This is a genomic window from Kitasatospora sp. NPDC057940 (assembly GCF_042887425.1).
In the GTDB taxonomy this organism is placed as follows: Bacteria; Actinomycetota; Actinomycetes; order Streptomycetales; family Streptomycetaceae; genus Kitasatospora.
Window position 1 is genome coordinate 57,672 of the sequence record NZ_JBHVPH010000009.1, and the last position, 110,994, is coordinate 168,665.

The 110,994-nt window shown below is 72.9% G+C and carries 107 protein-coding genes, 2 tRNA genes and 1 riboswitch (2 of these 110 running past the window's edge); of the genes, 76 read left to right on the forward strand and 33 right to left on the reverse strand.

Annotation, left to right across the window (positions count from 1 at the left end; translation table 11 throughout):
- The 5 genes from ACFVTF_RS16680 to ACFVTF_RS16700 form a co-directional block, all read left to right on the forward strand.
- On the forward strand, nt 1-86 hold the 3' end of the coding sequence (locus tag ACFVTF_RS16680) for a DUF3039 domain-containing protein (protein ID WP_371518646.1). Its footprint begins 199 nt before the window's first position; 86 of the gene's 285 nt are visible here — the last part of the coding sequence; its start codon lies beyond the left edge, outside the window; its stop codon occupies nt 84-86.
- 129 nt (nt 87-215) lie between these two features.
- A complete protein-coding gene (locus tag ACFVTF_RS16685) occupies nt 216-1,826 on the forward strand; it encodes a beta-N-acetylhexosaminidase (protein WP_387814177.1) in 1,611 nt (536 codons plus the stop codon).
- 310 nt (nt 1,827-2,136) lie between these two features.
- On the forward strand, nt 2,137-3,003 hold the full coding sequence (locus tag ACFVTF_RS16690) for a xanthine dehydrogenase family protein subunit M (RefSeq protein WP_371522814.1): 867 nt from the start codon (nt 2,137-2,139) through the stop codon (nt 3,001-3,003).
- The gene (locus ACFVTF_RS16695; RefSeq protein WP_371518648.1) at nt 3,000-4,166 is read left to right on the forward strand and encodes a 2Fe-2S iron-sulfur cluster-binding protein; all 1,167 of its coding nucleotides are present in this window, start codon (nt 3,000-3,002) and stop codon (nt 4,164-4,166) included. Before ACFVTF_RS16690 ends, ACFVTF_RS16695 begins: the two co-directional genes overlap by 4 nt.
- Nucleotides 4,163-6,490: a xanthine dehydrogenase family protein molybdopterin-binding subunit gene (locus ACFVTF_RS16700; RefSeq protein ID WP_371518650.1), complete on the forward strand. Its 2,328-nt coding sequence runs from the start codon at nt 4,163-4,165 to the stop codon at nt 6,488-6,490. Before ACFVTF_RS16695 ends, ACFVTF_RS16700 begins: the two co-directional genes overlap by 4 nt.
- A 96-nt stretch (nt 6,491-6,586) precedes the next feature.
- Here the strand turns inward: ACFVTF_RS16700 and ACFVTF_RS16705 are convergent.
- A tRNA-Cys gene (locus tag ACFVTF_RS16705) sits at nt 6,587-6,658 on the reverse strand.
- A gap of 85 nt (nt 6,659-6,743) precedes the next feature.
- Nucleotides 6,744-6,810: riboswitch (guanidine-III (ykkC-III) riboswitch) on the forward strand.
- Nucleotides 6,811-6,853: 43 nt separating this feature from the next.
- Between ACFVTF_RS16705 and ACFVTF_RS16710 the strand changes: the two genes are divergently transcribed.
- Both ACFVTF_RS16710 and ACFVTF_RS16715 read left to right on the forward strand, forming a co-directional pair.
- Nucleotides 6,854-7,168: an SMR family transporter gene (locus tag ACFVTF_RS16710; protein ID WP_350881126.1), complete on the forward strand. Its 315-nt coding sequence runs from the start codon at nt 6,854-6,856 to the stop codon at nt 7,166-7,168.
- A gap of 106 nt (nt 7,169-7,274) precedes the next feature.
- The gene (locus ACFVTF_RS16715) at nt 7,275-8,732 is read left to right on the forward strand and encodes an MFS transporter (protein WP_387814180.1); all 1,458 of its coding nucleotides are present in this window, start codon (nt 7,275-7,277) and stop codon (nt 8,730-8,732) included.
- A 3-nt stretch (nt 8,733-8,735) separates the two neighbouring features.
- Here the strand turns inward: ACFVTF_RS16715 and ACFVTF_RS16720 are convergent, their stop codons facing one another.
- Nucleotides 8,736-10,022: a hypothetical protein gene (locus ACFVTF_RS16720; RefSeq protein WP_371518653.1), complete on the reverse strand. Its 1,287-nt coding sequence runs from the start codon at nt 10,020-10,022 to the stop codon at nt 8,736-8,738.
- A 404-nt stretch (nt 10,023-10,426) separates the two neighbouring features.
- On the opposite strand from ACFVTF_RS16720, the gene ACFVTF_RS16725 reads away from it, so the two are divergent.
- Genes ACFVTF_RS16725 through ACFVTF_RS16735 form a run of 3 tightly spaced genes read left to right on the forward strand, consistent with a single transcriptional unit; the run spans nt 10,427 to nt 14,921 of the window.
- Complete coding sequence (locus tag ACFVTF_RS16725) at nt 10,427-11,071, forward strand: class F sortase (protein WP_387814182.1); 645 nt, start codon at nt 10,427-10,429, stop codon at nt 11,069-11,071.
- Nucleotides 11,068-12,384, forward strand: coding sequence for an alpha/beta hydrolase (locus ACFVTF_RS16730; protein ID WP_387814184.1), 1,317 nt, complete (start codon nt 11,068-11,070; stop codon nt 12,382-12,384). The genes ACFVTF_RS16725 and ACFVTF_RS16730 overlap by 4 nt, the downstream gene beginning before the upstream one ends.
- On the forward strand, nt 12,381-14,921 hold the full coding sequence (locus ACFVTF_RS16735; protein WP_387814186.1) for a phosphatidylglycerol lysyltransferase domain-containing protein: 2,541 nt from the start codon (nt 12,381-12,383) through the stop codon (nt 14,919-14,921). The genes ACFVTF_RS16730 and ACFVTF_RS16735 overlap by 4 nt, the downstream gene beginning before the upstream one ends.
- Nucleotides 14,922-14,995: 74 nt before the next feature.
- Here ACFVTF_RS16735 and ACFVTF_RS16740 read toward each other — a convergent pair whose 3' ends face one another.
- Nucleotides 14,996-15,436, reverse strand: coding sequence for an SsgA family sporulation/cell division regulator (locus tag ACFVTF_RS16740; RefSeq protein WP_371518657.1), 441 nt, complete (start codon nt 15,434-15,436; stop codon nt 14,996-14,998).
- A gap of 310 nt (nt 15,437-15,746) precedes the next feature.
- On the opposite strand from ACFVTF_RS16740, the gene ACFVTF_RS16745 reads away from it, so the two are divergent.
- The 3 genes from ACFVTF_RS16745 (at nt 15,747) to ACFVTF_RS16755 (ending at nt 19,452) form a co-directional block, all read left to right on the forward strand.
- Nucleotides 15,747-17,579 (forward strand): DEAD/DEAH box helicase, encoded by a 1,833-nt coding sequence (locus ACFVTF_RS16745; protein WP_371522816.1) that lies wholly within the window; start codon nt 15,747-15,749, stop codon nt 17,577-17,579.
- A gap of 380 nt (nt 17,580-17,959) precedes the next feature.
- On the forward strand, nt 17,960-18,610 hold the full coding sequence (locus ACFVTF_RS16750; RefSeq protein ID WP_350881140.1) for a helix-turn-helix domain-containing protein: 651 nt from the start codon (nt 17,960-17,962) through the stop codon (nt 18,608-18,610).
- A gap of 35 nt (nt 18,611-18,645) precedes the next feature.
- Nucleotides 18,646-19,452: a S16 family serine protease gene (locus ACFVTF_RS16755; RefSeq protein WP_387814189.1), complete on the forward strand. Its 807-nt coding sequence runs from the start codon at nt 18,646-18,648 to the stop codon at nt 19,450-19,452.
- A gap of 78 nt (nt 19,453-19,530) precedes the next feature.
- On the opposite strand, the gene ACFVTF_RS16760 is transcribed toward ACFVTF_RS16755, so the two are convergent.
- Nucleotides 19,531-20,091, reverse strand: coding sequence for an Lrp/AsnC family transcriptional regulator (locus tag ACFVTF_RS16760; RefSeq protein ID WP_371518661.1), 561 nt, complete (start codon nt 20,089-20,091; stop codon nt 19,531-19,533).
- Between the two features lie 203 nt (nt 20,092-20,294).
- Here ACFVTF_RS16760 and ACFVTF_RS16765 point away from each other — a divergent pair, with 203 nt between their 5' ends.
- On the forward strand, nt 20,295-20,825 hold the full coding sequence (locus tag ACFVTF_RS16765) for a VOC family protein (protein ID WP_371518663.1): 531 nt from the start codon (nt 20,295-20,297) through the stop codon (nt 20,823-20,825).
- Between the two features lie 7 nt (nt 20,826-20,832).
- On the opposite strand, the gene ACFVTF_RS16770 is transcribed toward ACFVTF_RS16765, so the two are convergent.
- Nucleotides 20,833-21,417 carry a hypothetical protein gene (locus ACFVTF_RS16770; protein WP_387814191.1) on the reverse strand — a complete coding sequence of 195 codons (585 nt, stop codon included), beginning with the start codon at nt 21,415-21,417 and terminating at the stop codon, nt 20,833-20,835.
- A 133-nt stretch (nt 21,418-21,550) separates the two neighbouring features.
- Here ACFVTF_RS16770 and ACFVTF_RS16775 point away from each other — a divergent pair, with 133 nt between their 5' ends.
- From ACFVTF_RS16775 to ACFVTF_RS16790, 4 genes are all read left to right on the forward strand, one after another.
- Nucleotides 21,551-22,255, forward strand: coding sequence for a response regulator transcription factor (locus tag ACFVTF_RS16775; protein WP_350881149.1), 705 nt, complete (start codon nt 21,551-21,553; stop codon nt 22,253-22,255).
- Nucleotides 22,256-22,272: 17 nt separating this feature from the next.
- The gene (locus ACFVTF_RS16780; RefSeq protein WP_387814400.1) at nt 22,273-23,688 is read left to right on the forward strand and encodes a sensor histidine kinase; all 1,416 of its coding nucleotides are present in this window, start codon (nt 22,273-22,275) and stop codon (nt 23,686-23,688) included.
- A 300-nt stretch (nt 23,689-23,988) separates the two neighbouring features.
- Complete coding sequence (locus tag ACFVTF_RS16785; protein WP_387814193.1) at nt 23,989-25,623, forward strand: cellulose binding domain-containing protein; 1,635 nt, start codon at nt 23,989-23,991, stop codon at nt 25,621-25,623.
- A 225-nt stretch (nt 25,624-25,848) separates the two neighbouring features.
- The gene (locus tag ACFVTF_RS16790; protein WP_387814195.1) at nt 25,849-27,249 is read left to right on the forward strand and encodes a glycosyltransferase 87 family protein; all 1,401 of its coding nucleotides are present in this window, start codon (nt 25,849-25,851) and stop codon (nt 27,247-27,249) included.
- A gap of 125 nt (nt 27,250-27,374) precedes the next feature.
- Here ACFVTF_RS16790 and ACFVTF_RS16795 read toward each other — a convergent pair whose 3' ends face one another.
- Entirely contained in the window at nt 27,375-27,791 is a 417-nt protein-coding gene (locus ACFVTF_RS16795; protein WP_387814197.1) for an SsgA family sporulation/cell division regulator, read from the reverse strand.
- 399 nt (nt 27,792-28,190) lie between these two features.
- Between ACFVTF_RS16795 and ACFVTF_RS16800 the strand changes: the two genes are divergently transcribed.
- Together ACFVTF_RS16800 and ACFVTF_RS16805 are read left to right on the forward strand one after the other, a co-directional pair.
- Nucleotides 28,191-29,819: an RDD family protein gene (locus ACFVTF_RS16800; RefSeq protein ID WP_387814199.1), complete on the forward strand. Its 1,629-nt coding sequence runs from the start codon at nt 28,191-28,193 to the stop codon at nt 29,817-29,819.
- Nucleotides 29,820-29,947: 128 nt separating this feature from the next.
- Nucleotides 29,948-30,739, forward strand: a complete 792-nt coding sequence (locus ACFVTF_RS16805) for an RDD family protein (protein WP_387814201.1) — start codon at nt 29,948-29,950, stop codon at nt 30,737-30,739.
- Between the two features lie 42 nt (nt 30,740-30,781).
- Here ACFVTF_RS16805 and ACFVTF_RS16810 read toward each other — a convergent pair whose 3' ends face one another.
- On the reverse strand, nt 30,782-31,024 hold the full coding sequence (locus ACFVTF_RS16810) for a hypothetical protein (RefSeq protein WP_371518675.1): 243 nt from the start codon (nt 31,022-31,024) through the stop codon (nt 30,782-30,784).
- A gap of 202 nt (nt 31,025-31,226) precedes the next feature.
- On the opposite strand from ACFVTF_RS16810, the gene ACFVTF_RS16815 reads away from it, so the two are divergent.
- From ACFVTF_RS16815 to ACFVTF_RS16835, 5 genes are all read left to right on the forward strand, one after another.
- Entirely contained in the window at nt 31,227-31,976 is a 750-nt protein-coding gene (locus ACFVTF_RS16815; RefSeq protein ID WP_387814203.1) for an endonuclease V, read from the forward strand.
- A gap of 97 nt (nt 31,977-32,073) precedes the next feature.
- A complete protein-coding gene (locus tag ACFVTF_RS16820) occupies nt 32,074-32,499 on the forward strand; it encodes a hypothetical protein (protein WP_387814205.1) in 426 nt (141 codons plus the stop codon).
- 44 nt (nt 32,500-32,543) lie between these two features.
- Nucleotides 32,544-33,983, forward strand: a complete 1,440-nt coding sequence (locus ACFVTF_RS16825) for a hypothetical protein (RefSeq protein WP_387814207.1) — start codon at nt 32,544-32,546, stop codon at nt 33,981-33,983.
- A 196-nt stretch (nt 33,984-34,179) separates the two neighbouring features.
- On the forward strand, nt 34,180-35,283 hold the full coding sequence (locus ACFVTF_RS16830) for a S8 family serine peptidase (RefSeq protein WP_387814209.1): 1,104 nt from the start codon (nt 34,180-34,182) through the stop codon (nt 35,281-35,283).
- A gap of 87 nt (nt 35,284-35,370) precedes the next feature.
- Complete coding sequence (locus tag ACFVTF_RS16835) at nt 35,371-35,937, forward strand: DinB family protein (protein ID WP_387814211.1); 567 nt, start codon at nt 35,371-35,373, stop codon at nt 35,935-35,937.
- Nucleotides 35,938-35,942: 5 nt separating this feature from the next.
- Here ACFVTF_RS16835 and ACFVTF_RS16840 read toward each other — a convergent pair whose 3' ends face one another.
- Nucleotides 35,943-36,383, reverse strand: coding sequence for a hypothetical protein (locus tag ACFVTF_RS16840; RefSeq protein ID WP_063349204.1), 441 nt, complete (start codon nt 36,381-36,383; stop codon nt 35,943-35,945).
- Between the two features lie 673 nt (nt 36,384-37,056).
- On the reverse strand, nt 37,057-37,629 hold the full coding sequence (locus ACFVTF_RS16845) for a hypothetical protein (RefSeq protein ID WP_387814213.1): 573 nt from the start codon (nt 37,627-37,629) through the stop codon (nt 37,057-37,059).
- A 256-nt stretch (nt 37,630-37,885) separates the two neighbouring features.
- Between ACFVTF_RS16845 and ACFVTF_RS16850 the strand changes: the two genes are divergently transcribed.
- Nucleotides 37,886-38,893 (forward strand): hypothetical protein, encoded by a 1,008-nt coding sequence (locus ACFVTF_RS16850; protein WP_387814215.1) that lies wholly within the window; start codon nt 37,886-37,888, stop codon nt 38,891-38,893.
- Nucleotides 38,894-38,963: 70 nt separating this feature from the next.
- Here ACFVTF_RS16850 and ACFVTF_RS16855 read toward each other — a convergent pair whose 3' ends face one another.
- Together ACFVTF_RS16855 and ACFVTF_RS16860 are read right to left on the reverse strand one after the other, a co-directional pair.
- Entirely contained in the window at nt 38,964-39,554 is a 591-nt protein-coding gene (locus ACFVTF_RS16855) for an isochorismatase family protein (RefSeq protein ID WP_387814217.1), read from the reverse strand.
- Between the two features lie 319 nt (nt 39,555-39,873).
- Nucleotides 39,874-41,190, reverse strand: coding sequence for a nicotinate phosphoribosyltransferase (locus tag ACFVTF_RS16860; protein WP_387814219.1), 1,317 nt, complete (start codon nt 41,188-41,190; stop codon nt 39,874-39,876).
- 141 nt (nt 41,191-41,331) lie between these two features.
- On the opposite strand from ACFVTF_RS16860, the gene clpS reads away from it, so the two are divergent.
- The 7 genes from clpS to ACFVTF_RS16895 all read left to right on the forward strand — a co-directional run bounded on the left by clpS (nt 41,332) and on the right by ACFVTF_RS16895 (nt 46,160).
- Nucleotides 41,332-41,625 (forward strand): ATP-dependent Clp protease adapter ClpS, encoded by a 294-nt coding sequence (gene clpS, locus ACFVTF_RS16865; RefSeq protein ID WP_063351371.1) that lies wholly within the window; start codon nt 41,332-41,334, stop codon nt 41,623-41,625.
- Between the two features lie 97 nt (nt 41,626-41,722).
- The gene (locus ACFVTF_RS16870) at nt 41,723-42,295 is read left to right on the forward strand and encodes a DUF2017 domain-containing protein (protein WP_371518689.1); all 573 of its coding nucleotides are present in this window, start codon (nt 41,723-41,725) and stop codon (nt 42,293-42,295) included.
- Between the two features lie 187 nt (nt 42,296-42,482).
- Nucleotides 42,483-43,925 carry an amino acid permease gene (locus tag ACFVTF_RS16875; protein WP_371518691.1) on the forward strand — a complete coding sequence of 481 codons (1,443 nt, stop codon included), beginning with the start codon at nt 42,483-42,485 and terminating at the stop codon, nt 43,923-43,925.
- A 100-nt stretch (nt 43,926-44,025) separates the two neighbouring features.
- Nucleotides 44,026-44,457 carry a Mov34/MPN/PAD-1 family protein gene (locus ACFVTF_RS16880; protein WP_371518693.1) on the forward strand — a complete coding sequence of 144 codons (432 nt, stop codon included), beginning with the start codon at nt 44,026-44,028 and terminating at the stop codon, nt 44,455-44,457.
- A 139-nt stretch (nt 44,458-44,596) separates the two neighbouring features.
- The gene (locus ACFVTF_RS16885; protein ID WP_347878546.1) at nt 44,597-44,716 is read left to right on the forward strand and encodes a putative leader peptide; all 120 of its coding nucleotides are present in this window, start codon (nt 44,597-44,599) and stop codon (nt 44,714-44,716) included.
- A gap of 115 nt (nt 44,717-44,831) precedes the next feature.
- Nucleotides 44,832-45,110 carry a MoaD/ThiS family protein gene (locus tag ACFVTF_RS16890; RefSeq protein ID WP_196952340.1) on the forward strand — a complete coding sequence of 93 codons (279 nt, stop codon included), beginning with the start codon at nt 44,832-44,834 and terminating at the stop codon, nt 45,108-45,110.
- Between the two features lie 81 nt (nt 45,111-45,191).
- Entirely contained in the window at nt 45,192-46,160 is a 969-nt protein-coding gene (locus ACFVTF_RS16895) for a PLP-dependent cysteine synthase family protein (RefSeq protein WP_387814223.1), read from the forward strand.
- Nucleotides 46,161-46,203: 43 nt separating this feature from the next.
- Here ACFVTF_RS16895 and ACFVTF_RS16900 read toward each other — a convergent pair whose 3' ends face one another.
- The gene (locus ACFVTF_RS16900) at nt 46,204-46,674 is read right to left on the reverse strand and encodes a type II toxin-antitoxin system PemK/MazF family toxin (protein WP_363583757.1); all 471 of its coding nucleotides are present in this window, start codon (nt 46,672-46,674) and stop codon (nt 46,204-46,206) included.
- A gap of 186 nt (nt 46,675-46,860) precedes the next feature.
- Between ACFVTF_RS16900 and ACFVTF_RS16905 the strand changes: the two genes are divergently transcribed.
- Both ACFVTF_RS16905 and ACFVTF_RS16910 read left to right on the forward strand, forming a co-directional pair.
- Nucleotides 46,861-47,052 (forward strand): MarR family transcriptional regulator, encoded by a 192-nt coding sequence (locus ACFVTF_RS16905; protein ID WP_387814225.1) that lies wholly within the window; start codon nt 46,861-46,863, stop codon nt 47,050-47,052.
- Between the two features lie 199 nt (nt 47,053-47,251).
- Nucleotides 47,252-47,998, forward strand: a complete 747-nt coding sequence (locus tag ACFVTF_RS16910) for an MBL fold metallo-hydrolase (RefSeq protein WP_350881195.1) — start codon at nt 47,252-47,254, stop codon at nt 47,996-47,998.
- Between the two features lie 18 nt (nt 47,999-48,016).
- On the opposite strand, the gene ACFVTF_RS16915 is transcribed toward ACFVTF_RS16910, so the two are convergent.
- The 4 genes from ACFVTF_RS16915 to ACFVTF_RS16930 form a co-directional block, all read right to left on the reverse strand.
- Nucleotides 48,017-49,303 carry an LLM class flavin-dependent oxidoreductase gene (locus tag ACFVTF_RS16915; RefSeq protein ID WP_371518697.1) on the reverse strand — a complete coding sequence of 429 codons (1,287 nt, stop codon included), beginning with the start codon at nt 49,301-49,303 and terminating at the stop codon, nt 48,017-48,019.
- Complete coding sequence (locus ACFVTF_RS16920; RefSeq protein ID WP_387814228.1) at nt 49,300-50,364, reverse strand: LLM class flavin-dependent oxidoreductase; 1,065 nt, start codon at nt 50,362-50,364, stop codon at nt 49,300-49,302. Before ACFVTF_RS16920 ends, ACFVTF_RS16915 begins: the two co-directional genes overlap by 4 nt.
- Nucleotides 50,365-50,784: 420 nt before the next feature.
- On the reverse strand, nt 50,785-52,056 hold the full coding sequence (locus ACFVTF_RS16925) for a PTS transporter subunit EIIC (protein ID WP_371518701.1): 1,272 nt from the start codon (nt 52,054-52,056) through the stop codon (nt 50,785-50,787).
- 817 nt (nt 52,057-52,873) lie between these two features.
- A complete protein-coding gene (locus ACFVTF_RS16930) occupies nt 52,874-54,175 on the reverse strand; it encodes a PTS transporter subunit EIIC (RefSeq protein WP_387814230.1) in 1,302 nt (433 codons plus the stop codon).
- 399 nt (nt 54,176-54,574) lie between these two features.
- On the opposite strand from ACFVTF_RS16930, the gene ACFVTF_RS16935 reads away from it, so the two are divergent.
- The 4 genes from ACFVTF_RS16935 to rdgB all read left to right on the forward strand — a co-directional run bounded on the left by ACFVTF_RS16935 (nt 54,575) and on the right by rdgB (nt 56,904).
- Nucleotides 54,575-54,808 (forward strand): glucose PTS transporter subunit EIIB, encoded by a 234-nt coding sequence (locus ACFVTF_RS16935; RefSeq protein WP_063349220.1) that lies wholly within the window; start codon nt 54,575-54,577, stop codon nt 54,806-54,808.
- 171 nt (nt 54,809-54,979) lie between these two features.
- On the forward strand, nt 54,980-55,705 hold the full coding sequence (gene rph / locus ACFVTF_RS16940; RefSeq protein WP_350881205.1) for a ribonuclease PH: 726 nt from the start codon (nt 54,980-54,982) through the stop codon (nt 55,703-55,705).
- A gap of 172 nt (nt 55,706-55,877) precedes the next feature.
- Nucleotides 55,878-56,267: a hypothetical protein gene (locus ACFVTF_RS16945; protein ID WP_371518706.1), complete on the forward strand. Its 390-nt coding sequence runs from the start codon at nt 55,878-55,880 to the stop codon at nt 56,265-56,267.
- A gap of 31 nt (nt 56,268-56,298) precedes the next feature.
- The gene (gene rdgB / locus ACFVTF_RS16950; protein WP_350881208.1) at nt 56,299-56,904 is read left to right on the forward strand and encodes an RdgB/HAM1 family non-canonical purine NTP pyrophosphatase; all 606 of its coding nucleotides are present in this window, start codon (nt 56,299-56,301) and stop codon (nt 56,902-56,904) included.
- A 66-nt stretch (nt 56,905-56,970) separates the two neighbouring features.
- On the opposite strand, the gene ACFVTF_RS16955 is transcribed toward rdgB, so the two are convergent.
- Both ACFVTF_RS16955 and ACFVTF_RS16960 read right to left on the reverse strand, forming a co-directional pair.
- Nucleotides 56,971-57,045, reverse strand: a tRNA-Leu gene (locus tag ACFVTF_RS16955).
- A 65-nt stretch (nt 57,046-57,110) separates the two neighbouring features.
- Nucleotides 57,111-57,968, reverse strand: a complete 858-nt coding sequence (locus ACFVTF_RS16960) for an HNH endonuclease (RefSeq protein WP_387814233.1) — start codon at nt 57,966-57,968, stop codon at nt 57,111-57,113.
- A gap of 265 nt (nt 57,969-58,233) precedes the next feature.
- Here ACFVTF_RS16960 and ACFVTF_RS16965 point away from each other — a divergent pair, with 265 nt between their 5' ends.
- Entirely contained in the window at nt 58,234-60,723 is a 2,490-nt protein-coding gene (locus ACFVTF_RS16965; protein WP_387814235.1) for a chitinase C-terminal domain-containing protein, read from the forward strand.
- 153 nt (nt 60,724-60,876) lie between these two features.
- Here the strand turns inward: ACFVTF_RS16965 and bcp are convergent, their stop codons facing one another.
- On the reverse strand, nt 60,877-61,353 hold the full coding sequence (bcp, locus tag ACFVTF_RS16970; protein WP_063349225.1) for a thioredoxin-dependent thiol peroxidase: 477 nt from the start codon (nt 61,351-61,353) through the stop codon (nt 60,877-60,879).
- Nucleotides 61,354-61,499: 146 nt separating this feature from the next.
- Here bcp and ACFVTF_RS16975 point away from each other — a divergent pair, with 146 nt between their 5' ends.
- From ACFVTF_RS16975 to ACFVTF_RS16985, 3 genes are all read left to right on the forward strand, one after another.
- A complete protein-coding gene (locus tag ACFVTF_RS16975; RefSeq protein WP_371518712.1) occupies nt 61,500-61,841 on the forward strand; it encodes a DUF3618 domain-containing protein in 342 nt (113 codons plus the stop codon).
- A 286-nt stretch (nt 61,842-62,127) separates the two neighbouring features.
- A complete protein-coding gene (locus ACFVTF_RS16980) occupies nt 62,128-62,430 on the forward strand; it encodes a co-chaperone GroES (protein WP_079136310.1) in 303 nt (100 codons plus the stop codon).
- Between the two features lie 125 nt (nt 62,431-62,555).
- The gene (locus ACFVTF_RS16985; RefSeq protein ID WP_387814238.1) at nt 62,556-63,734 is read left to right on the forward strand and encodes a winged helix DNA-binding domain-containing protein; all 1,179 of its coding nucleotides are present in this window, start codon (nt 62,556-62,558) and stop codon (nt 63,732-63,734) included.
- A gap of 61 nt (nt 63,735-63,795) precedes the next feature.
- On the opposite strand, the gene ACFVTF_RS16990 is transcribed toward ACFVTF_RS16985, so the two are convergent.
- Nucleotides 63,796-66,159, reverse strand: coding sequence for a transglycosylase domain-containing protein (locus tag ACFVTF_RS16990; RefSeq protein ID WP_387814240.1), 2,364 nt, complete (start codon nt 66,157-66,159; stop codon nt 63,796-63,798).
- A 271-nt stretch (nt 66,160-66,430) separates the two neighbouring features.
- Between ACFVTF_RS16990 and ACFVTF_RS16995 the strand changes: the two genes are divergently transcribed.
- From ACFVTF_RS16995 to ACFVTF_RS17050, 12 genes are all read left to right on the forward strand, one after another.
- Nucleotides 66,431-67,300: an ABC transporter permease gene (locus tag ACFVTF_RS16995; RefSeq protein ID WP_387814242.1), complete on the forward strand. Its 870-nt coding sequence runs from the start codon at nt 66,431-66,433 to the stop codon at nt 67,298-67,300.
- The gene (locus tag ACFVTF_RS17000; protein ID WP_387814244.1) at nt 67,293-68,120 is read left to right on the forward strand and encodes an ABC transporter permease; all 828 of its coding nucleotides are present in this window, start codon (nt 67,293-67,295) and stop codon (nt 68,118-68,120) included. Before ACFVTF_RS16995 ends, ACFVTF_RS17000 begins: the two co-directional genes overlap by 8 nt.
- A gap of 49 nt (nt 68,121-68,169) precedes the next feature.
- A complete protein-coding gene (locus ACFVTF_RS17005) occupies nt 68,170-69,129 on the forward strand; it encodes an ATP-binding cassette domain-containing protein (protein ID WP_371518724.1) in 960 nt (319 codons plus the stop codon).
- A gap of 129 nt (nt 69,130-69,258) precedes the next feature.
- Nucleotides 69,259-70,491 (forward strand): glycosyltransferase family 2 protein, encoded by a 1,233-nt coding sequence (locus tag ACFVTF_RS17010; protein ID WP_387814246.1) that lies wholly within the window; start codon nt 69,259-69,261, stop codon nt 70,489-70,491.
- Between the two features lie 94 nt (nt 70,492-70,585).
- Nucleotides 70,586-71,881 carry a nucleotide sugar dehydrogenase gene (locus ACFVTF_RS17015; RefSeq protein ID WP_387814402.1) on the forward strand — a complete coding sequence of 432 codons (1,296 nt, stop codon included), beginning with the start codon at nt 70,586-70,588 and terminating at the stop codon, nt 71,879-71,881.
- A 223-nt stretch (nt 71,882-72,104) separates the two neighbouring features.
- Nucleotides 72,105-73,424, forward strand: coding sequence for a DUF445 domain-containing protein (locus ACFVTF_RS17020; RefSeq protein ID WP_371522821.1), 1,320 nt, complete (start codon nt 72,105-72,107; stop codon nt 73,422-73,424).
- Nucleotides 73,425-73,512: 88 nt separating this feature from the next.
- Entirely contained in the window at nt 73,513-74,556 is a 1,044-nt protein-coding gene (locus ACFVTF_RS17025; RefSeq protein WP_387814404.1) for an adenosine deaminase, read from the forward strand.
- A 170-nt stretch (nt 74,557-74,726) separates the two neighbouring features.
- Nucleotides 74,727-75,302: a YlcI/YnfO family protein gene (locus ACFVTF_RS17030; RefSeq protein WP_387814247.1), complete on the forward strand. Its 576-nt coding sequence runs from the start codon at nt 74,727-74,729 to the stop codon at nt 75,300-75,302.
- A gap of 141 nt (nt 75,303-75,443) precedes the next feature.
- Nucleotides 75,444-76,280: a DUF4097 domain-containing protein gene (locus ACFVTF_RS17035; protein ID WP_387814249.1), complete on the forward strand. Its 837-nt coding sequence runs from the start codon at nt 75,444-75,446 to the stop codon at nt 76,278-76,280.
- Nucleotides 76,280-77,206: an ATP-binding cassette domain-containing protein gene (locus ACFVTF_RS17040; RefSeq protein ID WP_387814251.1), complete on the forward strand. Its 927-nt coding sequence runs from the start codon at nt 76,280-76,282 to the stop codon at nt 77,204-77,206. Before ACFVTF_RS17035 ends, ACFVTF_RS17040 begins: the two co-directional genes overlap by 1 nt.
- Nucleotides 77,203-77,973 (forward strand): ABC transporter permease, encoded by a 771-nt coding sequence (locus tag ACFVTF_RS17045; protein WP_387814253.1) that lies wholly within the window; start codon nt 77,203-77,205, stop codon nt 77,971-77,973. Before ACFVTF_RS17040 ends, ACFVTF_RS17045 begins: the two co-directional genes overlap by 4 nt.
- A gap of 225 nt (nt 77,974-78,198) precedes the next feature.
- Nucleotides 78,199-78,792 carry a hypothetical protein gene (locus ACFVTF_RS17050; RefSeq protein ID WP_387814255.1) on the forward strand — a complete coding sequence of 198 codons (594 nt, stop codon included), beginning with the start codon at nt 78,199-78,201 and terminating at the stop codon, nt 78,790-78,792.
- Nucleotides 78,793-78,876: 84 nt separating this feature from the next.
- Here ACFVTF_RS17050 and ACFVTF_RS17055 read toward each other — a convergent pair whose 3' ends face one another.
- From ACFVTF_RS17055 to ACFVTF_RS17065, 3 genes are all read right to left on the reverse strand, one after another.
- Nucleotides 78,877-79,281: a hypothetical protein gene (locus ACFVTF_RS17055; protein ID WP_380374594.1), complete on the reverse strand. Its 405-nt coding sequence runs from the start codon at nt 79,279-79,281 to the stop codon at nt 78,877-78,879.
- 258 nt (nt 79,282-79,539) lie between these two features.
- Nucleotides 79,540-79,725, reverse strand: a complete 186-nt coding sequence (locus tag ACFVTF_RS17060) for a DUF397 domain-containing protein (RefSeq protein WP_371518746.1) — start codon at nt 79,723-79,725, stop codon at nt 79,540-79,542.
- 4 nt (nt 79,726-79,729) lie between these two features.
- Entirely contained in the window at nt 79,730-80,581 is an 852-nt protein-coding gene (locus ACFVTF_RS17065) for a helix-turn-helix domain-containing protein (RefSeq protein WP_387814257.1), read from the reverse strand.
- Nucleotides 80,582-80,758: 177 nt separating this feature from the next.
- On the opposite strand from ACFVTF_RS17065, the gene ACFVTF_RS17070 reads away from it, so the two are divergent.
- The 6 genes from ACFVTF_RS17070 to ACFVTF_RS17095 all read left to right on the forward strand — a co-directional run bounded on the left by ACFVTF_RS17070 (nt 80,759) and on the right by ACFVTF_RS17095 (nt 86,148).
- Nucleotides 80,759-81,133 (forward strand): ATP-binding protein, encoded by a 375-nt coding sequence (locus tag ACFVTF_RS17070; protein ID WP_387814259.1) that lies wholly within the window; start codon nt 80,759-80,761, stop codon nt 81,131-81,133.
- Nucleotides 81,130-81,387: a hypothetical protein gene (locus ACFVTF_RS17075; RefSeq protein WP_387814261.1), complete on the forward strand. Its 258-nt coding sequence runs from the start codon at nt 81,130-81,132 to the stop codon at nt 81,385-81,387. The genes ACFVTF_RS17070 and ACFVTF_RS17075 overlap by 4 nt, the downstream gene beginning before the upstream one ends.
- A 178-nt stretch (nt 81,388-81,565) precedes the next feature.
- The gene (locus tag ACFVTF_RS17080) at nt 81,566-82,414 is read left to right on the forward strand and encodes a helix-turn-helix domain-containing protein (protein WP_387814263.1); all 849 of its coding nucleotides are present in this window, start codon (nt 81,566-81,568) and stop codon (nt 82,412-82,414) included.
- Between the two features lie 254 nt (nt 82,415-82,668).
- Nucleotides 82,669-83,799 carry a methyltransferase domain-containing protein gene (locus ACFVTF_RS17085; protein WP_387814265.1) on the forward strand — a complete coding sequence of 377 codons (1,131 nt, stop codon included), beginning with the start codon at nt 82,669-82,671 and terminating at the stop codon, nt 83,797-83,799.
- A gap of 192 nt (nt 83,800-83,991) precedes the next feature.
- Nucleotides 83,992-85,179 carry a PQQ-binding-like beta-propeller repeat protein gene (locus ACFVTF_RS17090; RefSeq protein WP_387814267.1) on the forward strand — a complete coding sequence of 396 codons (1,188 nt, stop codon included), beginning with the start codon at nt 83,992-83,994 and terminating at the stop codon, nt 85,177-85,179.
- A gap of 138 nt (nt 85,180-85,317) precedes the next feature.
- A complete protein-coding gene (locus tag ACFVTF_RS17095) occupies nt 85,318-86,148 on the forward strand; it encodes a putative adhesin (RefSeq protein ID WP_387814269.1) in 831 nt (276 codons plus the stop codon).
- A gap of 114 nt (nt 86,149-86,262) precedes the next feature.
- On the opposite strand, the gene ACFVTF_RS17100 is transcribed toward ACFVTF_RS17095, so the two are convergent.
- On the reverse strand, nt 86,263-87,252 hold the full coding sequence (locus tag ACFVTF_RS17100) for a zinc-binding alcohol dehydrogenase family protein (RefSeq protein ID WP_387814271.1): 990 nt from the start codon (nt 87,250-87,252) through the stop codon (nt 86,263-86,265).
- Between the two features lie 153 nt (nt 87,253-87,405).
- On the opposite strand from ACFVTF_RS17100, the gene ACFVTF_RS17105 reads away from it, so the two are divergent.
- Complete coding sequence (locus ACFVTF_RS17105) at nt 87,406-87,801, forward strand: ArsR/SmtB family transcription factor (protein ID WP_387814273.1); 396 nt, start codon at nt 87,406-87,408, stop codon at nt 87,799-87,801.
- Between the two features lie 32 nt (nt 87,802-87,833).
- Here the strand turns inward: ACFVTF_RS17105 and ACFVTF_RS17110 are convergent, their stop codons facing one another.
- Nucleotides 87,834-88,601, reverse strand: coding sequence for a CDP-alcohol phosphatidyltransferase family protein (locus ACFVTF_RS17110; protein ID WP_063349245.1), 768 nt, complete (start codon nt 88,599-88,601; stop codon nt 87,834-87,836).
- 255 nt (nt 88,602-88,856) lie between these two features.
- On the opposite strand from ACFVTF_RS17110, the gene ACFVTF_RS17115 reads away from it, so the two are divergent.
- Nucleotides 88,857-89,432 carry an NUDIX hydrolase gene (locus tag ACFVTF_RS17115; protein ID WP_387814275.1) on the forward strand — a complete coding sequence of 192 codons (576 nt, stop codon included), beginning with the start codon at nt 88,857-88,859 and terminating at the stop codon, nt 89,430-89,432.
- Nucleotides 89,433-89,461: 29 nt separating this feature from the next.
- Nucleotides 89,462-90,148, forward strand: coding sequence for an HAD family hydrolase (locus ACFVTF_RS17120; RefSeq protein ID WP_387814277.1), 687 nt, complete (start codon nt 89,462-89,464; stop codon nt 90,146-90,148).
- 87 nt (nt 90,149-90,235) lie between these two features.
- On the opposite strand, the gene ACFVTF_RS17125 is transcribed toward ACFVTF_RS17120, so the two are convergent.
- Complete coding sequence (locus ACFVTF_RS17125) at nt 90,236-90,928, reverse strand: YidC/Oxa1 family membrane protein insertase (RefSeq protein ID WP_363583688.1); 693 nt, start codon at nt 90,926-90,928, stop codon at nt 90,236-90,238.
- 81 nt (nt 90,929-91,009) lie between these two features.
- Entirely contained in the window at nt 91,010-91,303 is a 294-nt protein-coding gene (locus tag ACFVTF_RS17130) for a DUF6412 domain-containing protein (RefSeq protein WP_063349248.1), read from the reverse strand.
- Between the two features lie 228 nt (nt 91,304-91,531).
- Between ACFVTF_RS17130 and ACFVTF_RS17135 the strand changes: the two genes are divergently transcribed.
- Both ACFVTF_RS17135 and ACFVTF_RS17140 read left to right on the forward strand, forming a co-directional pair.
- Complete coding sequence (locus ACFVTF_RS17135) at nt 91,532-91,816, forward strand: type II toxin-antitoxin system Phd/YefM family antitoxin (protein ID WP_371518778.1); 285 nt, start codon at nt 91,532-91,534, stop codon at nt 91,814-91,816.
- Nucleotides 91,809-92,231, forward strand: coding sequence for a type II toxin-antitoxin system VapC family toxin (locus ACFVTF_RS17140; RefSeq protein WP_371518780.1), 423 nt, complete (start codon nt 91,809-91,811; stop codon nt 92,229-92,231). The genes ACFVTF_RS17135 and ACFVTF_RS17140 overlap by 8 nt, the downstream gene beginning before the upstream one ends.
- A gap of 155 nt (nt 92,232-92,386) precedes the next feature.
- Here the strand turns inward: ACFVTF_RS17140 and ACFVTF_RS17145 are convergent, their stop codons facing one another.
- Nucleotides 92,387-93,475 (reverse strand): Gfo/Idh/MocA family oxidoreductase, encoded by a 1,089-nt coding sequence (locus ACFVTF_RS17145; protein ID WP_371518782.1) that lies wholly within the window; start codon nt 93,473-93,475, stop codon nt 92,387-92,389.
- A 186-nt stretch (nt 93,476-93,661) separates the two neighbouring features.
- Here ACFVTF_RS17145 and ACFVTF_RS17150 point away from each other — a divergent pair, with 186 nt between their 5' ends.
- From ACFVTF_RS17150 to ACFVTF_RS17165, 4 genes are all read left to right on the forward strand, one after another.
- Nucleotides 93,662-94,441 carry an HAD-IIA family hydrolase gene (locus ACFVTF_RS17150; RefSeq protein WP_063349252.1) on the forward strand — a complete coding sequence of 260 codons (780 nt, stop codon included), beginning with the start codon at nt 93,662-93,664 and terminating at the stop codon, nt 94,439-94,441.
- A gap of 83 nt (nt 94,442-94,524) precedes the next feature.
- Entirely contained in the window at nt 94,525-95,832 is a 1,308-nt protein-coding gene (locus tag ACFVTF_RS17155) for a low temperature requirement protein A (RefSeq protein ID WP_387814281.1), read from the forward strand.
- 78 nt (nt 95,833-95,910) lie between these two features.
- A complete protein-coding gene (locus tag ACFVTF_RS17160) occupies nt 95,911-96,639 on the forward strand; it encodes a uracil-DNA glycosylase (RefSeq protein ID WP_244293451.1) in 729 nt (242 codons plus the stop codon).
- 366 nt (nt 96,640-97,005) lie between these two features.
- Nucleotides 97,006-97,950 carry a glycoside hydrolase family 6 protein gene (locus tag ACFVTF_RS17165; protein WP_387814283.1) on the forward strand — a complete coding sequence of 315 codons (945 nt, stop codon included), beginning with the start codon at nt 97,006-97,008 and terminating at the stop codon, nt 97,948-97,950.
- Between the two features lie 102 nt (nt 97,951-98,052).
- On the opposite strand, the gene ACFVTF_RS17170 is transcribed toward ACFVTF_RS17165, so the two are convergent.
- The 4 genes from ACFVTF_RS17170 to ACFVTF_RS17185 form a co-directional block, all read right to left on the reverse strand.
- A complete protein-coding gene (locus ACFVTF_RS17170; protein WP_387814285.1) occupies nt 98,053-99,984 on the reverse strand; it encodes a galactose oxidase-like domain-containing protein in 1,932 nt (643 codons plus the stop codon).
- 99 nt (nt 99,985-100,083) lie between these two features.
- A complete protein-coding gene (locus tag ACFVTF_RS17175; protein WP_387814287.1) occupies nt 100,084-102,192 on the reverse strand; it encodes a glycosyltransferase family 2 protein in 2,109 nt (702 codons plus the stop codon).
- 623 nt (nt 102,193-102,815) lie between these two features.
- Nucleotides 102,816-103,553 carry a 3-oxoacid CoA-transferase subunit B gene (locus ACFVTF_RS17180; RefSeq protein WP_387814289.1) on the reverse strand — a complete coding sequence of 246 codons (738 nt, stop codon included), beginning with the start codon at nt 103,551-103,553 and terminating at the stop codon, nt 102,816-102,818.
- Nucleotides 103,554-103,557: 4 nt separating this feature from the next.
- Entirely contained in the window at nt 103,558-104,319 is a 762-nt protein-coding gene (locus tag ACFVTF_RS17185) for a CoA transferase subunit A (protein ID WP_387814291.1), read from the reverse strand.
- 357 nt (nt 104,320-104,676) lie between these two features.
- On the opposite strand from ACFVTF_RS17185, the gene ACFVTF_RS17190 reads away from it, so the two are divergent.
- The 6 genes from ACFVTF_RS17190 to ACFVTF_RS17215 all read left to right on the forward strand — a co-directional run bounded on the left by ACFVTF_RS17190 (nt 104,677) and on the right by ACFVTF_RS17215 (nt 110,740).
- Complete coding sequence (locus ACFVTF_RS17190) at nt 104,677-105,951, forward strand: substrate-binding domain-containing protein (protein ID WP_387814293.1); 1,275 nt, start codon at nt 104,677-104,679, stop codon at nt 105,949-105,951.
- Between the two features lie 17 nt (nt 105,952-105,968).
- Nucleotides 105,969-106,769, forward strand: coding sequence for an ABC transporter ATP-binding protein (locus tag ACFVTF_RS17195; protein ID WP_387814295.1), 801 nt, complete (start codon nt 105,969-105,971; stop codon nt 106,767-106,769).
- A 59-nt stretch (nt 106,770-106,828) separates the two neighbouring features.
- Complete coding sequence (locus ACFVTF_RS17200; RefSeq protein WP_387814297.1) at nt 106,829-107,635, forward strand: ABC transporter ATP-binding protein; 807 nt, start codon at nt 106,829-106,831, stop codon at nt 107,633-107,635.
- A complete protein-coding gene (locus ACFVTF_RS17205) occupies nt 107,635-108,501 on the forward strand; it encodes a branched-chain amino acid ABC transporter permease (protein ID WP_387814299.1) in 867 nt (288 codons plus the stop codon). Before ACFVTF_RS17200 ends, ACFVTF_RS17205 begins: the two co-directional genes overlap by 1 nt.
- A gap of 251 nt (nt 108,502-108,752) precedes the next feature.
- Entirely contained in the window at nt 108,753-109,838 is a 1,086-nt protein-coding gene (locus tag ACFVTF_RS17210) for a branched-chain amino acid ABC transporter permease (protein WP_387814301.1), read from the forward strand.
- Nucleotides 109,835-110,740 (forward strand): alpha/beta hydrolase, encoded by a 906-nt coding sequence (locus ACFVTF_RS17215; RefSeq protein ID WP_387814303.1) that lies wholly within the window; start codon nt 109,835-109,837, stop codon nt 110,738-110,740. Before ACFVTF_RS17210 ends, ACFVTF_RS17215 begins: the two co-directional genes overlap by 4 nt.
- Before the next feature lie 89 nt (nt 110,741-110,829).
- Here the strand turns inward: ACFVTF_RS17215 and ACFVTF_RS17220 are convergent, their stop codons facing one another.
- A protein-coding gene (locus ACFVTF_RS17220; RefSeq protein ID WP_371518799.1) for a hypothetical protein crosses the window boundary here: on the reverse strand, nt 110,830-110,994 show its 3' end. 1,116 nt of this gene lie beyond the right edge of the window; 165 of the gene's 1,281 nt are visible here — the last part of the coding sequence; its start codon lies off the right edge, out of view; its stop codon occupies nt 110,830-110,832.

Sequence of the window (110,994 nt, forward strand, 5' to 3'; positions counted from 1 at the left end):
AGTACCCGGTCTGCCCGATGTGCAAGGAGATCTACGACGGCATCGGCAAGCCGCAGGGCGGCGACGACAACAAGGGCGGCAAGTAGCACCGACCGCCGCGGGCCGGTGCCCGGCGCCGTAGCGCACGGTGTGGTTGTGCACAGCGCCGTTTTGCATAGTGCCGCGTTTCCGAAGTGGTCTATGCCAGTCGTCCGGGGCGGGGGCAGGATGTCGGAATGGACCTCATTCCCGTGCCTTCGAGTGCCGTCCGCCGCCCGGACGAGGACTTCCCCCTCGACGACGCCACCACGCTGACCGCGCCGCCCGGGCTGGCCGACGCCGAGCGGTGGCTGCGCACCGCGCTGTCCGCGGCCACCGGGCTGCCGCTCGGCCCGGGCCTGCCGGGCACGGGCATCGAACTCGTCCAGGACGACGCGCTGGCCGCCGAGGCGTACCGGATCACGGTGCGCCCCGGCCACGCCCTGATAGCCGCGGGCGGGCCGGCCGGTGCGCTGTGGGGCGCGCAGACCCTGCGCCAGCTGCTCGGCCCGGACGCCTTCCGCCGTTCCCCGCTGCGCGGCACCGGCTGGGTGCTGCCCGGCGCGGACATCGAGGACGCCCCCCGGTTCGGCTGGCGCGGTGCGCTGCTCGACGTCGCCCGGCACTTCCTGCCCAAGTCGGACGTGCTGCGCTTCGTCGACCTGCTGGCCGCGCACAAGCTCAACGTGCTGCACCTGCACCTGACCGACGACCAGGGCTGGCGGGTGGAGATCAAGCGCTACCCCGGCCTGACCGAGCGCGGCGCCTGGCGGGACCGCTCGATGGTCGGCTACCGGGCCGGCCAGCGCCGCGACGACCGCCCGCACGGCGGCTACTACACCCAGGACGACCTGCGCGAGATCGTCGCCTACGCGGCCGCGCGCGGGGTCACCGTCGTCCCGGAGGTGGACCTGCCCGGGCACACCCAGGCCGCCGTCGCGGCCTACCCCGAGCTGGGCAACACCGACGTGGTGGACACCGCGGCGCTCGGCGTCTGGACGGACTGGGGCGTCAGCCACAACGTGCTCAACGCCTCCGAGGACACCCTGCGCTTCTTCGAGGGCGTGCTGGAGGAGGTCCTGGACCTCTTCCCGTCGGAGTTCATCCACCTCGGCGGCGACGAGTGCCCCAAGGAGCAGTGGAAGGACAGCGCGGCCGCCCAGGCGCGGATCCGCGAGCTCGGCCTGGCCAACGAGGACGAGCTGCAGAGCCACGTGATCCGGCACTTCGACCGCTGGCTGGCCGAGCGCGGCCGCCGGCTGATCGGCTGGGACGAGATCCTGGAGGGCGGGCTCGCCCCGGGCGCCGCCGTCTCCTCCTGGCGCGGGTTCGGCGGCGGGATCGCCGCGGCCAAGGCCGGGCACGACGTGGTGATGTGCCCCGAGCAGCACGTCTACTTCGACCACCGGCAGGCCGACGGCCCGGACGAGCCGATCCCGGTCGGCTTCGTGCGCACGCTGGAGGACGTGTACCGCTTCGAGCCGGTGCCCGGGCAGCTGGACGAGACCGCCGCCCGGCACGTGATCGGCACCCAGGCCAACCTGTGGAGCGAGTTCATGGACAGCGCCCGGGACATCGACTACCGGGCCTTCCCCCGGTTGGTGGCCTTCGCCGAGGTCGCCTGGTCCGACCTGCCCACCGATCCGGCCGCGCGCGACTACGCCGGCTTCCAGCACCGGCTGGAGACGCACCTGAAGGTGCTGGACGCGCTCGGCGTGGAGTACCGCCCGGCGGACGGCCCGCACCCCTGGCAGCGCTGGCCCGGGGTGGCCGGCCGGCCGATCGAGGGCCCGCCGCCGGTGCGCTGAGCGCGATGGACTCGCCCTGACGGGAACTTCTGAGTGGTCATCTGACGTCAAGAACAGATGAACATCTGCCCTGGTCCGGTTCGGGCCGGGGCAGATACCGCCCGGTATCCGTCCCAATCGGGCAGTCCCGTTCACCTGCCCCGAAATGATCATCGAGCATTGTGTGCCAGAGTTGCCCAACCCGGCCCGATCGCCCGTACCCTACGGGCCAGGCCGGGCTGCTGACGCGGACACCACGGCCGAAGGCCGCGGGCGGCAGCCGATCGATGAGCAAGTGGAGCACGGTGGGACCCAGGTGAACCGGACGATCATGCTGCCGGCCTCCCTCGACGAGGCCGTCGACGCGCTGGCCGCCACCCCGGCCGCGGTACCGGTGGCCGGAGCCACCGACCTGATGGAAGCCGTCAACGCCGGACGGCTACGCCCCGCCGCCCTGGTCGGCCTCGGCCGGATCACCGAACTGCGCGGCTGGCGCTACGAGGACGGCGGCACCGCCGTCCTCGGCGCCGGACTCACCCACGCCCGGATGGACCGCCCCGACTTCGCCGCGCTCATCCCCGCGCTCGCGGACGCCGCCCGCACCGCAGGCCCGCCGCAGGTCCGCAACGTCGGCACCCTCGGCGGCAACATCGTCACCGCCGCCCCGGCCGGCGACACCCTCCCGGTGCTCACCGCCCTGGAGGCCAGCGTCACCCTCGCCCGGGCCGGCGCCAGCCGCGAGGTGCCGGTCAGTCACCTGCTCACCGGCCTCGACCCGGTGCGCCCCGGCGAACTCCTCACCTGGGTGCGCGTCCCGCTGCTGCACGCCCCGCAGGTCTTCCTCAAGGCCACCGGCCGCAGCGGCCCGGCCCGCGCCACCGCCTCCGTCGCGCTGGTCCTCGACCCCGCCCGGCGCGCCGTGCGCTGCGCGGTCGGCGCCGTCGCACCGGTGCCGCTGCGCCCGCTGGAGGCCGAGGCCTGGGTCGCCGGCTGCATCGACTGGGACGGCAGCCGGGAGATCGACCCGGCCGCGACCGCCGCCTTCGGCGAGTACGTGGCCACCGCCTGCGTCCCCGACAGCTACGGCGCCGAAGGCGCCTGGGAGGCCGTGACCGAGGGGCCGAGCGCGGCCGCCATCCGGCTGCGGCGTACCGTATCGGTGCTGGCCCGACGGGCACTGGGAAGGGCGCTGAAGTGACCACAGACCCCATCGAGACCCTCGACGCCGACCCGCTCGGCCTCACCCCGCAGGTCAGCCGCGAGCTGCGCCCGTGCGCCTCCTACACCTTGCGGGTCAACGGTTTCGAACGGCCCGTCACCGACGCCTGGATCGGCGAGAGCCTGCTCTACGTGCTGCGCGAGCGGCTCGGCCTGGCCGGCGCCAAGGACGGCTGCGAGCAGGGCGAGTGCGGGGCCTGCTCGGTGCAGGTGGACGGCCAGTTGGTGGCCGGCTGCCTGGTGCCCGCCGCGCTGGCCGCCGACAGCGAGATCAACACCGTCGAGGGCCTGTCGGCCGCCGGCGGCGCGAGCGACGTCCAGCAGGCGCTGGCCGAGTCCGGCGCGGTGCAGTGCGGCTACTGCACCCCCGGCATGGCGATGGCGGTGCACGACCTGCTCCAGCGCAACCACCGCCCGACCGAGGTCGAGGCCCGCCAGGCGCTCTGCGGCAACCTCTGCCGCTGCACCGGCTACCGCGGCGTGCTGGCCGCCGTCCAGAGCATCGCCGACGCGCGCGCCGAGGACGTCGAGGAGGCGGAGGAGACGGCCTCTCCGGCCGCCGCCCAGACCGCCGCCCCGGCCGCGGGACAGCCCGCCGAACAGCCCGCCGGGGAAGCCGCCGCCGGACCGGAGCCGGCCGCCGAACCGCCGGTCTACGCCGACGCCGACGCCTGGATCGAGCACGTCCCGCAGCCGCCCGCCGAGCAGCCCCCGGCCGGCACCGACCAGCCGTACGGCGACGGCCAGGGCGGCTACGACACCGGCGTGTACGACACCGCCGTCCTGACGCCGGTCCAGGGCATCCCCGCCCAGACCGCCGACGACCAGGTGTACTACCCGCCCCAGGGCTACCCCGAGCAGCCGTACCAGGGCACCCCCGCCCACGGCACCTACGTGCCCGGCGGCTACCCGCAGCAGAACGGCTACGACGCCGGGTACGACGCCCCGGTCTACGAACCCACCCCCGCGCACGGCACGCCGCTGCCCGGGGCCGCCTTCGACGGCACGCCCCCGCACGGCACGCCGTACGTCGCCACGCCCCCGCACGGCGCCCCGGCCGGCGGCACCGCCCCGGCCGGCGTCCCGTACGGCGCCACCCCCGCCCACGGCATCCGGCTCCCCGAGGACGACCACGCATCATGACGTCGCCTACCGACATCGGCGCAGCACTCCAGCAGGACGGCGGCGAGGGCGGTGCACCGGAGCCGTTCGGCCTGGGCAGCTCACCGCTGCGCAGCGACGCGCTGCCCAAGGCGCTCGGCATCTACCCGTACGCGGCCGATCTGTGGGCCGAGGGGCTGCTCTGGGGCGCGGTGCTGCGCTCGCCGCACCCGCACGCCCGGATCAGGGGCATCGACACCGCGGCCGCGCTCGCGCTGCCCGGCGTGCACGCCGTGGTCACCGCCGCCGACCTGCCGCCCGGCCCGGACGGAAGCCCGGACGGCGCCCCGGCCGGGCCGATCGTCGCCGACCGGCCGGTGCTGGCCGCGGGCGTGGTGCGCCACCACGGCGAGCCGATCGCCGCGGTGGCCGCCGACCACCCGGACACCGCCCGGCTGGCGGTCGGTCTGATCGCGGTCGACTACGAGCCGCTGGAGGCCGTCACCGACCCCGAGCAGGCCTTCACCGCCCCGTCGCTGCACCCGGACGGCAACCTGTTCCGCCACCTGCCGCTGCGCACCGGGGACCCGGACGCGGCCGGCGAGATCATCATCGAGGGCCTCTACCAGGTCGGCCGTCAGGACCCGGCCCCGCTCGGCGCCGAGGCCGGGCTGGCCGTGCCGCGCCCGGACGGCGGCGTCGAACTGCACCTGTCCTCCACCGACCCGCACGGCGACCGCGACCGCACCGCCGCCTGCCTCGGCCTGGAGCCCGACCGGGTCCGGCTGGTGGTCACCGGCGTGCCCGGGGCCACCACCGACCGCGAGGACCTCTCCTTCCAGGTCACCCTGGCGCTGCTGGCGCTGCGCACCGGCCGCCCGGTGAAGATGACCCTCACCCGCGAGGAGTCCTTCCACACCCACCCCTCGCGCCACCCCGCGCTGCTGCGCTACCGCCACCACGCCGACGCCGAGGGCACCCTGGTGAAGGTCGAGGCGCAGATCCTGCTGGACGGCGGCGCGTACGCGGACGTCTCCGCCGAGGCGCTGGCCGCCGCCACCGCGTTCTCGGTCGGCCCGTACGTCTGCCCGAACGTCTTCGTGGACGCCTGGGCGGTGCGCACCAACAACCCGCCGGCCGGGCGGATGCGCGGCGAGGGCGCGTTGCAGGCCTGCTTCGCCTACGAGTCGCAGCTGGACCAGCTGGCCGCCCGGATCGGCGTGGACCCGGTGGAGATCCGCCGCCGCAACGCGATGTCCACCGGCGACCCGATGCCCACCGGACAGGCCGTCACCTGCCCGGCGCCGGTCGGCGCGCTGCTGGAGGCCGTCGCGGCCGAGCCGCTGCCGGCCCTGCCGGTGGACGACCCGGACGCCGAGTGGCTGCTGCCGGGCGGGCCCGGTGGCGCCGGCGACCCGGCGGCGGTGCGGCGCGGGATCGGCTACGCCGTCGGCATGGTGCACATGCTCGGCGCCGAGGGCGAGGACGAGGTCTCCACCGCCACCGTGCGGGTCAGCGGCGACCACGCCACGGTGATCTGCGCGGCCGTCGACTCCGGGCAGGGGTTCGCCACGCTGGCCCGGCAGATCGTGCAGACCGTGCTGGGCGTCAGCGAGGTGTACATCGCGCCGGCCGACAGCGACCAGTCCATCGCCGGTCCCTCCGCCCGCGGCCGGCACACCTGGGTCTCCGGCGGCGCCGTCGAGCGCGCCGCGCTGATGGTCCGCCACCAGCTGCTCCAGCCGATCGCCGCCAACTTCGGGATGTCGGTGGAACTGCTGCAGATCGCCGACGGCAAGATCACCTCGTACGACGGGGTGCTCGGCATGCCGGTCGCCGAGGCGCTGGAGGGCAAGGAGCTCTGGGCGACGGCCCAGTGCCGCCCGCACCCCACCGAGCCGCTGGACGAGTCCGGGCAGGGCGACGCCTTCGTGTCGATCGCGTTCTGCGCGATGCGCGCGGTGGTGGACGTGGACATCGAGCTGGGCGCCGTCCGGGTGGTCGAGATGACGGTCGCCCAGGACGTCGGCCGGGCGCTGAACCCGCGGCAGATCGAGGACCGGATCGAGGCGGGCGTGGCCCAGGGCGTCGGCCTGGCGCTGCTGGAGGACCTGCGCACCGAGGGCGGCGTGCTGCTGAACCCCTCGCTCACCGGCTACCGGCTGCCCACCGCGCTGGACACCCCGCAGGTGCGGATCGCCGCCCTGCTGGAGGAGCGGGACGTGGTCGCCACCTTCGGGGCCAAGGCGGTCAGCGCCGCCCCCGCGGTGGTCGCCCCGGCGGCCGTGGCCGCCGCCGTCCGGGCGGCCACCGGCCTGCCGGTCGGCCGGCTGCCGATCCGGCCGGAGGACGCGGTCGCGGTCTGACGGCCGGGGGCGGCGGTTTCGGCCGACCGCCCCGGAAATACCGTAAACAGGAATTGCCGGTCGACGGAATGTCGACCGGCAATTCCATTTCCGGCGAGGCCATGACGGGAATCGAACCCGTGTACACCGCTTTGCAGACGGTTCCCTAAGCCACTCGGGCACACGGCCAGTGAATTCATAGTGGCGGAATGCGCGGGGGGCCGTCAACGGCGGAATGTAAATTCTGTATGGCGGCTTGTGCTACGGTCGGAACCAGGTGGCCGGTCGCCCGGCCGCCCCGGACGAGCGCGTCGTACCCGGTGACGACAAGACGGCGCAGTTCAGCGGCAATCCGGCCGCTGTGGACTGCGGAGGTAGGCCGTCATGGCATGGCTCGTTCTGATCATCTCGGGTGTCCTGGAGACCGTGTGGGCGGTGGCCCTGGAGTCGTCCAAGGGCTTTTCCCGGCTCACCCCCAGCCTCGTCTTCGGTGTGGCCCTGCTGCTGAGCATGGGCGGGCTGGCGTACGCGATGCGCACCATTCCGATCGGCACCGGCTACGCGGTCTGGGTCGGCATCGGCGCGGTCGGCACCGCGCTCTACGGCATGGCCGTCCTGGGGGACGCGGTGACGGCGGCCCGGATCGGCTGCCTGCTGCTCATCGTCTCCGGCGTGGTCGGCCTGAAGGTGCTCCACTGACCTCCGCCTGAGCTTCCCCCTGACCCTGGTCCTAAGCCCTGCGGACTAGCTGATCACCGACTCGGGTCAGGGGTCATGAAGCTAGACGGCCCTTACGATGTTACGTATGACCACTGCCTCCCCCACCTCGGTCGACTCCGCCTCGATACCCTCCGAACCCGACCCCGGTGGCGGGGTCCTCAGCGGCCGCTACCGCGCTCTGACGCTGGGGATCGTGTCGGTGGTCCTGGTGATCGCCTTCGAGGCGACCGCCGTCAACACCGCGATGCCGACCGCGGCCCGCCAGCTGAACGGCATCGGGCTGTACGCCTTCGCCTTCTCCGGATACTTCACCACCACGCTGTTCGCGCTGGTCGTCTCCGGGCAGTGGTGCGACCGGCGCGGGCCGATGCAGCCGCTGTTCACCGGCATCGCGGTGTTCGGCGCGGGACTGGTGGTGGCCGGGACGGCGCCGGGCATGTGGGTGTTCGTGGCCGGGCGGGCGATCCAGGGCCTGGGCGGCGGGCTGGTGATCGTCGCGCTGTACGTGGTGGTCGGCCGGGCCTTCCCGGAGCGGCTGCGGCCGGCGGTGTTCGCGGCCTTCTCCTCGGCCTGGGTGCTGCCCTCCATCGTCGGGCCGCTGGTCTCCGGCGCGATCACCCAGCACCTCGGCTGGCGCTGGGTGTTCCTGGCCGTGCCGGTGCTGATCCTGCTGCCGCTGGCCGTGATGGGCCCCGCGCTGGCCCGCTCCGAGCGGGAGCACCCGGTGGCCAGGGGCGCGGAGTTCGACCGCCGGCGCACCCTGCTGGCCGCGATGGCGGCGCTCGGTGCCGGCCTGCTGCAGTACGCGGGCGGGCGGCACGACCTGATCGGGCTGCTCCCCGGGGTCGTCGGGGCGGCGCTGCTGGTGCCGGCCGTCCTGGGGCTGCTGCCCCGGCGGACGCTGCGGGCCGGGCGGGGGCTGCCGGCGGTGATCCTGCTGCGCGGACTGGCGGCCGGGGCGTTCCTCGGGGCCGAGGCCTTCGTCCCGCTGATGATGACCACCGAGCGCGGCCTCTCGCCGACGATGTCGGGGCTCACCCTGACCAGCGGCGGGCTCACCTGGGCGCTGGGCTCCTGGTTGCAGGGGCGGCCGGGGGCCGAGCGCTACCGCGAGGCGATGATCCGGGGCGGGTTCGTGCTGACCGCGGTGGCGATCGCGGGCGCCGCGCTGGTGCTGGTCCCGGCGGTGCCGGCCTGGGTGGCGGCGGTGGCCTGGGGCGTCGGCGGCATCGGGATGGGACTGACCGTCGCGAGCGTCAGCGTGCTGATGATGAAGCTCTCCGCGCCGGAGGACGCCGGGGTGAACTCGGCGGCCCTGCAGATGAGCGACGCGCTGGGCAACGTCCTGCTGACGGGCCTGGCGGGGGTGATGTTCGCGGTGCTGGGCGGCGGCTCGCTCGCCGCCGCCCACGAGGGCGCCGGGGCCACCGCCTCGGCCGGGGCCACCGGGTCGCCCGCGGCGTTCGCGGTGATCCTGCTGGCCATGGCCGGCGTGGCGCTGCTGGGGGCGCTGCTCGCCGGCCGGGTCCGGGTCAGGTCCTGAGGGTCAGCCGGCAGCGGCGGCGGAGGGCACCGGCGGTGCCCCGGGGGTGCCGAGGAAGGCCTCCCAGCCGCCGGTCGGCGCCTGGCCCGGGGCGAGGCCCTGGAGCTTGCGCAGCACCGCGGTGTCCTGGGCGTCCAGCCAGTCCACCAGTTGGCGGAACGAGACCAGCCGGACCTCCGGCTTGTCCGCGATCGTCCGGAGCACGTCCTCGACGGCGTTCATGTAGATGCCGCCGTTCCACTCCTCGAAGTGGTTGCCGATGACGTAGGGCGCCCGGTTGCCGTTGTAGGTGCGGTCGAAGCCCAGCAGGTAGGCGTCGCGGGCCTGGGCCTGGAAGCCCGGGTAGAGCGCCGGGTCGGCCTTGGTGTTGGGGCCGCACTGGTTGTACATGATGTTGTAGTCCATCGACAGCACCTGGAAGGTGTGCCCGGGGAAGGGGATGGACTGCAGCGGGAGGTCCCAGAGCGCGCCGCCCTGGATCTTCTGCGGCCACACCTGGGTGCCGTTGCCGCTGCTGTCGTAGCGCCAGCCGCGCTTGACCGCGGTGGGCAGCAGGTTGCGCTGGCCCTCCAGGCAGGGGGTGCGGCTGCCGACCAGCTCCCTGCGGTAGTCGAAGGGCAGCGCGGGCAGGTCGGTGAAGCCGGTGTTGGTGCGCCAGTTCGTCACGAAGTCCATGGCCTGCTGGATCTCGCTGTCCCAGTCCTCCGGGGACCACTTGCCGACGCCGGTGGCGCCGCAGAAGTGGCCGTTGAAGTGGGTGCCGATCTCGTGGCCCTCCAGCCAGGCCGCGTGCACGTTCTCCAGGGTGTCGTGGATGTGCTGGTCGGTGAGGTAGCCGATCTCGGAGGCGCCGACCTTGTGCTGCGGGGGGCGGTAGAGGTCCTTCTTGGACTCGGGCAGCAGGTAGAGGCCGCTGAGGAAGAAGGTCATCGAGGCGTTGTGCTCCTGCGCCAGCCGGCGGAAGCGGGCGAACAGGCCGTTGTCGAGCTCGCCGGCGCCGTCCCAGGAGAAGACCACGAACTGCGGCGGCCGTTCGCCGGCCTTGAGCCGCTCGGGGGTGGGCTGGTGGGGCTGGGCCCCGGTGTCGGAGGTGGAACCGTCGCCGATCAGGACGGCCTGCGGCTCGGCGACGTCCGTGGGGCCGGCGCTCTGGTCGACGGCCGCGCCGCTGGGAGGGACGGCCGAGCCGATCATCGGCTTGTCGGCGCTGTTGCTTCCGCAGCCGGTCGCCAGGGTGGCGGCGGAGGCCGCACCGGCGGCCAGCAGGGTGCGGCGGGAGAGAGCGGCCATGGTCACTCCGTTCATGAGGCGTTCGGCAGGCGTACAGGCGTGCGGAAATCCGGTCGGACAAGTGGGGTGATAGAACCCGTGACCGGGTCAGCATGGCAGCTGACCCCGATCGGTCGGCCAGGCGCCACTGGCAGTCGTCATCGATCGCCCGATTGACGCAACCGGACCGACCCCCCGCGCCGTCGAAGCTCGTACCGAGGCGTTCCGGTGGCGCTTTCACCTGGGAAACGGCCGTCGCGTTCCGTCACCGGGTGCCCACTGGGCGCAGGGATTCGGGCGGTTGCCCTGCCGATCGGGGGGTGTCATTACACCCATCGTGTGGACGTGCTCTAAGGTCCGATCCGATTGAATTGTTTCCCAGGAAACTCCCAGGATCGGGAATCCGTCGGTAGAGGGGAGCGCCCGTGGGCGTCCAGCAGAGCAGGAGCCCGTGGCCGGGCACCCTGGCGGCCGCTGCCGCGCTGGTGCTCGGCGCCTGGCTGCTGCACGACGGCGGGCAGGGCGCGCTGCCGCCCGCCCCCGGCGGCACGCAGACGCTGTCCGGCTTCGCCCCGGTCTCCGTCGTCCCGCCGCTGGGCCCCTCCGACCCCACCCGCATCCGCATCCCGGCCGTCCGGCTGGACGCCCCGGTCACCGCGCTCGGGCTCGACCCCGACGGCCACCTCCAGGCCCCGCCCGAGGCGGACCGCAACCTGGCCGGCTGGTACCGCGGCGGGGCCAGCCCCGGGCAGCGCGGCACCGCCATCCTGGACGGGCACGTCGACAACAAGGCCGGCCCGGCCGTCTTCTACAACCTGGGGGCGCTCCGGCGCGGAGACCGGATCGAGATCGCCCGCGCGGACGGCGCCGTCGCCGTCTACCAGCTGTACGCCATCGAAGTGCACGACCGAAAGGACTTCCCGGACGACCGGGTCTACCGCCAGGCCGCCGACGCTCAGCTGCGGGTCATCACCTGCGGCGGCGCGTACAGCGCCGAGCACGGCTACGAGGGCAACGTCGTCGCCTACGGCTTCCTGGCCGACACCACCCGGCCGGGCAAAGCCGCATGACCACGCTGACCCTCGCCACCCGCTGGAACCCGATCGACTGGCCGCTCACCCACGGCCCGATCCCGTACGCCGTGCTCGCCGCGGGCTGGGGGTCGCTGGTCCTGCTCGCGTTCTCCCGCCACGAACGCTGGCGGGCCCCGCGCCTCTTCGGCGCCCTGATGCTGGCCGGAACGCTCACCGCCCTGGTGAAGCTCGGCGTCGACGGCTGGTGGCACCCCTTCCCGGAGGGCACACCGGACTTCGTCCTGCGCTGGATAGCCGTCGCGCTGTTCGCGATATCCCTGGTCTGCTTCCGCGCGCCGCTGCTCGCCGTCCGCCGCCGGCTGCTGGCGACCGGAGCCGCCGTCCTGGTGCTGCTGATGGCCGCCTCGCAGGTCAACCGGGGCTTCGACCAGTACCCGACCGCCCGGGCCATGCTGGTGCCCGGGGTCCAGGCGCTGACCACGGGCAAGGTGGCCAGCACCATCGCCGCCACGCCGGGCAAGCCCGTCGAGGAGCTCTGGCACGCGCCGCCCGGCCTGCCCGCCAAGGGCACCCTCTCCACCGTGACCATCCCCGGCACCAAGTCCGGCTTCACGGCCCGCGACGGGTACGTCTACCTGCCGCCCGCCTACCAGGCCAATCCCCGGCCGCTGCTGCCCGTCGTGGTGCTGCTGCCCGGCCAGCCCGGTGCCCCGGTGGACTGGATCACCTCCGGGGCCATCCAGGAGACCCTGGACGCCTTCGCCGCCGACCACCAGGGCCTCGCCCCGATCGTGGTGGTCGCCGACCCCACCGGCAGCCCGTTCACCAACACGCTCTGCATGGACTCCCGGATCGCCAAGGCGCACACCTACCTGGCCACCGACGTCCCGGACTGGATCCACCACAACCTGCAGACCGCCACCGGCCGGGGCGCCTTCGCCATCGGCGGGCTCTCGCTCGGCGGCACCTGCTCGCTCCAGCTGGCCGTCAACGCGCCCGGGGTCTACGGCACCTTCCTGGACATCTCCGGCCAGGACGAGCCGACCCTGGGCGAGCGCGGCGAGACCGTCGACAAGGCCTTCGGCGGCGACGAGGCCGCGTTCGACGCCGTCGACCCGGTGCACATCATGGCCCGGCAGAAGTTCCCCGACACCGCAGGCATGTTCGTGGTCGGCGCCAACGACCCGGACTTCCGACCCATGCAGGAGAAGGCCTATGCGGCGGCACAGGCGGCCGGAATGAAGGTCGGCTACCAGACCATCCCCGGCTGGCACAGCTGGGTCGTGTTCCGCCAGGCCTTCGAACAGAACCTGGCCTGGCTCTCCCAGCAGACCGGGCTGATCCGGTGATCCGGCTCCCCGCGGCCCCCGCGCCGGCCAAGGAGCAGGAGTGGCCGTCGGACCGCGCGCCGGTCGCCGGGACGCCGGAGCCGCGCCCGCAGCGGGCCTGGCGGGCGACCCGCAGGTTCGGCGTGTGGCTGCGCTCGGCGCCGCTCACCCTGGTGCTGCTGGCCGGGCTCTGGGCGCTCGGCGCGGCCACCGGCAGCCTGTCCCACGGGCCGTCCGAGCGGCTGCTCGACCGGGTCGGGGTCGGCGTGCCCACGCTCGCCGAGGGCCACTGGTGGACGCCGTTCACCTCGCTGTTCTGGTGCTCCGGCCTGGGCTCGTACGTGTTCACCAGCCTGCTGCTGGTCCTGGTCGGCCCGGCCGCCGAGCACCGGCTCGGGTGGCTGCGCACGCTCGCGGTGCTGGTCGGCGGGCAGCTGGCGGGCACCCTGCTCGGCACCGGGCTGATCGCGGTCGGCTCCCGGGTCGGCGAGCAGTGGACCGTCTCGGTGGCCGACCAGACCTCGGTCGGCCCCGGCGTCGGCCTGTTCGCGCTGGCCGGGGTGCTCGGCTACCGGCTCACCGTGCTCTGGCGCCGCCGGCTGCACCTGCTGGTGCTGCTCGGCCCGCTGGTCATGACGCTGTACGTGGGCCACCTGCAGAGCGTCCAGCGGTGCGCCGCCGCGTTCGTCGGGCTGGGCGCCGGCGCGCTGCTCGCCCGGGGCGGGCTGCACCTGCGCACCCACCGCTCCTCGCACTCCGAGACCCGGGTGCTGGTGGCGCTCTGCCTGGTCGCCGCCGCCCTCGGGCCGCTGATCGCCTCGCTGTACGACAACGCCAGCGGGCCGTTCAACACCTTCTCCGAGCTGTACTTCTCGCACCGGCTCAGCCCGGAGGAGGTGGCCGACTTCTGCGCGCTGTCGGCGCACGACTGCGCCCGCGCGCACGCCGTCGAGCGGATCTTCGACACCCCGGGCCGGCTGATGGCCGCGCTGTTCCCGGCGCTGCTGCTGGTCCTGGCCGAGGGGCTGCGCCGGGGGCTGCGGCTCGCCTGGCGGATCACCGTCGCCACCGAGCTGCTCTGGGCGGCGCTGCTGGGCTGGCTGTACCTCGACTCCGGCCCGGTCAGCGGCGACGTGGTCCAGTACTTCGTCGAGGCGCTGCTGCTGCCGCTGCTCACCCTCGGCCTGCTGCTGGCCACCCGGCAGCGCTTCCGGCTGCGGCTGGCCGGCCGGGAGGTGCTGCGGCTGGGCACGCTGCTCGGCGGCGCCGCCCTGGCGGCCTCGGCCGCGTACGTGGGGCTCGGGCGCCTCGCGGCCGACCAGTTCGAGCCGGGGGCGAACATCCGCCGGCTGCTGCACGGGCTGCCCGCGCAGTTCCTGCCGCCCGCCTACAACGACCTGCTGCCGGACTACCCGATCGCGGTCGGCCCGGTGGCGCTGTTCCTGGAGACGTACTGCGGGCTGGCGTTCTGGGTGGTCGCGCTGACCGCGCTGCTGCTGGCCTTCCGGCGGCCGGTGCTGCACACCGACGCGGAGGCGGCCGCCCGGGCCAGGGCGCTGCTCACCGCGTACGGCGGCGGGACGCTGTCCTTCATCACCACCTGGGACGGCAACCACTACTGGTTCGACGAGGAGGGCCGGGCGGCCGTCGCCTACCGGGTGCACAACACGGTGGCGCTGACCACCGGCGACCCGTTCGGCGCGCCGGAGGCCCGGGCCCGGGCGGTGGCCGGGTTCGCCCGGTTCTGCGACCAGCGCGGCTGGACCCCGTGCTTCTACAGCGTCTCCCCGCAGACCCGGGAGGCCGCCGCGCAGCTCGGCTGGCGCTCGGTGCAGGTCGCCGAGGACACCGTGGTGGCGCTGCCCGAGCTGGCCTTCACCGGCCGCAAGTGGCAGGACATCCGGACCGCGCTGAACAAGGCCGGCAAGCAGGGCATAACCGCCGAGTGGTGGTCCCACCACGAGGCGCCGCGCGCGCTGCGGGACCAGATCCGGGCGATCTCCGAGGAGTGGGTCTCCGAGAAGGGCCTGCCCGAGATGGGCTTCACGCTCGGCGGACTGGAGGAGCTGGACGACCCGGACGTGCGGGTGCTGATCGCGGTGGACGAGCAGCGCGTCGTGCACGGGCTGACCAGCTGGATGCCGGTGTACGAGAACGGCGTGCCGGTCGGCTGGACGCTGGACTTCATGCGCCGGCGCTCGGACGGCTTCCGCGGCGTCAACGAGTTCCTGATCGCCTCGGCCGCGCTGGGCTTCAAGGAGGAGGGCGCGCGCTTCCTGTCGCTGTCCGGCGCGCCGCTGGCCCGCTCCGGGCAGGACGAGGAGCCCTCCGGCCTGCAGCGGATGCTGGACTGGATGGGACGGGTGCTGGAGCCGGTGTACGGCTTCCGCTCGCTGCTCGCGTTCAAGGCGAAGTTCCAGCCGGAGTACCGGCCGATGTACATGGCCTACCCCGACCCCGCCGCGCTGCCGAGCATCACCAGGGCGATCGGCAAGGCGTACCTGCCGCACCTGACGCCGGCGCAGGGCGTCCGGCTGATGCGCAGGCTGTCGGGCTGAGGCGCCCCGGGCCCCGGACCCGGGTGACGGCCGGAAGCGCGGTGACGCCCCCGGACGCCGGCCCCGCGCGCCGCTCAGCCGAGCAGCTCGGCGAGCGCGCGGTCGGCGTCCAGGTGCAGGTGCTCCTCGCCCTCGGGGACGAGCAGCCGGCTGCGCCACAGGAAGCGGCGCAGGTCGGTGGTGTCGAACTGGAGCAGCGCGGTGCCCTCCGGCGCCCGCAGTTCGACCATGGTGCGCCGGCCGACCGCGGGCCGGACGTGGACGTCGCCGACGCCGGCCGGCAGGTCCAGGCCGGCCGAGAGCAGCTGGCGGGCGAAGACCCAGACGATGTCGTCGGCGCCGTCCGAGCCCGGGCCGCCGTCCGCCGGTTCGTCCAGCGAGAACTCGGCGGGGAAGGCCATCCGGACGGCGAGCGGGTCCTCCGGCAGGTAGCTCAGGAGCACCCGCAGCCGGACGGAGCGGTGGAGCGAGAGGATCAGTCGGGCCTGGACGGTCTCTTCGGCGGCGGTGTGCACGGCGAGTCCCTTCGGGTCGGTGTGAGGCCGGTCGACAAGGGGGAGGGTTGGGGCGGCCTCACCCTGGTGAGAGTCCAGGGACCGGCCGTGATTACTCGGTTTCGGAACCGATCGGATGTGATCCGGGTCACGTCGATTTCCGGCCGCCCGGGCCCGGCGCGGAGCCTCGCCTGGCCGCCCCGACGGCGCCGGGCCGGTACGCTGGGCGGGTTGTCCGATCGCCGCCCTTCCGCGGGGCGGGGCTGAGAAACCGCCCCTGACCTGCGATGATCCCCCCTCGGAGACCGTGAGTACTGCCGCCGCCTCCTCGATGCCGCTGTTCTCCGACGTGCCGGAGCCGCAGGCCCCCGCCCGGGGCGCCGGACCCGCCGCGTCCGCCGCCTCGCACCACCTCTCGCCGGCCTTCCCCGGCCGCGCCCCCTGGGGCACCGCGGGCAAGCTGCGGGCCTGGCAGCAGGGCGCGCTGGACAGGTACATCGAGACGCAGCCGCGCGACTTCCTCGCGGTCGCCACCCCGGGCGCCGGTAAGACCACCTTCGCGCTCACCCTGGCCTCGTACCTGCTGCACAACCACCTGGTGCAGCAGGTGACCGTCGTCGCGCCGACCGAGCACCTCAAGAAGCAGTGGGCCGAGGCCGCCGCGCGCATAGGCATCCGGCTCGACCCGGCGTACTCCTCCGGCCCGCTCTCCCGGGACTACCACGGCATCGTGGTCACCTACGCGGGCGTCGGGGTCAACCCGATGCTGCACCGCAACCGGACCGAGGCGCGCAAGACCCTCGTGATCATGGACGAGATCCACCACGCCGGCGACTCCAAGTCCTGGGGCGAGGCCTGCTTCGAGGCCTTCGAGCCGGCCACTCGCCGGCTGGCGCTGACCGGGACGCCGTTCCGCTCCGACACCAACCCGATCCCGTTCGTCCAGTACGAGGCCGGCGGCGACGGCATCCGCAAGTCCGTCGCCGACTACACCTACGGCTACGGGCACGCGCTCGCCGACCACGTCGTCCGCCCGGTGATCTTCCTCAGCTACAGCGGCAACATGCGCTGGCGCACCAAGTCCGGTGACGAGCTGGAGGCCAGGCTCGGCGAGCCGATGACCAAGGACCTGATCGCCCAGGCCTGGCGCACCGCGCTGGCCCCGCAGGGCGAGTGGATCCCGTCCGTGCTGCAGGCCGCCGACCGGCGGCTGTCCGAGGTCCGCAAGGCGATCCCGGACGCCGGCGGGCTGGTCATCGCCACCGACCAGAACACCGCGCGCGCCTACGCCAAGATCCTGCGCGAGATCTCCGGCGAGAAGGCCACCGTGGTGCTCTCCGACGAGACCGAGGCCTCCCAGCGGATCTCCGACTACGCGGCCGGGGACTCGCGCTGGATGGTCGCGGTCCGGATGGTGTCCGAAGGCGTCGACGTGCCCCGGCTGTGCGTCGGGGTGTACGCCACCTCGATCTCCACCCCGCTGTTCTTCGCCCAGGCCGTCGGCCGCTTCGTGCGGGCCCGCAAGCGCGGCGAGACCGCCTCGGTGTTCCTGCCCACCATCCCGACGCTGCTCGGCTTCGCCAACGAGATGGAGGTCCAGCGCGACCACGTGCTGGACCGGCCGAAGAAGGAGGGCGAGGGCCTCTTCGACGAGGAGGACCGGCTGCTCGCCGAGGCCGAGCGGGCCAACGACGGGCCGGACGGCGCCGGCGGCGACGAGTTCTCCTACGAGGCGATCGGCTCCGACGCGGTCTTCGACCGGGTGCTGTACAACTCCATGGAGTTCGGCATGCAGGCCCACCCGGGGAGCGAGGAGGAGGACGACTACCTCGGCATCCCGGGCCTGCTGGAGCCGGACCAGGTGCAGATGCTGCTGCAGAAGCGCCAGCACCGGCAGATCCAGCGCAGCAAGGGCAAGCCCGCCGAGGAGGCCGACCTGCTGGAGCTGCCGGCCGAGCAGCGGCCGGTCGTCACCCACCAGGAACTCCGGGAGCTGCGCAAGGAGCTGAACGCACTGGTGGCCGCCTGGCACCACCGCACCGACCAGCCGCACGGCACCGTCCACAACGAGCTGCGCCGCCAGTGCGGCGGACCGCTGACCGCGCAGGCCACCGCCAACCAGCTGAAGGCGCGGATCGCCAAGATCCGCGAGTGGGCGAAGTAGCCGCGGAACCGGACGCGGGAACGGCACGGCGCGCTGCCGCGCGCCGGCCGCCCCGCTCCCGCGTGTCCGGACTCCGGAGCGCGGCCTGACCCGCGCGCCGGCGGGCCCGGAGAAATGCGGGCATTTGTCCCGGTTCCGTCGCGCTGTTGAAGTCGATCACGCCCGAATTTTGGACAACCACTTCCGTCGCGACATTTCCTTCACTACCTTTCCCCCACGCTCTTCCACCGGGCAACCCCCACAGGACGGGCGCCGCAGGACCGCACGCACGTCAAGGACGACACCGCGAGCGGTCCGAGCGCGGCCACCCCACCTGCGCGCGACACCGAACCCGGTCCGGCGCCGCCTGCCCCGCGAGCGCCGCGGAAAGGATGCCCGTCGTGACTGCCGAGACCTCCCAGACCCTGGACCGTGGCGTCCGGGTCCTCAAACTCCTCGCCGACTCCGAGCGCGGGCTCACCGTCACCGAGCTGGCCGCCCGACTGGCCGTCAACCGCACCGTCGTCTACCGGCTGCTGGCCACCCTGGAACAGCACGGCCTGGTCCGCCGGGACATCGGCGGCCGCGCCCGGGTCGGCCTGGGCGTCCTGCGCCTGGCCCACCGGGTGCACCCGCTGCTGCGCGAGGCCGCGCTGCCGGCCCTGCGCAGCCTGGCCGAGGACCTCGGCGCCACCGCCCACCTCACCCTGGTGGACGGCAACGAGGCGCTGGCCGTCGCCGTGGTCGAGCCGAGCTGGACCGACTTCCACGTCGCCTACCGCACCGGCCTGCGCCACCCGCTCGGCGAGAGCGCCGCCGGCCGGGCCATCCTGGAGGCGCGCACCTTCCCCAGCCAGCGCCGGCCGGAGCAGGGCTTCGTCATCACCCGTGCGGAGGAGCAGTCCGGGGCCTGCGGCGCGGCCGCCGCGCTGATCGGACTGAGCGGCATCGAGGGCAGCGTCGGCGTGGTGATGCTGAACGGGCTGGTCCCCGAGCGGGTCGGCCCCCGGGTGGTGGAGGCCGCGACCGAGGTGGCCGACGCGCTGCGGTAGGCCGGCACGGGCCCCGGTGTGTTTGGATTCCCCTTGTGTCCGACACCAAGCTGCCCAAGGCCCTCACCTCCCCGCGGACCCGCGCGCTCACGCTCTGCGGGGTGCTGGTCGCCGCGCTGTTCGGCGTGGCCGCCTTCGTCCCGCTGCCGTACACGCTGACCTGGCCGGGCCTGACCGCGGACACCCTCGGCACGTACAAGGACAAGCCGGTCCTCACCGTGACCGGGGCGCCGCTGCGCACCACCGAGGGCGAGCTGCGGATGGTCACCATCTCGGCCACCAACCCGGGGGAGAGGACCACCTTCTGGCGCGCGCTCCAGGCCTGGTTCGACCAGGACGAGGCGGTGCGCCCGACCGACACGGTCTACCCGCCGGGCAACCCGGCCAAGGCCGAGGAGCAGACCGCCCAGCAGATGACCGAGTCGCAGAACAGCGCCACCGCCGCCGCGCTCGGCTACCTCCACCTCTCGCCGGACCAGGTCAAGGTCAAGGTCGACCTGGGTGACGTCGGCGGCCCGAGCGCCGGGCAGATGCTGGCGCTGGGCATCATCGACAAGCTCGCCGGCGACGGCAAGGGCGGCGACCTCACCGGCGGGCTCAAGATCGCGGGCACCGGCACCATCGACGACCAGGGCGTCGTCGGCGCGGTCGGCGGCGTCCCGCTCAAGACCCAGGCGGCCGCCCGGGACGGCGCGACGGTGTTCCTGCTGCCCAAGGACGAGTGCACGGACGCCAAGGTCAACACGCCCAAGACGCTGCGCCTGGTGCCGGTCGGCACGCTCGGCGAGGCGGTCTCGGCGCTGGAGGCGCTGAAGAGCGGCGGCAGCGTCCCCAGCTGCTGACCGGGGCCGCGGGCCCTGCCGTCGGGCGCGGGCCCTACTCGGCGGCGGCCTGGTCCACCAGCGGCAGGATCGCGGGCCCTACTCGGCGGCGGCCTGGTCCACCAGCGGCAGGATGCGGTACGGCACCGGGTTCTCCAGCGCGATCGCGGTGGCCGAGCGGACGATCCCGTCGAAGCCCACCACCCGGTCGATCACCCGTTGCAGATCGGCGTTGGAGCGGGCCACGATCCGCACCATCATGTCCCCGGCCCCGGTGATGGTGTGCAGTTCCAGCACCTCCGGAACGTTCGCCAGGTGCGTCCGGACGTCGGCGCCCTGGCCCTGGGAGATCTCCAGGGTGGCGAAGGCCGTCACCGGGTAGCCGAGTGCCGCCGGGTCGACCTCCGGGCCGAAGCCGCCGATCACCCCCTTGGCCTGCAACCGGTCCAGCCGGGCCTGCACGGTGCCCCGGGCGACCTGGAGTCGGCGCGAGCACTCCAGCACCCCGATCCGGGGCTCCTCGGCGAGCAGCCGGATCAGCCGGCCGTCCAGCGCGTCGATCGAGTCGTTCCCGCCGCCCGTCCCGGGGGCGGCCGAAACGCCCGGCGGGGCGGGGGAGTTGGGCGAGCCGGGGGAGCTCGGGGACTGGGCGTGGGGCATCGCGGCTCCGTCCTCCGGTGGGCATTCTGTACAGCGGCGCCGCTGATTCTCCCGCCCCGGCGCACAGCTTGACCAGGAGGAAACGGAACAGTTGCGCGCCGGTCGGCTCGGCGCCACCCTCCAGCCACAACGCCGTGCGCCGGGCCCCACACCGGCGCGCGGTCGCACCCGCCGTGGTCCGCACGCCTACCGGGAGGGCCGTCATGACCGACACCGCCGCCGAACCCGTCCTGCTCGCCGCAGGGCCCGGAGAGTCCGCCCCCCTCCCGATGGGCCGCGCCGACGCGGTGGTCTTCGCGGTCGGCGACGCCGAGCGGGCCGCCCGCCGCTACACCGCCGCGCTCGGACTGCGCTGTACCGCGTACGCCGGGCCGGAGACCGGGGAGCCGGAGACGGTCTCGTACGTGCTGGACGCGCCCGGGACCAGGATCGTGCTCACCTCGCTGGTCCAGGTGATCGGCCCGCGCGGCCGGGAGCTGGCCGCGCACCTGGCCCGGCACGGCGACGGGGTGCTGGACCTCGCGGTGAGCGTGCCGGACGTCTTCTACGCCTACGACTACGCGGTGGACCGGGGCGCCCTGTCGCTGGCCGAGCCGTACGAGGCGCGGGACCGCTTCGGCACGGCGGTGCTCGCGACGATCGGGGTGCCGGGCGGGACCAGGCACACCCTGGTCGACCGGTCCGGCTACGCCGGGCCGTACCTGCCGGGGTACCTGCCGTTCGAGACCTGGTGAGGGGGGATCAGCGGATGGCCGTCTCCACCACCGGCGGGTGGCCGTTCCAGTAGACGAAGACCGAGTTGGCCTGCTCGCCCTTGGTGAAGTCCACCCGCATCCACTGGTCGCCGTTCCACACCTGCATCTGCCAGCCCGGGTCGGGGGTGGCGGAGACCAGCGAGGCCTTGTCGGGGCGGATGTCCAGGGCGACCTTGCCGCCCGGCACCGGATAGCTCTTCACGGAGGACACCGCGGTGGTGGTGGCGGGAGTCGGGCGGCGGGTGGCCGACGGGGAGGCGGCGGCGAGGGTGGTGGCGGGGGCCGGCCCGCGTGTCGTCGTCGTGGCGGCGGTCGTGGCGGCGGTCGTGGCGGCGGTCGGGGAGGCCGGTGGTGGGGTCGGGGCCCCGGTCTGGGTGGCCGACCGCGGCTGGTCGGGGGTGACGGTCGCGGTGTGCGGCGTGCCGTCGACCCTCGGCGAGGGCAGCGGCAGGGCCGTGGGCTGCTCGAACGCGGCACCGGTCAGCACCGCGTGCACGCCGAGCCAGGACAGCGCCACCGCCGCCCCGGTGGCCGCCGCCCAGGCGCCGAGCTGTACCAGTCCGTTCCGCATCGTCCGCTCATCCTGCCGTATTCCGGGCCTGCGCAGCCGGGCAGCCCCGTTATTAGTCAGGGGAGTTGCACAATGTCCGGAGGCCACCCCGAGGTACAGACCACTGCCCGTCGATGGCGTACCGTGCAGGGCCATGGCAACAGTGCTCGTGGTCGAGGACGACCCCTTCGTACGCTCCGCCCTCATCCGGCACCTGACCGACACCGGTCATGCGGTCCGCAGCGTGGGCACGGCACTCGAGGCGCTGCGGGAGGTCGCCCAGGTCGGCTGTGACCTGGTGATCCTCGACCTCGGACTGCCGGACCTGGACGGCAGCGAGGCACTCAAGATGATCCGGGGCCTGACCAACGTGCCGGTGATCATCTCGACCGCCCGCGACGACGAGGCCGAGATCGTCCGGCTGCTCAACGACGGCGCCGACGACTATCTGGTGAAACCTTTCTCCGGGGAACACCTCAGCGCCCGGATGGCCGCCGTGCTGCGCCGGCTCGGCGGCGGCGCCGCCCCCGTCGCCCAGGTGCTGCGGGTCGGCGGCCTCGCCATCGACCTCCAGCGCCGCGAGGCCTCGCTGGACGGGCGGCTGCTCGACCTGACCCGCCGTGAGTTCGACCTGCTGGCCTTCCTGGCCGGACGCCCCGGCGTGGTGGTGCCGCGCAAGGAGATCCTGGCCGAGGTCTGGCAGCAGACCTACGGCGGAGACCAGACCATCGACGTCCACCTGTCCTGGCTGCGCCGCAAGCTCGGCGAGACCGCCTCCAGCCCCCGCTACCTGCACACCGTCCGGGGAGTCGGGGTCCGGCTGGAGGCCGCCGGGGGACTGGCGGAGCACCGGACATGAGGAGGTTCGGGCGCTCGCTGCGCTGGGCCCTGATCAAGGCCGCCGTCGCCGGGACCACCATGGTCGCGCTGGCCTTCCTCATCCCGCTCGGCCTGATGGTCCAGCAGACCGCCCGGGACCACGCCTTCACCGCCGCCGAGCGGCAGGCCGCCGCGCTCGGCCCGGCCCTCGCCATCACCACCGACCAGATCGCCATCGACCGCGCCCTGGCCAGCACCGACGCCGGCGGGCAGGGCCGGATGGCGGTCCACCTGCCCGCCCCGGCCGCCCCGGACGCGCTCCCCGGCGCGGGCGGCCCCGGCGGGCCCACCATCGGCGAGGCCCGGGCCGCCGCCGGCGACGTGTCCACCGCCGGAGGGCAGGGCCGCTCCTTCACCGTCGAGGTGCCCGGCGGCTACGCGCTGCTCCAGCCGGTCGCGGTGGACACCGGGCGCACCGCCGTGGTCGAGGTGTTCGTCGCCGACGGCGACCTCACCCGCGGCGTCTCCACCGCCTGGCTGGTGCTCTCGGGCGTCGCGCTCGGCCTGGTCGCCATCTCGGTCCTGGTCGCCGACCGGATGGGCAGCCGGATCGTGGCCTCCGCCCGGCGGCTCGCCGGCGCCGCCCGCTCGCTCGGCGCCGGCAACCTCGCCGTACGGGTCCCGGTGGACGGCAAGCAGGCCGCCGGCAGCCCCGAGGAACTGCGCGAGGCCGCCCACGCGTTCAACACCATGGCCGACCGGGTGGTCCAACTCCTCGCCGCCGAACGGGAACTGGCCGCCGACCTGTCCCACCGGCTGCGCACCCCGCTGACCGTGCTGCGGCTCAACGCCGCCTCGCTCGGCGAGGGCGACGCCGCCGACGCCACCCGGCACGCGGTCTCCCAACTGGAGCGCGAGGTCGACCAGATCATCCGCTCGGCCCGCCGCGACCCCGAGGACGCGCCCGCCGTCGCGGTCGGCTGCGACGTCGCCGAGGTGATCCGCGAACGGGTCGGCTTCTGGTCCGCGCTGGCCGAGGACGAGGGCCGCCGCTGGCAACTGGCCGGTGCCGACCAGGTGACGCCCGTCCCGGTCCAGCGCGCCGACCTGGCCGCCACCGTCGACGCGCTGCTCGGCAACGTCTTCCGGCACACCGCCGTCGGCACCGCCTTCTCGGTGGACGTGCTCGCCACCGAGACCTCGGTGATCGTCCTGGTCGGCGACGCCGGCCCCGGCTTCAGCGACCCGGCGGCCGCCCTCAAGCGCGGCGAGGGCCACGGCGGCGAGGGCTCCACCGGCCTCGGCCTCGACATCGTCCGCAAACTCGCCGAGTCCACCGGCGGCGACCTGGCGCTCGGCCGCTCCGCCGTGCTCGGCGGCGCCGAGATCCGGCTGCGGCTGCGGGCCCGCCCGGACGGCACCCCCGCGCGGGCGGGGCGGCGGCGCAGCCGGGGCGCGCTGTTCCAGAAGTGACCGCTTCCGCTTCCGCTTTCGTTTTCGCTTCCTCTTCCTCTTCCTCGTTCCTCGGCCGAGGCCCGGGGGAAGCGTGGCGGCAGGTTTCGCACGCGCCTGATGCGCCGCCAGTTTCCGGATCTTCCTTAAGCGCGGCCTAAGGGAGTTCTTCCCCTCGCTCAGCCCGCCGGTTCGGCCCCTCCGCCGCCGCTAGCGTCGGTCGCGCCGGTCACCCGACCGAGCCGGGCCGGCCGCCCGGACGTCCGCACGCACCCGTGCCCGGACCGCGGCCGACCGACGGCACCCCGGAGGTAACGCGCCATGACCACCCAGCCCAACCGCCGCCCCGGCCGCCGCAGGCGCAGCCGCAAGGGCGCGATCGTCGGGGCCTCGGCGGTCGCCGCCGCCCTGGTCGCGGGCGGTGTCGTCGTCCTCGCCTCCTCGGCCAGCGCCGCCTCGCTCGGCGCCGTCTACAGCCGGACCAGCAGCTGGGACTCCGGCTACACCGGCCAGTACCTGGTCACCAACCCGGACAGCGGCCCGATCGAGGACTGGACGCTCAGCTTCGACCTTCCGGCCGGCGCGAAGATCGACTCGCTCTGGAACGCCACCTTCACCGCCGCCGGCCAGCACGTCACCGTCAAGCCGGAGGCGTGGAGCAAGCGGCTGGAGCCCGGCAGGAGCGTGGTGGTCGGCTTCGTCGCCCAGGGCGCCGGCGCCGCGCAGGCCGAGCCCGGCAACTGCCTGATCAACAACACCTCCTGCAAGGCCGGTGACGGCACCGCGCCCACCCCCTCGGGCCGCCCCACCACCACCGCGCCGACCGGTCCGGTGTCGACCGGCCCCGTGCCGACCGCTCCGGTGCCGACCGCTCCGGTGTCGACCACTCCCAAGCCGACCGGGACCGGCACCGCGGCCCCCTCCCCCACGGGGACCGCGAGTGCCACCCCCACGGCGAAGCCGACCACCCCGGCGCCGACCCCCACCCCGACCGCCACCCCCACGGCGACCGGTGTGCCCGTACCCCCGGCCGGTGCCGGGGCCGGCTTCGCCCCGTACGTCGACACCTCGCTCTACCCGCCGTACGACCTGGTCGCCACCGCCAAGGCCACCGGGGTCAAGAACTACACCCTCGCCTTCGTGGTGTCCGGCGGCGGCTGCCAGCCCAAGTGGGGCGGCGTCAGCGACCTCTCCGCCGACGCGGTGGCCGCCCAGATCGGCGCCCTGCGGGCGATCGGCGGCGACGTCCGGGTCTCCTTCGGCGGCGCCAACGGCAGCGAGCTGGCCCTCGCCTGCGGCTCCACCGCCGACCTGGCCGCCGTCTACCAGAAGACCGTCGACGCCTACGGCCTGACCAGGCTCGACTTCGACGTCGAGGGCGGCGCGATCGCCAACACCGCCGCCAACACCCGCCGCGCCCAGGCCATCGCCCAGCTGCAGAAGAACGCCGCCGCCAAGGGCAAGGCGCTCGACGTCTCCTTCACACTGCCCGCGCTGCCCTCTGGCCTGACCCAGGAGGGCGTCAACCTGGTCGCCGACGCCAAGAACAACGGTGTCGCGATCGGCGCGGTCAACATCATGGCCATGGACTTCGGCGACGGCGTCGCCCCGAACCCGCAGGGCCAGATGGGCAAGTACGCGATCGCCGCGGCCACCGCCACCCAGGCCCAGGTCAAGAGCGTGCTCGGACTGGACGACGCGGCCGCCTGGCGCAAGGTCGCCGTGACCCCGATGATCGGCGTCAACGACGTCGCCAGCGAGGTCTTCACCGTCGCCGACGCCAAGCAGCTCGCCGACTTCGCGGCGTCCAGGCACCTCGCCTGGCTGGCCATGTGGTCCGGCACCCGGGACAAGGCCTGCGACGGCGGGGCCAAGGCCTACGCCGATGCCAGCTGCAGCAGCATCGTCCAGCAGCCGCTGGACTTCACCCGGGCCCTCGGCGCCTACACGGGCTGAGGCGCGGGGCCGCTGGGGCCGCTGAGTCCCTGAGGCCCTGGGCCCCTGAGGTCGCTGAGGCCCTGGGCCCTTCGCCGGGTCGCCCCGGCCGTCCGTACTCCGCCCGCAACGGAGTACGGCCGGTCGGGGCCCATTCGTCACCTTGCGTGACCGCCTGTGCCCAGGCCCGGGCGGCCCGCATCCGGTATCGTCGGCGATTGGTCGAGCGGTGGACGGAGTGGACTGGTGACAGCGGTGCAAGACGAGCGGAGCCCGGTGCGGACCGCACCCGACCCCGCGCCCGCCCCCCTGTCGGACCGGCTGCGGACCGCGCTCGGCGCCCCCGTCCGCGCGCTGCGCGAGGCCCCCCGCCGACCGCTGCTGGCCGCCTCGGCCCTGGCGCTCCTGTCCCTGGTCGTGTACGCGGTGGTCCGCCACTTCGTCAACACCTCGATGGTCGACATGATCGTCTACCGGGCCGAGGGCGCCGCCGTGGCCAACGGCACCGACCTCTACGCACTGCGCGTCACCGAGTGGAACCTGCCCGCGACCTACCCTCCGTTCGCGGCCATGCTGTTCGTGCCCACCACCTGGTTCCCGGTCCCGTTCCTCCGGGTGGCGATCACTCTCGGCAACCTCGGGCTGCTCGCCCTGCTGACCCACCTGTCCTTCAAGCTGGTCGGCTGGCCGCGCCGCGAACTGCGGCCGATCGGCGTCATCCTGGTGACCGGCCTCGGCGTCTGGCTCGAACCCGTCTTCACCACGCTCCGGTACGGCCAGATCAACCTCGCGCTCGCCTGCCTGATCCTCTGGGACCTCACCCGTTCGGACGCCCGCCGCAGCAAGGGCATGGCGATCGGCATCGCCGCCGGCCTCAAGCTCACCCCCGGCCTGTTCGCCGTCTACCTGCTGATCACCGGCCGGGTCCGGGCCGCCTTCGTGGCCGGCCTCACCTTCCTCGGCACCTTCCTGATCGGCGCCGTCTTCCTGCCCGACGCCACCTGGGGCTTCTGGACCAAGTACCTCTACGACTCCTCCCGGGTCGGCAAGACCGAGATCGTCGACAACCAGTCGCTGCGCGGCGCCCTCGCCCGGCTGCTGCACACCGCCGACCCCGGCACCCTCGCCACCCTCGCGGCCGGCCTGGTCGCGGTGGCCGGCCTCGCCGTCGCCGCCTGGGCCCACCGCAGCGCCCGCTGGCTGCCCCGGGCCGAGGCCTGGGGCGTCTGCTGCGCCGCCGTCACCGCCGTGCTGATCTCACCGATCAGCTGGACCCACCACTGGGTCTGGTGCGTGCCGGTGCTCGTCCTGCTCGCCACCGAGGCCTCCGTCGAGCACGCCCGCCCGGCCGGCGTCCGCCGGCTGCGCTGGCGGGCCGCCTTCTGGGCGACGCTGCTCGCGTTCCTCTCCTTCGCGATGTGGGCCGCCAAGCCGCTCGGGCCGGCCGTCCTCCACATGGGGCCGCTGCGCCAGCTGCCGACCTCGGTCTACCCGTGGGTCGGGCTCTGCTTCCTGCTCGCCGCCGCCATCCGGATAAGGGCCCGGCGACGCTCCGCCGGGGCCCCGCTGGTCCGGCTGCCCGGACAGCGCGACGGCGGTGGCCCGGACGCCACCCGCGGCCGTCAGCAGGCCCCCGCGGCCCGCTGAGCCGGCGGGGGCGCGGCTCCCGTCGCGTCGCGCGGTCCCGGCCGGGTGCGCGCTGTGGCCGGCCGGTGCGTTCGCGGTCGTGCGCGTGCTGGTGGTCCTGCGCGTGCTGGTGGTCCTGCGCGTGCTCACGCAAGCAGGTCCGCGAGCGAGCCGTCCATGTCCAGCGCGGCCAGCTCGCTGCCTGGCGGGACCAGCCGGTGGGCCCGCTCCAGCCAGGCCGCGACGACCGGCAGCGGCGCCTCCAGCAGGGCGTCGCCGGCCGGGGAGCTCAGCGCCAGGCAGAGCACGCTGCGCCGGCCCGAGCGGGTCGGCCAGATCCGCACGTCGCCCTGGCCGCACGGCCGGAAGGTGCCCTCGACCAGCAGCTCGCGGGCGAACACCCAGGTCACCGGGGAGCCGGTGTCCAGGTGGAAGGTGATGTGCACCGCGTACGGGTCGTGGCTGCCGTAGGACAGCCGGGCCGGGACGGGGACGCTGTGCTCGGGGGAGAGCACCAGGTTCAGCTCCAGTTCGTGCTCGACCACGCTGGTGGGGCGCTCCATGATCGTCTTCCTCTCTGCCTTGGGTTCCTGCCCGGTTCCGGGCCCGGTGACCTTTGAGAGGGCGGTCCGCGCCGGCTCTTACACACGTTTCCGGGATTTCTTCGGGAAGTTCGACGAGGGGCGGTGAGGCGGAGGGTGGTGACTGGTGGGGATCCTGGCGCGCGGACGCCCGTCGCGCGCCGGGGCGGTTCGGCCGCCCTTACCCCGGAGGGCCCTCCGCTGTCCGGTGATTGACCAACTTTCCGTCGGCACCGCGACGAGGCACTACCCTTTGTGACTGTCCGGCGACTGTCCGCCTACCGGCGGTGCCCCCCACCCACGTGCGCCGGGCGGCTCGCGGGTGCGCCGGGCGGGCGTGCCGTGTCGGCCCCGCCAGGACCCGCCAGGAGAGAAGACCCCATGACGGACCGCCCCTTCGCCGGCGCCGGCGACTCGGCCGTCGGACCCGAGCCGGGCTACTACCCCGACCCCTCCATCCCCGGCTTCGTCCGGTACTGGGGCGGCTCGGCCTGGGTGCCGGGCACCAGTCGGCTCGCACCCGCCGAGGGCGAGGTGCTGGATCCGCCCCGGTTCGCGTCCCGGCGGCCCGCCGCCGGTGCGGCGGGGGCGGCGCGGGCGGTGCCGCCACCGGCGGTGCCGGAGGCGGCCGGTCCGGAGGCGGTGGCCCCGGAGCCGTCCTGGGGCGGGACCGCGCGCGGCGGGGGCGGGGACACCGGGCCGGTGTACTTCGACCAGACCACGGGCGGGGCGAAGTTCGTCCTCGGGTCGCGGGCGGCGGAGGTGATCGGCGGGCCGGTGTTCCGGACGGTCGGGGAGCCGGAGACGTCCGCGAACCCTGAGGCGTCCGGGGTGGCTGGGGCGTCCGGGCCGGAGCCGGCGGCGGCGGTCGAGGTGCCGGTCTTCGAGGAGGCGGTCTTCGACGAGCCGGTCCTAGGCGAAGAGGTCCATGGCGAACCGGTGGTCGAGGTTTCGGCGGTCGGGGGTGCGGCCGGCCAGGGCGAGGTGGAGGAGCCTGGCTGGCAGGCCGTTCCGCCGGCGCAGCGGGGGCTGATGGAAGCGGATGGCGAGCCGCACCGGATCTCCTGGGGGGTGCTTTCGGGGGCGCCCGATGAGGAAGAGGGGCGCGCGAGGCAGGTCCGCGCTTCGGTTGCTTTTCCGGTCCGGGCTTCGGCCGGCATGCCGGCCGCCGCTTCGGTCGGGGCGGAGGTGGCCGCCGCCTCCGGAGCGCCCGCGACCGTCCCGGCGGCGGTGGCGGTGCGGGAGGCGCCGTCGCCCGTCGCGGCGCCCGTTCCGGCGGCTGTGCGCGGGGCCGGGCGTGCCGTCGAGCCCGCGTCCGAGCCCGCCGTACCGGCCCCGGCCGCGCCGGTCGCCGCGGGAGCGGTTCCGGTCCGGGCCCAGGGCCGGGCTCCCGCGCCTGCCGCGCCCGCCGGGTCGCTGCCGGTCGTGCGCCCGGCCCGGGAGGCCGTCGCGCGGCGCCGACCCGCCCCGGCCGAGCCTGCCCCCACGGTGCCCGCCCCCACCGTGCCCGCTTCCGCGACGCCCGCCGGGCTCGGACGCCGGCTGGCCGCGCGCGCCGTGGACACCGTCGTACTCCTCGTGGTCGCCGTCGCCGCCGGAATCCCGCTCGGCCGCTCCGCGTCCGAGCACCTCCAGCAGAAGCTCGACCAGGCCAGGATGGCCAGTTCCCTCACCCGGCGTCAGGTCCAGGTCTGGCTGGTGGACGACGTGGTGCTGGGCAAGGTCGCGGTCCTGCTCGGCATCCTGCTCTTCGTCAGCCTGCTCTACGAGGTGCTGCCGACCGCCCGCACCGGCCAGACCTTCGGCAAACGGCTGGCCCGGATCCGGGTGGCGGACGCCGCCGCCCCCGCCGCCCGGACCAGGCTGAGCCTCGGCCGCTCGCTGCTCCGGTGGGCCGTGCGGCAGCTCGGCCTGCTGCTGCTCGTCGGCCTGGTCTGGCCCGTGTTCGACCGCCCGGCCCGGCGAGGCTGGCAGGACCGGGCCGCCCGCACCCGGGTGGTCCGCGGCTGAGGCCTCCCGGCGTGGCGGCCGGCTCCCGGCGCGCAGGCATCATCCGGAGCGGAGGCGCCGTCCGGCCCTGGCAGCAAAACGGACAGAATGTCCCAAAAGGCGAGAATGTGTGATGTTCTACTCGACGGATGAGCACTCACGACCCCTCAGGCTCCCAGCCGGAGGGGGGCGGCCAGCCCTCCTTCGACAAGCAGCCCCCGCAGCCGGGCGGCGGCACGCCGGAAGACCGGCCGTCGAACCCGAACCCGCCGTCGAACCCGAACCCGCCGTCGGACCCGAACCCGCCGTCCGCCCCGCCGCCCGCCGGCGGCCCGTCCGACGGCACCTCCGGCACCCCGTCCGACGGCCCCGGCGCGTACGGCGGCACCTACGGCGGCCCGACCGGCGGTCAGAGCCCGCCCGGCGGCAGCCCCTACGGCCAGAGCCCCTACGACCAGCCCCCGCCCGGCTACGGCCCCACCGGCTACGGAACCCCCGGCGCCGGACCCGTCCCCGGCATGCCGCCGATCGGCAGCTGGCCCAGGCGCATCGTCGCCCGCCTGATCGACTACCTCCTCGTCCAGGCCGTCGCCGTGATCGTGGTGGCCCCCTTCGCGGACTTCAGCAACCGCTCCGGCGAGGTCGGCGCGTTCTGGCTCGGCTGCGGCATCTACCTCCTCTACGAGGGCCTGATGCTCGGCCGGGACGGCCAGACCCTCGGAAAGAAGGCGATGCACGTCCGCGTCGCCATGCTGATCGACGGCAACAAGCCCACCCAGAGCGCCGCCTGGACCCGCGCGGCCGTCTACATCCTCCCGGCCGTGATCTGCTGCGCCGCCTTCTGGTGGATCATCGACGGGATGTTCGGCGTCTTCGACAAGCCCTACCGGCAGTGCATCCACGACAAGGCCGCGAAGACCGTGGTGGTCACCACCGACTGACCGGTCGAGCGGGCCGCGGGCGCCCGGCGGCGGACTGGCTTGCTAGCGCTGCCGGGCGTACTCGTGTCCGGCCGGGGCCGGGGAGGCCGCTCCCGACCTCGCCGCCGACCGGCCGGACACGGCAAGCGACAACACCGTCACCACGGTGCCGAGCGCCAGCGCGAACCCCTCCAGCACCGCGACCTCCAGGACGCCCGAGGCGCCCGAAACGGCCAGCAGCGCCACGGTGGCGGCGACGACGGTGAACGAGCCGAGGCAGTACTGGGCAGCGGACGGACGCGGCATGGCGGGGGGTCCTTCGCACGTCGGGGGGAACGAGCGGGAATGGCGCCGGTCCCAGAAGTGCTGCCCGGCAAGGGAGTTCGGTAAGTCCAGGCTAACCCGCCGGACCGGGAGCACGGGGGGCGCACAGGCTCACCCCGGGGTCGTCCGCCCCTCGGTACGGTGAACCCGACCGCGCCCGCCCCACCCACCCGGGGGAACACCCGTGCCCATCCCCGCCGACTGGCCCACCACCGAAGCCCAGGCACTCGCCGAACAGGAACGCCTGCGCCCCCTCGTCCAGACCCACGACTCCGACGACCCCGACGGTTCCGGCTCAGGCTCAGGTTCCGGTTCCGGCGGCGGTGGCGGGGTCGGGCGGCTCATCGCCGGCGTCGACGTCGCCTACGACGACGAACACGACCTCGTCGCCGCCGCAGCCGTCCTCCTCGACCACGACACCCTCGCCGTCGTCGAACAGTCCACCGCCGTCGGCCGCATCCCCTTCCCCTACACCCCCGGACTGCTCGCCTTCCGCGAACTCCCCGCCGTCCTCGACGCCCTCGCCGCCCTCACCCGCACCCCCGACACCGTCGTCTGCGACGGCTACGGCCTCGCCCACCCCCGCCGCCTCGGCCTCGCCAGCCACCTCGGCGTCCTCACCGGCCTGCGCACCCTCGGCGTCGCCAAAACCCCCTTCACCTTCCACCACCACGACCCCGACACCCCCCGCGGCTCCACCACCCCGCTCACCGACCCCGCCACCGGCGAAGAAGTCGGCCGCGCCCTCCGCACCCGGCCCGGCGTCAAACCCGTCTACGTCTCCATCGGCCACCGCATCAGCCTCGACACCGCCGTCCGCACCACCCTCCAACTCGCCCCCCACTACCGGCTCCCCGAAACCACCCGGCACGCCGACTCCCTCTGCCGCCGCGCCCTCGCCGACGCCCTCCACGCCAGGACGCCTGCGAACTGACCAGGTACCAGGCGGAATTCGGGCCCCGTGTGTTAGACATGAGACACCGGGGCCCCACCCCGGCAGCGACCCACGGACGCACGGGGGAGGCGCCGAAGTGGCAACAGGAACCGGCACGACCGGAGGCGCCGGCCGGGGCTACCGCGTCGAGGTCGAACAACTCCGCGCCTTCGCCGCCCAAGTCCGGCTCCTCCTCGCCGAATTCCAGCACCACGCCGATGGCACCGGCACCCACGGACGCAGCGGCATCGGCAGGACCGCCTTCGGCACCTTCGCCGAAGCCACCGAGATCCACAACCGCTACAACACCATGCGCGACGGCCTGCGCGACGTCCTCGACCAACTCCAACAAGCCGTCGACGAAGCCCAGAAGAACGCCGAACTCACCGCCACCAGCTACGAGGAACACGACCGGCACACCGCGAAGAAACTCGAACTCGGCGACGACGGCTGGTCCGTCGCCAACCCCTCCGCCGGCAGCAAGGCCGCCTACGAGCGCACCGTCGCCCCACCCGCCCCCTGACCCCCGGCCACCACCGGCCGAGCCCGAACGGAGGCGAACCCCCCATGGCCTACACCGACTTCACCACCTACAGCCACGCCCAACTCCGCGCCATGGCCCAGGCCCTCAACCCCGGCGAAGTCATGGCCGCCGGCGACCCCTGGCGCCACGCCGCCGACACCCTCAAGGCCATCCGCGCCACCCTCACCCGGGCCAGCACCGAAGCCGCCGTCACCTGGGAAGGCACCACCAGCGACGCCTTCCACACCCGCATGCTCCACCTCGCCGACAGCATCAACAACGCCGCCTCCTACGCCAACGACGCGGCCAACACCCTCCACAACATGTCCGAGGCCATCGCCAAGGCCAAACGCGACATGCCCGAGGAACCCAGCACCTGGGAAAAGGTCAAGGACACCGTCGGCGACGGCGTCTCCTCCGTCTTCGGCGGCGACGACGAACACATCCCCGTCGCCGACCGCCGAAAAGCCGAAGCCGCCACCGTCATGCAAACCCTCGCCATGCACTACCGCATCGCCACCCCCACCCTGAAGCCACCACCCCCACCGGGAACCCCGGCGAAAAGTCCTGTTCGCAACGAGGACAGAGATGCGCCAACCAATTCCGAGCCCGATGGTTCGGCCGCAGCGGCGGGTGCCGCGATGGCCGGTGCGGTCGTCTCCGGTGACCGAGTGGCTTCGGCGAGGGGGGCTGGTTCGGCGCCGCAGGCCCGGAAGTCCGTCGGGAAGTCCACAGCACCACGTTCGAACGTGATCAGGACGGTGGTACCGACCGACGCCGGGATCAGGGGAGGAACCGCGCAAGTGGAGCCCAAGCCGCTGCTATCCGGGCACCATGCTGTTTCCGGTGCCGCGAGTGGGGAAGTTCTGGGATCGGGTGTCGGACCTGGAATCGGAACCGGTATCGATGCCACACCAACGGGAACGGCTCCGAGCGCGGGTGGCGCACCTGCCAGCAGTTCGTTCCCCGTGACGCCAGGCGACGGTCCTGGAGTGCCGAAGGGGCCCCAAGGGCAGGTGGTCGGTGCGGGTGGCTACGAGATCGGTCGTGAGGCCGCTGCCAAGGGCGTGATCGGCCGGGAGAACGAGATGGCCGGTCCGGCACAACGAACGGGGAGGCCTCCAAGCACAGGTGCAGTGGAGGGCCGCCTCGAAGCGGTCGGTCGAGCGGCTCCGGACGGTAGGTTCGAAAGCAGCTTCCCAGGCCGGTCCGGTGGCGTCGTCGGAGGAGGCGGTCGTCCAGGAGAACGTGAGGGTGGTCGACAGGCCTTCACCGAAGGAGGCTCCGGGCTCGGAGCGCGGAACCGGGTCAGGGGTGAGCCCGGGTCGGGAACGACGGGCGGTATGGGCCCGCTGGTGGGAATGGGGGACGGCCGGCGCAGTAGGAGTGACAAGGAGAAGGGCGGCAAACGGCCCGACTACCTTGTCGAAGACGCCGAGACCTGGGAGTCGGACAAGCAGGTCAATCCGAACGTGGTGGAATGAATGATCTCCGCCGATGTACTGAAAGAACGATCCAGATGTCCCGGAGGACGGAGAGCCTGGGGGCGAATCGCTGACTGGGGTGAACTTGTCGAGTGGCCGACTGGTACGCAGCGCGGGCGTACTGATTGCCGGGGCGGTGCTGTGGGGGGTAGCCGCTTCTCCTGCGGCGGCTGACCAGGTCCGGGACTCGCAGTGGGTGCTGCGCACCTTCGACGTCGAGCGACGGATCTGGCCCCAGAGCCAGGGTGAGGGTGTTGTCGTCGCGGTTGTCGACAGCGGGGTGATGCCGGATCACCAAGACCTGACGGGACAAGTGTTGCCCGGTGCTGACTTCTCCGGAGCGGGATCCGATGGCAGGACCGACTCGCTCGGCCATGGGACCGGCATCGCAAGTCTTATCGCGGGTCACGGGCATGGAAACCAGGCCGGAGTCGTAGGTCTTGCGCCGAAGGCCAAGATTCTTCCGGTGCGGATCAGGACCAATGGCGAATCTCCGCAACTCGACCAGTCCGACATCGCGCTTGCCGTGCGGTATGCGACCGACCATGGCGCGAAGGTCATCAACATGTCGATCGGCGGGTACTCAGGGCTCGATTCACGGGCTCGTGCGGCGATCGACTATGCGGTGTCCAAGGACGTCGTCCTCGTCGGAGCCACCGGGAACGGTGAAAGCAACTCCGTCGAGTACCCCGCCGCATTCCCAGGTGTGGTCGCCGTGACCGCGGTCGACGAGCAGGGGAAGCTGTGGAGTAAAGCGACTGCTGGACCCGAAACCACACTGGCAGCCCCAGGAGTGGAGATCTACCACGCGTCGGTGAAGTCCACTTCGAGCTATGGCATCAGCCAGGGGACCTCCGATGGCGTGGCCTACGTCTCCGCCACCGCCGCGTTGATCCGGGCGAAGTATCCGGAGCTTTCGGCGGGGCAGGTGATCAATCGGATGATCAGGACTGCCACGCCGCCGCAGGACGGGTCGGCGGTGCCGGGGAGCAGGTACGGCTTCGGGGTGCTGGCGCCGGCGAAGGCGTTGGAGGCCGATCCGGGGGTGGACGGCGGGTCCCGGGAGAATCCGTTGGTGGGGCGGGCGGAGTCGCAGGGGGCTGCGGGGGACGGGGTGACGGAGCCGCCGGGTGGCGAGGCCGTGGTGCCTGCGGCTGGGGCCGGTGGGGCTGGTGGGGGCGGCTGGTTCGGGGTCGGGGTTGCGGTGGGGGTGGCGTTGTGGGGGGTGCTGGTCGGCGGGGTGGTGGCGGTCGTGGTGTGGGTGGTGCGGGTGCGGCGGCGTAGGGGTGCGGGCGGCTGAGTGCTGCGGGCGGGGTGGCAGCATTTTGGTGACGGTTGGCGTCCTTGCCGCTGGTGGGGCGGGTGGTGGGGTGGCCATGCTGGGGCCATGAGTGCTTCTGAGCGTGGCGTGGATCCGGTGGGTGTGGTCGTTCCGGACGGCAAGGACTGGACGTGGGTGTTGGAACGCGCGTGTCCGGATTGTGGGCTGGACGTTCCGGCGGTGGTGCGGGAGGACGTCGCCGGGATGGTCCGGGCCAATGCGGAGGCCTGGGTGGGGTTGTTGGCCGGGGCCGAGGAGGGTTTGCGGCGGCGGCCGCGGCCGGGGGTGTGGTCGGGGCTGGAGTACGCGTGCCATGTCCGGGACGTGTTCCGGCTGTTCCGGGTCCGGTTGGACCTGATGCTGGCCGAGGTCGACCCGCTGTTCCCGAACTGGGACCAGGACGAGACGGCGGTCGCCGAGCGGTACGGGGAGCAGGTGCCGGCGGTGGTGGCCGGGGAGTTGGCGGCGGCCGGGGAGGCGCTGGCGGCGGCGTTCGGGCGGGTGGCGGGCGAGCAGTGGGGGCGGACCGGGGGCCGTGGTGACGGGGCGCGGTTCACGGTGGAGTCGTTCGCCCGTTATCTGATCCACGACCCGGTGCATCACTTGTTCGACGTGACGGGTGAGCGGGTCTGAGGGGCTCACCAGCCGGAGGCCTCCCACAGCATGGTGCGCCGGAGTCGGCCGGCGACGCTGGCGGTGTCGGTGCCGATGACGTCGGCGATCTCGGGGGCGGCGAGGCCGACGACGTAGTGCAGGATCGCCAGGTCGTCGTCGGCGGGGTGGCGGTCCGGTGCGGCGGGCACGTGCCGGGTGTGGTCGGCGACGGTGCTGCGCAGGATCTGCCAGGCGTTCGCGGTGGGGTTGGAGCTTCCCAGCAACTCACGCCATTGCACGGCGATTTCGGCGAACGCCTGTTGGACGGCGGTGGCCGCGCTGCTGTGCTCGGTCAGCCACACCCGGGCGTAGCTGAGGTACCGGGGGCGGTGGAGTTCGCAGAAGGCGGCGAACTCCAGTGGTACGTCCTCCGGTTCACCGGGCCTCGGGGGCGGCTCGGCGGAACTCGCGTGACGGTTGGTCATCTCGGCTTCTCGGAAAGGGAGATGGGTAGCTGACGGTCGATCATCTGCGCTCACTCTACGATATGCCCTCGGTGCGCTGGGTTACCAATCGGATTGAATGCCCGGAACCCGCCGCCGCTCGGCCGGTTCCGGTGTCGACCGGTGGGGCGCGGTGGTGTGGCGGTGGTGGGGCGGCCGGGCGGGGGATCGGTGGGGGAGGGTGGCGCAGTGGTGCGGGGGGCGTAGTTGCGAGCGCGTCGCGGCTGGTCAGGGGGTGCAGAAGGGCCGTGGTTGCAGGACGGTTGATGTGCCACCGTAGGGCTTATGGAGGCTGGCGTCCACGCCCAGGGCGCGAAGCTGCGGCCGCACAACCATCCGCGCAACCACACCTTCGGTCGCGCCCGCACCGGCGTGGCGTGACGGGCCGGATGGGCGCCGCCGTGCATGTCTCCACCGGGGGCGCGCGGCCCGGGTGTGGGCGGTGGGTGCGAGGCGGGCGTGGCGGGCAGAGGCGGCGGTGATGGTGGGCGGTGCGCTCGCCGTGGCGGCGGCGCACCGGGTGGCCGAGGGGGCGGAGCAGGCGCTGATCCGGGCGGTCCCGCGCCTGCTGGCCGCCACCGTGCACGTCGGCCACGCCTCGGCGGCCTGGGGCCGTCAGGCCCGGGGGCCGAGGCGCGGGTGGGGTGGTCTGCCGTCAGGACTGCGGTCGGGCCTCCGTCGGGGAGAGGCGGTCGTCGACGGCGCTGCTCCGTTCGACCTGGGCGGGGAAGGACTCGATGGCCCGCCGCCGGGCGAGTTGGGCGGCCGCAGCGGCCTCGGCGGGGGCCTCCTCGCGTTCGCACCGGTGCGCGGCGCTGCCGGGGTGCCCGGTGGTGGCGGGGTGTGCGGCGCCGGTGGGGTGTCCGGTGGCGGGGTGTCCGCCGGCGGTTCGTCGGCGGCGGCCGAGCGCGGTGCGGGCGGCGTGTTCCTCGGCCGCCTGTCTCGCGGCCAGGTAGGCCTGGACGGCGGCCATGCCGTAGACCGGCTGGATGAGCTGGTGGCCTTTGAAGAAGGGTCTGGCCGGGGCGAACCCGGCGGCGACCACGAGGTCGCGGATCTCGGCTATCTCGGCCTCGCTGCGGGCGGTGAAGCGGACCTCCCAGCCCTTCTTGTACGTATGGCCCTGTTCGCCGCTGCGGCGGGCCGGGTCCGGGCGGCGGACGTATCCGGGCAGACGGCCAAGGCGGAGCTGGGCCGCGCGGAGGCCGGCGGTCTCGTCACGTGACATGACGCAAGCCTAGGCAATTCCCGGGGCGGGTTTGACGCCTGAAGGGTCTCCCGGCGTATGCCTTTGGTCACTCTGGGTCAGGCGGCCTGGTGGGCGATCGGTTTCGATCAGATATGACAACCTGACGACCGTCAATTACTCCGATTGAGTGAGGGTATGGGGACTTTAGTGCGAGCTGATCCCGGTTTCGCGACGGTTGGGTAACAGTGCGTCAGGTGGCCGGTGGCGGGTCGGAGCGGTTGGGGATGGTGTCCGCATGAGCTACCGGATTCCCACGCCGCCGCCGTCCCTGGAGGAGCTGGCGAAGCGTCAACAGAACGTCGTCACCGCGAGCCAGTTGCGCGCCCGGGGCGTGCCGGCCCGGGTCATCACCGAGCACTGCCGTCGCGGCGGGCCCTGGCGGCGGCTGCTGCCCCGGGTGTACCTGCTGCAGTCCGACGGGCCGACCCCGGAGCAGCGGATGTGGGCCGCCCTGCTGTACGCGGCGCAGAACGGTCGCGAGGAGGGCCGCCGCGAGGGCGCGGTGATCACCGGTGCGGCCGCGCTCGCGCTGTACGGCTTCGCCGCGGTGCCCCGGCTGCCGGCGGTGACCGGGGTGGACGTCCTGGTGCCCCGCCAGCGCCGACTGAAGGACGCCGGAGAGGTGCGGATCCGGCGCACCGAACGGGAGTTGGTGGCCCGATCGGTGCACGGGCTGGCCTGCGCGCCGGTCGCCCGGGCGGTCGCGGACGCGCTGTGCGAGTGGACCGCGGAGGAGGGTGGCGCCCCGGTGCCGGTGCGGGAGCTGCTGCGCGAGTCCGTCTCGCGGCCAGAAGGCCCCTGCACCGTACGGGAGTTGGCCTCCGAGCTGACCGATTCCGGGCTGACCGGCGAGCCCGGGGTGCGCGCCGCCCTGGACGAACTGCTGGCCGGTGAGCGGGACTTCGTCCTGGAGCGGGTCGGCGAACTGGTGGACGAGTGCCTGCTGCCCGTCCCGCTGGTCGGCCCCGAGCTGCGGATGCGCGGCGGCACGTACATCGCCGTCCCGGACCTCTACTGGCCGGAGCAGGGCGTCGCCGTGGAGGTGGACTCGGACCTGCGCTGCGTCAGCGAGGGCGAGGCCGCCTGGGTGCGCGGCGGCCAGCACCGGATGGAGTACCTGGGGATCCGGGTGGTGTACGTCTCCGGCGCCCGGCTCGCGGCCGACCGGGACGCGATCGGCGCCGAACTGCGCGAGGCCCACCGGGTGGGCGGTTCGGACGTGGTGGAGTTGATGGTCGGTTAGCTCCGGTCCGGATCCGCCGGTACCCGCGTCCGGGGCCGGGGCCGCTCCCGAACCGGAGCCGGAGCCGGGGCTACGCCCGAACCACCGGGGCGCCGACCAACTCGACCCCGGCGGCCCGCAGTTCGGCGAGCGCGGCGGTGGTGGTCGCCGGCGCGACCCCGGCGGTGAGGTCGAGCAGGACACGGGTGGTGAAGCCGGCCCTGGCGGCGTCCAGGGCGGTGGCCCGGACGCAGTGGTCGGTGGCGATGCCGACCACGTCGATCTCGTCGACCTGCCGTTCGCGCAGCCACTCCACCAGGCCGCGGTTGTTCTCGTCCAGCCCCTCGAAACCGCTGTACGCCGCCGAGTAGGCGCCCTTGTCGAAGACCGCCTCGACCGCGCCGGAGATGACGGACGGGGCGAAGTTGGGGTGGAAGCCCACGCCTTCGGTGCCGGCCACGCAGTGCACCGGCCAGCTGGTGACGTAGTCGGGCTCGCTGGAGAAGTGGTCGCCCGGGTCGATGTGGTGGTCGCGGGTGGCGAGGATGTGCTGGTAGCCGGGGGAGGACTCGGCGATCAGATCGGTGATGGCGGCGGCCACCTCGGCGCCGCCGGCGACGGCCAGACTGCCGCCCTCGCAGAAGTCGTTCTGCACGTCGACGACGATCAGTGCCCGGTGCATGGCTCGCATCCTCGGATGTGGGGGGCGGCCGTGGTGGCGCCCTGGTGGGGGGAGCCCTCGGGAGTACTCGGCCCGCGGCGGGGCTCGGGGGTTCTCGGGGAGCTCCGGGGGAACTCTACGGCTGACTCTAGGGAGTGGCGTGCGGGGGCGGAAGGCCTGGGGCGGACCCCGGGCCGGCTCCCGGCGCGAACCGGCGAACCGCGGCGGACCGGCGGCCCGGAACCGGCGGCACGGCGAACCGTGGCGGACCGGCGAACCGGCGGACCGGCGGACGGCCCCGGGGTCGTCCCCCGGTCCGCGCCGGTCGGCCGGGGCGGGGTCAGAGCACGAGTTCGGTCGACAGGACCGGGTCGCCCTTGGAGAGCTGGGTGGCCGAGAGCGGCAGCGCGGCCCGGGCCCGGATGTGCCGTTCGCGCGCGGCGGTGAGCGGTTCGCGGCCGACGGCCCGGCCGGCCCGCACCAGCGGCACCTGCATCAGGTGCGGCTCCAGGTCGGCGGGGACCGCTCCGGTGCCGACCACCTCGGCCTCGGCGACGCCGTCGGCGTCGGGCCGGCGGGCGGCCCACTTGCGGCCGCCGATGCTGGTCTTGCCGCCGGCCGCGCGCTTGGCCACCGGCACCAGCGGCCCGTCCGCGCTCTCGGCGCGGGCGACCAGCTTGTAGACCATCGCGCAGGTCGGGTGGCCGCTGCCGGTGACCAGGCTGGTGCCGACGCCGTAGCCGTCCACCGGGGCGGCGGCGAGCGCGGCGATGGCGTACTCGTCGAGGTCGGAGGTGACGATGATCCGGGTCTTGGTGGCGCCGAGGTCGTCCAACTGGCGGCGGACCCGGTGGGCCAGCAGGGTGAGGTCGCCGGAGTCGATCCGGACGGCGCCCAGTTCGGGGCCGGCCACCTCGACGGCGGTGCGGACGGCCTCGCGCAGGTCGAAGGTGTCGACCAGCAGCGTGGTGCCCTTGCCCATGGAGGCGATCTGCGCGCGGAAGGCGTCCCGCTCGCTGTCGTGGACGAGGGTGAAGGCGTGGGCGGCGGTGCCGGTGGTCGGGATGCCGTGGGTGAAGCCGGCCTCCAGGTCGGAGGTGGCGGCGAAGCCGGCCACGTAGGCGGCCCGGGCGGCGGCGACGGCGGCCTGCTCGTGGGCGCGCCGGGCGCCCATCTCGATCACCGGGCGGCCGCCGGCGGAGGCGGTCATCCGGGAGGCGGCGGCCGCGATCGCGGAGTCGTGGTTGAGGATCGAGAGGATCACCGTCTCCAGGATCACCGCCTCGGCGAAGCTGCCCTCGACGGTGAGCAGCGGCGAGCCGGGGAAGTAGACCTCGCCCTCGGGGTAGCCGTGGATGTCGCCGGTGAAGCGGTAGTCGGCGAGGTAGCGCAGGGTGTCCTCGTCGACCACGTCCTGGCCGGCCAGCCAGTCGAGCTGCGGGGTGGTGAAGCTGAAGTTCTCGATGGCGTCGAGCACCCGGCCGGTGCCGGCCATGACGCCGTAGCGGCGACCGCTGGGCAGGCGGCGGGTGAACACCTCGAACACGGAGCGGCGGTGCGCGGCCCCGCTGCGCAGGGCGGCCTGCAGCATGGTGAGCTCGTAGCGGTCGGTGAGGAGCGCGGTCGAACCGGCCGCGCGCACTGAAGTGGCGTCCATGCGGATGATGCTACTACCACTTAGCGTCAGAGTGACGATTTCTCGTGCTGCGAGCCGGGCCGGAATCGCCCGGGGGTCCCCCGGATGGCAGCATGGGGCTGAAGAGGCGTGGACGGACTGCGCAGCGAGGAGGACCCGGCGGTGAGTGTCGCGCCCGTGGAGATCGAGCGCCCGGAGGTCGAAGGACTACCGGTGGTGGAGCCGGACACGCCCTGGGTGACCATCGTGCACAACGACCCGGTGAACCTGATGAGCTACGTCCAGTACGTCTTCCAGGCCTACTTCGGCTACCCGAAGGACAAGGCCAGGAAGCTGATGATGGAGGTGCACACCAAGGGCCGGACGGTGGTCTCCAGCGGCTCCCGCGAGGAGATGGAGCGCGACGTCCAGGCGATGCACGGCTACGGCCTCTGGGCGACGCTGCAGCACGACTGACCGCGGCACGACCGACCGCAGCAGGACGGGCCGCGCCGCGACCGGCCGCGGAGCCGGTACCCCACCCGAGACGACGAAGACGGGCTGACCGATAGACATGGCTGGGTTGTTCGAGAGTGCCGGCGGCGGGAGCGCGGCGATCGCGCTGGACGAGGTGGAGGCCTCCATCCTGCGCTCCCTGGAGGTGGGGATCCTGCAGCTGATCGGGCCCGGCCCGGGCGGGGACGGCGGCGATCCGCTGGCCGCGCTGTTCGCCGAGGGCCCGACCGAGGCGCCGGCCAACCCGATGCTCGCCCGGCTCTTCCCGGACGCCTACGGCGACCCGGCCGGGCCGCAGGACCAGGAGAGCCGGGCCGCCTCCGGCGAGTTCCGCCGCTACACCGAGGTGGACCTGCGGACCCGCAAGCGCGAGGACGCCCTGCACGTCGTCCGGATGCTCGACCGGCTCGGCGGCGAGGGCGGGGTGGTCAAGCTGGACCCCGCCGACGGCCTGCGCTGGCTGGGTGCGCTCAACGACCTGCGGCTGACCCTGGGCGTCCAGCTGGAGGTCAGCGAGGACGACGAGGAGCTCTACGAGCTGCCGGACGAGGACGACCGCAAGCCGCTGGTGATGGCGTACGTCTGGCTGGGAGCGCTCCAGGAGACGCTCCTGGAGGCGATTGCGGACTGATCCTGCCCGCTTCCGGGCAAGCCCCGGTCGATTCGTCCAATATGTGGACGGATGGCCGGGGCATTTCTGTGTAAATCGGGCAAACCCTAGCAGGTCATGCTCAAATAACGCTCAGATGAACACCGCTATCCGAACCCTGCGTGGTACGACTTCTCCACCCCACGAGACCCACCCAGGACGGTGCACCATGGCCGAGCAGCTGTACGACGACGTGGTCGACGCGAAACCGGACGAGGAGGGCTATCACCGGGGGCTGGGAAGCCGCCAGATCCAGATGATCGCGATCGGCGGTGCCATCGGCACCGGCCTGTTCCTCGGCGCGGGCACCGCGATCTCCCGGTCCGGCCCGAGCCTGATCCTCTCCTACGCCGTCGCCGGCGTGGCGATCTTCGTGATCATGCGCGCCCTCGGCGAACTCCTCACCTACCGCCCGGTCTCCGGCAGCTTCGCCGAGTACGCACGCGAGTTCCTCGGCCCCTTCGCCGGCTACGTGACCGGCTGGACGTACTGGCTGTTCTGGGTGGTCACCGGCATGGCGGAGACCACCGCCGCCGCCGTGTACGTGAGGTTCTGGGCGCCCGACATCCCGCAGTGGGCCAGTGCGCTGACCTTCCTGGTGATCCTCTACGCGGCCAACCTGATCTCGGTGAAGCTGTTCGGCGAGATCGAGTTCTGGTTCTCGATGGTCAAGGTCACCGCCATCATCGGCATGATCCTGATCGGCATCGGGGTGCTCACCCTCGGCTTCAGCAAGGCCGGTGACACCGCGTCGATCACCCACCTGTGGCAGGACGGCGGCTTCTTCCCCAAGGGCATCGGCGCCACCGTGATGACGCTGCAGATCGTCATGTTCGCCTACCTGGGCGTCGAACTCGTCGGCGTCACCGCCGGGGAGAGCGAGAACCCCGAGAAGACCCTGCCGCGCGCCATCAACACCCTGCCCTGGCGCATCATGCTGTTCTACATCGGCGCGCTGGTGATCATCCTCTCGCTCGTGCCGTGGACCGAGTTCCAGCCCGGCGTCAGCCCGTTCGTGGCCGCCTTCGGCAAGATCGGCATCCCGGCCGCGGCCGGCATCATCAACTTCGTGGTGCTCACCGCCGCGCTCTCCTCCTGCAACTCCGGCATGTACTCCACCGGCCGGATGCTGCGCGACCTCGCCCTGCGCGGCCAGGCCCCGGGGCAGCTCACCAAGCTCAACTCCCACCGCACCCCGGCCTTCGCGATCACCCTCTCCTGCCTGCTGATGGGCGTCGGCGTGGTGCTCAACTACCTCGTCCCGGCCAAGGCGTTCGAGTACATCACCTCCGTCGCCACCGTCTGCGGCCTGTGGACCTGGGCGATGATCCTGATCTGCCAGATCCGCTACCGCAAGGCCTGGCGGGCCGGCCACCTGCCGCCGCCCACCTTCAAGGCGCCCGGCGGCGCCTGGACCAGCTGGACCGCGCTCGCCTTCCTCGCCCTGGTCGTGGTGCTGATCGCGTTCGACTCGGTCAACCGGATCTCGCTGTACGTCTTCCCGGGCTGGGCCGTCCTGCTGGTGATCGGCTACCAGGTGCTCAAGCGCCGCAACCCGCGGGCCGCCCACGGCGTCGCCCACGACCACCTGCACGTGCGCGACGGCGGCTGAACCGCCGGCGCCGGGCCGCCGCGCCCAGGTGGCGGACACCCGGTGACCGCGCTCCGGACGCCCCGGCGGACACCCGCCGGGGCGTGGCTATCCTGACCGCATGCTGACCATCACCCGAGAACTCCGCGACCGGATCGTGGCCCACGCCCGCGCCGACCACCCGGACGAGGCCTGCGGCGTGGTCGCCGGACCGGCCGGCAGCGGACGGCCCGAACGGTTCATCCCGATGCTCAACGCGGCCCGCTCGCCCACCTTCTACGAGTTCGACTCGGGCGACCTGTTCAAGCTCTACCGCGAGATGGACGACCGCGACGAGGAGCCGGTGATCGTCTACCACTCGCACACCGCCACCGAGGCCTACCCCTCGCGCACCGACGTGAGCTACGCCTCCGAGCCGTTCGCCCACTACGTCCTGGTCTCCACCGCCGACGGCAACGGCGAGGACGACCCGTTCCAGTTCCGCTCGTTCCGCATCGTGGACGGCGAGATCACAGAGGAAGACGTCCAGGTCGTCGAGGCCTACCCGGCCTGACCAGCACCCACCTGGGCGCGGCCCGCCGACCGCCCGCGAGCGGTCGGCGGGCCCGTGTCGTCTCAGCCCGAGAAACAGGAACATCCGGATCCCGAGACGGGCATGGAGGAGCGGGCCGGGGAATCTATACGATGAGCCCATGCGTTCCGTCGATGTGAGCAACCAGGCCCCGGGCACCCGCCTCGTGGCGCGCCTGCACGTCGACCTGTGCCGGCTCGCCAGTGCGATCTGTCCCGGCACGCCCGCGCGTTCGCGCTGAGCCGCCCCGCCCCACCCGGGCCCACCGCCTGCCGGCGACGCCGAGCCCCGGGACCACCCTCCCCGCCGCGCCCGCCGCGGCCCACCCACCTCACGACTCGCACAGGAGCGCACCCATGGCCATCGAGGTCCGCATCCCGACCATCCTCCGCACCTACACCGACGGCGCCAAGGCCGTCGAGGGCACCGGCAGCAACCTCGGGGAACTCTTCACCGACCTCGACGCCCGCCACCCGGGCATCGCCGCCCGCCTGGTCGAGGGCGGCGAGCTGCGCCGCTTCGTCAACGTCTACCTGAACGACGAGGACGTCCGCTTCCTGGAGGGCATCTCCACCGCCCTCGCCGACGGCGACAGCGTCACCATCCTGCCCGCCGTGGCCGGCGGAGCCCGCTGACCTCCCGCCCTCACCGCCCGCCCCGCGGCGGGCGGTGAGGGCGCCCTTCCGCACCCCCACCGCCGTGGCCGGAGGCCCCCCTTGCGTTACGACAGCCCGCTCGAAGCCGTCGGCAACACCCCGCTGGTCCGCCTGCCGCGGCTGTCCGCGACCGTCCCGGGCAACACCGACGGGCAGGTGACGCTCTGGGCCAAGCTGGAGGACCGCAACCCCACCGGCTCGATCAAGGACCGCCCGGCGCTGCACATGATCGAGCGGGCCGAGGCTGACGGCCGGCTCACCCCCGGCTGCACCATCCTGGAACCCACCAGCGGCAACACCGGCATCTCGCTCGCCATGGCCGCCAAGCTCAAGGGCTACCGGATGGTCTGCGTGATGCCCGAGAACACCAGCGAGGAACGGCGCGAACTGCTCCGCATGTGGGGCGCCGAGATCATCCCCTCGCCGGCCGCCGGCGGCTCCAACACCGCCGTCCGGATCGCCAAGGAGATCGCCGCCGAGCACCCGGACTGGGTCATGCTCTACCAGTACGGCAACCCCGACAACGCGGGCGCCCACTACGCCACCACCGGCCCCGAGATCCTCGCCGACCTGCCGACCGTCACCCACTTCGTGGCCGGCCTCGGCACCACCGGCACCCTGATGGGCGTCGGCCGCTACCTGCGCGAGAAGGTCCCCGGCGTGCGGATCGTCGCCGCCGAACCCCGCTACGACGACCTGGTGTACGGGCTGCGCAACCTCGACGAGGGCTTCGTCCCCGAGCTGTACGACGCCGCGGTGCTCACCACCCGCTTCTCGGTCGGCTCCGCGGACGCCGTCCGCCGCACCCGTGAACTCCTCCAGCAGGAGGGCATCTTCGCGGGCGTCTCGACCGGCGCGATCCTGCACGCCGCGATCGGCGTCGGCCGCAAGGCCGCGGCGGCCGGGGAGCGTGCCGACATCGTGTTCGTGGTCGCCGACGGCGGCTGGAAGTACCTGTCCACCGGCATCTACACCGCGGAGACCACCGAGGCGGCCGTCGAGGCGCTGCAGGGCCAGCTCTGGGCCTGAGAGCCCCTAGCGGTGCTGGAGGGCCGGCTCCGGGACTGAGCCCCTAGCCGCGTTGCAGGGCCTGCTGCGCGCGGGACCAGACCTGCCGGTCCACCGTGCCGGCCCGGCGGCGGAAGGCCGACAGCGGCACCTCGCGCAGCTCGTCGGTCTCCAGCCAGCTGGTGCGGCCCTGCCGGTCGCCCACCGAGGCGGGCGGCAGCGGCAGCACGCCCGGGCGTTCGGCGTGGTGCTTGCTGGTGATCTTCGCGACGGTCGCGGTGCGGCCGTGCACCCGCAGCACCAGGCACGGGCGGTCCTTCGACCCCGGGCCGTCCTCGAACGGGACCTCCGCCCACCAGATCTCCTGCGGCTGCGGCCCCGGACGGCCCTTGGCCGCCGGGCGCGGGCGCGGAGCCGTCGGACCGGCCGGTCGCGGCGCCGGGCGGGTGCGCCGGACCAGCGCCCCCACGACGGCGGCCAGCAGCGCGACGCCCGCCACCGCCAGGACCACCCAGACCCCGGTCGAACTGTTCATGGCGCGAACCGTACCGGGCGCATGGCGGCCCCCACCACCGTGAGTGCCGAGACGGCCGGGCATTTGTCCGCACCACGCTCCCGGTTCGTCACGGAATGACCACGGTGCCCGTTGTGCGGTGAAGAGTCGCCAACGCCCGGACAGGCTGCCTCACGTACGCCCGCCCCGCCCCTCCGGAGGTGCCTCGTGGGGAGAAGCTCCGAGCTGTGGTCCTACGCCGAGATCGCCCGCCACATCAACGTGCAGGCCGAGAGCGTCCGCAACTACCGGCGGCACGGGCTGCTGCCCGCCCCGGACGTCCTCGACGCCGGCGGCCACCCCCGCTGGTACCCCGACACGATCAAGGCCTGGGCCCGCAACCGCCCACGCCACCGGTGACCCGACGGCACCCGAACGGACGGCACCGCCCCCGCCCCGGCGTTCTGGTGATTCCAGCCACAGCCCGGCACGGGGACGGGGGCAAAGTGCCGCTCCGCCCTTACTCTCGACACGCGAAGCAGTGCTACCGGCCGGTTCCACCGGCCCGGCCTGCCGTTTTCCAGCAGCAGCCAGGACGTGTCGGGGCGGAGGGGCTCGGATGAAACTGACCGTGGTGGGGTGCTCGGGGAGCTTCCCGTCCGCCGAATCGCCCTGCTCCAGCTACCTCGTCGAGGCCGACGGCTACCGCGTCGTGCTCGACCTCGGCAACGGCGCCCTCGGCGCCCTGCAGAAGTACGTGGACATCTACGAGGTCGACGCCGTCCTGCTCAGCCACCTGCACGCCGACCACTGCGTCGACCTGTGCGCCTACTGGGTCGCCCGCAACTACCGCGCCGAGGGCTGCCCCGACCCGATGCCCGTCTACGGCCCGGCCGGCACCGCCGAACGGCTCGCCCGCGCCTACGACATGCCGGAGAACCCGGGGATGAAGGAGGTCTTCGACTTCCACACCCTCACCCCCGGGGCCTTCGACCTCGGCCCGTTCCGGATCGAGGTCGCCCAGGTCAACCACCCCGTCGACGCCTTCGCCTTCCGCCTCGAACACGACGGCCGCGCGCTCGTCTACTCCGGCGACACCGGCGAGAGCGCCGAACTCGTCGAACTCGCCCGCGACGCCGACCTCTTCCTCTGCGAGGCCGCCTACATCGACGGCCGGGACACCTACCAGGCCGTCCACCTCAACGGCCGGGAGGCCGGCGAGCACGCCGCCGCCGCCCACGTCCGCCGGCTCGTCCTCACCCACATCCCCCCGTGGACCGACGCCGAGCACAACCGCCGCGACGCCGCCGCCGCTTACCCGGGCCCCGTCGAGGTCGCCCGGGCCGGTGCGGTGTACCGGATCTGAGGGCGTGGGCCGACCGTCTCAGCGCCGGCCGGGGAGCGGCAGGCCGAGGTGGTCGCGCAGGGTCGTCCCGCTGTAGTCGGTGCGGAACACCCCGCGCTCCTGGAGCAGCGGCACCACGCGGTCGACGAACGCGTCCAGGCCGCCCGGGGTCAGGTGGGGGACGAGGATGAAGCCGTCGGCCGCGTCGTTCTGCACGAAGAAGTCGATCCGCTCGGCGACCGTCGCGGGGGAGCCGATGAAGGACTGCCGGCCGGTCACCTCGATCACCAGCTCGCGGCTGGTGAGCTTCTTCTCGGCGGCCAGCTCCCGCCAGCGGGCGGCGACGGCCAGAGGGTCGCCGATCCGGACCCGGCCCTGGGACAGGGCGCTGTCCGGGTCGGGGTCGACGGCGGGCAGCGGACCGTCCGGGTCGTGGTCGGACAGGTCGATGCCCCAGACCTGTTCCAGGAAGGCGATCGTGGTCTGCGGCCCGACCTGGGCCCGGCGGATCTCGGCGGCGAGTTCGGCGGCCTCGGCGTCGGTGTCGCCGAGGGCGAAGGTGACGCCGGGCATGATCTTCAGCTCGTCCGGCTTGCGGCCGTACGCGGCGAGCCGGCGCTTGACGTCCGCGTGGAAGGCCTGGCCGTCGGCGAGGGTGGAGTGCCGGCTGAAGACGACGTCGGCGGTCGCGGCGGCGAACTCCCGGCCCTCGTCGGAGTCCCCGGCCTGGATGACCACCGGGTGGCCCTGCGGCGGGCGGGGCAGCGAGAGCCGGCCCTCGACCTCGAACTGCGGGCCGGTGTGCCGGACGGTCTCCGCTCCGCCGTCCCAGAACTCCCTTGCGAGCTGCACGAATTCGGCGGCCCGGGTGTAGCGGTCGGCGCGGTCGAGGTAGCCGCCGCGGCGGAAGTTCTCCCCGGTGAAGGCGTCCGAGGAGGTGACCACGTTCCAGGCCGCGCGCCCGCCGGAGAGGTGGTCCAACGAGGCGAAGCGGCGGGCCAGTTCGTACGGTTCGTTGAAGGTGGCGTTGACGGTGCCGGCCAGCCCGAGGCGGGTGGTGACGGCGGCCAGCGCGTTCAGCACGGTGATCGACTCGGGGCGGCCGACCACGTCCAGGTCGTGGATGCGGCCCTTGTTCTCGCGCAGCCGCAGGCCCTCGGCGAGGAAGAAGAAGTCGAACTTCCCGCGCTCGGCGGTCTCGGCGAGGTGGCGGAAGGAGGCGAACTCGATGTGGCTGCCGGAGTCCGGGTCGCTCCACACCGTGGTGTTGTTGACGCCGGGGAAGTGCGCGGCGAGGTGGATCTGCTTGAGCGGGCGGTCCGTCATCGGGTCACCTCGGCGAGAGCGGCAGCGGACGGGGTGGTGGACGGGGTGGCGTTGGCGGCGGTGTCGGTGGCGTAGCGGCTGGCCGGGCGGGCCAGGCCGAGGTGGTCGCGCAGGGTGCGGCCGGCCGCGTACCCGGCGCGGAACAGCCCCTGGGCGCGCAGCACCGGGACGACCCGTTCGGCGAGGGCGGCCAGGTCCCGTTCGGGTTCGGCGGGGACGAGGTGGAAGCCGTCGACGCCGGTGCCGATCGCGGCGAGGTCGGCGAGCAGGCGGTCGGCCGCGGCGTCGTCGGGCAGGGCGGCGTCGGTCCGGGCGAGGATGCGCAGGTGCTCGCCGGCGCGCAGCCGCAGTTCGGTGGCGGCGGCCAGCCGGGCGGCGTGGTCGGGGGCGTCCAGCAGCACGACGTCGGCGTACCGGATCGCCGTCGCGACCCGGGCGCGACCGCCGGGGGAGGCGTAGGGGGCGAGGTCGACGGCGGCCACCGGGACGGCGACGACCGGGCGGCCCTGCGGTGGGCGCGGGGTGATCGACGGCCCGCGGACGGAGAAGTGCGGGCCCTCGAAGTCGACGTAGTGCAGCTTGTCGCGGTCGATGAACCGCCCGGTGGCGGTGTCGCGGATCTCCGCGTCGTCCTCCCAGCTGTCCCAGAGCCGGGCGGCGACCTCGACGGCGTCGGCGGCCTCGGCCCAGAGCGCGTCCGCGGGGGCGGTCGGGCGGCGGCCGAAGGCCCTGGCCTCGGCCTCGGTGGCGGAGACGCCGACCAGCCAGCCGGCCCGGCCCCGGCTCACCCAGTCCAGGGTGTTGACCGAGATCGAGGTGTGGAACGGCTCGGTGTGGGTGGTGGTGACGGTGGGCACCAGCCCGACCCGCTCGGTCAGCGGGGCGATCCGGGCGAGGGTGGCGAGGGCGTCGGGGCGGAGTGGTTCGGGGGTGAAGGAGTCGTCGAGGGTGACGAAGTCGAGGGTGGCCCGCTCGGCGAGGCGGGCGAGGGCGGCGTAGTGCCCGGCGTCGACGTGGCCGGGGCTGTCCAGGGCGGCGGAGAGGTGCAGTTGGCGGGGCATGCTGAGGCCTGACTTTCCTCGTGCGGACGCGTGCGGGTGACGCCGGCGAACCCGCACAGGGTGCGTGCGGGTGCGTACGGCCGCGCGCGGGTGCGCGGTGGCGGCCCGGAGGCGGGCGGGGCCCGTGCGGGCGGGAGGGGAGGAACGGCGCCGGGCGGGAGGTCAGCCGGGCGGCGGGGGGAACGGTCGGCTCAGCCGCGACACGCCGCGGACCACACGCGACCGAAGTCGATGTGGCTGCGGGTCACCAGCGGGCAGGACGCGTTCACGGCTTCAGTTGACCAGTGCCTCCGCCGGTTCGTCAACCGCCGTTCCCGCCGCCCCGGCGGGACGCACGACGGCCGGGACACGCAACGACCCCGCCCCGCCGCTGGGGGAGCAGCGGCGGGGCGGGGTCGTGGAGTGCGGACGGGCGGGGCCTCAGGCCTTGGTCACGTCCTCGATCTCGTCGTCGTCCTCGCGACCGGGGGTCTTGAGGTTGAACTTGGTGATCGCGAAGCGGAAGAGGAGGTAGTACAACGCGGCGAAGACCAGGCCGATCGGGATGATCACCCAGGGCTTGGTGGCCAGGTTCCAGTTGAGCAGGTAGTCGATCAGGCCGGCCGAGAAGCCGAAGCCGTCGTGCACCCCGAGGCCCCAGGTGACGGCCATCGAGAGGCCGGTGAGCAGGGCGTGGATCAGGTACAGCACCGGCGCGATGAACATGAACGAGAACTCGATCGGCTCGGTGACACCGGTCACGAAGCTGGTCAGCGCGACGGAGATCATCATGCCGGTGACGGCCTTGCGGCGGCCGGGGCGGGCGGTGTGGGCGATCGCCAGCGCGGCGGCCGGGAGGCCGAACATCATGATCGGGAAGAAGCCGGACATGAACTGCCCGGCGGTCGGGTCACCGTGGAAGAAGCGCGGGATGTCGCCGGTCCAGGTGTGGCCGGAGGCGTCGGTGAAGCTGCCGACCTGCTGCTGGAAGAAGGTGTTGAGGAACTGGTGCATGCCGACCGGGATCAGACCGCGGTTGGCGACACCGTAGATGCCCGCACCGCCGGCGCCGAGGCCGGTCAGCCAGTCGCTGGCGTGGGTCAGGCCGGTGCCGATCGGGCCCCAGGCCAGACCCATGAGGACGCCGAGCAGGGTGCCGACGAACGCCATGATGATCGGCACGAGGCGGCGGCCGTTGAAGAAGCCGAGCCAGTCGATGAGCTTCTTGCGGTGGTACTTCTGCCAGATCGTGGCGCTCAGCAGACCGACGATGATGCCGCCGAGGACACCCGGGTCCTGCGGCTTCCCGGCGGGCAGCGCCTCGGTGACGGTGCCGTCGATCGGGAAGACGGTCAGCACGTTCTTGAAGACCAGGTAGCCGACCAGGGCAGCCAGCGCGGTCGAGCCGTCGGCCTTCTTGGCGAAGCCGATCGCGACACCGACGCAGAACAGCAGCGCCAGGTTCTTGAAGACCGCGTCACCGGCGGTGGCGAAGACCTCGGCGACCTTCCCCCAGCCGAGCCCGTCCTTGCCGAAGACATCGGGCTGGCCCAGCCGGACCAGGATGCCCGCGGCCGGGAGGACGGCGACCGGCAGCTGGAGGCTGCGGCCGATCTTCTGCAGGCCCTGGAGGAGGTCCTGGCCGAACTTCTTGGCGGGGCTGGGTGAAGCCGGAGCCGTGGCGGGCGCCGGTGCCTGCGCTGACTGACTCATTGGGGTGGGTTCCTAACGGCATGGCGGTCGGGGGAGGGGCACAGGGGGCCGAACCGCGAACTGGTCTACACCACGTGTGGTGTAGACCAGTTTTGTAGCACGGGTGGAGAAGGGGGGGAACCCCGGAAAGCGCCCCTGCCGGGAAGCGCTATGAAATCGAAACCTAGTTGCGGAACGACGATCATGATTACCCGCCGTGATTGGGATTTTGGCTATTTGCGCAACAAAAAGACCCGGCCCCGTCCGGAGGCCCCGCCGAGGCCTCGTCAGGGGTCCGTCGCGGGCCCGGCGGTGCGCGGGCGGGGCTCGGGCCGGCGGGGTTCACGGGCGGACGCGGCGGTGTCCGGGCGGCGGCGGCCCCCGGAGCTCCGACGCCCGCCGCCGAGGTCCGGGTCGGGCGCGGCGGGCGGCGGGGGAGGGTCCCGCCGGGGTGTCGGACATCACGAACGGTCGGCGGTCGGGACGAGTCCGGGCCCCACCCCGTCCGGCTTCGGCCAATCCGCGGCTTTCCGACCCCCCGCGGCGCGCGGTCGGGGCCGGCGGGGAAACGGTGGCGGCCGATTGCCGGCCACCGCCCGCGCCGGGCGGCGGCGGCCTTTCCCCACCCCCGCGGCGCCCCCGGCCGGCGGCCCGGCGGCCGGGCGGTGCGGGCCGCCCCGGCCCCGCCTGGCACGGCGGACGGCCCGCCGGGGAATCCCCGGGGCGCATATCGGAATTGTTTTACCGCACGGGCATTTGGTCCTTTCCGGAAATGCCGATGGCCTCCGGACCGTCGGGTCCGGAGGCCATTGCGGGTGCTGCCCGGTGACGCTCGGTTTCAGAGCTTGGTGACGTCCTCGACCTCGCTCTCGTCCTCCCGCCCGGGTGTTTTCAGATTGAATTTGACGATGATGAACCGGAAGAGCGCGTAGTACACGGCGGCGAAGCAGAGCCCGATCGGGATGATCAGCCACGGCTTGGTGGCCAGCCCCCAGTTGATGACGTAGTCGATCAGGCCGGCCGAGAAGCTGAAGCCGTCGTGCACCCCGAGCCCCCAGGTGACGGCCATCGAGGCGCCGGTCAGCAGCGCGTGCACGCCGTACAGGGCCGGGGCGACGTAGGCGAAGGAGTACTCCAGCGGTTCGGTGACGCCCGTCACGAAGGAGGTCAGGCCGACCGAGAGCATCAGGCCGTAGATCTCCTTGCGGCGGTGCGGTTTCGCCGAGTGCGCGATCGCCAGTGCGGCGGCGGGCAGCGCGAACATCATGATCGGGAAGAATCCGGACTGGAACTGGCCGGCCGTCGGGTCACCCGCCAGGAAGCGCGGGATGTCGCCGTGCGCGATGGTGCCGTCCGGCTTGATGAACTCGCCGAACTGGAACCAGACGAATGTGTTCAGCAGTTGGTGCATGCCGATCAGCAGCAGCGCGCGGTTGAACAGGCCGAAGATGCCGGCGCCGCCCGCGCCCAGGTCGGCCAGGGTCTGGCTGAAGTCGTTGAGTCCGCGGCCGATCGGCGGCCAGACCCAGAGCGCGACGCAGGCGGTGGCCAGGCCCACCACCGCGGTGATCATCGGCACCAGGCGGCGGCCGTTGAAGAAGCCCAGCCAGTCGACCAGCTTGGTGCGGTGGAAGCGGACCCAGAGCCAGGCCGACATCAGGCCGATCAGGATGCCGCCCAGGACGCCCGGGTTCTGGTACGTCGCGGCCGCCGCCTTGGCGGAGCTGTAGTCCACGCACTGGCCGGTCCAGGCGTCGGTGACCAGGACCGTCCCGTTCTTGCAGTCCTCCGGGAACGCGTGCAGGACCTTGTAGTAGACGAGGAAGCCCACCACGGCGGCCAGCGCGGTGGAACCGTCCGCCTTCTTCGCCATGCCGATCGCCACACCGACGCAGAACAGCATCGGCAGGCCGAACGAGGAGTCCAGCAGGGCGCCGCCGGCCGCGGCGAAGACCTTGGCGACGTCGGTCCAGCCGAGGCCGTCCTTGCCGAAGACGTCGGGCTGGCCGAGCCGGTTGAGGATGCCGGCCGCGGGGAGCACCGCCACCGGGAGCTGGAGGGAGCGGCCCATCTTCTGGAGGCCGCCGTAGAAGGCGTGCCACCACACGCGCTGCGGGGCCGTGGCGCCTGCCGAACTCATCCTTCGCCCTCCGGGAGCAGTTGCCGGCCGGTGGCCCCGGCGGGACCCTCGGGCGGAGCTCCGGAACACCCGGGGTCCTTTCTGCGTTCATCGGAGTACACATATATTGGTGTAGACCACTTTGGGACGCAGGCCGCACTCCGGGCACGAGCCCGCTGCTCGTCATCCTCCGGTGACGGTCGGGACCATGCGCGCCGGAATGGGCCAAAAGTGGACTAACGTGGCAGATCGGACCGGAGCAGGTGATGCTGGTCGCGCTGCCCGGCGGCGCGACCGCGGCTGAACCCGCGTCAGCACCGGTACCGACCACGCCGGCCACCGGGTCGGCGGACACCCCAGCACAGCGCAGGACGGCACCCGGCAGAGCGGCCGGCGGGCCGAGACAGAGGGAGAAATCAGATGGCCAGCAAGGCTGAGAAGATCGTCGCCGGTCTGGGCGGCATCGACAACATCGAAGAGGTCGAGGGCTGCATCACCCGCCTTCGCACCGAGGTCAAGGACGCCTCCCTGGTCAACGAGGCCGCCCTCAAGGCCGCCGGCGCCCACGGCGTCGTCAAGATGGGCACCGCCATCCAGGTCGTCATCGGCACCGACGCCGACCCGATCGCCGCTGACATCGAGGACATGATGTGAGCTGAGCCACCTGGCTCACCCCACCCCCGGCCCGCCGCCCCACCCGGGAACGGCGGGCCGAGGCGCACCCGGGGACGACACCGAGCCGCACCCGGGGACGACGCCCGGCGGCACCCCGGCGGGCCGAGGCGCACCCGGAACACTCACTCCGAGCGACTACGCTCAGTGCCTATGTCACGCATCGACGGCCGCACCCCCGACCAGCTCCGCCCCATCACCATCGAACGGGGCTGGAGCAAGCACGCCGAAGGATCCGTCCTCATCTCCTACGGCGACACCAAGGTGCTGTGCACCGCCAGCGTCACCGAGGGCGTCCCCCGCTGGCGCAAGGGCAGCGGCGAAGGCTGGGTCACCGCCGAGTACTCCATGCTCCCGCGCGCCACCAACACCCGCGGCGACCGCGAGGCCGTCAAGGGCCGCATCGGCGGCCGGACCCACGAGATCAGCCGGCTCATCGGCCGCTCGCTGCGCGCCGTCGTCGACCACCGCGCCCTCGCCGAGAACACCATCGTCCTCGACTGCGACGTCCTCCAGGCCGACGGCGGCACCCGCACCGCCGCCATCACCGGCGCCTACGTCGCCCTCGCCGACGCCGTCGCCTGGGCCCGCGACCGCAAGCTCCTGCGCGCCAAGGGCCAGCCCATCACCGGCGGCGTCAGCGCCGTCAGCGTCGGCATCATCGACGGCGTCCCGATGCTCGACCTCCAGTACGAGGAGGACGTCCGCGCCGAGACCGACATGAACATCGTCTGCACCTCCGACGGCCGCTTCGTCGAGGTCCAGGGCACCGCCGAGGGCGCCCCCTTCGACCGCGCCCTGCTCGACCGCCTGCTCGACCTCGGCACCCTGGGCTGCGCCGAGCTCGACGAGATCCAGCGCAAGGCCCTGGAGGCCTGAACCGGTTCGGCCCGCGGCGCCGTGGACCCGGATGTACCCGCAGCCGTACGGGCCGCTGTACACGCCGGGCCCGAAGCCCGTACGGTTCCCGCAGCACCCCTGCTGCGGGAACCGCGCACCCCCCGGCGCGCGTCCCGTCCCACGGAACCCGCGCGCCCCACAGGAGGACCGGATGCCGTCCAGCATCGCCCGCCCCGCCGCCCTCGCCGTGGCCGGCCTGATCGCCATCCTCCCGCTCAGCATGGTCAGTTGCTCCGCAGCCCAGAAGGCGATCGACTGCGGCAACACGGCGGTCAGGATCACCGGCGACCTCGCCGACGTCACCAGTGCCTACGGCAACGCGAGCAACGACTCGGCGGCCGCCGGGAAGGCGCTGGACAAGCTCAGGACCGACCTCAACCAGGTCGGCAAGAACTCCAGGAACACCGACGTCGCCAAGGCCGTCGCCGACCTGCAGAAGCAGGCCGACAAGGTCCAGCAGGCCGTCGACAAGAAGGAGGTCCCCGACCTCAAGCCGCTCGGCGACGCGGCCGGCAACCTCACCTCGGTCTGCACCGGCTGACGTCGGGACGGCTGCCGATAGGGTGGGCGATATGTCCACCCGATTGATCCTCGCCACCCGTAACCAGCACAAGGTCGCCGAACTCCGCGCCATCCTCGGCGAGGCCGGCCTGGACGTCGAACTCGTCGGCGCCGACGCCTACCCCGAGATCCCGGACGTCCCGGAGACCGGCGTCACCTTCGCCGAGAACGCGCTCCTCAAGGCCCACGCTCTCGCCCGCGCCACCGGCCTGCCCGCCGTCGCCGACGACTCCGGCCTCTGCGTCGACGTCCTGAACGGCGCCCCCGGCATCTTCTCCGCCCGCTGGGCCGGCAAGCACGGCGACGACCGCGCCAACCTCGACCTGCTGCTCGCCCAGCTCTCCGACATCTCCGACCCGCACCGCGGCGCCCACTTCTTCTGCGCCGCCGCCCTCGCCCTCCCCGACGGCACCGAGCGCGTCGTCGAGGGCCGCCTCCTCGGCACCCTGCGCACCGCCCCCTCCGGCGACGGCGGCTTCGGCTACGACCCGATCCTCCAGCCCCTCGGCGAGACCCGCACCTGCGCCGAACTCACCCCCGCCGAGAAGAACGCCATCAGCCACCGAGGCCTCGCTTTCCGCGGCCTCGCCCCGGTCGTCAAGGACCTCCTGGGCTGACGGCTCGCAGGAACGGCGATGGCCCTCTGCCCTTCGAATCGAAGGACAGGGGGCCATTTCGCTCGGTACGCCCGGTGGGACTCGAACCCACGACACTGCGGACCTAAACCGCATCTCTCTAGCCAGCTGGAGTACGGGCGCACGTCATGGCAAGCGTACCGGGTGGCGGCTTCCGATGCGGCCACCTTTCCCTGCCGCCCGCCGCGTCAGGCGGCATCCCTCTCCGCGTCGTCGCGATTCCTGTTTCGGCCGCAGTAGGTCGGCGTGATGGAGTGGCAGTTGGGGCAGAGCAGGCGGAGGTTGTCGCGTCGGTTGTCGAGCCAGTCACCGTTGACGTGGTCGACCTCCAGGGTCATCGGCTGCCCGAGCCAGGTCGGAGGCGTGCCGCACAGCTCGCACACGTCCGGGTACCCGATGTGTACGAGCATGGTGCGGAGCCGGTCGCCCGGAACGCGGTGGCTTCCTGGCGGGCGTCGTACCAGTAGCTCCTCGGCCGTGCGCCGGGGCCCGGTCTTCCGGCCCTTGTTGTGTGCCCGCCCGGTGAAGTGGCCGGTGTCGAGCTGGTGGAGGTCGATGGCCTCCCGTACCAGCGTGCGCGAGTTGCCGCAGTCGGTCATCCCGACGGCAAGGATCACGCCGCGGATGCTTCGATGCGTGGCCACGGCCTGCGCCAGCACCTCCTTGGGAATGGCTGCGGCCCTGTTGCGGCCGTCGCCCCTGAACGTGAAGTGCGCGGTGTCGATGTCGAACTCGACCAGGCGCTTCTTCAGGTACGAGTAGAGGCTGTCGTACGGCGTGACGCCCAGGTAGGCCATCATGCCGTTGATGCTGTCGCTGTGCGCCGCCGCCTCGGCCACCACGTCCCGCGGGTACCTACGCCGCCCGTAGTCGGGCCTGCTGTGGTTGAAGTGCGAGGTGTCGATGCCGTAGTGCCGGAGCCGGCGGCTCAGGTAGCTGTGCGTGCCGCCCGCCATCGGCACGCCGAGCTTTCGCATCATGTCGTTGACGCTGCTGGACTCGGCCGCGAGTGAGGCGAGCAGTTCGCGGGTGTACTTGACCGGCATGGTTGTTCCCCTTCGGGCAGTGGTTCGCCCGTCCCCCGGTGTGCGAACGATCGATGGGGGATTTGGTTACGGGTGACGGGGTTTCGGCCAGGGGGTGACTTGTTGTCGTCGGTGGGGTGACCGGCGGGGTTGGGGGTTTGATTACCAATTGGTACAGACCTATTGACCTATGTGGTTCAGACCACATAGCTTCGGCGCCAATTGCAATCCCCCACGTGCGTGCTCCCCCACAGGCACGCGCCGACACTCTCTCCCGGAGGACCGAGTGTTGATTCGAAACACGGCGGAGCGGCGTCCCACCGCCGCACTCCGCCGCAAGAGCCCGGCTGCCCGGGCTGGTGCGGTCTCGCTGGCGGCGGCCGGTCTGGCCGGTCTGCTGCTGTCGACGCTGGGTGCGGTGCCCTCGCAGGCGTCCGCGACCGTCGACAACGGGGCCTGTCGCCCCGACGGCCTGTACCAGACGGCCGGGGTGGACGTCCCGTACTGCTCGGTCTACGACACCGGCGGCCGCGAGAAGATGGGCGCGGACCACCAGCGCCGCATCATCGGCTACTTCACCGGTTGGCGCACCGGCAAGAACGGCGACCAGCCCTACCTGGTGAACGACATCCCCTGGGACAAGGTCACCCACCTCAACTACGCGTTCGGCCACGTCGGCGGTGACAACAAGCTCTCCGTCGGCACCGACGGCCCGACCAACGAGGCCACCGGGATCTCCTTCCCGGGCGTGCCCGGCGCCGAGTTGGACCCGACGCTGCCCTACAAGGGCCACTTCAACCTGCTGACGAAGTTCAAGAAGCAGTACCCGAACGTCAAGACCCTGATCTCGGTGGGCGGTTGGACCGAGACCGGCGGCTACTTCGGGGACGACGGCAAGCGCGTCAACTCCGGCGGCTTCTACTCGATGACGGTCAACCCGGACGGCAGCGTCAACCAGGCCGGCATCGACACCTTCGCCGCCTCGTCCGTCGACTTCATCCGCAAGTACGGTTTCAACGGCGTCGACGTCGACTACGAGTACCCGACCTCGATGAAGGACGCCGGCAACCCGCTGGACTGGCAGCTCGCCAACTCCAAGCGCGGCTCGCTGGCGAAGGGCTACGCGGCGCTGATGAAGACGCTGCGCGAGAACCTGGACCGGGCCGGCGCCGCCGACGGCAGGCACTACCTGCTGTCGGTCGCGGCCCCGTCGTCCGGCTACCTGCTGCGCGGCATGGAGACCTTCCAGGTGGCGCAGTACCTGGACTACGTCAACATCATGTCGTACGACCTGCACGGCGCCTGGAACAAGTACGTCGGCCCGAACGCCTCGCTGTTCGACGACGGCAAGGACGGCGAGCTGGCGGCGGCCAACGTGTACGGCACCGGCCAGTACGGCGGCATCGGCTACCTGAACGCCGACTGGTCGTACCACTACTTCCGCGGTGCGATGCCGGGCGGCCGGATCAACGTCGGCCTGCCGTACTACACCCGGGGCTTCAAGAACGTCACGGGCGGCACCAACGGCCTGTGGGGCACCGCGGCGGCGACCACCTGCCCGGTCGGCTCCGGCCTGACCTCCTGCGGTGACGGCGCGGTCGGCATCGACAACATCTGGAACGACAAGGACGACGCGGGCAAGGAGTCCCCGGCCGGGTCGAACCCGATGTGGCACGCGAAGAACCTGGAGAAGGGCATCCTGCCCGACTACCTGGCCAAGTACGGCGTGAAGGACACCGCACTGCAGGGCACCTACGCCCGCAACTACAGCAGCAGCCTGGTGGCGCCGTGGCTGTGGAACGACGCCAAGAAGGTGTTCCTCTCCACCGAGGACGAGCAGTCGGTGGGTGCCAAGGCGGACTACATCGTCAACCAGGGCGCCGGCGGCGCGATGATCTGGGAGCTCGCGGGCGACTACAAGTGGGACGCGAGCGCCAACGGCGGCAAGGGCGAGTACGTGCCGGGGTCGACGCTGACCTCGCTGATGTACGACAAGTTCAAGGCGGCCACGCCGTACGGCGCGACCCGTTCGACGGTCCCGCTGCCGCAGCAGACCCTGCCGATCGACGTGTCGTTCACCAACTTCGCGCTGGGTGACTCGAACTACCCGATCAACCCGAAGATCCACATCGTCAACAACTCGACGACGACCCTGCCGGGCGGCACCGAGTTCCAGTTCGACTACAGCAACTCGGCTCCGGGCAACGCCAAGGACCAGTCCGGCTTCGGCCTCCAGGTCATCCGGCAGGACAACCCCGGCCAGGGCAACGTGGGCGGCCTGAAGGGCACCTACAACCGGGTGTCGGTCAAGCTGCCGGGCTGGCAGTCGCTGGCGCCGGGCGCCTCGGTGGACCTGGACTTCGTCTACTACCTGCCGGTCTCGACCCCGTCGAACTGGACGGTCAACGTGAACGGCACGCTGTACGGGCTCAAGGGCGACCTGACCCGGGGCACGGTGGACGGCGGCACGCCGACCCCGACCCCGACCCCGACGCCTACCGCGACCGCCACCGCTTCGCCGACCGCGACCGCCTCCCCGACGGCGACGGCCTCGCCGACCGCCACGGCCTCGCCGACCGCGACGGCCACCACGACCGCCACCCCGACGACGGGGGCCTGCACGGCCGCCCCGAGCTGGGACGCGGGCACCACCTACGCGGCCACCACCAAGGTGTCGTGGAAGGGCCACTACTACCAGAACAAGTGGTGGACCAAGGGCGACGACCCCGCGGCCAGCGGCTCGTGGGGCGTCTGGAGCGACCTCGGGGCCTGCTGACGGCGCCCTGAGGTGAGAGACGCGGTGGCGGTGCACCCGGTCGGGGGGTGTGCCGCCACCGCTTCGTTCAGCGGGGCGCCGGGCGAGCGGGGCGCCGGGCGCCGGAGCGCCAGGCCGTCGAGCGCCAGGCCTCCGGGGTCAGACCTCCGGGTGTCAGGCCGTCTCGACCTTGAGGTCGCGCAGCAGCTTGGCGACGTGCCCGGTGGCCTTCACGTTGTACAGCGCGCGCTCGACCTTGCCCTGCTCGTCCACGATCACGGTGGAGCGGATCACGCCGACGTAGGTGCGGCCGTAGTTCTGCTTCTCGCCGTAGGCGCCGTAGGCCTCCAGCACCTGGTGGTCCGGGTCGGACACCAGGGTGACCTTGAGGTTCTCGGCCTCGCGGAACTTGCCGAGCTTCTCCGGCTTGTCCGGGGAGACGCCGATGACGTCGTAGCCGGCGCCGGCGAGGACCTCCAGGTTGTCGGTGAAGTCGCAGGCCTGCTTGGTGCAGCCGGGGGTGAGCGCGGCCGGGTAGAAGTAGACGATGACCTTGCGGCCCAGGTGGTCGGCGAGGGACACCTGGTTGCCGTCGGCGTCGGACAGGCTGAAGGCGGGCGCGGTGTCGCCGGGCTGGAGACGCTCACTCACGGGTAAATCTCCTGTTGCTGGGGCGGGCGGTCATAGCACGGCAAACTTACCTCCGATGGTGGGTGGGGTCGCGCGGCCCTGCTCGGCAACTGACAGACTGGGTCAGTCGCACAGGACAACATCAGCAAGTGAATGGGGTGGCCCGAGTGGGCGAGGCGAGCACGAAGGACAAGTCGGCGCGGACGACCGCCCAGATCGAGGCGGACATCTCCCGGACCCGCACCCAGCTGGCGGCCACCCTGGACGAGCTGGCCGTGCGCGTCCACCCGAGCACGATCAGCGCCCAGGTGAAGGCGAAGGCCGTGGCCGCCGTCGAGGAGAAGGCCGGCCGGGCGTACGTGGCCGCCAACGGCGTGGTGGAGAAGGTGCGGGCGCAGTTCGTGGACGAGAAGGGGCAGCCGCGCAGGGAGCGGATCGTCCCGGCCGCGCTGGTCGGCGTGGGCGTGCTGCTGCTGGTGGCTTCCGCCCGGAAGCGCCGCAAGGGCTGAACGGGCACGGGGTGAGGGCCGGGCGCGGGAGGCGTCCGGCCTTCGGTGTGCCCGGGCCCGGGAGGTGTGACCGGCTCCGGGGGCGGGTGCCCGGGCCCGGAGGTGTGACCGGCCCCGCGGGTGCCGCGGCTTCCCGCATGCCGGGCCAGCGTCACGCCGCGCGCCCGGGGGCGGTACCTTCGGGACCGTGAGTACGAACGACGAACCGACCCCGCAGGCCTCCTCCGCCGTGTCCGAGTACGAGGCGGCGCGGCACGACCGGCTGGGCGAGAAGCTGCCGATCCGGATGCTGCACGACCGCGTGCTGGTGCGGATCGAGGGCAGCGAGGGCGAGCGCCGCTCGACCGGCGGCATCCTGATCCCCGCGACCGCGGAGCTGTCCAAGCGCTGCACCTGGGCGGAGGCCGTCGCGGTGGGCCAGAGCGTCCGCTCGGTGGAGCCGGGCGACCGGGTGCTGTACGACCCGGAGGACAAGCTGGAGGTCGAGGTCCGCGGTGCCACCTACGTGCTGCTGCGCGAGCGTGACCTGCACGCGGTGGCGGCGACCCGCTTCGGCGACACGGAGGGCTCGACCGGGCTCTACCTCTGAACCTCTGAGCACGGACGTGGTGTGAGCCGGTCGGGGCGGTGCCCCGGCCGGCTCCTTGCGTCCGGGCCTGTCGGTGGTGGGCGCCAGGGGCCGGGCCTGTCGGTGGTGGGCGCTAGGGTCCGGGCATGACGAGGCGTGTGCCGGTGATCGGCGAGGGTGAGCGGCGGGCCCGGGTGGGGCGGCGGCAGTTGCTGGCGCCGTCGGTGCGGGTGGCGCGGGTGGAGCAGGTGGCGGACGCGCTGGTGGGGCTGCACGCGTCGGACCCGGCGACGGTGTACCTGTCGGCGTGCGCGCGGCTGGTGGAGCCCTCGGCGGCGGAGGTGGACCGGGCGCTGTACGAGGACGTCACGCTGGTGAAGCTGCTGTCGATGCGGCGGACGCTGTTCGCGGTGACGGAGGGCTTCGCGCCGCACGTGAGTTCGTCGACGGCACGGGCGATCGCCGCGAGGGAGCGGGCGACGCTGCTCAAGCACCTGCGGGACCACGCGGACGGCTGGGACGAGGCGCGGCTCGCCGGGGCGGAGCGCGCGGTGCTGGCCGCCGTGGCCCGGCGCGGTGAGGCGACGACGAAGGAACTCGGCGACGACGTACCGGAGTTGCGCGAGACGATGCTGATGTCGGCGGGCAAGCCGTACGAGAACCGGCAGAGCGTGGGCAGTCGGCTGCTGCGGGTGCTGGCCGCGGACGGGCACGTGCGGCGGGGCCGTCCGCGCGGGTCGTGGCTGAGCAACGTCTATCCGTGGGCGCCGGTGCCGCAGTGGCCGGACGCGCCGGTGCGGGAGGCGAAGGCGGAGGTGGTGCGGCGCTGGCTGGCCGGGTACGGCCCGGCGACCGTCGAGGACGTGAAGTGGTGGACGGGCTGGACGCTGGGGGACACCCGCCGGGCGCTGGCGGACGTGGGCGCCGAGGACGTGGAGCTGGCGGGCGGGGCGGCGGCGCTGGTGCTGCCGGGGGACGCCGGGCCGGTGGCGGAGCCGGAGCCGTGGGCGGCGCTGCTGCCGGCGCTGGATCCGACGGTGATGGGCTGGCGGGGGCGGGACTGGTACCTGCGGCCGGAGGACGTGCCGGCGCTGTTCGACCGGGCGGGCAACGCCGGGCCGACGGTGTGGTGGTGCGGCCGGGTGGTGGGCGGCTGGGCGCAGCGGCCGGACGGCGAGGTGGTGTGGCGGCTGTTCGGTGATGTGGGGGCGGAGGCCGGGGCGGCGATCGCGGCGGAGGCGGCGCGTCTGGCGGGCTGGCTGGGGGAGGTGCGGGTGACGCCGCGGTTCCGGTCGCCGCTGGAGCGGGAGTTGGTGGCGGGGTAGTCCACCGGCCGGCGGTGCGGTTCACCGTTCGGCGGGGTGGTCCACCTGCCGGTGAAGCGGCTCACTGGGCGGGCGGGGTGGCCCGCTGGGCCGGTGGTGTCGCGCTCGTCGCCGGGTTGGTGGCGGCGCCGGTGGTGCTGGGTGGCGTGGTCGGGTGGGTGGGCCTGGTCTGGGTGGGGCGGGGGGTGGGGCTGGACTGCTCCTGGGTGGTGGTGGGTTGGGGTGCCTGCGGGCTGGGCTGTTCCTGGGTGGTGGTGGGCTGCGGGGCGGGCGCGCTGGGGGCGTGGGTGGGGGTGTCGGGCACGGGGGTGCTGCTGGGGGGTTCCTCGCTGCTGCCGCCGCCGGTGGCGGGGGTGGTGGCGGTGGGGCTGGGGGTGGTGGTGGCGCTGCTGCTGGGGCTGAAGCCGGGGGCGGGGGTGTCGCGGCCGGTCTGGAGGTCGAACTGCTGGGTGGCGGTGCCGTCGAGGGCGGCGCTCATGTAGGCGGTCCAGATCCGGGTGGGGAAGGTGCCGCCGTTGATCCGGGCGAGTCCGGCGGTGCCGGCCAGTGGTTCCTTGGCGTGGGTCTTCGGGTTCTCGCGGAACAGGCCGACGGTGGTGGCGAGTTCGGGGGTGTAGCCGGCGAACCAGGCGGAGAGGTTGGAGTCGGTGGTGCCGGTCTTGCCGGCGGCGGGGCGGCCGAGGTCGAGGGCGGCGGCGCCGGTGCCGCGGGGGCCGATGACGTCGCGCAGGACGTCGGTGACGGTGTCGGCGTAGGACCGGTCGATGGCGTCGACGGGGCTGTGGTCGGGCATCTTGGGGGCGTCGACGGCGCCGCCGGTGTGGACGCGGGCGAGTTTGAGGACGGACCACGGGGCGTTGGCCTGGCCGTGGTTGGCGAGGGTGGCGTAGGTGCCGGCCAGGTCGAGGGCGCTGGGGGTGGCGGTGCCGAGGGTCATCGAGGTGTTGGCCGGGTCCATGCCGCGGACGCTGTCGGGGATGCCGAGTTTGACGGCGGTGTCGCGGACGCGGGCGAGGCCGGCGTCGACGCCCTCCTGCGCGTACACGGAGTTGACGGACTTCACCATGGCGTAGCGCAGGGTGATGTTGCCGTAGTCGACGTCGTCCTCGTTGGGCGGCGCGTAGGGGGTGGGGCCGCCGGTGACGGGGCGTTCGCTGGTGCCGTCGTAGCGGGTGTCGGGGGTGATCGGCCGGCCGTCGAGGGTGTGCTGGGCGATGAGGCCGGCGGCGAGGTCGACGGGTTTGAAGGTGGAGCCGATCTGGTTGTCCTGGCGCAGGGCGTCGTTGTAGGGCTGTTTGGCGTAGTCGGGGCCGCCGTAGACGGCGACGACGCGGCCGGTGGCGGTTTCGACGGAGGCGCCGGCGACCCGGACGTCGGTGTCGGTGGCGGGGCGGCGCTTGGGGTCGAGTTCGTCGGTGAGTTCGTCCTGGACGGCCTTGTGGAAGGCGTCCTGCTTGGGCTTGTCGAAGGTGGTGGTGATGCGCCAGCCGCCGGCCTTGAGGGTGGCGGTGTCGATGATGCCGGCGGAGACGAGGTAGTCGTCGGCGACGCCGACGAGGTAGCCGGCCTGGCCGGAGAGGCCGGTGGCGGGCTGGGGGTCGATCGGTTCGGGGAAGGTGGTGGCGGTGCGTTCGGCGTCGGTCAGGAAGCCGAGTTGGACCATGCCGTCGAGGGTGTAGTGCCAGCGGGCGATGGCCTTCTCGCGGTTGGCGGGGGTGGCGGTCTTGACGTCGTAGCTGCTGGGGGCCTGGAGGAGGGAGGCGAGGTAGGCGCCCTGGGCGAGGGTGAGGGCGGAGACGTCGACGCCGTAGTAGGCGTGGGCGGCGCTCTGGATGCCGTAGGCGCCGCGGCCGAAGTAGCTGCTGTTGAGGTAGCCGGCGAGGATCTCGGGCTTGTCGCGCTGCTGGTCGACCTTGAGGGCGATGAAGAGTTCGCGGCCCTTGCGTTCGATGGTCTTGTCCTGCGTCAGGTAGTAGTTCTTGACGTACTGCTGGGTGATGGTGGAGCCGCCTTGGGTGCCCTTGCCGGTGAGGGTGTTCCAGCCGGCCCGGAGCATGCCTTTGAGGTCGATGCCGCGGTTGCGGTAGAAGGTGCGGTCCTCGGCGGAGACGACGGCGTGCTGGGTCTGCGGGGGGATCTGGTCGATGGTGACGTCGGTGCGGTTGACGGCGCCGGTGCGGGCGATCTCGGTGGTGTCGTCGGCGTAGAGGTAGATGTTGTTCTGGGCGACGGCGTGGGCGTTGGGGTCGGGCACCGGGACGATGACGTAGAGCACGGCGAAGGCGCCGACGGTGAGCAGGAGCGCGGCGGTGAGGGCGCCGAGCGTGATGCGCCAGGTGGGCAGGAGCCGGCGCCAGCGGGGGAGGGCTCGGCGGGCCGCGCGGCGGGCGGCTCGTTTGGCCTGGCGTCGGGTGCTCAAGGTCATGCCGCGATTATGTGCTATTTGATGGCCGATCAGGGGGTGGTCGGGGGGTTGGCGTGCTCGGGGAAACCGGGTGCGGCGGCTGGTCCTCGGCGCTACGGTGAAAGGTGCAAACCAGGTAGCGCCGCACGTGGCGCACTCGCATAGCGCACCCAGTTCCGCCAGCTCCGCGCGTTCGGCCCGGTACCCCCGGGTTCGGCCGGTCGGAGCCGCTGGGGTGTGCGCGGACGTCGGCGGGCATTCATCTGCCCGTATTTGTCGACAAGGAGACAATATGCTGAATCTCGCGCCCCCGGAGACGCGGACCGCACGCCCTCCTGATCCCACCGGGCCGCTCCCCGTCCTCGGGCTCTACGCGGCCGTCGCCCGCGGCGCCTTCCGCCGCTACTCCACCTACCGGGCCGCCACCGTGGCCGGCGCCTTCACCAACACCGTCTTCGGCATCATCCTGGCCTCCTCCTTCCTCGCCCTCTGGCAGGCCCGCCCCAACCTCGGCGGCTACGACCAGAGCCAGGCCGTCACCTACATCTGGGTCAGCCAGGCCCTGCTGGTCACCGTCGCGGTGTGGGGAGGCGGCTTCCAGGACGACCTCCAGGACCGCTTCCGCAGCGGGGACATCGCCGTCGACCTCTACCGCCCGGTCGACTTCCAGGGCTGGTGGCTGGCCACCGACCTCGGCCGGGCCGCCTTCCAGCTGCTGGTCCGCGGCACCGTGCCGCTGCTGGTCGGAGCGATGGTGTTCCGCACCCGGATGCCCGAGCGGCCGCTGACCTGGGCGGTCTTCCTGCTCGCGGTGCTGCTCGCGCTGGTGGTCAGCTTCGGGCTGCGCTTCCTGGTCTCGATCACCGGCTTCTGGCTGCACGACTCGGACGGGGTGCGCTCGGTGATGCTGGTGGTCTCGATGTTCTTCTCCGGGATGCTGCTGCCGATCGCGCTCTTCCCCGGCCTGCTCGGCGACCTCGCCGCGGTGCTGCCCTGGGCGGCGCTGGTGAAGGTGCCGACCGACGTCTTCCTGGAACGCGCGACCGGCGCCGGCCTGCTCGGCGCGCTCGGCTTCCAGCTCGCCTGGGCCGTCGCCCTGCTCGCCGCGGGCCGGGGCGCCCAGTGGCTGGCGACCCGCAAGGTGGTGGTGCAGGGTGGCTGAGCCGATCGTGCCCCGCACCGCGTGGGCGGTCCGCTCCTGGTGGCTGTGCGCCCGGATGTGGATGCGCTCGATGATGGCCTACCGGGCCTCCTTCGCCCTGAACCTGGTGGCCAGCCTGGCCACGCACTCGCTGGACTTCGTCGTCCTGGTGCTGATGTTCCGGCACACCGACCAACTGGGCGGCTGGCGCCTGCCGGAGATCGCCTTCCTCTACGGCACCGCGACCTTCGCCCTCGGCGTGGCCAACATGCTGGTCGGCTCGGTCGAGGGCCTCGGCGTGCGGATCGTCAACGGATCGCTGGACACCATGCTGATCCGGCCGGCGCCCGCGCTCGCCCAACTGTGCGCCGAACGCTTCTCGCTGCGCCGGCTCGGCCGCCCCATCCAGGCCCTGGCGGTGCTCGCCTGGTCACTGGCCACCCTGGACGTCCACTGGACCTGGGACCGCGTGCTGCTGGTGCCCGCCCTGCTGGTCTGCGGCAGCGTCATCTTCGGCGCGATCTACGTCGGCGGCGCGACCGTGCAGTTCTGGTGGGGCGAGTCCAAGGAGATCCAGAACTCCTTCACCTACGGCGGCGCGACCCTGCTGCACTACCCGCCGACCATCTTCGCCAAGGAACTGGTGGCCGGCGTGGTCTTCGGCGTCCCGCTGGCCTTCGTCAACTGGCTGCCCGCCCTGCACGTCCTCGGCCGGCCCGACCCGCTCGGCCTGCCCACCGCCTTCCAGTACGCCTCCCCGCTCGCCGCCGCGATCTGCGTCGCCGCCGCCGGGCTCGCCTGGCGGGCCGGGCTGCGCGCCTACCGCGGCACCGGCAGCTGAAGCCGCCGAGGCACCGGCAGTCGAACCCCCTCCTACGCAAGGAACTTCCATGGCACTGATCGAACTCGAGGACGTCCGCCGCACCTTCACCGTGCGGGTCCGCACCGGCCGCTTCAGCCGGGTCAGGCGCGAGGTGCGCGCGGTGGACGGGCTGAGCTTCACCGTCGAGGCCGGCGAGTGCGTCGGCTACATCGGCCCCAACGGCGCCGGCAAGTCGACCACCATCAAGATGCTCACCGGCATCCTCGTGCCCTCCGGCGGGCGGCTGCGCGTCGCCGGAGTGGACCCGGCCCGCGAACGCGTCGCGCTGGCCCGCCGGATCGGCGTCGTCTTCGGCCAGCGCACCACGCTCTGGTGGGACCTCCCGCTGTGCGACTCCTTCGAACTCGCCCGCCGGATCTACCGCATCCCCGACCGCCGATATCGCGAGAACCTCGCCCGCTGCGTCGAACTGCTCGACCTGGAAGGACTGCTGGACACCCCCGTCCGCCAGCTCTCGCTCGGCCAGCGGATGCGCGGCGACCTCGCGGCGGCGCTGCTGCACGACCCGCAGGTGCTCTACCTGGACGAGCCGACCATCGGCCTGGACGTGGTCAGCAAGGGGAAGGTGCGCGAGTTCCTGCGCGAGGTGAACCGGGACCGGGGCACCACCGTGCTGCTCACCACGCACGACCTGACCGACATCGAGCAGCTCTGCGGTCGGGTGATGGTGATCGACCACGGCCGGGTCGTCTACGACGGCGGGCTGGACGGCCTGCACGCCACCGGGCGCAGCGAGCGCACCCTGGTGGTCGACCTGGCCGAGGCCCGGCCCGCGATCGAGGTGGACGGCGCCCGGGTGGTGAAGGTCGAGGGGCCCCGGCAGTGGCTGGCCTTCCCGGCGCAGCAGAGCGCCGCGCCGATCGTGGCGGCGGTGGCCGCGCGCTATCCGCTGGTGGACCTGTCGGTGCGCGAGCCGGCGATCGAGGACGTGATCGCGCGGATGTACACGGAGGTGGCGATCGGCTGAGCCTGCCGAACACTGAACGCGCGTTCGGGCGCTGTCACCCGTCCGGGGAGGGCACGTGACTCCCCGGCGGGAAGCCGAGTTGACGTTGCATCGCTCGGCGAACAGCACACCGGAGGGCAGCGCTTCTCGATGACCGGACCCGATGTGACCGTGGTGGTCGCGGTCTACAACACCATGCCCTACCTCACCGCCTGCCTGGACTCGCTGGTCGGGCAGACCCTGGCGCCCGGGCGGCTGGAGGTGGTGGTCGTCGACGACGGCTCCACGGACGGCGGCGAGGCCGTCCTGGACGACTACGCCGCCCGCCACCCCGGGCTGTTCCGGGTGGTGCACCAGCCCAACTCGGGTGGCCCGGCGGCCCCCACCAACCGGGGCCTGGCGCTGGCCCGCGGCCGCTACGTGCTGTTCCTCGGCGCGGACGACTGGCTCGGCGCCGAGGCGCTGGAGCGGCTGGTCACGGCGGCCGACGCCTGGGGTTCGGACGTGCTGGTGCCCAAGCAGGTCGGGGTGAACGGGCGGCTGGTGCCGCAGGGGATCTTCCACGCCAACGCCGAGTCCGTCGGCTTCACCGACTCGGCGCTGGCCTGGGCGCTGTCCGACACCAAGCTGTTCCGGATGGACCTCGTCCGGCGCCACGGGCTGCGCCGCGACGAGGAGTTGAAGGTCTTCTCGGACCAGCCGTTCACCCTGGAGGCCTGCCTGCGGGCGGGCCGGGTGTCCGTCCTCGCCGACTACGACTGCTACTTCCTGGTGCTGCGCGAGGACTTGGGCAACGTCACCCAGCGGGCCGGGGTGCTGGACCGGCTGCGCGGGATCGCGGCGCTGCAGCAGGTCGCCGCCGATCTGGCCGCGCCCGGCGGGGAGTTGGACGCGATCCGGGCCCGCAGCTTCGCCTGGGACGTGCCGCGGCTGCTCCAGGACGACTTCCTGCTGCTCGACGACGCCGTCCAGGAGCAGGTCTGCGCCGAGGTCGGCCGGCTGATCGAGCGCTTCGACGCCCGCGCGGTCTACCAGCGGCTGCCCGTCGCCGAGCGGCTGCGGCTCGAACTCGCCGCGGCCGTCCGGCCGGAGGCGCTGCGGGACCTGATCCGGTACGAGGCCGCGCACGGCGACCCGCCGGTGGTCGTCGACGGGCGGCGGCACTACGCGGGCTACCCGGCGTTCCGGGATGCCCGACTGGGCCTGCCGGACGAGCTGTTCCTGCTGGGCGAGGAGCCGGTGCGGCCGGCGGTGGAGGTCCCGCCGCTCAACCTGGCCCAGCAGCTGTGGCGCGGCGCCGTGCCGGCCCAGCTGCGGCGCGGGTTGCGGCGCTACCCGGTGTGGCGCCGGCTCGCCAACACGGTGAACGGGGGCCGGGGGTGAGCGGGGGCACGCCGGAGGCCGGGGGTGCCGGAGGTCGGGGGCCCCGGAGGAAAGGGGACACGAGGATGAGCGGGGTGCGGGGATGAGCCGGGCGATGGACGTGTGCGTGGTCGGGCTGGGCAAGCTGGGCCTGCCGCTGGCCGTGCAGTTCGCGCTGAAGGGGCACCGGGTGACGGGGGCGGACATCGCCCCCGGGGTCGTCCGCAGCGTCAACCAGGGCGTGCCGCCGTTCCCCCGGGAGGCGGGTCTGGACGAGGCGCTGAAGCAGGTGGTCGCCGAGGGGCGGCTGCGGGCCACCACCGACACCACGGCCGCCGTCGCCGCCGCCGAGGCCGTGGTGCTGGTCGTCCCGCTGGTCACCGCCGCCGACGGCACCCCGGACTTCGGCCTGCTCGACGCGGCCACCGACGCCGTCGCCGCCGGGCTGCGCCGGGGCACCCTGGTCAGCTACGAGACCACCCTGCCGGTCGGCGTCACCCGGGGCCGCTGGGCGCCCCGGCTGGCGGCCGGCTCCGGGCTGGCCGCCGGGGCGGACTTCGCGCTGGTGTTCAGCCCGGAGCGGGTCCGGACCGGGCGGGTCTTCGCCGACCTGCGGCGCTACCCCAAGCTGGTCGGCGGCGTGGACGCGGCCTCGTCCCGGCGCGGCGCCGAGTTCTACCGGGCCGCGCTGGACTTCGACCCGCGCCCCGACCTGCCCCGGCCCAACGGCGTCTGGGAGCTGGCCTCGGTGGAGGCGGCGGAGTTCGCCAAGCTCGCCGAGACCACCTACCGGGACGTCAACATCGCGCTGGCCAACCAGTTCGCCCGGTACGCCGACCGGGTCGGGGTGGACTTCGCGGAGATCGCCGACGCGTGCAACTCGCAGCCGTACAGCCACCTGCACCGGCCCGGCATCGCGGTCGGCGGGCACTGCATCCCGGTGTACCCGCGGCTGTACCTGTGGAACGACCCGGACGCGACGGTCGTGCGGGCCGCCCGGGAGGCCAACCTGGAGATGCCCGGGTACGCGGTCGGGGTGCTGGACGGCGCGCTGGCGGGCGGGATCGCCGGGCAGGGCGTGCTGGTCCTCGGGGCGGCGTACCGGGGCGGGGTCAAGGAGACGGCGTACTCCGGGGTGTTCCCGCTGGTCGAGGCGGTGCGGGCGGCGGGGGCGCGGCCGTACGTCAGCGATCCGCTGTACCGGGGCGCGGAACTGGCGGCGCTCGGGCTGCCCCCGTACGAGGGGGAGCCGGTGGTGGCGGCGGTGCTCCAGGCGGACCACCCGGAGTACCGGGAGCTGGAGCCGGAGGACCTGCCGGGGGTGCGGGTGCTGCTGGACGGGCGGCGGTGCACGGATCCGGCGGCGTGGGCGGTCGAGGGGGTGCGGCGGATCGTGCTGGGCGGGGCGTGATCCTGTTGGGCGGGGCGTGATCGTGTGCTGGGCGGGGCCTGATCGTGCTGGGCCGGGTCTGGGGGGGGCGGGCTCCGACGGGCGTGCGGGTCGCCGCGTCGGAGGGCACAGCCGCACCGCACGCGGCGTGAGGGGGCGGGTACGGGGCGTGCGCCCGGCTGCGCGCGAGGCGTGCCCGGGCGCGCAACCAGGCGCGTGATCGCGGGGCGCGCCCTCGCCTGCGCTGGCCAGCGGGCAGACTGGCGGGGTGAGTGACGAAGCCTTCAGCGGTACGGGCCCCGGGGTCCGGTTCACCGCCGCCGACGAGCAGAAGAGACATGGCGTCCGCCGGATGAAGACCATCGCGACCGGCCTGCTGGCCTTCGCGAGCCTGGTCTTCGCCCTCGCCACCTGGGCCAAGGCGGCCGGTGCCGGCTCCTGGGCCGGGTACGTGGCGGCGGCCGCCGAGGCGGGCATGGTCGGCGCGCTGGCCGACTGGTTCGCGGTGACGGCGCTGTTCCGCCGCCCGTTCGGCCTGCCGATCCCGCACACCGCGATCATCCCGACCAAGAAGGACGCCTTCGGGCGCTCGCTCGGCGAGTTCGTCGGCGACAACTTCCTCTCCGGGCACGTGGTGCGCGGGCGCCTCGCGTCGCTGGGCATCGCCCGGCGGCTGGGGGAGTGGCTGGCCGCGCCGGGCAGCGCCGAGCGGGTCACCAAGGAGGCCTCGGCGGCGCTGCGCGGGGTGCTCGCGGTGCTCCGGGACGACGACGTGCAGGCGGTCGTCGCCGAGGCGGTGACCAGGCGGGCGGCGGCCACCTCGGTGGCCGAGCCGATGGGCCGGATGTTGGGCAAGGTGGTCGCGGACGGCGGGCACCACGGCGTGGTCGACCTGGTGGCCGTCCGGGCGCACGGCTGGCTGACCGCCAACCACGAGGAGGTGGTCCAGCGGGTCACCCAGAAGACCCCGGGCTGGACGCCCAAGTTCCTCGACCAACAGGTCGGCGAGCGGGTCTACAAGGAGCTGATGCGGTTCGTCACCGACATCCGGGACGACCCGGACCACCCGGCCCGCGGCGCCATCGACAACTTCCTCGCCGACTTCGCGACCGAACTGCAGACCGACCCGGAGACCATCGCCCGGGTGGAGCGGGCCAAGGTGGAACTGCTGGCCCGGCCCGAGGTGCAGGACCTGATCGCCTCCACCTGGGCGGCCGTCCGCACCCTGGTGGTGAACGCGGCCGGAGACGAGGACAGCGAACTGCGCCGGCGCATCCGCGAGGGCGTGGGCAGCTTCGGCGCACGCCTGGCCACCGACGCCAAGCTCCAGGCCAAGGTGGACGGCTGGCTCCAGGACGCCGCCCAGTACCTGGTCGACACCTACCGCGCCGAGATCACCTCGCTGATCTCCGAGACGGTGGCGGGCTGGGACGCCGACGACGCCTCCCGCAAGATCGAGGCCAACGTGGGCCGCGACCTGCAGTTCATCCGGATCAACGGCACCGTGGTCGGAGCCATGGCGGGGCTGCTCATCCACACCGTGGCGACCGCCCTCGGAGGCTGACCGCGGGGCGGCCTATCCTTGCCAGCACCTGTCGGTACGCGCGTAGAGGAAGTAGGGAACCACCGTGGTCCAGCCGGACGGAAGTCGGATCGGAAACCCCAGTGGCCAGGGGGGCATCGAGGCGTTCATCGCCGGGATGCCCAAGGCGGAGCTGCACGTCCACCACGTGGGCTCGGCCTCGCCGCGCGTCGTCGCCGAGCTGGCGGCCCGCCACCGCGGCAAGTCGAAGGTGCCGGTCGACCCGGCGGCGCTCGCCGAGTACTTCACCTTCACCGACTTCGCGCACTTCATCGACGTCTACCTGAGCGTCGTGGACCTGATCCGCGACGCCGAGGACGTCCGCGCGCTCACCTACGGCGTGGCCGAGGACATGGCGCGCCAGAACATCCGGTACGCCGAACTGACCATCACCCCGTACTCCTCGGTCAAGCGGGGCATCCCGGACGTCGCCTTCATGGAGGCGATCGAGGACGCCCGGCTGCGCGCCGAGAAGGAGCTCGGGGTCGTCCTGCGCTGGTGCTTCGACATCCCCGGCGAGGCCGGCCTGGAGGCCGCCGAGGAGACCGCCCGGCTCGCCGTCGACCTGGCCCCCGAGGGCCTGGTCAGCTTCGGCCTCGGCGGCCCGGAGATCGGCGTGCCGCGCCCACAGTTCAAGCCCTACTTCGACCGGGCCCGGGCGGCCGGCCTGCGCAGCGTCCCGCACGCGGGCGAGACCACCGGCCCTGAGACGGTCTGGGACGCGATCCGGGTGCTCGGCGCCGAGCGCATCGGGCACGGCACGCAGTCGGTGAAGGACCCGGCGCTGCTGGATTACCTGGGTGAGCACCGGATCCCGCTGGAGGTCTGCCCGACCTCCAACATCGCCACCCGGGCGGTGGAGCGGATCGAGGAGCACCCGATCAAGCGGATGGTGGACGCCGGGCTGCTGGTCACGATCAACAGCGACGACCCGCCGATGTTCGGCACCGACCTCAACACCGAGTACGCCGTCGCGGCGCGGCTGCTGGGCCTGGACGAGTCCGGGGTGGCGGCGCTGGCGCGCAACGCGGTCGAGGCGTCCTTCCTGGACGTGGCGGGCAAGGCGCGGCTGGTCGGCGAGATCGACACGTACCTGGCGGGCTGGAAGGCCTGATTCCCGGCGTCCGCCCTGGTGGACGCCCCGCGAAGTGCCCCGTGAAGTGCCCCTGAACCGCCCCGCCGGCAGCTGTCGGCGGGGCGGTTCGCTGTTCCCGCCCGGAGGTGGTGCCAAAATGGCGCCACTAATGGCTCGACATGGCACCACTGCTGTGCCATGCTGAAGCCATGGACCTCACGCCGTACGTCGAAAACCTTCGGAACGAGCTCGCGGTGGCCGCGGGCACGGGCGGGGACGAAGCCCGCGCGCTGGCCGAGCGGCTGACGCTGCCGCTGGATTCGGCCGTGCGGCTCACCCTGCTCAACGCGCTCTCGGCCGCGATGGGAGAAGTGACCCGCGAGCTCGCCCCCGGCTCGGTGGACGTGCGGCTGCGCGGGCTCGATCCCGAGTTCGTGGTCACCGTACCGCCCGGCGCCGACACCTTCCACGGTGATGTGCCGCCCGTGGTGCCACCGATGGCGCCGACGGTGGCACCGGTGGTGCCAGTGGCGCCGCCCGTGGTGCCGGAGTCGGACGAGACGGGCACGGCCCGGATCAACCTGCGCCTGCCCGCCCACCTCAAGGCCCGGGCCGAGGAGGCCGCCGGGCAGGAGGGCCTCTCGCTCAACGCCTGGCTGGTCCGGGCCGTCGCCGGCGCGCTGGAGGCCGGCGAGCCGGCCGCCCGCCCGGCTGTCAGACCGGCCCCCCAGCCCGCGGTCCGCCCGCGCCGCGGCGGCCAGGGCTTCACCGGCTGGGTCCACTGACGCTTCCGCCCGCTCTACCTGCTTCATCCGCTCCGCCTGCCGGACCCGCTCCATCCGCTCCATCCGCGCTCCATCCGCAACGACGTCACCCCCGCTCCGACCAGCGGGAACACCCATCAGAGTCAAGAGGACGGGACAGCCATGCCTACGTACGAGACCGACGGACCGATCTCGGTCACCCTCGAATTCGAGATCGGCTCGGTGCGGATCAGCGCGAGCAAGCGCACCGACACCGTGGTCGAGGTCAAGCCCGCCAACCCCGCCGAGGAGGCGGACGTCAAGGCCGCCCAGCAGACCCAGGTCGACTACGCCGGCGGCCGGTTCACCCTCAAGGGCCCGAAGAAGCGCTCGCCGTTCGGCCGGATCGGCTCGATCGACATCCTGATCGAGCTGCCGGCGGGCTCCGAGGTCAACGCCGACGCCCCGATGGCCACCTTCGTCGCCGAGGGCCCGCTCGGCGACTGCCGGCTGAAGACCTCGCTCGGCCGGATCCAGGTCGAGCAGGCCGCGAGCGCGCGGCTCAAGACCGACCACGGGGAGGTCCGGGTCGACTCGGTCGACGGGGACGCGGAGATCTCCGGGCTCGGCCGGCTCGCGGTCGGCACGGTCGGGGGCGCGCTGACGGTCAAGAACAGCAACGGCGACACGGAGGTCCGCGAGGTCCACGGGGCGCTCAAGGCCAGCTCCTCCTTCGGCCGGATCGAGGTCGGCACCGCCCACGCCGGGGTGGACGCCAAGACGGCGCACGGCCCGATCCGGATCGGTCGGGTGGAGCGCGGCCAGGTCACCATGCAGACCTCCCTGGGGGACTTGGAGGTCGGTATCGCGGAGGGCACGGCGGCCTGGCTCGACATACACAGCAAGGTCGGCACCGTGCGCAACGCCCTCGGCACGGCGCAGGGTCCGGGCGACGCCCGGGAGACCGTCGAGGTCCGCGGCCGTACCCAGCTCGGCGACGTTGTGATCCGGAGGGCGTGATGGCGGCGATCTCGGCAGTCGGACTGACCAAGTCCTACGGCGACAAGGCCGTGCTGAACGGCATCGACCTGGAGATCCCGGAGGGCAGCGTGTTCGCCCTGTTAGGGCCGAACGGGGCCGGCAAGACCACCACCGTGCAGATCCTCTCCACCCTGATCCCGGCCGACGGCGGGGTGGCCCGGGTGGCCGGGCACGACGTGGTCGAGCAGGCCTCCGGGGTGCGGGCGGCGATCGGTGTCACCGGCCAGTTCTCGGCGGTGGACAACCTGCTCACCGCCGAGGAGAACCTGCTGCTGATGGCGGACCTCAACCACCTCCCCCGTCGGGAGGGGCGGAGGCGGGCCGAGGACCTGCTGCGGCGGTTCGACCTCGCGGAGGCGGCGCGCAAGCCGGTCGTCACCTTCTCCGGCGGCATGCGGCGCAAGCTCGACCTGGCGATGACGCTGGTCGGCGATCCGCGGGTGATCTTCCTCGACGAGCCGACCACCGGGCTGGACCCGCGCAGCCGGCGGACGATGTGGGAGATCATCCGGGGGCTGGTCGCCGACCACGGGGTGACGATCTTCCTCACCACCCAGTACCTGGAGGAGGCCGACGAACTCGCCGACCGGATCGCCGTCCTGGACGGCGGGCGGATCGTCGCCGAGGGCACGGCGGATGAGCTGAAGCGGATCGTCCCCGGCGGGCGGATTCGGCTCCAGTTCGCGGACGCCGCCCAACTGGGGGCTGCTGCCGGGCTGTTCGACTACGCGGTGGTCGACACCGAGGCGCTGCGGCTGGACATCCCGGGGGACAACTCCGTGGTGACCGTGAAGGCGGTGCTGGACACGCTCGACAACGCCTCGGTCCGGGCCGAGGCGCTGGTCGTGGAGACGGCCGATCTGGACGACGTGTTCCTCACTCTGACCGGGGAGGGTGCCCGATGAGCGCTTCGGTGAGCTACGCGGTCAGTGACTCGCTGACCATGCTGCGACGCAACCTCAAGCACGCGCTGAGGTACCCGTCGCTGACCTTCGCGGTCGTGATCATGCCGGTCATGATGCTGCTGCTGTTCAACTACGCCTTCGGCGGCGCGCTCGGCGCGGGCATCGGCGGCGGCAGCTACATCGACTACGTGACGCCCGGCATCCTGCTGATGGCGGCGGCCTCGGGGTCGCTGGTCACGGCGATCGGGGTCTGCGTCGACATGACGGAAGGCATCGTCAACCGCTTCCGCACGATGGCGATCTCGCGCTCGGCCTTCCTGGCCGGGCACGTGGTCGGTAGCGTGATACAGACCATGCTCGGCCTGGTCCTGGTGGCCGGCGCGGCCCTCGCGATGGGCTTCCGGCCCAACGCCGGGCTGGTGGAATGGCTGGCGGCCGTCGGACTGCTGCTGTTCGTCACTGTCGCGCTGACCTGGGTATCGGCGGGCATCGGGCTGGTCGCCAAGACGGTGGAGAGCGCCAGCAACCTGCCGATGCCGATACAGTTCCTGCCCTTCATCGGCAGCGCGATCGTCCCGCCCGACTCGATGCCGACCGCCCTGCGGTGGTTCGCCGAGTACCAGCCGTTCACGCCGATCATCGAGACCCTGCGGGGGCTGCTGATGGGCGCCCCGATCGGCAACAGCGCCTGGAGCGCGCTGGCGTGGTGCACCGGGCTGACGCTGATCGGCTTCTTCTGGTCGAGGAGCATCTTCTACCGGCGGTGACGGGGGTACGGCCGGCAGCGGGAGGCCCGGGAGGACAGCGATGTCCGCCCGGGCCTCCCGGCGTTGTGGCCGGTGCCGAGTCGTGGCCGGTCCTGAGTCTTGGCCGGTCCTGAGTCGTGGCCGGTGCCGGTGTACGTCCGGGCCTGGGCCGGAGCCGACCGGAGCCCCAACCGCCGGACATCCGGTAGTAAAGTCCGGGCAAAGGCTCACCCTGGGGAGGGGCGCATGACGGCGGCACGTCGCAAGCGGATCGTGTGGTGGCTCAGAGGTGTGGCGCTGGCGGCGTTCCTGGTCTATCTGCCGGGCTATCAGGCCTCCTTCTCAGGAGGGCTGGTGGAGGTCGAGCGCTGGCTCAACCATCCGCTGCCGCTGCTCGGCGCCACCGTCGTGCTGGCCGTGGTCTCGCTGGTGATCCAGTTCGAGTTCCGCACCTGGTGGTCGCAGGTCGGCTGCGCGGCCGCCCTGGTGTCGCTCGTCTTCCTCGCCGGGGTGGCCGTGCTCCTGTCGCTGCTGCTCGACCGCGACGGGCAGCCCGTCAGCCGGAAGAGCCACCCGGAGCACCCGGACCGGGTGCTGACCGTGACCGATGTCGCCTTCTCGATCGACCCGATCTACCGGGTCGAGCTGTTGACCGGCAGCGGCTGGTCCGCCCGCCACTGGGAACTGGGTGAATGGGACATCCGTGGCGGCGAGTTCGGCAGGGTCGACTGGTCAGGGCCGGACCGGATCGCGGTGACCGGGGTGAAGGGGACCGAGACCGCGGTGTTCACCGTCGACCCGGACGGCCGGCCGAGCAGGCAGGGCCCGGCGCCCCGGTAGGCCGGGAGGCCGGGAGACCGGTAGAGCTGGGGGAGGCGGCAGGCCCTCGCGCGGCGGGGAGGCCGCGCGAGGGCCCGGGCGGGGTTACCAGGTGTCGATGCCCATCTTCTTGGCCGCGTCGTGGACGGCCTTGTAGTGGGCGTGGGACATGCCGGACTGCTTGTCCTTCTCGGGCAGGTTCTTGTCCGTCGCGCGGAACTCGTCGCGGGCCTCGGCGAGCAGGCTCGTGCCGTAGGAGACGGGGACGTCCTTGACGCCGTGGGACGGGTGGGTCTTCTCGGCGGTCTTGCTGCCCGCCTTGATCAGGATGTCGCGGGCCTTGTTGAAGTCGTCGGCCTTGACCGTCTTCGGGTTGCTGAGCTGCGCCTGCACCCGGGCCGTCGGCTGGGCCGGCGTGGTGTCTGCGGCCATGGCGGGAGCGGCAGCGGCGACGCCGAGGGCGCCGACGGCGGCGACTGCCACGAGGGCGTTCCGGAGGGTCCTGTTCATGGATATCGATCCCTTCGCAATGTCTAAACATCAGTGCCCGCACCGGACTTGAGGTCCGTGGGAGTGCGAACTCCTCGGCACTACCCCGGCCCTCCTCGGCGGCAAACCGATGGTCGTACGGGGGTGGTTGGGGAGCGGTGGGATCAGGCCGTCTTGTGAATATGGGGTTATCGGACTACTGGGTTAGCAGGGGCGGAAGGGGCTCAAGGGGACGGCCAGGGCGGGCCGTTCGACGAACGGCCCGCCCGATGCGGTGGGTTAGACGTCGAACTCGCCGGCGCGGATGGCGGAGACGAGGTCGTGCCATTCGTCGGTGGTGAGTTGGGCGATGGCCTCGGGCCGGAGGTTGCTGCGGACATAGACGGCATCGGAGGTGACGGCTACCTCCGGGCAGCTCGCGCCCTCGCCGCAAGCCTCAGGACGCCGCCAGTCGAGTATTTCCATGGCTCTAGATCTCCTTCTTGATAAGCCTGATGGCGTCACGAGACTGGCTTTCGGTGAGTGATCGCTCGGTCATCCTGTCGATGATGTGGCGATAGTTCTCCATCAACTTCTGCTCGTGAAGGAACACCGGGCCGTTGGCGGTGTCGAGCTGAACTGTGTCCAGGCGGGGCACTGGCCCGCTCGCGTGGATGATGCCTTGACCTGCACCCATGAACCCATTGGTGCTGAAGGTGATCACCCGAAGCGTCACGTGGGGAAGGTCCGAGTACTCAAGTAGCTGGTCCATCTGTCGCTTTGCGGCGTCACGGCCGCCGAACAGCATGCGCAGAGCGGCCTCGTGGACCAACGCGGAGTATGGCGCGGCTCCCTCTCTCATCAGGAACGCCGAACGCTGAATTCGATGCTCAACGCGGGCTTCGACGTGACGGGGTGAGAGCGGCGGGTGGACATCCTTGAAGATGGCTCTCCCGTACTCCTCTGTCTGCATAGCGCCGGGAACGTGCGAGATCTGATAGGTGAGCATTCCCCTGGCGAAGTACTCCATCTCGGCGATGTTGAGGAAGCCAGGCGGCACGGCCCCTCGGTAGTCCTCCCACCAACCCTTGTGGCGTTCCTCGGCCATGGCCGCGAGCGCTTCCACGAAGGCGTGATCGCCCTCCTCGTAGTCGCAGGCGAGCATGCGTACCCGTTCGGCGCTGATCGGGTACTGCCCCTTCTCGATCTGCGTGATCTTCGGTCGGGCGAATCCGAACAGCGCGGCGGCTTCGGCAGTTGTGCGGCCCGCGCAGTCGCGCATCTTCCGCAGCTCGGTGCCTACTCGTTCCTGCCTGGCTGACGGGGTGGTTCGTGGTGGCATGACCCAAGCATCCATCGCGATCCCGCGAAGGGTCCAGCAATCCATCGATCGAGTGAAGAACGGGGTAGAAGTACCGATACATGTACCACCGGCTCTACAGTCGGTGACGCACCGATCACCGAGCTGGGCGTCAGTGGCCCGCTCGGCATTTCCCCTTCACCTCTCCGGGAGATCCCTGTGCGTAACCTCAACTCCCCCTCCCTCACCCTCGCTCGCGACACCCTCCGCGACGGCATGACCCGCGTCGGCTGGTCGTCCTCCTCCATCGCGGACGCCGAGCTCGCCCTCGTCGAACTGATCGTCAATGCCTGGCGTCACGGCGAGACGACCTCCCCCGTCGTCCTCATCCACTTCCTCTCCGACCCCCTCTCCAACACCCTCCGCGTCACCGTCGCGGACCGCTCCTCCGCCCTCCCCGAGCAGCGAACGCCGTGCCCGCTCGCCGAGTCCGGCCGGGGCCTCCAGCTGGTCGCCGGCCTCACCCACCGCTGGGGCGTCGACCCCCTGAAGCTGGGCAAAATCGTTTGGTTCGAGTTGGACGGTGTCGCGTGATCGCCCACCACCCCATCCACCCGGCCGATCCGGCGCTGCGCCACCTCACGTCCCGCCAGATCACCGGACTCATCGTCGAACTCCGGACCGAGGGTCGCGAGTTCGGGCTCCTCTGGCCCTCCGCCCAGGCCGGCGAGACCAACCTCGACGGCCGCGCCCTCGTCTCCCTCGGCAACATCCCGGCGAGCACCCTCATCAACCTCCTCGCCCTCCTCCGCGAGTACAAGCGTGAGCGGGACCGCCGCCGATGCTAGGCCTCCTGACCTTCAACCTCCTGGCCTCCCTATTCGGCGCCCTCTGCGAAACCCGCGCCCGTCACCTCCACGACCGCACGGTCACCCCCGCAGTGCTCGCCGAGCGCCAAGCCTGCGATGCCGCAAGGCACTTCGCGGCTCCGACGTGCGAGTTCGGTCGACAGGTAGCCTCCGGGTGGTGAGTACCGATTTTCAGCAGGCCCGGCTGTCTCTCGGTGTGCGGCTAAGGGAGTTGCGCACCGAGGCGGGCGTGAACGGCCGCGACCTCGCCGGACGACTGGGCTGGCCGGCGTCGAAGATTTCGAAGCTGGAGAACGGCAAGCAGACGGCCACTCCCGCGGATCTCCAGTCGTGGGCCGAAGCGTTGGGGCGTCCGGACGCCGCTGCCGAGTTGAAAGGCAGGCTGCAAGGCCTGGAGTCCCGCTATCGGGGATGGAAGCGGGTGCTGGCTGGCGGGCACCGGGTGCGCGAGGAGGCCGGAGTCAGGCACGGCCGGGAGACGGCGGTGACCACCGGCTACGAACCCGCCATCATCCCGGACATTTTCCAGATCGCGGAATACGCCCGCCACGTCCTGACTCGCGCAACCGATCTGGATGACGGGCCGCGTGACATCGAGGAAGGAGTATGTGCCCGGCTGAAGCGCCAGGAGTCCCTCTACCAGCGAGGGAAGCGCTTCCGCTGCATCATGTCCGAGGCCGCACTGTACGTGCAGATCTGTCCGCCCGACGTCCTGGCCGCTCAACTCGACCGTCTGGGCGGCCTGCTGGGGCTCGACACGGTTGAGGTGGGGATCGTTCCGCTCGGGGCTCCGGTGGCGGTCATTCCCAAGCACGGTTTCTGGATCTACGACGACAGGCTCACGATCGTCGAGACGTGGAACGCCGAGCTGTGGCTCGATGAACCCGTCGACATCGCGCTGTACCGGAAGGTCTGGGGCAAGCTGCACGATGCTGCGGTGCACGGCCCCGCGGCACACCGGCTGATCGCCCGTGCGCGCTCGGCGCTGGCACTGGCAGCCACCTGAGAAACCTGCGGAAGCCTCGCCGCGCACAGGAGAAATGCGGAGAAATGCGTCGCATGCCGGCAGGGTTGAGCCTCTACCGTGCCGGACAGGACCTTGCCGGCACCCGAGTGACCGGCACCGATCGAGAGGAGCCGGAATGGGCGAGCACGGAGACGGCAAGGGTGGCGAGGACGGGGACAAGAAGCAGTCCCCGAAGGAGTCCGACGGCCAGTGGACCAAGCCCGTGAAGCCGCCGAAGAAGTGAGCGCCAACTGATGGACGACTACGCACAGTTGCTGACCCGGATGGAATCGGCGGGGGCGCTGGGCGAGGGGTGGCGGGGCGCGTTCGAGCGTGCCCCGCGCTCTTCCTTCGTTCCGGACTCCGTCTGGGCCCCGGACGGCGACAGCCCGACCGGCTACGGCCTGATCACCCGGGCCGACCACCCGGACGCCTGGTGGGCCCTGGTGAACGCCGACGAGGTGGTGGTCACCCAGATCGATGACGGCCTCGATATCGGGCTGGGCATCGCCACCTCCTCGGCCTCCATGCCGTCCCTCGTCGCGCGGATGCTCCGGCACCTGGACGTGGTCGACGGGAACACCGTGCTCGACATCGGCACCGGCACCGGATGGACGAGCGCGCTCCTCTCCGCCAGGCTCGGCGACGCCCACGTGACCACCGTCGAGGTCGATCGAGCGGTCGCCGCCGCTGCGGCCCGACGACTCACCGCAGCAGGATTCCACCCCAGTTGCTCGACCGGCGACGGCCTCGAAGGGCAGCCCCTCCGGGTGCCTTACGATCGCGTCCATTCCACGGCGGCGGTCCGCCGACTGCCGCGCGCCTGGCTCGAACAGACCCGCCCCGGCGGCGTGATCGTCACCCCCTGGGGCACGCCCTACGCCAACGCCGGACTCCTGCGCCTGGTGGTCGGCGGTCCGGGGGAGCCCTCCCACGGCAGGTTCGTGGACAACGTCAGCTTCATGTGGGTCCGCAGCCAGCGCCCCCACCCGGTGACCGAACCGACCGACCGGCCGATCCACCGGGGCTCGTCGTCGATCGACCCGGAGCTGGCGCTGGAGAACGTGGACGTGGCGTTCGCCATCGGCCTCCGGGTGCCTGGCGTTCGGTATCACCACACCTGGGACGACACGGACCCCGGCGGCACCTATCGCATGCGGCTCTCCGACGGCGCCGGCTCCTGGGCGTCCGTCCGCCACCACGACTGGGGCGCCGCCGACGCGGTCCAGCAGGCCGGGCCCCGCCGCCTGTGGGACGAGATCGTCCGCGCCCGCCGACGATGGCTCGCCGACGGCGAACCGGACCTCACCCGCTTCGGCGTGACGATGACGCCGACCGGCGAACAGCACGTGTGGCTCGACGAGCCCGGCAACCTGATCGTCTGACCCGGCCGCGAACCCCCAGGCGCCTGAGCTAAGCTCCCGCGCAGGAAGTCGGCCGGTCCGACTTCCTGCGCGCGACCTTCAGAATCCCGGCTGCATCCTGGCCACCCGCTTCGGCGCCTTCTGTTTCGGCGTCTTCTGTGAAGCTCGCCCGCGCGGTGGAACCGGCGGCGGGCGCAGACGGTCACCTTCGGTGTGACCTCGAACGAATCGCAGACCGATCCCGTCCGCCCCCATGTCAGCCGCCGGCGCATGCTGCTGGGCGTCGCCGGCGTGGCGGCGGCCGCCGTCACCGTCGGGGGCATCGGCTGGTGGGCGCGGCGGGACGCCGACACCGGCCACCGTGTCTGGAGCCGGACCGGTACCGGCAGCCGGGTCGCCCTGTCGGCCACTCCGCAGTCGGATGTCTACGTCGCGGACTTCGACGGCACGGTCCGGGCCCTCGACCCGCGGACCGGTACCCCGCGCTGGAGCGTCGAGGTCGCCTCGCGCAACCCCGCCGACAGCAACTTCGGCTGGCCGATAGCCGCAGGTGACGGACTGGTCTGCGTGACCACCGACTCCCACGTCCACGCCCTGGACGCCGCGTCCGGAGCCGTTCGGTGGGCCGTGCCCGCGCCGGAGGGCTACCTGTCCGGATGGACGGACGGCCCCACCGTCGGCGGGGACGTGTTCGTGATCTGCGACGGCCGCGTCCACTCCTACGACGCGGCCACCGGCGAGGCCCGCTGGGCCGGCCCGCTGGAGGCCGCCTGCGGGCCGGCGGTCGCGGGCGGCACCGTGTACCTCGCCGCCCCCGCGGGTGGGATCTCCGCCCTCGACGCGAAGACCTGTGAGCGGCGCTGGGAACAGCCCGCCGTCGGCAAGCTCGTCGACCGGCCCGTGGTCCACGAGGGCGTCCTCTACCTGTCCACTTCCGCCGCCTCCGCCCCGACCGCCTCGGCCACCTCCGCCTCGACCGGGGCCGCCTCGACCGTCTCCGCCCTGGACGCGGCGACCGGCCGGGTGCTCTGGCAGCGCGACGATCTCGGCCACCCCGGTGTCCATCCCGCCCCGGTCGCCGACGGGACGCTCTGCCTCCTCGACAACGACCGGGTCATCGCCGTGGAGGCGAGTACGGGCCGCAGTCGGTGGACCTCCTCGGTGCCGGACGGCCTGGGCCGGGGCATGAACACCATGGCCGTCGCCGACGGCTGGGTCTACGTGGCGCTGAACGACGGTCGGCTGCACACCCTCGACCTCGCCACCGGCCGGCTCCAATGGCAGGACGATCCGGCCAAGTTCGGCACCGAGTACACCGGCCTCTCGCTGACGGCCTTCGGCGGCGTCGCCTACCGCGGCAGCCGGGCCGGCCTCTACGCGGCGGGCATACCCGCGGCCTGACCTCCGCCCGGGGCACCGCGCCGCCCGGGGCACCGCGCGGTGCGCCTTCAGGCAGCGGGCACTGCCCGTACGGACCTGGCGCCCGGGCCGGCGTCACCGATATCCAGGAGAGTGAGCTTTCGAGTCGAGAGGGGGACGATGCACGCCCACGACAGGACCAAGGCTGCCGCCGCCGGCAAGGCCCGCACGCCGGCCCGTACTTCGGATTCGGCGACCAGGAACTCGAACCGGGCGCAGGCCGCCGCCCAGTCGCTGCTCGGCCTCCAGAGCAGCCACGGCAACGCGGCCGTCGTGCAGATGCTCCGCGCGACCGGGATCCAGCGCGCGTCCGACCAGAACCGGCCCATGATCAATCACCAGAACCCGGACGACGACTGGGAGGCCGACAACACCGCGCCCGCGCGTACGGACGGTCTCGTGCTCAGCGGTCACGGCGCCTGGGAGGCCGCGAACGGCACCTTCCGGGTGCCTGCGGGGACGAGGGTGCACTTCTACACGCAGCACGGGATGGTCCTCCCCGACGACCTGGGCGGGCAGGTGGAGAACGGCGCCAACCGGGGTGGCAGCGTGGAACAGGGGCAGGAGCGTGGCGCCGCGCGCACCGTGGTGGGCGGGCGGAGCCTGCAGAACTACACCATCTCCTACCCCAGCGGCCTCACCATCCGGGGAAACCCGGCGATCGCCAGCCCGGTGGGCGGCGGGTACGACGTCGAACTCGACCCGGGGACGCCGGCCGCCGCCGTCATCAACGTCGCCACGCTGACCGACCCCCAACTCGCGGGCCGCTCGATCGTCTTCGACGGTGACGTGCTGCTGAGCGACATCCTGCGGCCCGGCATGGGGGACGTGCACTTCGCGGCCTGCCGCTTCGTCGAGACCAACAGGCCCGGGACGCGGAACCAGGGCCGTCCTCAGGGCTACAACGGCCCCGGCGACCCAGGCGAGGCCGGCGGCCTCTACAACCCCTGACCCGCCCGGCCTCCAACGCTCCGTGCTCCGTGCTCTGCGTTCTGCGTCCTGTGCTCTGCGCAGGAAGTCGGCCCACCCGACTTCCTGCGCAAGGGGCGCCGCCCCGAGCGGGGCTCAACCGGTCACGCGCACCACGTACTTGCCGGTGGCCCGCCCCTCCGCCATGGCGTCGTGCGCGGCGGGGACGGCGGCCAGGCCGGGGACTTCGGTGACCGGCAGCGTGAGGTCACCGGAGGCGAGCAGGTCGAGGACCGTGCGGATGGCGCGGGCCAGCCGTTCGGGGGCGGTGGCGGCCAGGGCGCGGTGGCTGAAGCCGGTGACGGTGAGGTTCCCGGCCATCAGGCGGCCGAGCGGCGGCAGGTCGGCGACGGCGCCGCCGCCCGCGTTGCCGAAGAGGACGATCCGGCCGCCGGGTGCGGTGAGTTCGAGGTCGAGCTCCAGGGCCTCGGTGCCCAGCGGGTCCAGCACGAGGTCGACGCCCCGGTCCCCGGTCGCGGCCCGGACGGCCTCGGGCAGCGCCTCGTCGCGGGCGAAGGCGTGGTGGTAGCCGGAGGCGACGGCGGCCGCCGCCTTCTCCGGGCGGCCCACCGTGCCGATCAGCCGGCCGCCGCCCCCGATCAGCGGGACCAGTTGGGCGACGGCGTGGCCGATCCCGCCGCCGGCCGAGTGCACCAGGACGGTGTCCCCGGCGGTGAGCCGGCCGGCATCGGTGAGCAGCAGCACGGCGGTGGCCAGGCCCAGCGGGGCGGCGGCGGCCTCGCGCAGCGCCAGCCCGTCCGGGACGGGCACGGTGAGCGCGGCCTCGGCGAGCACCACCTCGGCCAGGCCGCCGCCGACGGGCGCGGCCGCCACGCGGTCGCCCACCGCCAGTCCGGTGACGCCCTCGCCGACCGCCCGGACGGTGCCGGCCACCTCCTTGCCCGGCCGGTACGGCCAGGCGGTGACGTAGCCGGCGTCACCCCGGCGGCCCATCACGTCGACGAAGTTCAGCCCGGCGTAGGCGACGTCGACCGCCACCTGGCCGGGGCCGGGGCTCGGGGCCTCGATCTCCCGGATCTCCGTGTGCTCGGCCCCACCGGGTGCGGTCATCACCAGTGCGCGCATGTCGGTCCCCCTCGGCTACGATGTTCGACGAACGACGAAATTGACGTGGGGCAGTGGTACCACGCAGTTTCGATCATTGTCGAACATCGCAGATCAAGCGCGGATCAAACGTTGATCGAGCGCGGATCAACCGCAGATCAGGGAGGTCGGATCATGCCCCGCAGCACCCGGCGCCGACCGGCGCTCGCCCACCCCGCGACCGGGGAGATCGACCTGCTCGACGTCCTGCACGCGCTCTCCGACCCCACCCGGATGACCATCGTGCGCATCCTGCGCGCCGAACCCGAGCGGGCCTGCGGCACCTTCCCGGTGGACGTCGCCCCCTCCACCCTCAGTCACCACTTCAAGGTGCTGCGCGAGTCCGGCCTGATCCGCCAGCGCGAGGAGGCCAACCGCAAGTTCTCCGCCCTGCGCGCCGTCGACCTGGAGCAGCGCTTCCCTGGCCTCCTCGACACCATCCTCGCCGCCCACGCGCGGGCCGAAGCCGACGCGCAGGCGGAAGCCGATGCGCGGGCCGAAGCCGACGCGCGGGCCGAAGCCCGCGCGTAGGCGGCCGCCCGCCCGCGCGGCGGCGCCGCCCGTCAGCGCAGGCGCGAGGAGGACAGGATCGACGCCAGGTGCGCCACCACCATGCCCCAGGTGATCACCGCGATCCCCGCGACCGCCGCCCGCGTCGCGTCCAGGTTGCCGAGCGCCGCGTCCACCACGGCCGCCGCCAGCAGCACCAGGGAGGCCTCGATGCCGTTCGTCACCCGGTGGATCTTGAACACCGAGGCGAGCCGGCGCGCGGTCGCGATGCCCTGCGAGCGCGGCTGGGTGGACTCCTCGTCCGCCGGGGCCTGTCCGCTGCGGGCCCGGGCCACGTCCACCAGGTCCGTCGAGGCCTTGAGCAGCACCACGCCCAGCGCGGCCGCCAGGCCCACCGACACCCACAGCTCCGACCCGCCCCGGGCTGCCCGCACGCCCGCGCCGATCATCAGCGCCGCGTCCGCCAGATAGGCGCCGAGCCGGTCCACGTAGACCCCGGCCATGCTGAACTGGCGCTTCCAGCGCGCCACTTCGCCGTCGACGCAGTCGAAGAGCAGGAACAGCTGGAACAGCACCGCCGCCAGCACGGCGCCGGTCAGGCCGGGGATCAGCAGGGCCGCCCCGCCGCCGACCCCGCAGACCACCATCACCCAGGTGAGGGTGTTCGGCGACACCGAGGTGCGTACCAACTGCCGGGTCGTGCGCAGCGAGATGCGGCGCATGTACAGCCGTCCCGCCCAGTGCTCACCGTTGCGGCTCTGCAGCTTGGCCTGCGGCTGGCACACCTCGCGCAAGTCCGCGAGCGCCGGAGCAGCCACCATGACGACATCCCTCCACCTGTCCCGAAACGATCACCACAGGCTACGGCCTCCCGGGTGCCGTCCCGACCGGCCCCTCGTCGCCGTCCGGAGGCGGGGGAGCCGCCTGCCGGGCGGCCCCGGGAGGAAAACCGGTGGGCCGCCGGAGAGCCCCGAGGCTAGGCTTCGCGGGTTCGTCGGAACCGGAAGCCCCGGCCCCGATCACCCGCCCCCGCAAGCCGGTTGACGTGGTCCGGAGCGCAACGAGGAGTGCTGATCATGGTGACCACAGGCGGCGCGGCGCACAGCCCGGGCCTGGCCGTACTGCTGGCCGGCCACCGGCCGCAGGGCCCGACGGAGACCGCCGACCACGAGCGCGTCCGCCACCTCGCCGGGGCCGCCGACGCCTGGGACCGCGGGACGCCGCTGCACTTCACCGCCTCCGCGCTGATCGTCCACCCGCCGACCCGGCGCGTCCTCCTGCGCTGGCACGTGCGCCAGCAGGCCTGGCTCCAGGTCGGCGGCCACGGCGACCCGGGGGAGACCCTGCCGCTGGACATCGCGCTGCGCGAAGGCCTGGAGGAGACCGGGCTCACCGACCTCACCCCGTGGCCCGACGCCGCCCTCGTCCACCTCGCCGTCGTGCCCGTCCCGGCCTCGCCCGTCGAGCCGGCCCACGAACACGCCGACCTGCGCTTCCTGCTGGCCACCGGCACCCCGGAGCGGGCGCGGCCGGAGAACCCCGCCGCCCCGCTGGAGTGGCTCACCATCGCCGAGGCCCGGCAGCGGACCACCGAGGAGAACCTCCGCGAAACGCTCGACCGGGCCGGCCGCCTGCTCGACGCCCCCGCCTGACCTTCCGAACCCCGCTGGAGCACACCCGGATGCACACCGACCAGACCCTCATCTTCGACGCCGACGACACGCTCTGGGAGAACAACGTCCTCTTCGAGCGCGTCATCGGCGGCTTCCTGGACTGGGTCGCCACCCCGGCCGACCGCGAGCGCGCCAGGGCCGTCCTCAACGAGATCGAAGCCGCCAACTCCGCCGCCCTCGGCTACGGCGCCGCCGTGTTCCGGCAGAGCCTCGCCGACTGCCTGCGGCGGCTGAACGGCGATCTCACCCCCACCCCGGCCGAGGAAGCCCGGATCGACGGTCTCCTCACTCCGCTCAGCAACCGCGAGATCGAGCTGATCCCCGGCGTCGCCGACACCCTCGCCGACCTCGCCGGACGCCACCAGCTGCTGCTGCTCACCAAGGGCGACCTCGACGAGCAGCAGCGCAAGGTGACGGCCTCCACGATCGACCACCACTTCCGCGGCGTCCACATCGTGGCCGAGAAGTCGGCGGACACCTACCGGCGGCTCAGTGCCGAGCTCGGCCTCGACCCCGACCGGACCTGGATGATCGGCAACTCGCCCAAGTCCGACATCGCCCCGGCCCGCCAGGCCGGTCTGCGCACGGTCTTCATCCCGCACGAGCACACCTGGGTGCTGGAGCACCAGGACCTCGGCCCCGACGAGGCGACGCTCCAGCTGGCCGCCTTCCCCGAGCTGCTGCGGCACTTCTGACGCAGGCCGGCGGGGTCGGCGGCCTCGGCGGCCTCGGCGGGTCCGCCGAGATCAGCGGGTTCGGCGGCGGTGCTCACGGCGCGAGGCTCACAGCGCGAGCGCCGTCGCCGGCGCCGGTGCGCCGCCCCGGTGCAGCCAGGCCCGCTCCGCGGCCGTCCACGTGCTCGTCGTCACCAGGTGGAGCGCTGCGGCCACCGGCACCAGCATCGCGAACAGCACCGACCCGAAGGACAGGTAGGGCAGCAGCCCCGCCCCCGGCTGAGGGGTCGGCTGCGCGGCCGCCGCCCGCCTGGCCCGGCGGAAGTTGACGTACCCGACCGCCGCCAGCCCGGCGTACAGCAGGCCGAACACCGCCAACTGCCCGGCGCCGTGCGCGCTCCCGACGTGCAGGCCGAGCGGCACGCCGAACAGGGTGTGGTCCAGCAGGCCGTTCGGAGTGGTGAACAGGCGGTACATCACCGAGAAGAACGGAATCTGCACCAGCATCGGCAGACACCCCGCGAACGGCGAGGCCCGCTCCTCCCGGTACAGCTCGGCGAGCGCCTCCCGCAGCTTCTCCGGGCGGTCCTTGAACCGCCGGTTCACCTCGGCGACCTTCGGCGCCAGTCGCGCCCGCGACTTCTCCCCCCGCGCCGCCGCGCGCGCGAAGGGATGCAACGCCAGCCGGACGGCGACGGTGAACAGGACGATCGCCAGCGCGGTCGGCAGTACCTGGGCCAGCGCGGCGACGGCGGCATGGGCGACGGCGACGGCCGGGTCGAGAACAGCGAGAACGGACATGGTGGAGCGAGCCCTCCGGGGGTCTCGGAAAACGAGTGGTCGACGGAGGACGGCCGCGTGGAACGGCGGAAGACGACGAAGCTACGCGGCCGCCGGGGCCGCACCCGGTGCCCTCGGGCGTCGCCTGCCCCGGGCATCGGGATCGCGCTGCGGCAGGAAGGCCGTACGGAACGCGCGCCGCCGCAGCACCCCGCTGCGCACCGCCGTGGGCGCCCGCGCCCCCAACAGCCGCGCCCCCGCCAGCGTGCCCGCGACCGCACCGGCCAGCAGCGCCACGGCGGCGACCGCCGCCACCGACGCGACCGTCCCGCCCTCGGTCACCAGCTCCCCGGTCAGCACCCGGAGCAGCCCGAGCAGCATCGCGACGACGGTCATGCGCTGCTCCTCCTTCGGCGTGACGGACCCGGGGCCGCACGGGCCTCGCGGCCCTCGGGCTTCGGCCCCATGGACTCGGGGCCGGACTTCAGACGTTCAGGACGATCGCCGGGCCCGCCGAGTTCCCGCCCAGCGCGGAATTCCCGTGGCGCACCCGCCGCGTCGAGGTGCTTCGCGAGGCGGTGCAGGGGCGTAGCCGCAGGTGCTACACGGGGCTACCGTGGAGGGATGAAGACAATTACCCAGCGGGAGTTCCGGAACAACTCCGCCGCGGTGATGGACGCGGTGGAGGCCGGGGAGACCTTCCACATCACCAGGAACGGGGTCGAGGTCGCGGAGCTGCGACCGGTGTCCGGACGGCGGCGGCTCACGGCGGAGGAGCTGGTGGCGCGGCACGTGAAGCTGCCGCGGGTGGACTACCAGCAGATGCGCAAGGAGGCCGAGGAGTACCTCGGGCCGGAGGAGCTGGTGGGCGACGAGGGCGACGACCCGTTCGAGCGGCGGCGTGGCTGAGCGCAGGCGGGCAGCCCGGCGGCGGCCGGCCGGGGTGCTCGACACCTGTGTCTACATCGATCTGGCCCTGCTCTCCCCGGCGGCCCTGCCGGCCGTGCCGGAGCTGACCGCGATCACCTTCGCGGAGCTGCAACAGGGCGTGTCGATGGCCCGCGACCCGGTCAGCCGGGCCGCCCGGCTGGAGGTGCTGGGCGCGGCGATGGCCGACTTCGACCCGCTGCCCTTCGACGCGGCGGCGGCCGCCCGCTACGGCACGCTGGTGACCCTCACCATCGCCGCGGGGCGGCAGCCGCGCCCGCGCCGGATCGACCTGATGATCGCGGCCGTGGCCTCGGCCCACGGCCTGCCGCTGTACACCCGCAACGTCGCGGACTTCCGGGGCCTGGGCTCGGCGGTGGAGATCATCGGGGTGTGACGGCCGCCGCTCGCGGTTCCCCGCGCGCTTCTCGCGCTCCTCGCGCTCCTCGTGCTCTTCGCGTTCTCGCGCCGGTGGCCTGCCGCCCCGCCCGCCAGCCGCTCATCTAAGCATCTTAGAAGTGGAATTGAGGGGGCGGCAGGCCCGGTGGCGGCTCAGCCCAGGCGGACCGTGGTGCCCGTGGCGGCGGAGGCCCGGGCGGCCTCCAGCACGGCCAGGGTGGCCACCGCGTCGCGCGGGTCGACCGGGGGCGGGGTGCCCGGGGAGGCCAGGGCGGCGGCGATGCCCGCGTAGAAGGCGGGGTAGTCGCCCGGCTCGGTGGGCAGCGCGATCGAGGACTCGTCGGTGCCGAGGGTGCCGTACTGCGAGGGCTGGTCGGCACCCCACGGGCGGGCGCCGTCCGGTCGGTGCCCGGCCCGCAGCTCCGCCTCCTGCGGGTCCATGCCGGGCTTGACGTACCCTGCGGCGTCGCCGAGCACCCGCAGCCGGGGGCCGATCAGCGGGGTGATGGCGCTGGTCCACAGGTGCGAACGGGTGCCGGAGGCGTGGGTGAGGGCGAGGAAGGCGTCGTCGTCGACGACCGCGCCGTCCCGGCGCACGTCGACCTCCGCGTACACCGTCTCCACCGGGCCGAACAGCGTCAGCGCCTGGTCCACCAGGTGGCTGCCCAGGTCGTACAGCGTGCCGCCGACCTCCGCCGGGTCGGCGAGCTCGCGCCAACCGGGCTTGGGCTTCGGGCGGAACCGCTCGAAGCGGGACTCGAAGCGGTGCACCCGGCCGAGCGCGCCGCCCCGGACCAGCCGGGCGGCGGTCAGGAAGTCGCCGTCCCAGCGCCGGTTCTGGAACACGGAGAGCAGGGTGCCCCGGGCCTCGGCGAGCTGGCACAGTTCCAGCGCCTCGGCGGCGGTGCCGGCCAGCGGCTTGTCGACGACGGTGGCCAGCCCGGCGCGCAGGGCGGCGCGGGCGAGCGGCGCGTGGGTGCGGTTGGGCGAGGCGACGACGACGAGGTCGAGCGCGTCCGGGTCGGCGAGCAGCTGCTCGGGGGTGTCGACGGCGCGGGCGCCGGGGTGTTCGCGGCGCAGCTGCTCGCGGCGCTCGGGGTTGGCGGTGACCACGGCGTCCAGCCGCAGCCCCGGCGTGGTGGCGATGAGCGGGGCGTGGAAGGCGGAGCCGGCCAGGCCGTAGCCGATCAGGCCGACGCGGAACGGGCGGTCCGGGGAGGACGAGGGGGTCGAGGCGCTCATGCGCCCACTCAATCACGAGGCGCCCGGTTGCTCCCGGTTTCGCAGGGGCCGGGCCCCGGGAGGCCCGGCGGGGCGGCGGTGCCGAGCCCGGGGGACGGAACGCGCTGTCGTCGGGCAGGCGTGCGGATTAGGCTGTGCCGCGTCAGGGCCTTCGACAGACGTTGCAACACTTCGGGAGACACGCACGTGGCAGACCGCAAGCCCATCGAGTCCTGGCTGACCGACATGGACGGCGTCCTCATCCACGAGGGCACGCCCATTCCCGGCGCGAAGGAGTTCCTGCGCAGGCTGCGGGAGTCCGGCAAGCCGTTCCTGGTCCTCACCAACAACTCCATCTACACCCCGCGCGACCTCAGCGCCCGCCTGGCCGGGATGGGCCTGGAGGTGCCGGAGGAGTGCATCTGGACCTCCGCCCTGGCCACCGCCAAGTTCCTCAAGGGCCAGCGCCCGGGCGGCACCGCCTACGTGATCGGCGAGGCGGGGCTCACCACCGCGCTGTACCAGGCCGGTTACGTGCTGACCGACAACAACCCGGACTACGTCGTCCTCGGCGAGACCCGCACCTACAGCTTCGAGGCGCTCACCAAGGCGATCCGCCTGATCAACCAGGGCGCCCGGTTCATCTGCACCAACCCCGACGAGACCGGCCCGTCCCCCGAGGGCGTGCTGCCGGCCACCGGCTCGGTCGCGGCCCTGATCACCAAGGCGACCGGCGTCGAGCCGTACTTCGTCGGCAAGCCCAACCCGCTGATGATGCGCGAGGCGCTGAACACCGCCGGGGCCCACTCCGAGACCGCCGTGATGATCGGCGACCGGATGGACACCGACATCGTCGCCGGGATGGAGGCCGGCATGGAGACCATCCTGGTGCTCACCGGCCTGACCGCCGCCGCCGACGTCGAGCGCTTCCCGTACCGGCCGACCCGGGTGGTCAAGTCGATCGCGGACCTGGTCGAGCTGGTCTAGCCTCTGCGGTGCTGTCGTGGGCCCCGTTCCGGCCGGTCGCCGGGGCGGGGCCCGTTTCGTACCTGTGGGGAGGCAACGGCGCGATGAGTGCGACGGGGGATGCGGGGCCGCCGGAGGCGCGGCGGGATGCCGGGGGCGTCGGCGGGGAGGCCGACGAGAAGCGGGTCACCTGGGCCGAGCTCTACTTCGACCTGGTCTTCGTCTTCGCGATCACCCAGGTCTCCGGGCTGCTGCACCACCACCACCACGACGCCACCGGGCTGGCCCGGGCGCTGGTGGTGTTCGTGCCGGTGTACTGGTGCTGGGTGGGCACCACCGTGCAGGCCAACATCCGGGACGTGGACAACCTGCGGGACCGCCTCGGCATCCTGGCGGTCGGGCTGGCCGGCCTGTTCATGGCGCTCGCCGTCCCGGGCGCGTACGGCGGGCGGGGCGTGCTGCTCGGCGCCGCGTACTGGCTGGCCCGGCTGGTGCTGCTGCTCCTGCTGATCCGCCTGCCGGGCGTCTGGCGCGGCCCGTACGGCGCCGGCGTGCTGGTCAGCGGGCCGCTGCTGGTCGTGGGCGGGCTGCTGCCGGACGGGCCGCGGCTGGCCCTGTGGGCGGCGGCCGCGCTCTGCGACCTGGCCGCGCCGCTGGTGTTCCGGCGGCGGCTGGCGGCGGTGGCGTACCACCCCTCGCACATGCCGGAGCGGTTCGCGCTGTTCCTGCTGGTGGCGCTCGGCGAGTCGATCGTCGGGATCGGCGGGACGGCGGCCGGCGCCCGGCTGGACGTGGCCGAACTCGTGGCTGTGGCCGCCGCGTTCACCATCTCGGCGGGGCTGTGGTGGCAGTACTTCGTGTACGCGGCGGACGCCATGCGGTACGCCGTGGAGGTCGCCGACTCCCGGCGGGACGTCGTCCGGCGGATCTTCCAGTACGGGCACCTGGCGCTGGCCGCCGGGGTGATCGGGGTGGCGGTCGGCTTCGGGGAGACCGTCGCGGACCCGTGGCAGGCGCTGGGGCCGGGGTCGGTGGCGCTGCTGTACGGCGGGTGCGGGCTGTACCTGCTGACCTTCGGGTACACCCGCTGGATGATGTTCCGCAAGGTGGCGACGACCCGGCTCGGTGCGGCGGCGGTGGTGCTGGGGCTGGCACCGGCGGTGGTGCGGCTGCCGGCGCTGGCGGTGCTGGTGGCACTGGCGGTGCTGTTGGTGGCGCTCAACGTGGTGGAGCACGTCCGGGTGGTGCGGGCGGCCGGTTCGGGCCCCGCGCCGGTGGCTCCTGCCGGGTCCGCGCTTCCCACTGGGGCCCCGCTTCCCGCTGGGGCCCCGCTGCCTGTTGGGGCCCCGCTGCCTGCCGGGTCGGCACTTCCCGCTGGGTCCGTGCCGCCTTCTGCGGCTTCGGCGGAGTGAGTTGTCGGTGGGGCTGTGTAGCGTTCGGGGTGAAAGAGGGCGTGCGGCACAACAGCCGCGGTGTGGGAGGTAGATGTCGTGACGGACACGGTCGAGGCGGGCGTGGTGGAGGCCGGCGAGGGCGGCGGGCTGGAACTGCCCGAGTCCTGGCGCCCGGTGCTGGGCGCCGAGACGGAGAAGCCGTACTTCGCCGAGCTGGCGGCCTTCGTGGCGGCCGAGCGCGCGCAGCACCAGGTGTTCCCGCCGAGCGGCCAGGAGTTCGCCGCGCTGGAGGCCACGCCGTACGAGAAGGTCCGGGTGCTGGTCCTCGGGCAGGACCCGTACCACGACGACGGCCAGGCCCACGGCATGAGCTTCTCGGTGCTGCCCGGCACCAGGACGCCGCCGTCGCTGCGCAACATCTTCAAGGAGCTGGACGCCGACCTCGGCATCCCCGCCCCGGACAACGGCTACCTGATGCACTGGGCCGAGCAGGGCGTCCTGCTGCTCAACGCGGTGCTCACGGTGCGCGCGCACGAGGCCAACTCGCACAAGGCGAAGGGCTGGGAGAAGTTCACCGACGCCGTGATCAAGGCGGTGAGCGAGCGCGAGGAGCCGGTGGTCTTCGTGCTGTGGGGCAACTACGCGAAGAAGAAGCTGCCGCTGATCGACACGTCCAAGCACGTGGTCGTGCAGGGCGCGCACCCGTCGCCGCTGTCGGCCAAGCTGTTCTTCGGCAGCCGCCCGTTCTCGCAGATCGACACGGCGCTGGACGGCTTCGGCGGCGAGCCGATCGACTGGCAGGTGCCCAACCTGAAGCAGGGCTGAGCATCTGGGGCCGAGTATCCGGGGCCGGGCGCCCGGGGGTTGGGTGAGGGGTGGCCCGGGCGGGCGGGCGGGGTCGCCCGTCCGCCCGCTCACGGCCACCCGGCGTTCACCGCCCGTCGCGGGCGGGCGGTGGCCGGTGTGCTTAGCTGGTGCCGACCGGTCGCCGGACCGGCTCTGGGGGAGGGGCGGTACGTGCGCCGGGTGGGACGGGTAGTGGCAATCCGACGGGCCGTGGGGGCGGCCCTGGTCGTGCTGTTGGCGGGGGCCACGGGCTGTAGCGGTTCGACCGCCGGACCGGCCAAGGGATCAGCCGGCGGCCCGGGCGGCGGTGCCTCTGCCGGTGCCGCGGCCGGCGGGTCCGCCGTCGTGCCCACAGCCGTGCCCACCGCCTCCGCCGCGAACCCGGGCACCGGCCCCGCGAGCCTCGCCCAGCTCCCCGGCCAGGCCTTCTACGTCTCCGACCAGACCAACGCCGCCCGGCAGGTGACCGCCCTGCGAGGCCAGGGCCGGCCGGCGGAGGCCGACACGCTGCTGCGGATCGCCGCCCAGCCCTCCTCGCAGTGGCTGGGCGAGCAGGGCGCCAAGGAGATCGCCGAACAGGTCAGCCGCCGGGCCGCCGAGGCGGACCGGACGGCGGTCTTCGTCGCCTACAACATCCCGCACCGCGACTGCGGCCTGTACTCGGCCGGCGGCGCCTCCGACGCCGCCTCCTACCGGGCCTGGATCAGCGGTGTCGCGGAGGCCCTCGGCGACCGCAAGGCCTGGGTGGTGCTGGAGCCGGACGCCGTCGCGCACACCCTGGACAGCTGCGGGATCAAGGGCGACCTGGCCGCCGAGCGGTACGGCCTGCTGGCCTTCGCCGTGCAGGAGCTGAAGAAGCGTCCGCAGGTGCGGGTCTACCTGGACGCGGGCAACCCCGGCTGGTCGCAGGACCCGGCCGAACTCTCCACCGCGCTGCGCAAGTCGGGGATCGCGGCGGCGGACGGCTTCGCGGTGAACGTCGCCAACTTCTACGACACCGGCCGCAACACGGCCTACGGCGGCCAGCTCTCCGCCGCCCTGGGCGGGAAGCACTTCGTCATCGACACCAGCCGCAACGGCAACGGCCCACTCGGCGGCGACGCCTGGTGCAACCCGCCCGGCCGCGCGCTCGGCGAGCGGCCGACCGCCGACACCGGCCGGGACGGGGTCGACGCCTACCTGTGGATCAAGAACCCGGGGGAGTCGGACGGCGAGTGCGGGCGCGGCGAGCCCCGGGCGGGCGAGTTCTGGCTGCCGTACGCGCTCGGCCTGGCGCAGGCCGCCCGCTGAGGGGGCCGGCCCGCGCCATGCGGGTGTGCATCGGTGCGGGTCCGCATCGGTGGGTCCGTATCGGTGTGGGTCCGTACCAGGCCGTGACGCACCCGGTGTCGCTCAGCGGGTCACCTGGATCCAGCGCGCGACCGACGGGGTGCCGGCGGCGTCGGTCAGGAACAGCATGTACCAGCCGGGCGGCAGCAGGTTGGGGTTGGCGGGGAGCGTCAGCGAGACCCCGTCGGCCGTGCGACCGCTGATGTCCAGGGCCACCGACCGCTGTTCGACGTCGGTCACGTGGGTGACCGAACTCGGCCGGATCAGCTTGGCGGTGGCGACCGCGTCCGGCCGGGCGGTGCCGATCCGCACGGTCGTGCCGAGCTTCGCGGCCCTCGGCGCGGCGGCCACCTGCGGGCGGTCGCCGTGGAACAGGTACGGCGGGGTGTAGATCTCGATGCGCTGCTCGAAGCCGCCCGGCGTGGTCTCGGCCTTGTCCGCGAAGAGCGGGTTGGAACCGAGCACGGCCACCCGGCCGTCCGGCAGCAGCAGCGCCTCGGAGTGGTAGTTGCGGCCGACGGCGGGCTCGGCTGCGGTGCTGAAGCTGTTGGTGTCCGGGTGGTACACCTGCGCCTTGAGCAGGTCACTGGCGCCCCGGCCCCGGTAGCCGCTGGAGCCGCCGGTGGTGAACACGGTGTCGTCCGGGAGGATCACGCTGTTCAGGTAACGGGTGCCGCCGGCCGGCAGGTCCGGGCCCGGGGTGAAGGCGGGCTTGGCGGCGGAGAGGTCGACGATGTCGGTGCGGGCGGTGGACAGCGGCGACTCGCCGACGCCCCCGCCGCCGAGCACCATCACCTTCTGCGCCTGGGCGGGCGGCAGCAGCACCGAGGACGAGGTCTCGGTGAGGGCGGGGTCGCGCAGGCCGGGGACGGGCTGGAAGCCGTTGTTCGACAGGTCCCACACCCCGGGGTCGCGGCCCTTGTCGGCCGGGCCGTAGCCGCCGTTGGAGCCCGAGTAGAAGAGCTTGCCGGAGGCGGTCAGGAAGATCGACGGGTAGGTCGGGAAGTAGTGGTCCGGGCCCTTGGACCAGGTTTTGTTCTTCGGGTCGTAGATCTCGTTGTCGTTGCCGTTGAGGATCTCCCCGGTGTCGTCCAGGCCCGAGACGGTGACCACCCGCCCGTCGCCCAGCCCGGTGAGCGTCGGATACCAGCGGGCGTACGCCATGTCGGTGACCTGCTCGTAGAGCTCGGTGTCCGGGTTGAACTCGAACGCGGAGCGGATGCCCTGGTACTCCTGCTTGTCCAGGGTCAGCTTCGTGCCCTGCCCGTACAGGTTGTGGGCGTCGGCCCCGGCCAGGCCCTTGATCCGGTACTGGGCTGGGGAGTCGGTGACGTAGTCGGCGCCCTCGCCGACCGCCTCGACGAACACGTGCTGCTCGCCGGCGGTGACGACGGTCTGCTTGCCGGCGCCCGTCTTCACCGCGGCCGGGACGGTCACCGCCTCGGTGGAGGCGTACTCGCGCCCGTTCGGGCCGACGAAGACGGTGCCCTTGGGGAACGCCCTGGCGCGCTCGGGGCTCTCGTTGCGCACCCGCATGACGCCGGCCGCCTTCTTCACCACGCCCGCCAGCTTCTCGTACCGCTGGGTGCCGCCGGCCACCAGGACGCGGCCGTCCGGCAGCGAGGCGTGGCCGCCGCAGAACATGTCGGCCGGGGTGGGTATCAGCTTGTAGGTGTTCGCGGCCGGGTCCCAGAGCAGGCTGCGGAAGCTGCCCGCGTCGAAGCGCTTCTCGTCGTTGCCGGAACCGGCCACGATGAGGACCTTGCCGGTGCGCAGCAGCGTGGCGTGGACGGCGTTGACCCGGAACTCGGCGGGGAGCGTGAGGGTCTGCCAGTGGCCGTACTCCGCCTTGTAGTCGGGGCGGTTGATCACGTACTGGTGGTACTGCTGGCTGGCGAAGCCGAGGACGGCGGGCGCGTTCATCCCGGCGACGGTCAGCGCGACGGTGCTGCCGAGGGCGAAGCGCTTGGTCCGGCCGGTCTTGTGGATCTTCACGGTGGTTGGTCCCCTCGTGAGGTTCGGTAGCTCGTGAGGTTCGGTGGTTCGTGAGGTTCGCTGGCTTGTGAGGTGCGGGGGTGCTGGCGGGCCGCGGCTTCAGCGGGTGGTGGTGCGCTCCGCCCGGTCGGGCACTGCGGGGGCGCCCGGCGGCGCGTCCTGGGAGACCGGCGCGGCCGGTGCGGCCGCGCCGCGCCGGGGGTCGCGGGCGTGCCGGGGGCGGCGCTTCTCCAGGACGACCCTCGGGGTCGCCGCCGGACCGCCGGTGACGGTGAGCGTGGCCGTGGGCCGGGCGCGTCGGCGGCGGACGGCGTCGCCGGCCAGCACCAGGATCGGCAGCACGGTCAGGGCCAGGGCGATCCAGGCCCAGGTGCGCATCGCGACGTGGTCGTAGCCGGTGAAGAAGGAAGCCGCTATCGCGCCGCCGAACACCAGCGTCCAGAACAGGTGGAAGCGGAAGGTGCTCACCCGGTCCGCGCTGGCCGAGCGGCCCTTCGGCGTCACCACGAAGCGGTTGCGCCGCCGCAGCAGCGCCTGCACCAGCGAGGCCGCGTAGACCGGGCCGCACAGCGCGGACATCAGCATGCCCGCGACCCCGGAGGAGCCGGCCGGCTCGTGCGGGCTGACGTTGTGCTTGCGGTTCCAGGTGTAGAGCAGCAGTTGGAGCGCGGCGGCGTCGCTGTACAGCATCATCCAGATCTCAGAGGACACGTGGACCCCCGAGGCGCCGAACACCAGGTAGAGCACGCTGGACAGACCGCCGAGCAACCAGGTGAGCGCCGCCATCGGGTAGAAGCCCACCATCAGCGAGTAGTTGAGCAGCCGCCCGGGCGACAGCCGCCAGAGCACCCGCCAGTACTGGGTGAGCAGGGTCTCGTAGGTGCCGCGGCTCCAGCGCAGCTGCTGGGAGAAGAAGTCGGTCCAGGAGGACGGGCCCTCGCCGACCGCGAGCACGTCCGGGGTGTACACGGACTTCCAGCGTTCACCGGTCTCGGCGTTCCGGCTCCGGTGGAACTCCAGGCCGGTCGCCATATCCTCCGTGATGGAGTCGTACAACCCGCCGATCGACTGGAGCGCACGGATTCTGACGGCGTTGTTGGTGCCGACGAACATGGGCGCGCCGTAACGGTTTCCGGCGCGCTGGATGAGTGCGTGGAAGAGGTACTGCTGGCTCTCGGAGAATTTGGTGACGGCCGATCCCGAGCTGCGGTAGTTCCCGTACACCTGGGGCCCGACCACGAATGCCACGTCGGGGTCCCGGAAGTAGCCGAGCATCCGCTCGCAGAAGTCCGGCAGCGGGACGTGGTCGGTGTCCACCGAGACCCAGAAGTCGTAGTCGTCGCCGTGCGCCTGCAACCAGGCGTTGTAGTTGCCGTGCTTGGTGCCGGTGCGGAACCTGCCCTTGGGCTGGTTCCAGTACGGGCGGCCGAAGCGGCTGAAGTGGCGGACGCCCAGCTCGGTGCAGAGCGCCCGCATCGCAGGATCGTTTCCCTCGTCCAACAGCCAGACGTCGTACGGGCCGTCGTGCCGGACGGCGCGCGCCGCGACCAGCGTGGCCCGCACCATCTCCGCCGGCTCCTTGCCCGGCACGCAGGCGGTGACGAACGCGACCCGGGTGCCGGACTCCGGCGTCACCGGTATCGGATCGCGGGCGACCAGCGTGGCGTGGGTGTTGGACACGACGTTGACCAGCCGGAACACCTCGACCACGGCGATGATCCCGATCATCACCTTGTCGCCCAGCAGCACCAGGGTGTGCGTCTCGCCGGGGCGCTCCGGCCAGTGCTCCGGCAGCAGCAGCCACACCAGCAGCACCACCTCCACCAGTGGGGCCGCCACCATCAGCAGGGCGGCGCGGATCCGGTGCGGCTCGCGGCGCAGCAGGCTGCGGTACTGGACGCGGTAGGGGGCGCTGGGGGCGGGTGCGGCCTCCTGCGTGGCCTGGTGCACGGCCTCTTGTGCGGCCTGGTGTGCGTGCCGCGGTGCCGGTGGGGCTCCGTGGTGGGCGGGCTCGGGCCGGTAGACGCCGCCGCCGAGGTCGTCCTCCTCGTCCGGGTCGTGCGCCGGGCCGGCCAGCCGGCTGAAGTGACCGTAGTCGTACGGGGCTTCGGGTACCGGAACGGCGGCCAGGTCGTCGTCGAGCCGCCGCCCGGCGCCTCGCCCGCGGGCCGTCCCGGCATCCTTCTGCCGCGCGAACGGCATGGTCATCGTCTGCTCCCCCTGGCCGGGGCCCGGCCGTGGCGGCGGGCCCGTTGGTGCGTGTTCGGACCGGGGGTATGCGATCCGCCGTCCCGTTGCGCGCCTGGCCGGCCGCGTTCGGCGGGGCTGGTCCGCTCCCCCCGGAGCCTTGCTTCGCCTTGCCTCTTGCCTCGAAAGCCGTCCCCGTGAAACACCGCCCGGTGGACCGCCGTTGTTTCCAAGCGGTTTTCGGGCCGTCATTCGCGTCGTTCGCCTGCTTGCGCCGGTGGGCGTTTGCGAGCGGAATTCATTGCGCGCCTGCGGGGACTTCGAATGCGGATCCCGGTGCGCTCCCGGCTTCCCCTCCGGACACGCGGGACCCACGGCGCCCCCAACTCTCCCGGAGGGCAACCGTGATCGCAACCTGTCCGGGAAATGATCACCGCGCAAGCATGAAGATCCTGCGGTTCCCGGCCAATCCGCACTGCAGTGGTGCTAATGCAGCGAATTCGGCGGGCGGGGCGGCGGTGGCGGCGCCGCGGAGGCAAAGCGAACGGCCGGACCTCCCCGACGGGAGGCCCGGCCGCTGCTGCGGGGCGGGGCCGGTGCGCCCGGTCCGGCTGGTGCTGGCCGGTCCGGTCGGCCCGGTCGGATCAGAGCGGTGGAAGGAGGGCGGTGCCCGTCGCGGCCTGGACGTCCGCGAACTCCGTGCCCGGAGCCGTCTCCACGACCCGCAGCCCGTCCGGCGTCACGTCGATCACGGCCAGATCGGTCACGATCCGGTTGACAACTCCGCGGCCGGTTGCGGGAAGTGAGAGCTCGTCGACGATCTTCGGGGAGCCGTCCCGGGCGGTGTGCTCCATGACCACGATCAGCCGGCGGGCCCCGTGCACGAGGTCCATCGCGCCGCCCATGCCCTTGACCATCTTGCCGGGGATCATCCAGTTGGCGAGGTCGCCGGCCGCCGAGACCTGCATGGCGCCGAGCACCGAGACGTCGATCCGGCCGGCCCGGATCATGCCGAAGGAGAAGGCCGAGTCGAAGTACGAGGCGCCGGGGGCGACCGTCACCGTCTCCTTCCCGGCGTTGATCAGATCGGCGTGCTCCGTGCCCTCGACCGGGTACGGGCCCACGCCCAGGATGCCGTTCTCCGAGTGCAGCACCACCTCGACGCCCGGCGGGAGGTGACTGGGGATCAGGGTGGGCAGGCCGATGCCCAGGTTCACGTACTGGCCGTCGCGCAGTTCGCGGGCGGCCCGGGCGGCCAGGGCGTTGCGCGGGTCGAGGCCGGTCTGCGGGTGGTGGACGGCCTGCGGGTGGCGGACGGGCTGCGGTCGGTGGGCGCTCTGCGAGGTGGGTGCGGGGGGCGGGGTGCTGGTCGGGGTGGACATCGGCTCAGGCCTCCTGGAGTGCGGGGCGGACGGTCCGGCGCTCGATGCGGCGGTCCGCGGGATCGGCGGCCACCACCCGGTCCACGTACACGCCGGGCAGGTGCACGGCGTCCGGGGCGAGCTCGCCGGCCTCGACGATCCGGTCCGCCTCGACCAGGGTGATCCGGCCCGCCGTCGCGCAGAGCGGGTTGAAGTTGCGGGCGGCGGCGTGGAACACGCAGTTCCCGTGCCGGTCCGCCACCTCGGCCCGGACCAGCGCGAAGTCCGCCGTGATGGCTTCCTCCAGCAGGTACCGGCGGCCGCCGAACTCCCGGACCTCCTTGGCCGGTGAGGCCAGCGCCACCGAGCCGTCCGCCGCGTAGCGCCAGGGCAGCCCGCCCTCCTCGACCTGGGTGCCGACCCCGGCCGGGGTGTAGAACGCGGGGACGCCGGCGCCGCCGGCCCGCAGCCGCTCGGCCAGCGTGCCCTGCGGGGTGAGCTCCACTTCCAGCTCGCCGGAGAGGTACTGCCGGGCGAACTCCTTGTTCTCGCCGACGTACGAGGACGTCATCCGGGCGATCCGGCCCGCCCGCAGCAGCAGACCGAGCCCCCAGTCGTCCACCCCGCAGTTGTTCGAGACCACCTGGAGGCCGGTGGCGCCGGTGTCCGCCAGGGCGCCGATCAGGATGCTCGGGATGCCGCAGAGGCCGAAGCCGCCGACGGCCAGCACCGCGCCGTCGGGGATGTCCCCGACCGCGTCGGCGGGGGAGTCCAGGACCTTGTCCAAGGGATCACCTCGTGAGGAGTGGGATGCGGAAGAGGGCCCACCCGGGCCGGGCCCGGGGGAGGGCCAGGTGGGAGGGCCCGGTGGGAAGACCCGGCGGCCGCCGCCGGACGGCTGCCGAACCCCTCCACCGTCACCGGACGCGGGCCGCCGCAGCCATGGCGGCTCCCGCCATGGGCGGGTACGAGTCCGTGTCGGCCGGCCACACCCGGACGTCCGGGGAGCGGCACCGCCCGGGCGGTATGTCGGCCGGAGCCACATCAGGGTGGGCCGATGCGTCGCCCGGGCACATGTCGCCAGTCCCACCGCACACCTACGGTTCCGGCATCCACCCCGCCGCACCCTCAGGAGTCGGTCACCATGCGCAGCTCGACAGCCCCCACTCGGCCCGCCTCCGGCGCCCGCCCGGGCGAGACCCTGACCGGCGGCCCGGCCCGGAAGCTCGCCGCCGTCGCGGCGTGCGTCCTGCTCGCCGCGGGCTGCGCCAAGGCCGGCACCGCCGGGACGGCCTCGGCGGGCGGCGGTGGTGCGAAGAGCCCGATCAAGGTCGGCCTGGTGTACTCCAAGACCGGACCGCTGGCCGCCTACGGCAAGCAGTACCTGGAGGGCTTCAAGGCGGGGCTGAGCTACGCGACCAAGGGCACCGGCGCGGTCGACGGACACAAGGTCGAGTTCGAGGAGCAGGACGACGCGGGCGACCCGGCCAAGGCGGTGTCCGCGGCCAAGGACCTGATCGGCAAGGGCTACAAGGTCCTGGCCGGCTCCACGGCCTCGGGCGTCGCCCTCCAGGTCGGCCCGATCGCCGCCCAGAACAAGGTGCTCTTCATCAGCGGCCCGGCCGCCGCCGACAAGGTCACCGGCTTGAACAAGTACACCTTCCGTTCCGGCCGCCAGTCCTTCCAGGACATCCGCACCGCGGCCTCGTTCATCGGTGACGCCAAGGGCAAGAAGGTCACCGTGCTCGCTCAGGACAACGCCTTCGGGCAGGCCAACGTGGCTGCCGTCAAGGCCGTGCTCGGCGCCCAGGGTGCGACGGTCGACCAGGTGCTCGCCCCGCCGAGCGCCACCGACCTCACCCCGTTCGCCACCCAGGCCAAGACCGCCAAGCCCGACCTGCTGTTCGTCGCCTGGGCCGGCGACAGCTCCTCGGCCCTGTGGACGGCGCTCAACCAGCAGGACGTGTTCGCCGACACCAAGGTCGTCACCGGCCTGGACCTGGCGGCCTCCTACCCGCTGTTCGGCCCGGCGGCCGAGAAGATCTCCTTCCTGAACCACTACTTCGGCGGCGCCGCCGGCACCCCGGTGGAGAAGGCCATGGACGAGGCCGTCACCGCCGTCGGCGGGAAGACCGACATCTTCACGCCCGACGGCTTCACCGCCGCCCAGATGATCGTGCACGCAGTCGAGGCCAACCACGGCTCCGCCGACGACACGTCGGCCCTGGTCAAGGCGCTGGAGGGCTGGAGCTTCGACGGGGTGAAGGGGCGTACCACGGTGCGCGCCGAGGACCACGCCCTCCTCCAGCCGATGTTCCAGGCCCGGCTGACCGGCACCGGGGCCGCCGCCAAGCCCTCGGTGGAGAAGGCCCTGACCGCGGACGAGGTGGCGCCCCCGGTCACCCCGATGGCGGGCTGATCCCGATGCCCGCTCCCATGGCCCCCACTCCTTCCCCGGCCGGTTCCCCGGCCTCGGCCACGGTCTCGCCCGCCGCGGTGCTGCGGCTGGACGGACTCGGTTGGTCCGTCCGCGGGGTGCCGATCGTCGAGGACGTCTCCTTCTCGGTCGGCGAAGGCGAGTTCATCGCCTTCATCGGCCCCAACGGCGCCGGCAAGACCTCCCTCTTCAACCTGATCTCCGGCATCTATCCGGCGACCCACGGCAGCCTCCACCTCGACGGCGTGGACGTCACCGCCGAGGCCGTGCACACCCGGGCGCGCCGCGGCCTCGGCCGCACCTTCCAGACCTCCTCCCTGTGGCCGGGGATGACGGTCGCCGACCACGTCCGACTGGCCGCCCAGGCGGCGGCCGGACCGCGCGCCTCGTACCGGCTCTGGCGCCGTGCCGTCCGGTACCAGGAGCAGCTGGCCGAGACCCTCCACCGCACCGAACTCACCCACCGTGCGGACACCTTGGCGGGCGCGCTCTCGCACGGCGAGAAGCGCAAACTGGAACTGGCCGTCCTCCTCGTCTCCGATCCGCGGCTGATCCTGCTGGACGAGCCGATGGCCGGGGTCAGCGCCGAGGAGGTACCGGCCCTCACCGAGCTGATCCGGTCCGTGCACCGCGACCTGGGCCGGACCGTCCTGATGGTCGAGCACCACATGGACGTCCTGCTCGGGCTGGCCGACCGCCTCGCGGTGATGCACCACGGCACGCTGCTCGCGCTGGACACCCCCGAGGCCGTGATGGCCGACCCGACCGTGCAACAGGCCTACCTGGGTGAGGCGCTGTGACCTCCTCTCCGTTCTCTTCGCCCGTTTCCACCTCCATCTCTGCCGTTGCCTCTGCGGCCGTGCCTACGCCTCCTGCCGCCCCTCTCCTCTCCGTTCGCGATCTGCGGGTGGTCATCGGCGGGCTGCACATCCTGCACGGCGTCGACCTCGACGTGGCCCCCGCAGGGGTCACCGCGCTCCTCGGCCGCAACGGTGCCGGTAAGACCACCACCGTCAAGGCCGTGATGGGCCTGGTGCCGCGTACCGGAAGCATCCGCTTCTCCGGTGCCGAACTCGCCTCCCTCCCCACACACCTGGTGGTCCGTCATGGCATCGGCTACGCCCCCGAGGACCGGGGGATCTTCGCCGGGCTGACGGTCGCCGAGAACCTCCGCCTCGCCGAGCGCGCCGTCCGGGGCGTGGGCGAGGCGGACGAGCCGAACTATCCGCTCGTCCACGAGCTCTTCCCCGAACTCAAGCAGCGGGCCGGCCAGTTGGCCGGGACGCTCTCCGGCGGCCAGCAGCAGATGGTGGCGATAGGCCGGACGCTGCTCAACCGCAACCGGTTGATCATCGCCGACGAGCCCACCAAGGGCCTGGCTCCGAAGATCGTCGCTGAGGTGGCCGAGGTGCTGGCGCGAGCGGCCGAGGCCGTGCCCGTTCTCCTGGTCGAGCAGAACCTCGCCCTCGTCCGACGGCTGGCCGGCACCTGCGCCGTCCTGGCCGACGGCCGTACCGCCCACCGGGGCGACACCGCCGAGCTGTTGGCCGACGAGGAGGCCGCCCGCCGCCTGCTCGGCGTCGGCTCCCGTCACCCGCTCGCCGGCGGGCCCCGGCCCGCCGCTTCTCCGGCCACCCCTGTCGTCACCGCGGAGGTGAAGCCCTGATGGACACCGTCGTCCTCCTCTCCTGTACCGGACTCGGTCTTGGTGCGCTGTACTTCCTGGTCGCCTCCGGCCTGTCGTTGATCTTCGGTCTGATGGACGTGCTCAACTTCGCGCACGGCGCCCTGCTCTCCATCGGCGCCTATGCCACCTGGTGGGCAGGCACCGAGGCCGGCCTCTCCTTCTGGCTCGCGGTGCCGTTCGGCACCCTGGTCGGAACGACCGCCGCCGTCCTGTTGGAGCTCTTCCTGATCCGCCCGCTCTACAGCCGGCCGCGCGATCAGATCCTCGCCACCGTCGGGGTCGGGCTCGCCGTGCCCGCCCTCCTGATGGGGATCTGGGGCGCGGACGCCCGCCCCTTCCCCCAGCCGGCCGTGCTCTCCGGCACCTGGCACGTGCTCGGTGCGACCGTCCCGGTCAACCGCTTCGTGCTCGTGGCCGCGGCCGCGCTGCTGCTGCTCGCTCTTCGGTTGTTCCTAGCCCGTACCCGCTACGGGCTGATCGTCCGGGCCGGCGTCGAGGACCGGGCGATGGTCATGGCGCTCGGTATCGACGTCCGGAAGGCGTTCACCCTCGTCTTCGCCATCGGCGGGGCGGCCGCCGCGCTCGGCGGGGCCCTCGGTGGCCTCTACTTCGGTTCGGTCAATCCCGGCCAGGGGACCGGGCTGCTCATCTTCGCCTTCGTCGTCGTGGTGATGGGCGGCATGGGCTCCGTCACCGGGGCCGCCGTCGCCTCCGTGGGCGTTGGTCTCGTCCAGCAGTTCGCCAACTACTACACCGGCGCCGGGCTCGGCGACCTCTCGGTCGTCGTCCTGCTCGCCGTGCTGCTTCTCGTCCGACCCCGTGGACTCACCGGGAGGCTCGCGTGAGCGCCGAAACTCCGATCACGAGCACCGGTGGCCCCGCGGCCGACCGCAGCGCCGCCGCCATGGCAGGGGGGACTGACACCAGCCCTGCCATGACCGCCATGTTGGCAGAGGGGACTGACACCAGCTCCGCCAACACCGTCACTGTGGCAAGGGGGACTGACACCAGCCTTGCCGGGACCCATTGTGAACACACGACCGACCTCGGCGCCATCCCTCGAACAGGTGATTCAGTCACTAATCGCTGGACATTGATGCACAGAGCGCTACGCTGGTGGCCGATCGCCCTGCTGATCACGCTCCTTGTCGCCCCATATAGTGCGCTTCCCGTCCCGGGACTGCTCGACGGCCCGCTCGGCAGCCCCGGCAGCCTGCAACTGCTCGCCCTGTGCCTGCTCTACGGGGCCCTCGCCTCCGGTTACGACCTCCTGCTCGGCCGCACCGGACTGCTCTCCTTCGGCCACGCCCTCTACTTCGCGACCGGCCTCTATGCCACCGACCTCGGCATGCTGGAACTGCGACTGCCGTTCGCCGCCGCGGCGGTCTTCGGCGTCGCCTGCACCGTCGCGCTGGCCCTGCTGCTCGGCTCGGTCAGCCTCCGCGTCACCGGCATCGGCTTCTCCATGGTCACCCTCGCCTTCGCCCAGGCCGGCTCGATCCTCGTCCAGCGCAACCCCGGTGGCGTGACCGGCGGTGAGGAGGGCCGCTCCGCCCCGGCCGACCTGCTGCCCTCCGGCCTGCTCGGAATCGAGAACACCGCCAACCTCTACTGGATCGCCGTCGGCTACCTGGTGCTGACGGTCGCCGTGGTCCACTGGGCCGTCAACTCGCCGACCGGCCGGGTCTGGGAGGGGATCAAGGAGAACGAGCGCCGGGTGGAGGTGCTCGGACTGCGGCCCTACGGCTACAAGTTGGTCGCCTTCGTCCTCGCCGGCGGACTCGCCGGGCTGGGCGGGGTGGTCTACCTGCTGCTGACCGGCGGCGCCACCCCGCAGGCCGCCGGCTCCGACGCCACGCTCGCCCTGCTGGTGATGGTGGTGCTCGGCGGCTCGGGGACTCGCTGGGGTCCACTGCTCGGCGGTGTCCTCTACACCTGGGCCAGCCACCGGCTCGGCGACCTCGCCAACTCGACGACGATCGCGGACCTGCCCGCGGTCCTGCGGGTGCCGCTCTCCCAACCCCTGTTCCTGCTGGGCACCCTGTTCGTCGCGGTGGTCTACCTGCTGCCCGGTGGCCTGGCTAGACTGCCTGCCCGCATCCGCGCCGCCCGATCCGCCCGTGCGGTCCGCACTCCGGCCGCCGCCCGGACCGCCCGTCCCACCGGAGGTACCCCCGCGTGAGCCAGTCGCCCCTGAAGCCTGAGGAGTTGACCGTCGCCGTGCCCGAAGGGGAACTGGCGGTCCTGCGCTGGCCCGCCGCCGAGCCGGGCGCCCCGACGGTCGTGGCGGTGCACGGCATCACCGCCAACGGCCTCGCCTGGTACGAGGTCGCCCGCCAACTCGCCGGGCGGGTCACCCTGCTCGCGCCCGACCTGCGGGGGCGCGGCGGGAGCCGCGCGGTCGCCGGGCCGTACGGGCTGGCCCGGCACGCCGACGACGTGGCCGCGCTGATCACGGCCCTCGGCACGGGCCCGACCACCGTGGTCGGCCACTCGATGGGCGCCTGGGTCACCGCCCTGGCCGCCGTCCGGCACCCGGAACTCGTCCGCCGGGTGCTGCTGGTGGACGGCGCGCTGAGCTTCCCGCTGCCGGAGGGCATCAGTGAAGAGGACGCGCTGGCCGCGGTGCTCGGCCCCGCGCTGGCCCGGCTGTCGATGACCTTCCCGGACCGGGACGCCTACCGGGAGTTCTGGCAGCGGCACCCGGCCTTCGGGACGGCCTGGTCGGCGGAGATCGACGCCTACACCCAGCGCGACCTGGTCGGCGTCGAGCCCGAACTGCGCTCCTCCTGCGTGCTGGAGGCCGTACAGGCCGACGGTGCCCAGGTCCTGCTGGACCAGGACGCGGCCACCGCCGTGCACCGGCTGCCCTGTCCGGCCGAACTGCTCTGGGCCGAGCGCGGCCTGCTCGACGAGCCCCAGGGCCTCTACGACCACCAGCGGATCGGACTGGCCGGGCTGGACCAGGAGCGGGTGCCGGCCTCGCTGGTGCCGGACACCAACCACTACTCGATCCTCTGGGGAGAGTCGGGGGCCGAGCGCATCGTCCGCGGCCTGCTCGCGGACGTCACCGCCGCGGGGTAGCGGGCCCGGCCCCGACGACGGCGGCCGGCGGGGTCCGTCCACCCCGCCGGCCGCGCCCGTCTCGTTCTGCCCTGCTCGGTCCGTCCGTCTCAGCCCGCGGCGCCGAGGAAGGTCTCCCAACCGCCGCTCGGCGCCTGGCCGACGTTGAGCGTGCGCAGCTTGCGCAGGGTGGACTGGTCCTGCACCTCCAGCCACTCGACCAGCTGCCTGAAGGAGACCAGCCGGACGTCCGGCTTGCCCGCGATGGTCTTGAG

Bases quoted from the DNA above. Each gene is read 5' to 3' on its own strand.
- ACFVTF_RS16810 (WP_371518675.1), bottom strand. From the start codon at position 31,024: ATGCCGCGTCCGTCCGCTGCCCAGTACTGCCTCGGCTCGTTCACCGTC.
- ACFVTF_RS17030 (WP_387814247.1), top strand. From the start codon at position 74,727: ATGGACCTCACGCCGTACGTCGAAAACCTTCGGAACGAGCTCGCGGTG.
- ACFVTF_RS16890 (WP_196952340.1), top strand. From the start codon at position 44,832: ATGGCCATCGAGGTCCGCATCCCGACCATCCTCCGCACCTACACCGAC.
- ACFVTF_RS17175 (WP_387814287.1), bottom strand. From the start codon at position 102,192: ATGACCATGCCGTTCGCGCGGCAGAAGGATGCCGGGACGGCCCGCGGG.
- ACFVTF_RS17050 (WP_387814255.1), top strand. From the start codon at position 78,199: ATGACGGCGGCACGTCGCAAGCGGATCGTGTGGTGGCTCAGAGGTGTG.
- ACFVTF_RS16980 (WP_079136310.1), top strand. From the start codon at position 62,128: ATGCTGCACGACCGCGTGCTGGTGCGGATCGAGGGCAGCGAGGGCGAG.
- ACFVTF_RS16960 (WP_387814233.1), bottom strand. From the start codon at position 57,968: ATGCCGGTCAAGTACACCCGCGAACTGCTCGCCTCACTCGCGGCCGAG.
- ACFVTF_RS16930 (WP_387814230.1), bottom strand. From the start codon at position 54,175: ATGAGTTCGGCAGGCGCCACGGCCCCGCAGCGCGTGTGGTGGCACGCC.
- ACFVTF_RS16900 (WP_363583757.1), bottom strand. From the start codon at position 46,674: ATGAACAGTTCGACCGGGGTCTGGGTGGTCCTGGCGGTGGCGGGCGTC.
- ACFVTF_RS17095 (WP_387814269.1), top strand. From the start codon at position 85,318: ATGCACGCCCACGACAGGACCAAGGCTGCCGCCGCCGGCAAGGCCCGC.
- ACFVTF_RS16770 (WP_387814191.1), bottom strand. From the start codon at position 21,417: ATGCGGAACGGACTGGTACAGCTCGGCGCCTGGGCGGCGGCCACCGGG.
- ACFVTF_RS16730 (WP_387814184.1), top strand. From the start codon at position 11,068: ATGACCACGCTGACCCTCGCCACCCGCTGGAACCCGATCGACTGGCCG.
- ACFVTF_RS16990 (WP_387814240.1), bottom strand. From the start codon at position 66,159: ATGACCTTGAGCACCCGACGCCAGGCCAAACGAGCCGCCCGCCGCGCG.
- ACFVTF_RS16765 (WP_371518663.1), top strand. From the start codon at position 20,295: ATGACCGACACCGCCGCCGAACCCGTCCTGCTCGCCGCAGGGCCCGGA.
- ACFVTF_RS17210 (WP_387814301.1), top strand. From the start codon at position 108,753: ATGCACAGAGCGCTACGCTGGTGGCCGATCGCCCTGCTGATCACGCTC.
- ACFVTF_RS16775 (WP_350881149.1), top strand. From the start codon at position 21,551: ATGGCAACAGTGCTCGTGGTCGAGGACGACCCCTTCGTACGCTCCGCC.
- ACFVTF_RS16995 (WP_387814242.1), top strand. From the start codon at position 66,431: ATGCTGAATCTCGCGCCCCCGGAGACGCGGACCGCACGCCCTCCTGAT.
- ACFVTF_RS17135 (WP_371518778.1), top strand. From the start codon at position 91,532: ATGAAGACAATTACCCAGCGGGAGTTCCGGAACAACTCCGCCGCGGTG.
- ACFVTF_RS17145 (WP_371518782.1), bottom strand. From the start codon at position 93,475: ATGAGCGCCTCGACCCCCTCGTCCTCCCCGGACCGCCCGTTCCGCGTC.
- ACFVTF_RS17055 (WP_380374594.1), bottom strand. From the start codon at position 79,281: ATGAACAGGACCCTCCGGAACGCCCTCGTGGCAGTCGCCGCCGTCGGC.
- ACFVTF_RS16985 (WP_387814238.1), top strand. From the start codon at position 62,556: ATGACGAGGCGTGTGCCGGTGATCGGCGAGGGTGAGCGGCGGGCCCGG.
- ACFVTF_RS17005 (WP_371518724.1), top strand. From the start codon at position 68,170: ATGGCACTGATCGAACTCGAGGACGTCCGCCGCACCTTCACCGTGCGG.
- ACFVTF_RS17015 (WP_387814402.1), top strand. From the start codon at position 70,586: ATGGACGTGTGCGTGGTCGGGCTGGGCAAGCTGGGCCTGCCGCTGGCC.
- ACFVTF_RS16850 (WP_387814215.1), top strand. From the start codon at position 37,886: ATGAGCTACCGGATTCCCACGCCGCCGCCGTCCCTGGAGGAGCTGGCG.
- ACFVTF_RS17045 (WP_387814253.1), top strand. From the start codon at position 77,203: ATGAGCGCTTCGGTGAGCTACGCGGTCAGTGACTCGCTGACCATGCTG.
- ACFVTF_RS16760 (WP_371518661.1), bottom strand. From the start codon at position 20,091: ATGCCCCACGCCCAGTCCCCGAGCTCCCCCGGCTCGCCCAACTCCCCC.
- ACFVTF_RS16785 (WP_387814193.1), top strand. From the start codon at position 23,989: ATGACCACCCAGCCCAACCGCCGCCCCGGCCGCCGCAGGCGCAGCCGC.
- ACFVTF_RS17060 (WP_371518746.1), bottom strand. From the start codon at position 79,725: ATGGAAATACTCGACTGGCGGCGTCCTGAGGCTTGCGGCGAGGGCGCG.
- ACFVTF_RS17085 (WP_387814265.1), top strand. From the start codon at position 82,669: ATGGACGACTACGCACAGTTGCTGACCCGGATGGAATCGGCGGGGGCG.
- ACFVTF_RS17100 (WP_387814271.1), bottom strand. From the start codon at position 87,252: ATGCGCGCACTGGTGATGACCGCACCCGGTGGGGCCGAGCACACGGAG.
- ACFVTF_RS16720 (WP_371518653.1), bottom strand. From the start codon at position 10,022: ATGGCCGCTCTCTCCCGCCGCACCCTGCTGGCCGCCGGTGCGGCCTCC.
- ACFVTF_RS17035 (WP_387814249.1), top strand. From the start codon at position 75,444: ATGCCTACGTACGAGACCGACGGACCGATCTCGGTCACCCTCGAATTC.
- ACFVTF_RS16835 (WP_387814211.1), top strand. From the start codon at position 35,371: ATGAGTGCTTCTGAGCGTGGCGTGGATCCGGTGGGTGTGGTCGTTCCG.
- ACFVTF_RS16880 (WP_371518693.1), top strand. From the start codon at position 44,026: ATGCTGACCATCACCCGAGAACTCCGCGACCGGATCGTGGCCCACGCC.
- ACFVTF_RS16715 (WP_387814180.1), top strand. From the start codon at position 7,275: ATGACCACTGCCTCCCCCACCTCGGTCGACTCCGCCTCGATACCCTCC.
- ACFVTF_RS17205 (WP_387814299.1), top strand. From the start codon at position 107,635: ATGGACACCGTCGTCCTCCTCTCCTGTACCGGACTCGGTCTTGGTGCG.
- rdgB (WP_350881208.1), top strand. From the start codon at position 56,299: ATGTCCACCCGATTGATCCTCGCCACCCGTAACCAGCACAAGGTCGCC.
- ACFVTF_RS17110 (WP_063349245.1), bottom strand. From the start codon at position 88,601: ATGGTGGCTGCTCCGGCGCTCGCGGACTTGCGCGAGGTGTGCCAGCCG.
- ACFVTF_RS17065 (WP_387814257.1), bottom strand. From the start codon at position 80,581: ATGCCACCACGAACCACCCCGTCAGCCAGGCAGGAACGAGTAGGCACC.
- ACFVTF_RS17180 (WP_387814289.1), bottom strand. From the start codon at position 103,553: ATGTCCACCCCGACCAGCACCCCGCCCCCCGCACCCACCTCGCAGAGC.
- ACFVTF_RS16840 (WP_063349204.1), bottom strand. From the start codon at position 36,383: ATGACCAACCGTCACGCGAGTTCCGCCGAGCCGCCCCCGAGGCCCGGT.
- ACFVTF_RS17010 (WP_387814246.1), top strand. From the start codon at position 69,259: ATGACCGGACCCGATGTGACCGTGGTGGTCGCGGTCTACAACACCATG.
- ACFVTF_RS16690 (WP_371522814.1), top strand. From the start codon at position 2,137: ATGCTGCCGGCCTCCCTCGACGAGGCCGTCGACGCGCTGGCCGCCACC.
- ACFVTF_RS16745 (WP_371522816.1), top strand. From the start codon at position 15,747: ATGCCGCTGTTCTCCGACGTGCCGGAGCCGCAGGCCCCCGCCCGGGGC.
- ACFVTF_RS17115 (WP_387814275.1), top strand. From the start codon at position 88,857: ATGGTGACCACAGGCGGCGCGGCGCACAGCCCGGGCCTGGCCGTACTG.
- ACFVTF_RS16710 (WP_350881126.1), top strand. From the start codon at position 6,854: ATGGCATGGCTCGTTCTGATCATCTCGGGTGTCCTGGAGACCGTGTGG.
- ACFVTF_RS16935 (WP_063349220.1), top strand. From the start codon at position 54,575: ATGGCCAGCAAGGCTGAGAAGATCGTCGCCGGTCTGGGCGGCATCGAC.
- ACFVTF_RS16800 (WP_387814199.1), top strand. From the start codon at position 28,191: ATGACGGACCGCCCCTTCGCCGGCGCCGGCGACTCGGCCGTCGGACCC.
- ACFVTF_RS16805 (WP_387814201.1), top strand. From the start codon at position 29,948: ATGAGCACTCACGACCCCTCAGGCTCCCAGCCGGAGGGGGGCGGCCAG.
- ACFVTF_RS16920 (WP_387814228.1), bottom strand. From the start codon at position 50,364: ATGCCCCGCCAACTGCACCTCTCCGCCGCCCTGGACAGCCCCGGCCAC.
- ACFVTF_RS16855 (WP_387814217.1), bottom strand. From the start codon at position 39,554: ATGCACCGGGCACTGATCGTCGTCGACGTGCAGAACGACTTCTGCGAG.
- ACFVTF_RS16700 (WP_371518650.1), top strand. From the start codon at position 4,163: ATGACGTCGCCTACCGACATCGGCGCAGCACTCCAGCAGGACGGCGGC.
- ACFVTF_RS16685 (WP_387814177.1), top strand. From the start codon at position 216: ATGGACCTCATTCCCGTGCCTTCGAGTGCCGTCCGCCGCCCGGACGAG.
- ACFVTF_RS16860 (WP_387814219.1), bottom strand. From the start codon at position 41,190: ATGGACGCCACTTCAGTGCGCGCGGCCGGTTCGACCGCGCTCCTCACC.
- ACFVTF_RS16825 (WP_387814207.1), top strand. From the start codon at position 32,544: ATGGCCTACACCGACTTCACCACCTACAGCCACGCCCAACTCCGCGCC.
- ACFVTF_RS16845 (WP_387814213.1), bottom strand. From the start codon at position 37,629: ATGTCACGTGACGAGACCGCCGGCCTCCGCGCGGCCCAGCTCCGCCTT.
- ACFVTF_RS16945 (WP_371518706.1), top strand. From the start codon at position 55,878: ATGCCGTCCAGCATCGCCCGCCCCGCCGCCCTCGCCGTGGCCGGCCTG.
- ACFVTF_RS16925 (WP_371518701.1), bottom strand. From the start codon at position 52,056: ATGAGTCAGTCAGCGCAGGCACCGGCGCCCGCCACGGCTCCGGCTTCA.
- ACFVTF_RS16795 (WP_387814197.1), bottom strand. From the start codon at position 27,791: ATGGAGCGCCCCACCAGCGTGGTCGAGCACGAACTGGAGCTGAACCTG.
- ACFVTF_RS17105 (WP_387814273.1), top strand. From the start codon at position 87,406: ATGCCCCGCAGCACCCGGCGCCGACCGGCGCTCGCCCACCCCGCGACC.
- ACFVTF_RS16885 (WP_347878546.1), top strand. From the start codon at position 44,597: ATGCGTTCCGTCGATGTGAGCAACCAGGCCCCGGGCACCCGCCTCGTG.
- ACFVTF_RS17130 (WP_063349248.1), bottom strand. From the start codon at position 91,303: ATGACCGTCGTCGCGATGCTGCTCGGGCTGCTCCGGGTGCTGACCGGG.
- ACFVTF_RS17195 (WP_387814295.1), top strand. From the start codon at position 105,969: ATGGCCCCCACTCCTTCCCCGGCCGGTTCCCCGGCCTCGGCCACGGTC.
- ACFVTF_RS17155 (WP_387814281.1), top strand. From the start codon at position 94,525: ATGAGTGCGACGGGGGATGCGGGGCCGCCGGAGGCGCGGCGGGATGCC.
- ACFVTF_RS17125 (WP_363583688.1), bottom strand. From the start codon at position 90,928: ATGTCCGTTCTCGCTGTTCTCGACCCGGCCGTCGCCGTCGCCCATGCC.
- ACFVTF_RS17190 (WP_387814293.1), top strand. From the start codon at position 104,677: ATGCGCAGCTCGACAGCCCCCACTCGGCCCGCCTCCGGCGCCCGCCCG.
- ACFVTF_RS16875 (WP_371518691.1), top strand. From the start codon at position 42,483: ATGGCCGAGCAGCTGTACGACGACGTGGTCGACGCGAAACCGGACGAG.
- ACFVTF_RS16870 (WP_371518689.1), top strand. From the start codon at position 41,723: ATGGCTGGGTTGTTCGAGAGTGCCGGCGGCGGGAGCGCGGCGATCGCG.
- ACFVTF_RS16910 (WP_350881195.1), top strand. From the start codon at position 47,252: ATGAAACTGACCGTGGTGGGGTGCTCGGGGAGCTTCCCGTCCGCCGAA.
- ACFVTF_RS16915 (WP_371518697.1), bottom strand. From the start codon at position 49,303: ATGACGGACCGCCCGCTCAAGCAGATCCACCTCGCCGCGCACTTCCCC.
- ACFVTF_RS17040 (WP_387814251.1), top strand. From the start codon at position 76,280: ATGGCGGCGATCTCGGCAGTCGGACTGACCAAGTCCTACGGCGACAAG.
- rph (WP_350881205.1), top strand. From the start codon at position 54,980: ATGTCACGCATCGACGGCCGCACCCCCGACCAGCTCCGCCCCATCACC.
- ACFVTF_RS17120 (WP_387814277.1), top strand. From the start codon at position 89,462: ATGCACACCGACCAGACCCTCATCTTCGACGCCGACGACACGCTCTGG.